Raw genomic sequence first — 115,343 nt, 5'->3', positions numbered from 1 at the left:
CCGGAGTACAGCGCGCCCGAGACCACCAACCCGCGCGACGCGGTGATCTGGGACAAGGCCGGCGAGCGGATCATGGCCGAGGCCGCACGCCGGGCCGGCGAGCTGCCCGGCGGGCAGCAGATCCTGCTCTACAAGAACAACACCGACAACAAGGGCGCGTCCTACGGCACCCATGAGAACTACCTCATGCAGCGCGCCACGCCGTTCGCCGACATCGTCCGGCACCTGACCCCATTCTTCGTCTCCCGGCAGGTGATCTGCGGCGCGGGCCGGGTGGGCATCGGCCAGGACGGCTCCACGCACGGCTTCCAGATCAGCCAGCGCGCGGACTACTTCGAGGTCGAGGTCGGCCTGGAGACCACGCTCAAGCGGCCGATCATCAATACCCGCGACGAACCGCACGCGGACGCCGAGAAGTACCGGCGCCTGCACGTGATCATCGGCGACGCCAACCTGTCCGAGGTGTCCACCTACCTCAAGCTCGGCACCACCGCGCTGGTCCTGTCGATGATCGAGGACCGCTTCCTGGGCAACGACCTGACCGTCGACCAGCCGGTGCGCACGCTGCACGAGGTGTCCCACGACCCGACCCTCAAGCAGCTGATCACGCTGCGCAGCGGCCGGAAGCTGACCGCGATCCAGCTCCAGCTCGAATACCTCGAGTTGGCCCGGAAGTACGTCGAGAACCGGTTCGGGAAGGACGTCGACGCCGACACCACGGACGTGCTCGACCGCTGGGAGTCGGTGCTCGCCCGCCTGGAGACCGATCCGATGTCGCTGGCGCGCGAGCTGGACTGGGTGGCCAAGCTCCAACTCCTGGAGGGCTACCGGCAGCGGGACGCCCTCGACTGGGACGCGCCGAGGCTGCACCTGGTCGACCTCCAGTACGCCGACGTACGGCCCGACAAGGGGCTGTACAACAAGCTGGAGGACCGCTTCGAGCGGATCGCCGGCGAGGCCGAGGTGCAGCGCGCGGTGCATCTGCCGCCGGAGGACACCAGGGCCTACTTCCGCGGCCGGTGTCTGGAGCAGTACGCCGACGAGGTCGCGGCGGCCTCGTGGGACTCGGTGATCTTCGACGTCGCCGGTCACGACTCGCTCCAGCGGGTACCCACCCTGGAGCCGCTGCGCGGGACGAAGGCCCACGTGAAGGACCTGCTCGACCGCTGCCGCACCGCCGAGGATCTGGTCCGCGCGCTCACGGGTGGGTGACCTCGCCCGTTCGCGGGAACAAAGCGAACGGACGGATAAATCGTGTTCCGGAACACCGGGCATCCGACACTCGTTGGCACTTACACCCCCGATCCTTCGGGATCGGGGGTGTGGATCCTCCAGGGAATGGATAAGCACCGGTTCAAGGAAATGATCTCAAGGTGGGGTGAGTGACATGGCCACTAAGGACAGCGGCGGTCAACAGCGCGCGACAAAGCGCTCGGAAGAGGTCGAGGAGACCACCGCCGAAGCCCAGTCGGACGTGCAGGAACGGCACGAAAAGTTGACGGACGACGTCGACGCGGTATTGGACGAAATTGACGAGGTGCTCGAGGAGAACGCCGAGGAGTTCGTGAGGGGATTTGTTCAGAAAGGTGGTGAATAGAGGTAAATGTCCGATTTGAAATCGGGCAAGAATTGCCCTGATTGTAAGGAGTGGAAGCCCGCTCTGGACTTCGGATCCAACGCGAAGAGTCCCGACGGGCTTTCATTCTATTGCCTTGAATGCAATCGGCGGCGTGCGGCGATCTCCTATCGGGCTCGGCGGGAGCGGGCCGGCTTCAAGGTTCGACCCAAAGTGGACGTGCCGGACGGCCATAAGCGCTGTCCGAAATGCGAACGGATCAAACCGCATTCCGAATGGCATAAAAGCTCCCGCCAGTGGGACGGTTTGGCGGCGCACTGTAAATCCTGTCGTAAAATCGACGGGCGAGCCGGATACTTCATGCGCAAATACGGTCTCACCGAGGCCGACCTGAAGCGCATGCTCGCCGACCAAATGGGCGTATGTCCGATCTGTCAGTCCACCCGGCCCGAACACGTCGATCATGATCACGAAACCGGTAGGGTCCGAGCCATACTCTGCTTCAACTGCAATGCAGGACTGGGCAAGTTCAAGGATCGACCCGACGCGTTGCGCCGGGCCGCAACCTATGTGGAAGGGATCGTGTGGAAGCCAACACTCGTGGCACCGGGCGTCTACCGGCTGCCTTCCTGACCCCCGGGTCGTCCTCGTTCGCCGAATTCCTCGACGCGTATCGGCCCGAGCTGTTGCCCGCGCGTAGGACGCCGCCGCTGCAGCCCGTGACGATCGAGGCGCCGCACGGTACGACGATCGTGACCGCGACATTCGACGGTGGCGTGGTGATGGCCGGTGACCGGCGGGCCACGATGGGGAACCTGATCGCACAGCGGGACATCGAGAAGGTGTTCCCGGCCGACGAGTACTCGGTCGTGGGCATCGCCGGCACCGCCGGGCTCGCGGTCGAGATGGTCCGGCTGTTCCAGGTCGAACTCGAGCACTACGAGAAGATCGAGGGCACCACGCTCTCGCTGGAGGGCAAGGCCAACCGACTGTCGCAGATGATCCGCGGCAACCTCGGCATGGCCATGCAGGGCCTCGCGGTGGTTCCGCTGTTCGCCGGCTTCGACGTGGACGGCGGGGTCGGGCGGATCTTCAGCTACGACGTCACCGGCGGCCGGTCGGAGGAGCACGGCTTCCACGCGGTCGGTTCGGGCTCGTTGTTCGCCCGGGGCGCGCTGAAGAAGCTCTACCGCTCCGGTCTGGACGCCGACGGCATCGTGCAGGTGTGCATCCAGGCGCTCTACGACGCGGCCGACGACGACTCCGCCACCGGTGGTCCCGACCTGACCCGACGGATCTACCCGGTGGTCACCCTGGTGACCGAGGACGGCATCCGGCGGCTCTCCTCCGATGAGGTCGGTGCCATCGTCCGGACCGTGGTGAACGCCCGCATGGACGCCCCCGACGGCCCGACCGCCCCGCTGACCTGACGTCGATGTCGACGACCCCACCAGCCGACCCTTCGAGACCGGCTTCGACGAAAAGGACTCCACGGTGACGACGCCCTTCTATGTGTCGCCGCAGCAGGCCATGGCGGACCGGGCCGACTATGCCCGCAAGGGCATCGCCCGGGGCCGCAGCGTGGTCGTGCTGACCTACGCGGACGGCATCCTGTTCGTGGCGGAGAACTACTCTCGCGCCCTGCACAAGATCAGTGAGATCTACGACCGCATCGCGTTCGCCGCGGTGGGCAAGTACAACGAGTTCGAGAACCTGCGGATCGGCGGCGTGCGCTACGCCGACATCCGCGGCTACTCGTACGCGCGCAACGACGTCACCGCTCGCGGCCTGGCGAACGTGTACGCGCAGACGCTGGGCACGATCTTCTCCAGCGGGGGGGAGAAGCCCTACGAGGTGGAGCTGATCGTCGCCGAGGTGGGCGCCGCGCCCGAGGACGACCAGATCTATCGGCTCACCTACGACGGTTCGGTCGCCGACGAGCACAACTACGTGGCGATGGGCGGCAACGTCGAGCAGATCACCGACCAGCTCAAGCGCCGGCACCGCGAGGGGTTGTCGCTGGAGGACGCGCTCAAGGTGGCGGTCGACGCCCTCTCGCGCGACGGTGTCGGCGAGAAGCGCTCCATCACGGCCTCGCAGCTGGAGGTCGCGACGCTGGACCGCACCAGGCCGCAGCAGCGCAAGTTCAAGCGTCTGGTGGGCGGTCAGTTGACCCGCCTGCTCGGCGAGGCCGAGCCGACCGGCGAGGCGGCGGCGGAGAAGGGGGCGGCCGAGGCCGCGCCGGAGACCGCTCCCGAGGCCGGCGAGGAGTAGTCCCGCGGGTTTTCCGCTCCCGGGCGCCCCATCCGCCCGGATCCCGTCACAGGGCCCGTACACCGCCTCGGTGTGCGGGCCCTGACGCGTGTGGGCGGCGCCGGCGGGGTCAGGCCGATGTCGGGGGCGCGGTGGAGCCGCGGATCACCAGCTCGCCGGGCAGGACCACGTCGGGGCCCGCGTCGCCGGTGTCGAGCAGGTCGAGCAGCGCGCTCATGCCGCGGGTGCCCAGTTCGATGGCGGGCAGCCGGAAGGTGGTCAGTTCGGGCTCGACCACGCGCGCGTAGCGCATGTCGTCGAAGCCGGTGACGGACAGGTCGTCGGGCACGCGCAGGCCCAGTGTGCGGGCGGCCTTGTAGGCGCCGGCCGCCTGGAGGTCGTCGTCGCACACGAGCACGGTGGGTCGGATGGGCGCGGCGAGCAGGCTCAGCGCCGCCTCGCGCCCGCCGTCCAGGGTCAGCGGGGCCGATGCCTCGGCGACCACCTCGGCGGGGCCGAGCGCGGCGCGGAAGGCCGCGTCGCGGGCCTCGAACGTCCAGGTCCGCACGGTGGAGCGCAGCCGGGCCACGCGCCGGTGGCCGAGGCCGATCACGTGCCGCGCGATCGTGCGCATGCCCTCGGCGACGTCGTGGTTGACGGTCGGCAGGCCGTGTCCGGGTTCGCTGTCGAGCATGACCAGGGGCAGGTGGCCGGTGCCGGGTCCGGCGGAGCGCAGCACGTCCAGTGGTTCGGCGGCCATCGAGGAGGCGAGTACGCCGTCGATGGCGGCCGGGGAGAAGGCGTTGGGGGCCAGGTCGGCGCCGTCGAGGGTGGGGTAGACGACGACGCCGAAGTCGCGTTCGGCCGCCACTCGGGCGGCGCCGCTGTGCACGGCGCCGAAGAACGGCGAGGTGAGCACCGGTACGACGAGCATCACGGTGCGGGTGCGGCCCAGGCGCAGCGATCGCGCCGACGTGTTGGGCCGGTAGTCGAGGGCCGCGGCCGCCTCACGCACGGTCTCGACGGTGGCGGGGGAGACCCGGCCGCGCCATTTGCCGGCGAGGACGAGGGACACGGTGGACTGCGACACGCCGGCGTGTCGGGCGACGTCCTTGCTGGTCGGGCGACCGGCGGGGGGCGGGGGCGGCGGCACGGTGACCTCGGGCGGCGGAGTCGGGGCGGGGTGGCGGGTGCTGGCGGGGCGGGGTGGCGGGGCGGGTCCAGCCTAGAACGCGCTTGCCATGCGGCCGACCGGGCGGGCACAGTGATACGGGATAGTCATACGTATGACTTCGGGATGAGCGGATGTGTCGAGTGCGGCACGGGAGGGCGGTATCCGCGGATGCGGACCTATCTGGAGCTGCTGCGCGTGCCCTACGCGGGGCGGCTGCTCGGCGGGACGCTGTTCGGGCGACTGCCCAACGGCATGGGTGCGTTGGCGGTGCTGCTGCTGGTGCGCGCGGACGGTGGCGGCTACGGCCTGGCGGGCGCGTTGTCCGCGGTGTACGGGCTGGCCAGTGCGGCGGGGCAACCGGTGCTCGGGCGGTGGATGGACCGGCGCGGGCAGACCCGGGTGCTGATCGGTTCGGCGACGGTGTCCGCGCTGGCCTACGCGGTGTTCGCGCTGGTGGGTGCCCATCCGCTCCCGGTGGCGGTGGCGGCGGTGCTGGTGGCGGGCTTCACCACGCCGCCGCTGGAGGCCGGGTTGCGGGCGCTGTGGCCCTCGGTGCTCACCCCCGAGCGGGTGCAGGCCGCCTATGCGCTGGACGCCGCCGCCCAGGAGGTGCTGTTCACCGTGGGGCCGCTGATCGTGGTGGTCGTGGTCCAGCTGGGTTCGGCGCAGCTGGCCGTGCTGCTGACCGGGTTGGTCGGCGTCGCGGGCACGCTGATCGTGGCCACCTCGCACCCGTCGCGGGTCTGGCGCGGCGAGCCGCACACGCCGCACTGGGCCGGGGCGCTGCGCTCGCCCGGTCTGCGCGTGGTGCTGCCGGCCTTCACGCTGGCCGGGGTCGCGCTGGGCGTGTTGAGCGTGGCGGCGGTGGCGTACGCCGACCGCGAGGGCTCGGACGCGCTGTCGGGGGTGTTCCTGGCGGCGATGTCGTTCGGCGCGCTTCTGGGTGGTCTCGTGCACGGGGTACGGGCCTGGCGTACCCCACCGGCCCGCCGGTTGTTGTGGTTCATGGGGTGGCTGACGGTGTGTTACCTGCCGCTGATCGTGGTGCCCGGGCCGTGGTTGATGATGCCGCTTGCGGTGTTGTCGGGGGTGTTCCTGGCGCCGGCGATCGCGTGCGTGTTCACGCTGATCGACGAGTTGGCGCCGCGCGGCACGGTGACCGAGGCGTTCGCGTGGCTGGTGGCCGCGATGGGCGCGGGCGCGGCGCTGGGCATGGCGGTGGCCGGCTGGGCCGGGGAAGTGGCCGGCGCGCGGGGTGCGTTCGCGGTCGCGGGGGTCGGTGCGGGGCTCGGATTGCTGGTATTGCTGGCCGGTCGGGGCCGGCTGATCCCAAACGTGATCCAGCTTGTGAAAACCACCGACGCGGAGTTGTCCCGGAACGGCGCGTCGTCGGCGTAATGTTGCAGCATGGACCGCCGCATCTTCGGGCTGGAGAACGAGTACGGCGTCACCTGTACGTTCCGGGGGCAGCGCAGGCTCTCCCCGGACGAGGTGGCGCGGTACCTCTTCCGCCGAGTCGTTTCGTGGGGCCGAAGCAGCAATGTCTTCCTACGCAATGGGGCCCGGCTGTATCTGGACGTGGGCAGCCACCCCGAATACGCGACGCCCGAGTGCGACTCGGTGCCGGAACTTGTCGTGCACGACAAGGCCGGTGAGCGCATTCTCGAGGGTCTTCTCGTCGACGCCGAACGGCGGCTGCACGAAGAGGGCATCGCGGGTGACGTGTATCTCTTCAAGAACAACACCGATTCCGCCGGCAACTCCTACGGTTGCCACGAGAACTATTGTGTGGCGCGGCACGGGGAATTCTCCCGGCTCGCCGACGTGCTCATCCCGTTCCTGGTGACTCGTCAGATGTTGTGCGGCGCGGGCAAGGTGCTCCAGACGCCGCGCGGTGCGGTGTACTGCGTGAGTCAGCGCGCCGAACACATTTGGGAGGGCGTCAGTTCCGCCACGACCCGTTCCCGTCCGATAATCAACACGCGCGACGAACCGCATGCCGACGCCGAGCGCTATCGGCGACTGCATGTGATCGTCGGCGACTCCAACATGGCCGAGCCCACCACGCTGCTCAAGGTCGGCTCGACCGACCTGGTGTTGCGGATGATCGAGGCCGGGATCGTCATGCGCGACCTGACCCTGGAGAACCCGATCCGGGCGATCCGTGAGGTCAGCCACGACATGACCGGCTCGCGCAAGGTGCGGCTGGCCAACGGCCGCGAGGCCAGCGCGTTGGACATCCAGCGCGAATACCTGACCAAGGCGCAGGAGTTCGCCGATCGCCGGGGCATCCGCACCGGCACGGTCGAGAAGGTGCTCGATCTGTGGGAGCGCACCCTCGAGGCGATCGACTCCGGCAATCTCGATCTGGTCGGGCGCGAGATCGACTGGGTGATCAAGTATCAGCTGATCGAGCGCTATCGGGCCAAGCACAACCTGCCCATGTCCTCGCCGCGGGTGGCGCAGATAGACCTCGCCTACCACGACATCCACCGGCGCCGAGGGCTCTACTACCTGATGGAGCGACGCGGACAGGTCGACCGGATCGGCAACGACCTGAAGATCTTCGAGGCGAAGTCGCTGCCGCCGCAGACCACTCGGGCGCGGCTGCGCGGCGAGTTCATCAAGAAGGCTCAGGAGCAGCGGCGCGACTTCACCGTCGACTGGGTGCACCTCAAGCTCAACGACCAGGCGCAGCGCACCGTGCTGTGCAAGGACCCCTTCCGGTCGGTGGACGACCGCGTGGAGAAGCTGATCGCCAGCATGTGAGCCGGGCGTCTCGACCCGCGCCGGCCGGCATGTGAGACGAGGCCGCCGCCCACCCCCTCCCGCGTCGGGAGCCGGGTGGGCGGCCGGCATGCTTGATCGATGGTCGATACACCTGCATGGGACATCGCTCCGCCCGTCTTCGAGCTCGACGGGGTGGACGTGTGGGCGCACGGGCCCGCCGGGCGCACCGACATGCTCGTCGGCGTGGACTGGACGGTTCGCGAGGGCGAGCGCTGGGCGCTGCTGGGGCACAACGGCGCGGGCAAGAGCACGATCCTGGCGTTGGCGGGCGCGTTGCGTTTTCCGGGCAACGGCGCGGTGACGGTGCTGGGCAAGCGGCTCGGCAAGGTCGACGTGCGCGAGGTCCGGGCGCAGGTGGGCGCGGTCAACGCGGCGCTGCGGGTGCCCGAATACCTGACGGTGACCGACTATGTGCTCACCGGCGCGAGCGGCACGGTGCAGCCCCTGTACGGCAAGTACGGACCGGCCGAACACGCCCGGGCTGCGGAGTTGATCGCGCTGCTCGGTCTGGAGCGGTTGGCGCGGCGCGAGATCGCGGTGTGTTCGCAGGGTGAGCGCGGCCGAGCCCGGATCGCCCGGGCGCTGATGCCCGATCCCAGGCTGCTGCTGCTCGACGAGCCGGCCAACGCGCTGGATCTGCCCAGCCGTGAGGAACTGCTCGAGGCGATCGACTCGCTGACGCGCGAATATCCGCGGTTGACCCTGGTGATCGTGACGCACCACCTGGAGGAGTTGCCCACCGCGGTGTCCCACGCGTTGTTGCTGCGGCGCGGTGCGACGGTGGCCGCGGGGCCGGTGCGCGAGGTGATGACCGACGCCAACCTCAGCGAGTGTTTCGGGATTCCGCTGACGGTGCGCGCCGAGGACGGGCGCTGGGCGGCGCGGTTGCGCCGGCCGGGTCGCGAAGTGGCCTGAACGCGATTGTCGTCTTCACGTCGCCCTCACATCGGGACCCCATAGAGTGTCCCGGTCCTTGTCCATCTCAGCAGAGGAACATCGTGCGCCGTCTCGCTGCGCTCCTTCTGGTCCCCGCACTGGCCTTCACCGCGGTCGCGTGTGGCGATGACGACGGAGGAAAAACCGTTACACCCATCGTGACCGGTGCCTTCGGGCAGAAGCCGGACATCAAGATCCCCAAGGGGAAGTCCGGCGACAAGACGACGACCAAGATCCTCATCGAGGGCACCGGCGATGTGATCAAGAAGGACGATTACGTCGTCGCGGACACCGTCGGCAAGAACTGGGACGGCACGGACGCGGGCAACTCGTACGACACCAAGACCCCCGAGGTCTTCCAGGCGGGCAGCGCGGAGCTCCTGAAGGAGATCGGGCAGGGGATAATCGGCAAGAAGGTCGGCACCCGGATGCTCGTGGTGGTCCCGGCCAAGGTGACCCAGGAAAAGCAGGCCGTCGTGCTGATGCTGGACCTGCGGTCGACCAAGACGATCGACAGCAAGGCCGAGGCCAAGGGCGCCGCGGTGACCCCGCCGGCCGGTCTGCCGGTGGCGAAGGTCGAGTCGGGCAAGGCCGCGGAGATCTCCATCCCGCCGGGCACCGCCGCGCCGACCAAGCTGGTCGTGCAGCCGCTGATCGAGGGCACCGGCCCGGTGGTCCAGAAGGGCCAGACGCTGGTGGCGCAGTACACCGGCGCACTCTTCGACAAGGGCACCAAGTTCGACTCGTCGTGGGACCACAACGGCGCGACCGCGTTCAAGATCGGTGTCGGCCAGGTCGTGCCCGGGTGGGACGAGGGTCTGGTGGGCCAGAAGGTCGGCAGCCGCCTCCTGCTGGTGCTGCCCGCGGACAAGGGCTACGGCGCCGAGGGCAAGCCGCCGACAATCCCGGCCAACTCGACGCTGGTGTTCGTCGTGGACATCGTCGACGCGCTGGGCGGTACGGCCGCCTGACGGTCGGTGTGGTGGTCGGACCGGGCGGGTCGCCCGGTACGTTGGACGCGCATTCAGTACTCGAACGGATACGGATACCGCTGTGAGCAAGCTTACGAAGCCCGAGATCGACTTCCCCGAGGGCGGCGTGCCCGCCGACCTGGAGATCACCGAGATCTGGGAGGGCGACGGCGCGGTGGCCCAGGCGGGCCAGGACGTCAGCGTGCACTACGTCGGCGTGTCGTTCTCCTCCGGTGAGGAGTTCGACGCGTCCTGGAACCGTGGCCGGCCGCTGGACTTCCGGCTCGGTGTCGGGCAGGTCATCGAGGGCTGGGACCGCGGCGTGCAGGGGATGAAGGTCGGGGGTCGGCGCAAGCTGGTCATTCCGGCGCACCTGGCGTACGGGGACCGCGGATCGCCGGGGGCGATCGCGCCGGGCGAGACGCTGATCTTCGTGGTGGACCTGCTGGGCGTGCGCTAGCCGCACTCGTCGACGGCCCCGGTTCGCGCACACGCTGCGCGGATCGGGGCCGTTTGCGTTCCTGGCCGGCGGGCGGCGGGTCCTCATGCGCTCGGCGGTTGGGTGTCGGCCGGCCTGCGGCCCGCTGTCCTCAAGCGCCGGACGGGCTGGGGTTGGGCTGCCTGGTCTCGACGCTGGGCGGGCTGGGTGTCGGCCGGCCCGGGGCCTGCTGTTTTTAAGCGCCGGGCGGGCTGGGGGTTGGGCTGCGTGGTCTCGATGCCGGGCGGGCTGGGTGTTGGCCGGCCTGCGGCCTGCTGTCCTCAAGCGCCGGGCGGGCTGGGGTTGGGCTGCCTGGTCTCGACGCTGGGCGGGCTGGGTGTCGGCCGGTCCGGGGCCTGCTGTTTTTAAGCGCCGGGCGGGCTGGGGGTTGGGCTGCGTGGTCTCGATGCCGGGCGGGTTGGGGGTTGGCCGGCCCGGGGCCTGCTGTTTTTAAGCGCCGGGCGGGCTGGGAGTGGGGCTGGCTGTTTTTGGCGCTGGGCTGGTGGTGTTCTTGGCCGGCCTGCTGTTCTCAAGCCGCCGGGCGGGCTGGATGTGCCGGTCGGACTGGGTGTGTTGGTTGGGTCAGGTGGGGAGTTGGGTTGCGGCCCAGTGGCCGGCTGCGGCTGCGGCCAGGAAGTAGGCGTGGTCGGCTTCCAGAGGGCGGCCCATGGTGGATAGGGGGGCCGGGCTGGTTTGTAGGGCTTCGTTCAGGGCTTCGGTGGGTTCCATGTGGATGCGGTGGCGGGCTTGTAGTGGGGTGATGTCGGCTGCCACCTGTGTCGCCAGGGGTTCGGGGAGGATCGGGACGATCACGTCTGCCGCGGCCAGGGCTACTCGGCCGTATGCGGTGAGGCTGTGGTGGGAGACGCCGCGGTGGCGTTCGCGGCCGTCGGCGTCGGAGATGCGCAGCGACGCGACCGGGCGCCCGCCGAGCGTGGCGATCGCGTTGATCGCCTCGCCCGCCGCGACTCCGGAGAAGCCCCACCGGGTGCCCGTGCCCAGGTTGCCCGGGCCCTGCGCGACGATCGCCACGTCGGCGTGTTCGACATGGCGCGCGGCCAGCAGGCCGGTGTGCAGGGTGACCGCCTCCAGGTCGCCGCCCAGCGCCTGGCCGACGGTGATCGAGGCGGCCAGCCATCCGTGCGTGCGCAGCGTGTCGACGGTCATCGAGAACCACAGCGGCAGTGTGCCGCCGTCGGTCATCACGTACACCACGCGCGCGTCCGGGCGCGCGGCGCGGATCCCGGCGCAGATCGCGGGCAGCGCCGAGTGCAGGTCGGCGACCACCACCGGCATGCCGTCGAGCGAGTCGGCCGCGCTCAGCGTGGCGTGGTGCGGCGAGTCCTGCTCGTCGACGCCGAGCACCACCGCCTGCATCGGGGTGTAGCGGGCCTTGACCACATGCCCCGGCCCGGGCGGCGGGTCCGCGGGCAGCCGCTCGGGCAACGCCACCACCAGCGCGTAGCCGCCGGTGCCCAGGCCCATGTCCTGCGCGGTGGTGTTGAGCAGCACCGTGTCGCCGACCTCGGGGGTGCCGGTCAGGTGCGGGTAGGCGATCGCGCGCAACGTGCGGGCGGGCTCGGGTTCGGGCACCGCCACCGTCACCTCCACGGCCCCGCGCCAGGCCCGTCGGATCGCCGTCACTTCGCCGCGTCGCCAGGTGATCACGGTCCGAGAGCCTAACGGCGCCGGCCTGCGGCGGGCGAACTCGGGGGGCAGATCGGCGGCCGGGACCAACCCGCGCGCCGAACGCGGTACGGTCGGGGCTGCGCCGTGTGGGAGGGACTGGGATCTGATGGCGATTCCGAAGCAGGAGCGGTTGGTGAGTCTGGTCATGTGCCTGCTCGCCGCCCGTCGCTACGTCACCAAGGAAGAGTTGCGGCAGTCGATCGAGTCGTATCGGCTGTGCACGTCCGACGAAGCCTTCGACCGCATGTTCGAGCGGGACAAGGACGACGTACGCGAGCTCGGCTTCATCGTCGAGACCGGTGCCAACGACCCGCTGATCGAGTCGGCCGACGGCTACCGCATCCGTCCCGAGGCGAACACGCTGCCCCCGGTGGAGCTGGACCCGGAGGAGGCCGCGGCGCTCGCCCTGGCCGCCGGCGCCTGGCAGCAGTCCGCGCTGGCCGGCGCCGCCACCGGTGCGCTGTACAAGCTCAAGGCCGCAGGCGTGGAGATCGACTCGGCCCCGCTGACCAGCGTCGAGCCCAGGGTCACCGCCCGCGAGCCGGCGTTCGGTCCGCTCCTGGACGCGCTGCGCACCCGCAGGCCGATCCAGTTCGCCTACCGCCGCTCGGGCGCCGCGGAGGTCACCGCGCGGGTGGTCGAGCCGTGGGGGATGAGCTGCTGGCGCGGCCGCTGGTACCTGGTCGGCTTCGCCCGCGACCGGGGCGAGCAGCGGGTGTTCCGGCTGGATCGGATCGCCGACAAGCCCAAGCCGAAGCCGCTGAAGGAGCCGTTCTCGGCCGAGGTGCCGGCGAAGGTGGACGTGCGCGCCCAGGTCGCGCGCTTCGCCGGCGAGGGCGGTGAGGGCATCGCCCGGATCCGGGTGCGCGCCGGCGCGGGGTTCCCGCTGCGGGCGCGCGCGAGCGCGGTGCGTCCGGCCGGCGAGGGCTGGGACGAGTTGGAGATGAGTCACGGACACGGACTGCACCACTGGCTCGCCGAGTTCGGCCCCGACGTGGTCGTGCTGGAGCCGCCCCACCTGCGCGACGCCGTGGTCGCGCAACTGCGCGAGGCCGCCCACGGGGCGACGGGACAGGTGAAGGCCGGATGAGCAACGCGATCGACGACACCCGACGGTTGTTGTCCCTGGTGGCCTACCTGCGCGAGCGCCCGGGCACCCAACTCGACGACGTGGCGCGCGCCTTCGGTCTGCCGGTGACCCAGGTCGAGGCGGACCTGGGCACCCTGCACATGTGCGGCACCAGCTTCATGGCCGACGACCTCCTGGAGCCGCACGTCGACTTCGAGGGCCGGGTCTTCCTGGACAACGCCGACGCCCCGGTGCGCCCGGTGCGCCTGGCCCCGCACGAGGCGTTGGCGCTGCTTGTGGCGCTGCGCGCGCTGGCCGGGCTGTCCGGGCTGCGCGAGCGGGACAAGGTGGCGCTGGGCCGGGTGACCGCCAAGCTGGAGGACGCGGCCGGCGAGGCGGCGCGCGCCGCCGAGGGGGTGACCGTCGAGTTCGAGGGCGACGACGCCGCCCAGGAGTCGGCGTTCGCCACGATGGACCGCGCGGTGAGCGAGAAGCGCCGGTTGCGGCTGCGCTACTACGTGCCGCGCCGGGACGAGATCACCGAGCGCGAGGTGGACCCGATCCGGCTGGTCCTGGTCGACGGACACACCTACCTGGTGGCGTGGTGTCGCCAGGCCGAGGGGCGTCGGTTGTTCCGGCTCGACCGGGTCGCCGAGGCGGTGCTGCTGGACGAGGCGTCCGAGCCGCAGCCGATCGAACCGCTCGACCTGGCCGACGGTTTCGCGCCGACCGCCGCCGACGGCATCGAGGTGGTGCTCGAACTGGGGCCCGGCGGGCGCTGGGTCACCGAGTACTACCGCTACGACAAGGTCGAGGAGTTGGCCGACGGCGGTCTGCGGCTGACCCTGCGCACGCCCGACCCCGCCGGGATCCGGCGGCTGGCGTTGCGCCTGGGCGGACACGGCAGGGTGATCTCCCCGCCGGAGCTGGTCGACGATGTACGACGCACCGCGTCGGCTGCGCTCGCGGCCTACGCGGACTAGACCGAGCGGCCGGGTCCGCGGGCGACTGTCCAAAAACGGCACACGCCCCGGGATCCGGCCCGCCGGCACCTCCCGGTACCACCGACGACAACCTTCCCGACCTTGCGAGGAGGCCCACGGTGTCGACGTTCACGGCGCGCTGCCCGGTATGCGGACGGGTGGAGCTGACGGCGGATCAGCTACGGCTGGTGCTGCGACCGAACAAGTCCTTCTACCTCTTCCGCTGCCCCACCTGCGCGGACTCGGTGCGCCGCCCGGCCGGTGAGCGGATCGTCGAACTGCTCACCGACGGCGGGGTGTCGTCCATGCAGGTGGCACGCTGAACGGGGCCTTCGCGGGCTGTTAGGGTCGCCGCATGTTGCCGTGGGTCCTGCTCTTCCTCGTGCTCGTGCTCGTCGGACTCGGCGTCCTCGCCTGGTTCGCCGTGCGGTTGTTCGGTGACGTTCGCCGCTTGGGCGGAACCGTCGCCGACGCCGCCGACCGGTTGTCCCGGGCGGCGGCCGAGTTGGACGCGGCGGGCCGCCCCACGGCGCGAGAAGACGTCGTTCCGCACCCGCGGTCCGCGTCCGCGCACCGGCATTGATTCGCCCGCGTGACCCCTGGGGGTTACGCCCGGTGCAGTTGTTCGCCACCATTGCGTTGCACGTGCGTCATCCGCACCGGCGTACGATCGAACCCGTAACCCCCCGGCCCCGGCAATGAGGTACTGACTATGTTTGGCAAGCTCGGTTGGCCCGAGATCATCCTGATCCTGGTTGTCGTCGTGCTGTTGTTCGGCGCCAAGCGTCTGCCGGACACGGCGCGGGCGCTGGGTCGCTCGCTGCGCATCCTCAAGAGCGAGACCAAGGCGATGAAGGAGGACGGGGCGGCCGAGGCTCCCGCGTCCGACAAGAGTGCCAAGACCACCGAGGCGCCGCCGCGCACCATCTCGGCCGCTCCGGGCGACGTGAACGAGGCGCGGCCGGTCGGCGAGCCCGACCACAACCGTCGCTGAGTCCGTACGCGCCTGTTTAGGAGTCGGCCCTCGAGGTGCTTGACAAGGCAGGGCGAGGACGCAGGTCCGGCCCGAAACAGAAGAAGATCAAGGACGCCGAGGGGCGCATGCCTCTCATGGAGCACTTGCGCGAATTGCGCAATCGCCTCGTCAAGGCGCTCCTGGCCATCATCGTCGTGACCATCGTCGCCGCGATCTACTACAAGGAGATCGGCGCGTTCCTGGTCAAACCCGTCTGCGGGTTGACCACGATCAAGGGCACCGGCGCCACCCAGTGCGGCAACGGTGCCCTGGTGCAGACCGGCGTACTCTCGCCGTTCTCCACCGCGTTGAAGATCTCGCTGGCCACCGGTGTGGTGGTCGCCGCGCCGGTGTGGTTGTACCAGCTGTGGGCGTTCCTCGCCCCCGGTCTGCACAAGAACGAGAAGAAGTACACGCTGGCCTTCGTCGGCGTGGGTTTCCCGCTGTTCGCGGGCGGCGCCTACTTCGCGTACTGGGTCCTGCCGCACGCGCTCGAGGTGCTCACCGACTTCACCCTCGAGGACGCCAGCACCCAGATCCAGGTGGACGACTACCTCAGCTTCGTGCTGCGGATGATCGTCGTCTTCGGTGTCGCGTGCGAACTGCCACTGGTGTTGATCATGCTCAACATAGGCGGCGTGGTCACCGCTCGGCAGCTGGCGAGCTGGTGGCGCTGGGTCGTGATGGGCATCTTCGTCTTCGGCGCGGTGGCCACCCCCACCACCGACCCGGTGACGATGGTCCTGCTGTCCATCCCGATCACGATCCTGTACGGGCTCGCGCTGATCGTCGCGTTCGTCAACGACCGGCGGCGCGGCAAACGCCGTGCCGAGGTGTTCGGCGCGGACCTCGACGACGACGAGGCGTCCGTGCTCGACACCTCCGTCACCCCGGTGGATACGCCGAACCGGGTGGACGAGCGCGAGGCGGTCGACCCGGTCGGCAGGGTGGACGACATCACCTGAGTCCGGTGGGCTACTCTCGCGCCTTGTGTCTCGGGAGATCGCAATATTCGTCAACCCCACCGCGGGCCGCGGGCGTGGCCTCAAGGCCGCGTCGATCGCCGCCGACCTGCTGCGCGACCGGGGGCTGACGCCGCACCAGGTGTCCGCTCCCGGCGCCGCGGAGGGCATCGCCCGGCTGCGCTCGGTGGTCCGCACGGGTGTGGACGCGGTGGTTGCGGTCGGCGGCGACGGCACGGTCGCCGCCGCGCTGCAGGCGGTCGCCGGCACGCCGACGCCGCTGGGCGTGATACCGATCGGCTCCGGCAACGACTTCGCCCGCGCGCTGGGCCTGCCGCTGGGCGACGTGGCCGCGGCGGCCCGCGTGGTGGCGGATCGGCACATCCGCCCGGTGGACCTGGGCCGGGTCGGCGAGCGCTGGTTCGGCACGATCCTGTGCACCGGCTTCGACTCGCGGGTCAACGAGCGGGCCAACCGGATGACCTGGGCGGGCGGGCGGACCCGCTACAACGCCGCGCTGCTGGGCGAACTCGGCGCGCTGAAGGCGATCGACTACGAGCTGGAACTGGACGGCAAGCCGTTCGAGGTCGAGGCGACGCTGATAGCAGTCGGCAACGGTCGCTCCTACGGCGGCGGCATGCGGATGTGCCCGGGCGCCGACCTCGCCGACGGGCTGTTCGACATAACGGTGGTGGCCGCCTGCGGGCGGGCCGAGCTGTTGCGGGTGTTCCCCAAGGTCTACGGCGGGCGGCACGTGAGCCACCCGCTGGTCACCGTGCACCGGGCCGCCACCGTGTCGCTGACCGCGCGCGGGCTCAGCGGCTGGGCCGACGGGGAGCGCCTGGGCGCGCTGCCGCTGACCGCGGACTGCGTGCCGGCCGCGGTCCGGGCGCTGGTCCCCGCGCCGGCCGGCTGAGGCGTACGGCGGTGCTCCCCGCGCCGCCCGGCCGTGCCGGGCGGCGCGGATCGCTCGGGTGTGCCGGGCGGCGCGGATCGCTCGGGTGTGCCGCGGTCGCTTGTTCGACCCGCCGGTCGGCAAGATCGAAAAAAGGTGATCACAGCCGTCGGTCCCGGCCGGTAGTCTGCTTGACGAGATGCCTCTCGATCCCGCACGCGGCACGGACCGCGATACCCAGATGTCCCCGGCCGAGCGCTACGCGGCCGCCCGGCGCCGTGCCGTGGACGAACGCACGAGTCTGCACGCGTTCCGCGAGCAGTACCCCTTCGGTCTCGACTCCTTCCAGGTCGAGGCCTGTCGCGCCCTGGAGGCCGGCAAGGGGGTCCTGGTCGCCGCGCCCACCGGTTCGGGCAAGACCGTGGTCGGCGAGTTCGCCGTGCACCTGGCCCTGGAACAGGGCCGCAAGTGCTTCTACACCACACCGATCAAGGCGCTGTCGAACCAGAAGTTCGCCGACTTCCAAAAGCTCTACGGCGCGGCCAACGTGGGCCTGCTCACCGGCGACAACTCGGTCAACTCCGACGCCCCGGTGATCGTGATGACCACCGAGGTCCTGCGCAACATGCTCTACGCGTCCTCGAACGCGCTCGCGGGCCTGGGCTACGTGGTCATGGACGAGGTGCACTACCTCTCCGACCGCTTCCGCGGCGCGGTGTGGGAGGAGGTGATCATCCATCTCCCCGAATCGGTCACCCTGGTCTCGCTCTCGGCGACGGTCAGCAACGCCGAGGAGTTCGGCGACTGGCTGGGCACCGTGCGCGGCGACACCGAGGTCGTGGTCTCCGAGCACCGCCCGGTGCCGCTGTGGCAGCACGTGATCGCGGGCAACCGCACCTACGACCTGTTCACCGACGAGAACCACACCGAGGTCAACCCCGAGCTGGTGCGCCTGGGGCGGATGGACAGCGAGCGGGCCGGGCGCCCGCAGGACCGCTATCGGCGCAACCGCGGCCAGGAGGCCCGACCGGTGCGCAGCCGGATCTGGACGCCCAGCCGCGCCGAGGTGATCGACCGGCTCGACGCCGAGGGCCTGCTGCCCGCGATCACCTTCATCTTCAGCCGCAAGGGCTGTGAGGCCGCGGTCCAGCAGTGCCTGCACGCGGGTCTGCGGCTCAACGGCGACGCGGAGCGGGCCGAGGTGCGCACGATCGTCGAGGCGCGCACCACCGGCATCCCCGACGAGGACCGGCACGTCCTGGGCTACCACTCCTGGCTCGACGCGCTCCAGCGCGGCATCGCCGCACACCACGCGGGCATGTTGCCGACCTTCAAGGAGGTCGTCGAGGAGTTGTTCGTCAAGGGCCTGGTCAAGGCGGTCTTCGCGACCGAGACGCTGGCCCTGGGGATCAACATGCCCGCCCGCTCGGTGGTGCTGGAGAAGCTGGTCAAGTGGAACGGCGAGACGCACGCCGACCTGACCGCGGGCGAGTACACCCAGCTCACCGGCCGCGCCGGGCGACGCGGCATCGACATCGAGGGCCACGCGGTGGTGTTGTGGCACCAAGGCTTCGACGCGGCCCACCTGGCCGGCCTGGCGGGCACCCGCACGTATCCGCTGCGGTCCTCCTTCAAGCCGTCCTACAACATGGCGGTCAACCTGGTCGGCCAGGTCGGCCGGCACCGCTCGCGCGAGCTGTTGGAGACCTCGTTCGCGCAGTTCCAGGCCGACCGCTCGGTGGTCGGGCTGACCCGCCAGGTGCAGCGCAACGAGGAGGGGTTGGCCGGCTACCGCGAGGCGATGACCTGCCACCTCGGCGACTTCGCCGAATACGGGAGTTTGCGGCGCGCGCTCAAGGACCGCGAGACGGAGCTGGCCCGCGAGGGCGCCGTCCAGCGCCGGGCCGCGGCCGCCGCGTCGCTGGAGAAGCTCAGGTCGGGCGACATCATCATGGTGCCCACCGGCAAGTACGCGGGTCTGGCCGTGATCCTGGACCCCGGCACCGACCAGGGCCCGGAGGGGCCGCGCCCGTTCGTGCTCACCGTGGACCGCCAGGCGCGCCGGCTGGCCGGGATCGACTTCCCCGTGCCGGTCGAGGCGATCGACCGACTGCGCATCCCGCGCTCGTTCAACGCGCGCAATCCGCAGTCCCGCCGCGACCTGGCGTCCTCGCTGCGCACCAAGGCCGGCCACGTGGACCACCCCCGGGGGCGCAAGCAGCGCTCGCCGGCCGCCGACGACGCCGAGCTGGCCCGGCTGCGCCAGGCGATCCGGCAACACCCGTGCCACGGCTGCGACGACCGCGAGGAGCACGCGCGCTGGGCCGAGCGCTACCACCGGCTGCTGCGCGACACGCAGGTGATCGAGAGCCGGATGAAGGGCCGCACGCACACCATCGCGCGCACCTTCGACCGGGTCTGCGCGATGCTCACCGACCTGGGCTATCTGGCGGGCGACACGGTCACCGAGGACGGGCGCCGGCTGGCCCGGATCTACGCCGAGCTGGACCTGCTGACCGCGGAGTGCCTGCGCGAGGGCCTGTGGGAGGAGTTGTCCCCGGCGGAGCTGGCCGCGTGCGCGTCCGCGCTGGTGTACGAGTCGCGGCAGCCCGACGACGCGATGTCGCCGAAGGTGCCTGCCGGGACGACGACGTCGGCGCTGGTCGACATGGTCCGGCTGTGGGGCCACCTCGACGCACTGGAGGGGCAGCACCACCTCGATTTCCTGCGCGAGCCGGACCTGGGCTTCGCCTGGACCGCGTACTCGTGGGCGTCGGGGATGAGCCTGGACGCGGTGCTCGGCGACGCCGACCTGCCGGCCGGCGACTTCGTCCGCTGGATCAAGCAACTGGTCGACGTACTCGGCCAGATCGCCGCCGCCGCGCCCGACGACAGCAAGGTCGGCGGCACCGCCCGCAAGGCGATCGAGGGGCTGCGCCGCGGCGTGGTCGCCTACTCCTCGGTCGGCTGAGCGGGCGGCGCCCCGCCGGACGCGCCGGATTGTGCCGATCCGCCGAGCAGCCACACGGCGAGTCGGTACGGTCGCGTACGGTGCGGGGCGAACGTGTTTCCCCAGCCCAGGAGGTCCCACCGTGCGGATCGACGAGTATCAGTCCCATGACGCCACCGGACTCGCGGGCTTGATCGCCCGCGGGGAGGTGAGCGCGGACGAGGTGCTCGACGTCGCCTTCGCCGCGATCAAGGAGCGCGAACCAGCCCTGGGCGCGGTGGTCGCGCTGTGCGAGGAGCAGGCCCGCTCCGCCGTCGCGGGTCTGTTGCCCGGCGTGTTGGCCGGGGTGCCGTACCTGATCAAGGACCTCGAGTGCGACGTGGCCGGCACACCCACCACCAACGGCTCGCGCCTGTTCGCGGGCGTGCCGGCGAAGCGGGACAGCACCCTGGTCACCCGGTTGCGGGTGGCGGGTGTGCTGATCGTGGGCAAGACCAACACCCCCGAGTTCGGCCTGGGCACCACCACCGAGTCGGCCCTGTTCGGTCCCGCGCACAACCCCTGGCGGCTCGATCACAGCGCTGGCGGCTCCAGCGGCGGCTCGGCGGCGGCGGTCGCGGCGGGCATGGTGCCGGTCGCGCACGCCACCGACGGGGGCGGCTCGATCCGGATCCCGGCCTCGTGCTGCGGGTTGTTCGGTCTCAAGCCGAGCCGGGGCCGGGTCACCGCCGGGCCCGACCGCGGCGAGTCCTGGGCCGGGCTCTCGGTGGCGCACGCGGTCACCCGCACGGTCCGTGACAGCGCGACGCTGCTCGATGTCACCGGCACCCCGGAGCCGGGCGACCCCTACCACGCGCCGCAGCCGGTGGGCCCGTACGCCGCCGAGGTGGGCGCGGACCCGGGGCGCTTGCGGATCGGGCTGATCCTGAACCCCGTGGACGCCGACGTGCTCGTGGACGCCGAGTGCACCCGGGCCGCGCAGGAGGCGGCGGCGCTGTGCGAGGCGCTGGGGCACGACGTGGAGCCGGTCGAATGGCCGGACACGCTGACCCGGCCCGGCGAGGTGATCGCGCCGATCAGCGCCGCACACATGGCGCGCATGGTGGACCTGCGATTGGCCGAGCTGGGGCGCGAGTTGCGGCCCGGCGATCTGGACGCGGCGACCGAGCTGATCGTGGAGAAGGGCCGGCGACTGACGCTGGCGCGCTATCTGGCCGCGGTGGACACGATGCACACCATCGGGCGGGCGGTGACCCGGCTGACCGGGCGCTTCGACGTGCTGCTCACCCCGACGATGGCGGTGGTGCCGCCGAAGTTGGGCGAGTTGGACCCCAACCGGGATCCGCGGGCGGCGCTGGCGGGGATGCGCGGCATGGCGGCGTTCACCAGCCTGTTCAACGTCACCGGGCAGCCGGCCATGTCGGTGCCGCTGGGCGGTACGGCCGACGGGATGCCGGTGGGCGTGCAGTTCGCGGGCCGCTACGGCGACGAGACGACACTGTTGCGCCTCGCCGGGCAGTTGGAGGCGGCGGCGCCGTGGGCGGGTACGGCGCGCCCTCCGCGCTAGGTGTATTCACCCGCCGGCCGCGTCACCGACCTCACGGGTGAATACACCTAGTGGTCGCCGGTCGCCGGTCGCCGGTTCGGCGCCGGTTCGGGGTGTGCCCCTCAGCGTCGGCACAGGGTGTAGTGCGAGCCGTTCTTGCCCTTGATCTCGGTGCACTCGGCGGTGGAGCCGGCCGGCATCAGCGCCGCGGCCAGGGCGCTGGGCACGGTGATGGTCGGGTTCTCGCACCACTTGCCGGCGCCGTTGTCGCACCGGAAGCCGACCTTGTCGTCGTCGACCCGGAACTCCTTGTTGTTCGCCACCAGCGTCGGCCCGGAGCGGGTGGGCTTGACGGTCGGGGCGGGCCGGGTCGGCGGGCGGGTGGTGGGCGCCGGGCGCGGCGAGGCGGCCGGCGGGGTCGGCTCGGGTGACTCCACCTCGGCCGGCTTGGGCGGCGAGGGTTGCGGGGGCTGGGTCTCGGCGGGGGGGGGGGGGGGCGGCAGTGGGGCCGGCGCGGAGGCGGCGACCGGCGGGGAGGGGTGTTTCGGCTTGGGTTTGTCGGTGTCCACCAGGGCGAACGCGGCGACCGCGACGGCGACCACCACCCCGCCCGCGATCAGCGACGAGCGGCCGGCCGTCTGCCCGCCCTGGGCCGCGCCCTTGACCGCGGCGGTGCCCACGCCCGCCCCCGCCGCCGCGCCGCCGGCCGCGGCGGCGCCCGCGGCCACCCCGCTCGCGACGCCGCCCGCGCCGGTGGCGCCGACCGCCAGGCCGAGCCCGCCGGCCACCGCCGCTCCCGCCGCGGCGGCGCCGGCGGCCACGGCGGTACCGCTGAGGAAGATCGGCGCGGTGATGCCGATCAGCGCGAGCGCGATCGGCCCGTACCGGTCGCGGACGTCGGCCATCTCCGCGTAGGTGTCGTGACACCTGCTGCACTTCTTCAGGTGCGCGTCGATGGTCTCCCGGCGCCGCTCCGAGTCCATGCGGTTGCGCAGGTGCCGGCCGTAGTGCCGGGTGAACTTCTTGCACTTCTCGTCGTCGACACCGCCGGTGGCGAACGCCACGAAGTAGTTGTCCTTGAGTTCCTGGCGGGCCCGCTCCAGGATCTTGCGCACGTTGTCCGGGTTCTCGCCGACCAACGGGGCGACCTGGACGGCCTGTTCGCCCTCGATGTCGACGTGCCAGAGCACCGTTCGGGAGCGCTCGGGCAACTCCTTGAACGCCTGGTACGCCAGTCGCGTGTCGTCGGCCCTCACCAGGGGATCCTGGTTCTCGCACGCCGATTCGAAGAGGGCGAAGTCCTCGGTGAGCCACTCGCGCCGGTTGTTCCGGGTCCAGCTGATCGCCAGGTGGCGCACGGTGGTGAGCAGATAGGCCCGGAACGCCTCCCGGGGCCCGCCGCCCGCCCGCAGCGCCTCCAGGGTGGCCGCGAACGCGTCGGCGCACAGGTCGTCGGCGGCCTCGGGGGTGCGGGTGCAGGTGCGGGCGAAGGCGCGTACCGAGCGCACGTGTCGCTGGTACAGCAGACCGTAGGCGTTGCCGTCGCCGGCGCGTACCCGCTCGGCCAACTCCAGGTCCGAGGGCCCCTCGGACACGGGTAGCGCCTCGTCGTCCCGCGGTGGGCGCCCGGCGCCGTCGCCGCCCGATTCGGGCGTGAAGGGGTCGGTCGTTGCGGCGTGGGCCGACCAGGGCTGGGCCGGTTCGGCTGCGGCCGGCTCGGCGGACCAGAGGTCGCCGTCGTACACCCGAGGGTGATGCACGCCGCGCTGGCCGGGGACGAAGGGGGCGCCGGATCCGGTCGCCTCCGCGGCGCCGCCACCCATGTCGCCGCCGCTGGGGTCCGGGGTCGCCGAGTCGTCCTCGCGTGCCACCGTTTGCCCCCTTGTGCCCTTGCCGTGCCCGATCGTTCGCACAGCATCGTGACCATCCGGCCACGGTCTGTCCAGAAGCGGTGGGCCTCGGCAAGGCACCCGGAGTGCGCTCCGGCGCAGGTGGTGCGACACGGGCGCGGATGGTCGAGGTCCGCGCCCGTTTCGACGGTGGAACCGGGGTCGGGGTGACGCTGCGTCGTTCGGGTGACGAACGGAAGTGCGAAGAGGTGGTTCGTCACGGTGCTATCGACCCGTCGTGCCCGGCGCGGTGGTCAGGCGCACGCTCGACCGGGGGATCCGAGGCGCGCCGCCGGGCGCTCCGCCGGGACCGTCCAGCGGGTCGACGGGGGCGCGGCACAACCGGTCGAGCCGGTCGGGCAGTTCCGGGTCGTCGCCGTCGAGCAGGGCCATCAGCCGGCCGGGCGGCACCGCGTAGGCGATGTCGCCCAGGGCCCGCTCCAGGTGGCGGGCGGTGAGCAGCAGGTGGCGCAGGTGACCCCACAGCAGCGACTCGGGCACCTCCAGGCGCACCACGACGATGCGCACGTGTTCGCCGGCGGCGGTGCGCTCGACGAGGCGCTGCTGGAGGAGGGCGGCGGAGGGGAGTTCGGTGATCGGGTCGGTGCCGGGGGGCAGGGTGCCGGGCGGGTTGGCCCGGGCGCGGGTGCTCAGGTAGGCCTGGACGAGCGGGCCGGGGGCGCTGTGTGCGAGGGCGCACAGGAACAGCGCGTCCAGTTCGGCCAGGGCCACGTCCAGCGGGATCTCGGCGGCGGCCCGGTCCCGGGCCAGGGCCAGGCAGGCGGCGTGGACCCGGCCGTCGCGGACGAAGGCGTCCAGGCACTGCTCGACGGCGTCGCTGTGCCAGGCGACGCGGGGGGGCCAACCGGCCCGCAGGGTCACCCGCTGCCACTCGCCTCGGAGCCAGTCGCGGTCGGGTTGGGCGGTGATCGGGGTGTCACACTCGGTACGCATGGCGGTCGAGAGCAGGCTTTGCGGCGAACGTGACAAAGTTCGCCGAAGTTTTCTTGAATGTGACCCGGGTCACATTCGCGCCCGTGCGCCCGGCGCGTTCCGGAGCGACCCTTTCGAGTGGCCGGCCGCCGTCCTTAGGTGGAGATTCCGGGCATCACCGGCGGGCGGCGAGCACGTCGAGCAGTCGGTGCACCGGCCCGGTGAGGCCCCACTGCCGGCGCAGCGCGTCCAGCGCCTGCGGATCGGCCGGTTCGGTGGGCAGCGGCCGGTCCCACTCGGCCGCCGGCGGCAGCGGGACGTCGCGCACCACGCGCACCACACCGGGCGCCACGTCGAGGTAGTCGCTCGCCTCGACGATCCGCGCCCGCCGGGCCGGGGTGAGCCTGGCCCGCGGATCGGCCGCCGCCCGGCGTACCCCCGCCAGGTCGCCGTATTCGACGATCAACTGGGCGGCGGTCTTGTCCCCGATGCCCTTGACCCCCGGCAGCCCGTCGCTGGCGTCGCCGCGCAACGTGGCGAAGTCGGCGTAGGCCGACGCGGGTACGCCGTAGCGGGCCAGCACCGCCGCCTCGTCGATCACCTCGTGCGCGGCCACACCCTTGACCGTGTAAAGCACCCGGATCGCGCGCGCGTCGTCGACGAGCTGGAACAGGTCACGGTCGCCGGTGACGATGTCCACCGCCGACGGCGCCCGGGTGGCCAGCGTGGCGATCACGTCGTCGGCCTCGAAGCCCGCGACCCCCACGCGCGGGATGCCCAGCGCGTCCAACGTCTGTTCGATCACCGGCACCTGCGGACCGAGCGTGTCCGGGATCTCCTCCTCGTCGGGACCGATCTCCTCGGCGACCCGGTGCGCCTTGTAGGAGGGGATCGCGTCGACCCGGAACTGCGGCCGCCAGTCGGCGTCCATGCACGCGACCAGCCGGGTCGGCTCGCGGTCCTCGACCAGGCGGGTGATGAAGTCGAGCAGGCCGCGCACGGCGTTGACGGGCGTGCCGTCGGGGGCCTTGACGGATTCCGGGACGCCGAAGTAGGCGCGGAAGTACAGGGACGCGGTGTCGAGGAGCATCAGACGTTCGGTCACGAGCCCGATCATGCCGCACCGCACCGACGCGGGACCCGACCTTCGTGCGGTCGTGCGGGTCGCGCCGGCCCGCCCGCCGGCGCCGGCGTCAGTCGGCGAACTCGTCCAGGACTTCCTGGAGGGTGTCGCGCACCCCGAGGACGTCGATCAGGCCGGTCATCCGCAACGTCGCCCGCACGTTGCGGTCGGGCGCGGCCAGCCGCAGTTCGCCGGAGAACGCGTGCATCGACTTGAACGCGTCTATCAGCACACCCAGGCCGACCGAGTCGCAAAAGTTCAGCCCGGTGGCGTCCACCACCACCCGGCGACACCCGCCGTCGATCAACTCGATCAGGGTGCGGTGCAACAACGGGGCGTTGTGCAGGTCCAGTTCGCCGGCCAGGTGGACGACCGCACAACCGCGCCAGATCGTCACCCCGGTGACGGGATGTTCCTGCCCGAGGGTGCCCAAGCGCGCGATCATGGCTGCGACCTTTCACCGGCCGGACGTACCGCCGCGCCGATACGGCGCCGGCAATGGGCATTGTGGGCCATCCGGAGTGGTGCCCGACAGCCCCTCAACGGGTCGTTTTTTGCGCGGTGGGCAGAACGGGTGGGTCTTGTCCGGGTAACGGCAGGTCGGTTCGGTGCCGGCGGCCGACCCGAAGGGCCGCGTCGGGTCCCGGTTTTCGGGTTCGCGGCCTACAGGAACGTGTGGCCCTCGCCCCGATACGTGGGCACCGTACGCACGACCCGGTCGCCCTCGACCAGATGCAGCGCGTCGAAACGTTCGCACAACTCGCCCGCCTTCGCGTGCCGGAACCACACCGAGTCGCCGATCCGCAGATCGTCGGCCGGCGCGCCGCGCAGCGGGGTCTGCACCTCGCCCGCGGCCTCCTGCGCGTGGTACGTCAGGCCCGCGGGCAGGTACGGCTGCGGCAGCCGGTCGGGCGCCGGCACACCGGACGCGGGGTAGCCGCCGCCGAGTACGGTCACGCAGCCGTGGCCGGGCCGGCGCACCACCGGCAGGGCGAACAGCGCGGCGGGCCGGCCCCGGAAGGCGCTGTAGTGGTCGAACAGGCGCGGCTGGAACAGCCCGGAGCCGGCCGCGACCTCGGTGATCGAGGTCTCCGCCACGGTGCGCTCCACGCTGCCGGTACCGCCGCCGTTGACGAACTCCAGCGGCGCGACCGCCCGCACCGCGCGCACGATGTCGGCTCGGCGCCGGCTCAGTTCGGCGCCCGAGCGCGCCTGCATCGCCCGTACCACCCGGCCGTACAGCGCGCGGCCCTCGGGCGCGTCGCCGACACCCGCGATGTGCGCCTCGTAGGCCATCAGGCCGACCAGTCGAAAGCCCGGCCGCCGCACGACCGCCTCGGCGACCGCAGCCACCTGCTCCGGGGTGCGCAGCGGCGAGCGGTGCGCGCCGATGTGCACCCGGCCGCCGAGCAGTTGCCAGGAGGTGTCGATGTCCAGGCACACCCGCACCTCGGCCCGGGGCCGCACGTCGGCGAGCGCGCGCTCGATCAGGTCCAGCTGCGCCGGGTCGTCGATCATGACCGTCACCCGCGCGGCGGCCGCGGCGTCGGCGGCCAGCCGGCGATACGCCGCGCGGTCCGCGGAGGGGTAGGCCACCAGGATGTCGGTGACGCCCTCGGCGGCCAGCCACAGGCCCTCGGGCAGGGTGAAGGCCATCACGCCGCGGTAGCCGTCCATGGCCAGCACCTCGCGCAGCAGCGGCAGGCAGCGCACCGACTTGCTGGCCACCCGCACCGGCGTGCCGGCCGCGCGGCGCACCAGGTCCGCGGCGTTGGCCCGGAAGGCGTCCAGGTCGACGATCGCGAAGGGGGCGTCCAGGTGCGCGGTGGCCCGGTCGTAGCGGGACCGGTCGGCGCTCGCGGTCGGCGTCGGGGCGGGAGCGGACACGGGGGGCGCGGCGGAGACCATTGCCGCAGCCTGCCAGATCGACGTACCGATCGGTAGCACTCGCGGGTAGGACTTGCGGATGGGGCTCGTGGCCCGTGGTGGGCTCGTCGGGCCGCCCGGGCCCGCCTGCGCCGAGTCGCGCCGACGGTGCGTTGACGGTGCGTTAGCTTGATCGTATGAGTCACCCCGAGCGGGTGCGGGCGCTCGACCTGATCGACCGCGTCCTGGACCCGGGCAGCTTCCGGGCCTGGAACGACCCGCTGCCGACGCTCGCCGCCCCGGACCCGGACTACGCGGCCGAGCTGGCCGCGGCCCGCGAGCGCACCGGACTGGACGAGGCGCTGGTCACCGGCGAGGGCCGGATCCACGCGCGCCGGGTCGCGGTGGTGGCCTGCGAGTTCGACTTCCTGGCCGGCTCGATCGGCGTCGCGGGGGCGGAACGGCTCACCCTCGCGGTCGAGCGCGCCACCGCCGAGCGCCTGCCGCTGGTCGCCTCGCCCACCTCGGGCGGCACCCGCATGCAGGAGGGCACCGTCGCCTTCCTGCAGATGGTCAAGATCTCCGCGGCGGTGGCCGCGCACCGCGCCGCGGGTCTGCCGTACCTGGTCTATCTGCGCCACCCCACCACGGGCGGCGTGTTCGCGTCCTGGGGCTCGCTCGGCCACGTCACCGCCGCCCAGCCCGGCGCGCTGATCGGCTTCCTCGGGCCGCGGGTGTACCAGGCCCTGCACGATCGCCCGTTCCCCGGCGGGGTCCAGGTCGCGGAGAACCTGTACGAGCACGGGCTGATCGACGCGGTGGTGCCGCCGGAGGAGCTGCGCTGGGTGGCGATCCGGGTCTTCGACGTGCTCGGCCCGGGTGCGGCGCCGCCGGGAGTGTCCGGGCCGTTCGGGCCGTCCGGGCCGTCCGGGCCGTCCGGGTCCGCCGACCCGGACGCCGAGGTCGTCGCCGAACCGCTGCCGGACGTGCCGGCCTGGACGTCGGTGCGGCGCTCGCGTGATCCGCGCCGCCCGGGCCTGCGCACGCTGCTGCGACACGGCGCGCGCTCGGTCACCCCGCTGCGCGGGACGGGGGAGGGGGAGAGCGAACCGGCGCTGCGCCTGGTGCTGGCCCGGTTCGGGGTCGGGGCCGGTCCCGGGGCGCCGTGCGTGGTGCTGGGCCAGGACCGCACCCGGCAGAGCGAACACGGCCCGTTCGGCCCGGCGGGGCTGCGCCAGGCCCGACGCGGAATGCGGCTCGCGGCCGAGTTGGGGCTGCCGCTGGTGACCGTGGTGGACACCGCCGGGGCGGCGCTGTCCCCGGAGGCGGAGGAGGGCGGGCTGGCCGGGGAGATCGCCCGATGCCTGGCCGAACTGGTGCTGTTGCCCGCGCCGACGGTGTGCCTGCTGCTGGGCCAGGGCTCCGGGGGCGGCGCCCTCGCGCTGCTGCCGGCCGACCGGGTCGTCTGCGCCCAACACGGCTGGCTGTCGCCGCTGCCCCCGGAGGGCGCGTCGGCGATCCTGTACCGCACCACGGATCGCGCCGCCGAGATCGCCGACCGCCAGGGCGTCCGAGCCGCCGACCTGCAGCGCAACGCCATCGTCGACCGCGTGGTCCCCGAACACCCGGACGCGGCCACCGAACCCGTGGCGTTCGTACACCGAGTCGCCGAAGCCCTCCGCGAGGAACTCGACACCCTACGAACCATGGACACCTCGACCCGATTGGCGAGGAGACGATCGCGCTACCGAAGCCTGGGCCTCTGACCACCCGAGCACAGAGCCAGGACACCCCCGCCCCCGGCCCCCACCTCTCGACGCGGCACACCGGAACGGCCTCCGGCCGCGACTCGGACGTGCACGGAAGGCGCAGCGGGGCACCCCCTGTGGGGCGTGAGTGCCTCGCGACTCGGGCTGCCTCGTTTCCGGTGGGCGCGCCCTTGTGGGGCGTCAGCGCCTCGCGACTTGGGCTGCCTCGTCTATCCGGTGGGCGCGCCCCTGTGGGGCGTGGGCGCCTCGTGACTCGGGCTGCCTCGCCCATCTGGTGGGCACACTCCTGTAGTGCGTGAGCACCCCGCGACGCGGCGTCCTACACCCGACGCGCACCCCCATTGGCGCGTCAGTGCCCACGCCTCGGGCTGCCCCCGGGATCGACGCGCGCAGCGCGGAGAGCGGCGGAGCCGCAGAACTTGGGCCGGGTGGCCCGGAGCGAAGCGGAGGGGCACACGGCCCCGAGCGAGGGGCCGCTTTTTTCTCGGAGGAGCGAAGCGGGGGAGAGAAAAAAGTGGTGCCTCGCGAGCCGGCGCGAAGCGCCCGATAAGAAGCAACGCCGCGGGATACGGGTGTGGTTGCTTGGGCGGCTGGTGCTGCGGGTGTGGTTGCTTGGGCGGCTGGTGCTGCGGGTGTGGTTGCTTGGGCGGCTGGTGCTGCGAGTGTGGTTGCTTGGGCGGCTCGTATTGCGAGCCTGGTCGCTTGGTTGGCTTGTGTCGCGGCCCTGGCTTCGCGCCTTGGTCGCCGCGCAACTTTGGCCGGGCCCTGGCGGCCTCTGGGGCCCTGTCGGGGTGGTTGCGGAGTGGTTTCTCCTCCGCTTCGCTCCGTCGGGGGCGGAAGCGCGGGGGGCGTTGCCGCTGCGCGGCGCCTCGGGGGTTCCGGCTCCGCTGCGCTCCGCCGGTGGCGGAGGGGTACGGCTCCGCTGCGCTCCACCGAGGTGCCTTCGTCCGTCGGCCTCGTGCCCCGGGCGGCCAGGATGCCTCGTGCCGTTTCGTTGGTGTGTCGACCCCGGTGCCTCGGTGGGCGCCGGCACACGATGGATGCCTGTGCGGCAGGGGCGGGGCAAGTGGGCGACTTTGGGTTCACTCGAATGGGTGAGCGTGGTGGGAGTCCCCGACGGCAAATCCCGCCGGACCTACGCTGAACGCGGTTCGGGATCCGGGCCGGTTTCAGCCCGACCCGTCCGAGCACGGGCCAGGACGGGCCGGCTCGGCCCGGCGCCTCGTCCGGCCTCCCGGGGCTGTGGCGGCTCGATCGCGCCGTCGCGGGTCGGGTGACGGGGCGGGCGAGCCGGACCTCGATAGGGAGGTCGCGGGTCGGCAAGTGGTCGCCGACCCGCGATGCTCCCGGGGGCCGGTCCGGGGTGGTGGCGGCGGTTGGCCGGTGGCCTACAGTCGACGGGTGGATTTCAGCGGCAAGAGCATTCCCGACACCGGATTCCCCGACGACGACGGCAGCGCCCACCCCGCGCTGGCACAGGCGCTGGCGGCGCCGGAGGTGGACGACGAGGCGGTCTCCCGGGCCCTGTGCGAGGCGCGACTGCTGGTTCCGGTGGTGGCGATCCTGACCGAGGAGGAGGACGTCGCGCCGGGGGAGTTGCGGCGGGAGAAGTCCAGCGACATGGCGGTGCCCACGATCCAGGGTCCGGACGGGCGGCGGGCGCTGCCGGCGTTCACGTCGGTCGCGGCGCTGGCGCGTTGGCGGGCGGACGCCCGGCCGATCCCGGTCGAGGCCGCGCGCGCCGCGCACGCCGCGTACGCGGAGGAGGCGGACACGCTGTTGCTCGACCTGGCCGGGCCGTATCCGTACGAGCTGTCGGGCAGTCGGCTGCGGGCGGTGGCGGAGGGGCGGGCGCATCTGGCTCCGCACCGGGATCCGGAGGTGCTGGGCGCGGTGCGGGAGGCGGTGCACTCCGAGAGCGCGGTGTCGGCGGTGTACCTGACCGAGGGCGGCGGCAACGATCTGACGCTGAGCCTGGTGGCGGCGGCGTCGCCGATCGAGGTGACGGAGGCCGCGCGGCGGATCGTGGGGCGGTTGGCCGAGGACGACGTGGTCCGGGCCCGGCTGGATCGTGGGCTCGACCTGGCGATGTTGCCGCCGGGCGCTTCGCTGGAGGCGGAGCCGCTCTTTTCGCGCTAGACGCGACCGGGGTTCGTCCTCAAGCGCCGGACGGGCCGAGTTGGGTTCGGGTCGCCTCCGGGGCCGGCCTCCGGCCCGGTTGTTCTCAAGCGCCGGACGGGCTGGATTGGGTTCGGGTCGCCTCCGGAGCCGGCCTCCGGCCCGGTTGTCCTCAAGCGCCGGACGGGTTGGATGGGTTGCTCGGCTTGGGATTTGGTGATGCTTTGCCGATCCTCAGTTGCCGGATGGGCTGGGGGGGCCGACTTGCCCCCGGGCCGGGCTGCGCCTCGGTTGTCCTCAAGCGCCGGACGGGCTGGATGGGGGTTGCTCGGCTTGGGGTTCGGTGGTGCTTTGCCGATCCGGAGTGGGTCCGTGCCGCGCTTGTTTTCGGGGGGCGGACGGGGGCCGGGCCGGGTTGTCCGGCCCGGCTTGGGGTTAGTGGACTGGGCCTGTGAGTTTTTCGCCTGGGCCCTTTCCGGGGACGTCCGGGTATGTGGAGGCTTCGCGGAAGGCCAGTTGGAGGGTTTTGAGGCCGTCGCGCAAGGGGCCCGCGTGGTAGGAGCCGACCTCCGGTGCCGCGGCGGTGACCAGGCCCGCCAGGGCGGTGATCAGTTTGCGGGCCTCGTCGAGGTCCTTGTGCGCCTCGCCGTCCTCGGCCAGGCCCAGTTTGACCGCCGCCGCGCTCATCAGGTGGACGGACAGCGTGGTGATGACCTCGACGGCCGGCACGTCCGCGATGTCGCGGGTCATGACGTCGACGTCGTCGGCCGGGCCGGGTGCAATATGGGGGGCGCTCTCGCTCATGGGGACCAGTCTCGGGTATGCCCCCGAATCGGGGAACAACGGGGCCCTTCGGCATGTTCGAGCCAGTGGTAGAGTGGTGTATCGACCGACCGGGCATATGCATGCCCGGCCTGCAAGCGGAGGCTCCGTCTCCCACCCGATCGACCTCACGGACGACGGGTACCGGTCCGGTGCGACGCGCTTCGTGTGCGTCCGTTCCACGTTTGCCGTCCTTTGGGCGGCTTCGTCAGCCGGTGGTGGAGCCTCGCATGCAACCGTGCGAGGCTTTTTCGCGTTGCCTGGATGGCTTCGCGGAGAACCTGGCTCGGGGGGAAGTAACACCGAGACACATGTGACCGCTTCGCCCGCGGTCGCTTCAGGTATGAGGAGGCCCCATCAGCGCCGAGCCCCGCATCAACGACCGGATTCGCGTCCCCGAGGTGCGACTCGTTGGTCCTGGCGGCGAGCAGGTCGGAATCGTCCCGCTGGCCAAGGCCATGGAACTTGCCCAGGAGTACGACCTCGACCTCGTAGAGGTCGCGGCCAACGCCCGGCCGCCGGTCTGCAAGCTCATGGACTACGGCAAGTTCAAGTACGAGTCGGCCATGAAGGCCCGTGAGGCGCGCAAGAACCAGGCGCACACGGTCATCAAGGAGATGAAGCTCCGGCCGAAGATCGACCCGCACGACTACGACACCAAGAAGGGTCACGTCGAGCGGTTCCTGAAGCAGGGCGACAAGGTCAAGATCACGATCATGTTCCGTGGTCGCGAGCAGTCCCGGCCCGAACTGGGCTACCGACTGCTGCAGCGTCTCGCGACGGACGTCCAAGAGCTCGGGTTCATCGAATCGAACCCGAAGCAGGACGGCCGCAACATGATCATGGTTCTCGGCCCGCACAAGAAGAAGACCGAGGCCATGGCCGAGGCTCGCGAGGCCCAGGCGGCGCGCAAGGACGCGCGTCGGGTGGCCGTCGAGTCCGGGGACGAGCGCCCCGACGAGTCGGAAGCCGGCAGGGCCGAGGCCGCCGCTCAGGCCGCCGAGGCCCCCGTCGAGTCCGACGCGGAGCCGAAGGCCGAAGAGCAGGTCTGACCCGGAACGGGTCGCCCCGCGCCGATTTGCACACACACCTGTGTCTGCCCGGTGGTACCGGGCGGGTACGGCACGACGAGGAGACTGCGGCGACATGCCGAAGAACAAGACCCACAGCGGTGCCAGCAAGCGCTTTCGTATCACCGGCTCCGGCAAGGTGCTGCGCCAGCGTGCGGGTCGCCGTCACCTTCTCGAACACAAGCCCTCGACCCTGACCCGGCGCCTCGCCGGTGTCGTCGAGGTGGCCCCGGCCGACGCCAAGAAGATCAAGAAGCTGCTCAAGAAGTAGTAGTAGGCAGCAGTCGTCGCACCGGCTGACGAGAACCCACCGGTCGGCGACAGGCGACGGTCCCAGACTTACCCGGGCCACGGTCGACACACCGCGGTCTGACATCAAGGAGTTCATCAAGTGGCACGCGTCAAGCGGTCGGTCAACGCCCACAAGAAGCGCCGCGTCATCCTCGAGCGGGCGTCCGGCTACCGCGGCCAGCGGTCCCGTCTGTACAGGAAGGCCAAGGAGCAGGTCACCCACTCCATGGTCTACAACTACAACGACCGCAAGAAGCGGAAGGGGGACTTCCGTCAGCTGTGGATCCAGCGCATCAACGCCGCTGCCCGCCTGAACGGGATGACCTACAACCGCTTCGTGCAGGGCCTCAAGGCCGCCGGTGTGGAGATCGACCGCAAGATGCTCGCCGAGCTCGCGGTCAACGACGCCCCGGCGTTCGCCGCCCTCGTCGAGGTAGCGCAGAAGGCCCTCCCGGCCGACGTCAACGCGAAGAAGGAAGACGCCGCGGCCTGATCGTCGACCCACGTCGTCGATGTCGCAGCACTTCCCAGACCGTTGCAGGTCGAGAGCAGAGAACGGTAACGCGATGGCGAGCCCCGAGCTGACGTCCACCCGATCACCACGAGTGGCGGCGGCTCGGCGGCTCGCCAAACGCGCTTTCCGGGCCCGGGAGCGGTTGTTCCTGGCCGAGGGACCGCAGGCGGTGCGCGAGGCGGTGGCTCTGCCGGGCACGCTGCGCGAGATGTACATCACCCCCGAGGTGGCCGAGCGCTACCCCGATCTGGTCGCAGGCGCGCACGAGGCCCGGGTGCCGGTGTTCACCGCCACCGACGAGGTCGTCGCCGCGATCAGCCAGACCGTCACCCCCCAGGGTGTGGTGGCGCTGTGCCGGTTCGTGGACGTGCCCCTGGAACACGCGATGGACGCGCGGCCGCACCTGGTCGCGGTGTTGGCCAACGTGCGCGACCCCGGCAACGCGGGCACCGTACTGCGCGCGGCCGACGCGGCCGGCGCCGAGGCGGTCGTCCTCACCGACGCTTCCGTGGACCCGTACAACCCCAAGGCCGTGCGCGCCTCGGTGGGCAGCCTCTTTCATCTGCCTGTCGTCACCGGCGCCCGGATCGAGGACACCGTCGCCGCGCTGCGCGCCGCCGGGATGCGGATCCTGGCCGCGGACGGCGCGGGCGAGGCCGATCTGGACGGCGAACTGGACGCGGGCGGGCTCGCCGGACCCACCGCGTGGATATTCGGCAACGAGGCGTGGGGGCTTCCCGAGGAGACCCGCGCGCTGGCCGACGCCGTGGTGCGGGTGCCGATCCACGGACGGGCCGAGAGCCTGAACCTGGCGACCGCCGCGGCCGTGTGTCTGTATGCCTCCGCCCGCGCGCAACGCGGACACGGGGGCTGCCGCTCCGGCGCGCGAAACGCGCGATGACCCCGACGTACTCGGCTTGACCGGCGAGTGCCGGGGAACGAGTCGGTTGCGTCCGGCGCACCCGGACGGCACGCTGCGCCTTGGGATAGTGTGTCCGGCCCGGAACTCCCTCGGGCCCGAAACGGGAAGGGGGCCGATGGACGCCGACATGCTGCCCGACGGCCTGGTGGTCGCCGACGAGAACGGCACGGTGGTCACCTTCAACACCGCCGCCGCCCGGATCACCGGGACACGTCCCGAGGACGCGCTCGGCAAACACATCGCCGACGCGCTGCCGCTGGAGGACATCGAGGGCCGGCGCTGGTGGGTGTGCACCGACCCGTACGGCGGACTGTCCACCCGGACCCGCCAACCCGAGCGCAACCTGCTGCTCGCCGGGCGGGAGATTCTGGTCACCGCGTCCTACGTGCGCCCCGACGGTCCGCGCGGGCCGCTGAGCAAACTCGTGGTGTCGCTGCGCTGCACCGACGCGCGTAGGCGGATCGAGCGCGGCCACTCCGACCTGATCGCCACCGTCGCGCACGAGTTGCGCTCGCCGCTCACCTCGGTCAAGGGCTTCACCGCGACGCTGCTCGCCAAGTGGGAGCGGTTCACCGACGAGCAGAAGCGGCTGATGCTGGAGACGGTCGACGCCGACGCGGACCGGGTCACCCGGCTGATCACCGAACTCCTGGACATCTCCCGAATCGACGCCGGCCGGCTGCAACTCAACCGCCAGGTCGTCGACATGGAGGAGGCGGTACACCGGCACCTGCGCGCGCTCGAATGCAACGGCCTGCCGGACGAGCGCTTCGTGGTCGTGGTGGACGGGCCGCTGCCCCGCATGTGGCTCGACGCCGACAAACTCGACCAGATTCTCGGCAACCTGCTGGAAAACGCGGTGCGCCACGGCGCCGGAACCGTCACCATCGAGATGCGCGCGGTCTCCATCGGGTCCGCGCCCGGTGCGTACGGGACGGAGATCACGGTGAGCGACGAGGGCCCGGGCATCCCGGACGAACTCCTCGAGCGCGTCTTCACCCGCTTTTGGCGCGGCAACCGCCGCGGTGGCACCGGCCTGGGGCTGTACATCGTCAAGGGCCTGGTCCAGGCGCACGCGGGCACCATCGGCGTGGATCGCGCCGAGTGCGGCGGGGCCCGATTTCGATTCACCCTGCCGGCCGCGATGCCGGACGTCCTCATGTAGCGCTGCCCGCGCGGAGGAAGTCCCACCCACGTCGTCGCGGTCCGGCGGCCGCGGACACGCACGCCCATCGGGCGTCAGTAAACTCGGAGCGCGGACGTCGCAGGACGTCATTGCCGCCTCCACCACCGGCGGATCCCCCACAGGAGCACTGGACACAGATGTCGGCACCGAACAAGTCGTACGACCCGGTCGAGGTCGAGGCGTTGAAACCCGAGGAAGTCGAGCGGGCCAGGGACGCGGCGCTCGCCGCGGTCGCGGCCGCCGCCGACCTGGCCGCGCTGCAGGAGGCGAAGGTCGCGCACACCGGCGACCGCTCGCCGCTGGCGCTGGCCAACCGCGAGATCGGCGCGCTCCCGCCGCAGGCCAAGGCCGAGGCGGGCAAGCGCGTCGGCCAGGCCCGCGGCGCGGTCAAGCAGGCCCTGGAGCGGCGCCTGGTCGAGCTGGAGGCGGAGCGTGACGCGCGCGTGCTCGTCGAGGAGGCGGTCGACGTCACGCTGCCGTGGGACCGTGCCCCGCGCGGCGCCCGGCACCCGCTGACCACGCTCTCCGAGCGCATCGAGGACCTGTTCGTGGCGATGGGCTACGAGGTCGCCGAGGGCCCGCAGGTCGAGGCCGAGTGGTACAACTTCGACGCGCTCAACATCCTGCCGGACCACCCCGCGCGGACCATGCAGGACACCTTCTTCGTGCGCGCCGAGGACGGCTCCGCGGATTCCGGCGTGGTGCTGCGCACGCACACCTCGCCCGTGCAGATCCGCACCATGCTCACCCGCACGCCGCCGATCTACGTGATCTGTCCGGGCCGGGTGTACCGCACCGACGAGCTGGACGCCACGCACACTCCGGTGTTCGGCCAGATCGAGGGCCTGGCCGTCGACAAGGGCCTGACCATGGGCGACCTCAAGGGAACGCTCGACCACTTCGTGCAGGCCATGTTCGGCGAGGGCATCGTCACCCGGCTGCGCCCGTCGTACTTCCCGTTCACCGAGCCCTCCGCCGAGCTCGACCTCAAGTGCTTCGTGTGCCGGGGCGCCTCGGTGGGCGACCCCGAGCACCCGTGCCGGACCTGCCGGTCCGAGGGCTGGATCGAGTGGGGCGGCTGCGGCATGGTCAACCCGCGCGTGCTGATCGCGTGCGGCATCGACCCCGAGGTGTACAGCGGTTTCGCGTTCGGTGTGGGTCTGGAGCGCGCGCTGATGTTCCGGCACAACGTCGAGGACATGCGGGACATGGTCGAGGGTGACGTCCGGTTCACCCTCCCGTTCGGGATGGAGATCTGATGCGGGTCCCGCTTTCGTGGCTGCGGGAGTACGTCGACCTCCCCGCCGGCGAGTCCGGGCGCGACGTCGCCGACAAGCTCGTGGCGCTGGGCCTCGAGGTCGAGACGGTCGAACAGCTCGGCGCGGACCTCAAGGGTCCGCTCGTGGTCGGACAGGTGCTCGAGATCGAGGAGCTGGAGGGCTTCAAGAAGCCGATCCGGTTCTGCAAGGTCGACGTCGGCGACGCCAACGGCACCGGCGAGCCGCAGGAGATCATCTGCGGCGCGCGCAACTTCGAGGTCGACGACAAGGTCGTGGTGATCCTGCCGGGCGGCGTGCTGCCCGGCCCGTTCGAGATCACCGAGCGCAAGACCTACGGGCGCGTATCGCGCGGGATGATCTGCTCCGCCCGCGAGCTGGGCATGGGCGACGACCACGACGGCATCATCGTGCTGCCGATCGAGGCGCAGATCGGCGCGGACGCGATCGAACTGCTCGGTCTGGTCGACGAGGTGCTCGACATCGCGGTCACCCCGGACCGCGGCTACTGCCTGTCGATGCGCGGTGTGGCCCGCGAGGCGGCGATCGCCTACGGGCAGCCGCTGCGCGACCCGGCGCTGCTGGACGTGCCCGACGCCAACGGGTACGGCTACCCGGTGCGGGTCGAGGACCCGGCCGGCTGCGACCGGTTCGTGGCGCGCACCGTGGTCGGCGTCGACCCCGGCGCGCCCTCGCCGCTGTGGGTGCAGCGCCGCGTGCAGATGAGCGGTATGCGGCCGATCTCGCTGGTCGTGGACGTGACCAACTACGTCATGCTCGAACTGGGCCAGCCGCTGCACGCCTACGACCGGGGCCGGCTGCAGGGTCCGATCGTGGTGCGCCGCGCGCAGGCCGGCGAGAAGCTGACCACCCTCGACGACGTCGAGCGCACGCTCGACCCCGAGGACCTGCTGATCTGCGACAACCGCGGGCCGATCGGCCTCGCGGGCGTGATGGGCGGCGAGAGCACCGAGATCGGCGACGACACGAGCGACATCGTGATCGAGGCCGCGCACTTCGACCCGGTGGCCATCGCGCGCACCGCGCGTCGGCACAGGTTGTCCTCGGAGGCGTCGCGCCGGTTCGAGCGCGGCGTGGACCCGGAGGCGGCCCGCGCCGCGGCGCAGCGCGCGGTCGACCTGCTGGCCGCGCTCGGCGGCGAGCGGGCCCAGGCCGAGGCGGGCGTGACGGAGGTGGACGCGCCGCGCGAGCCGGTGCGGATCACCCTGGCCGCCGACCACCCGGCGAAGGTCGCGGGCGTGCCCTACACCCGCGAGACGGTGGCCCAGCGGCTGCAGGAGGTGGGCTGTTCGGTCGAGGGCATCGACACGCTCACCGTCGGCCCGCCGACCTGGCGGCCCGACCTGACCGACCCCAACGACCTGGCCGAAGAGGTCATCCGGTTGGAGGGCTACGACCGGGTGCCGGCCACGCTGCCGCAGGTGCCGGCCGGTCGCGGGCTGACCGCCGACCAGCGGCGCCGGCGCCGACTGGGCCGGGCCCTCGCGGGCGCGGGCTACACCGAGGTGCTGAACTACCCGTTCCTGGGGCAGAGCGCGTTCGACGACCTCGGCTTGGCCGAGGACGACGCGCGGCGGCGCACCGTGGTGCTGGTCAACCCGATCTCCGAGGAGGAGCCGGCGCTGCGCACCACGCTGCTGCCGGGCCTGCTGGACACGCTGCGCCGCAACCTCGGGCGCGGCAACACCGATCTCGCGCTGTTCGAGTCGGGTGTGGTCTTCCGGCCGAACGCCTCGACCCCGCCCGCGCCCGTGCTCGCCGTGGACCGGCGGCCGAGCGAGGCGGAACTGGCCGCGCTCGCCGCGGCGTTGCCGCACCAGCCGCAGCGGATCGCGGTCGTGCTGTCCGGGGAGCGCGAGCGCTCCGGGTGGTGGGGCAAGGGCCGGCCGCAGATCTGGGCGGATGCGATCGAGGCCGCGCGGGTGGTCGCGGACGCCGTCGGGGTCGAGCTGACCGTGCGGGCGGACCGGCACGAGCCGTGGCACCCCGGGCGCTGCGCTGCGCTGGTGGCGACCGCGCCGGACGGGAGCGAGCGGGTCGTCGGGCACGCCGGCGAGTTGCACCCGAGGGTGCTCAAGACGCTGCACCTGCCGGAGCGGGTCGGCGCGATGGAGTTGGACCTGGACCTGCTCACCGCCGACCTGGACGGGGAGCGCCCGGTCCAGGCCGGGCACGTCTCCTCCTACCCGGTGGCCACCCAGGACGTGGCGCTCGTGGTGCCCGACTCGGTGCCGGCCGCCGCGGTGCAGGCCGCGCTGGTCGAGGGGGCCGGGGCGCTGCTCGAATCGGTGCGCCTGTTCGACGTGTACACCGGCTCGCAGGTCGGCGAGGGCAGCAAGTCGCTGGCCTACGCGCTGCGTTTCCGGGCGGAGGACCGCACGCTCACGGTCGAGGAGGCGACGGCCGCGCGGGACGCGGCGGTGGCGCTCGCGGCGGAGCGGACCGGGGCGGTGCTGCGCGGGGCGTGACGCCTCTCGGGCCGGATCGGTCGACGTGGGCCCGCACACCGTGACGGTGTGCGGGCCCACTCGCATGTGCGGGGTCGCCGGTCGGGGGCGGGTGCTCAGGGGTGGGTGGGGGCGGTGGGCAGGATGCCCGGGGCCAGGACGTCGACGCCGCAGATCTGCCTGGCGGCGGCGATCGGGTCGTTGGGGAAGCGGAAGGACGTGCGGCGCACGGCGCCGGTGAGATTGGCGACGAAGCGGTGCCGGGTCAGCGGGGCGTGGGTCGAGTCCAGCAGTTCCTTGAGCCGGCCGCGGTTCGTGTCGCCGCAGGTGAGGGTGTAGCGGGCGGCGGCGACGCGGATCGGGTCGATGCCCGGGGGTGGCGGGGCGGCCGGGTCGGCGTACTGGGCGAGCACCCAGGCCGGGTCGACCTGCTTCTCGTGCCCGGGGCGGCCCCGGGTGGACAGCCGTACGTGCGCGGCGAGCGGATAGGCCAGGCCCAGGTCGTCGAGGGCGACGCCGGTAAGCGGGACGGCCGCGCCGAGCATGCCCAGGGAGGGCCACATCGCCACGATCGGCGCGGCGATGTCCGGGCGCAGCGGGGCGTTGAGGGTATGCGCCGGCGAGCGGTCGACCAGGGTGTGCCGGTATCCCGGGCGGGGGCCGCGGACGACGGTGGGGAAGCCGGGAAAGCCGTCGATGAAGGCGTCGGCGGTGACGGGGTTGGCCACGCCCAGGACGGAGGTGTAGAAGCCGCGTTCGTCGGCGATGCCGTTCGGGCCGATGCGGTCGTAGGGGACCCGGAAGGCGGACGCGCACAGCAGGGCCCACGCGGCCAGGGCGGCCACGGCGGGGATCGCGAGTCGGCTCGCCGGGACCATCAGGATCGGCAGGAGCAGCAGGAACAGGCCCGGGAGGAGCATCCGGGCGTGCATGAAGTCGCCCCCGACGCGGACCACGTAGAGCAGCATGGCGAGACCGCACAGGACGGGGGTCGCGTAGAGCGTGCGGCGCACGCGGGTGCCCAGGGGTGTGGTCGCGGTGGTGGGGGCGGTGCGGCGTCTTGTGGTGAGCACGCCGGCGGTGCCGAGGGCGGTGAGGGTGAGCAGGGGCAGCCACAGGTGGTACGGGTCGGCCAGGTCGCGGACGTAGGCCCAGCCCCGGGTCCAGTCGCTCGCGCCGGCCTCCTTGGTGATCGCGGGCAGCGGGAGCAGCACGCCGTAGTAGCCCATCCGGAAGATCTCGTAGGCCAGCGGGAGGGCGGTCGCGGTGGCGGTGAGGGCCGCCGCGCGGCGGGGGCGCGGGCGGTGGATCAGGGCGAGGGCGGTCAGGAAGCCGAGCGTGGCGATGGCCAGTTCGGGGCGGACCGTCGGGCCCAGGCCCGCCAGGACGGCGAGGCCGTATGCGCGGCGGGTGTGCGGGCGCGGGTGCGGGTGGGTGTGCGGGTCGGCGGCGAGGCGGACGAGCAACCACCAGCAGCCGGCGATCCACAGGGTGGTCAGGCCGGTTTCGAGGCCGGAGGTGGCGAAGTCCCAGGTCGGGGGCAGGGCGAGCAGGATCGGGGCGCCGCAGGGGAGCAGCGGGGCGTGTCCGACGGCGGGCAGGTACAGGCGGCGGCCGGCGTCGGCGGCCAGGAACCAGCCGAGTACGGCGCACAACAGGCCGAGGCGCACGGCCAGGGGCGCGGGGTCCTGGCCGGTCAGGCGCGTCGCGACCACCAGGAGCCACTGCCAGAGCGTGCCGGTGGCGGCCTCGGCGCGCTCGCCCGGGTTGAACACGGGGCCGTTGCCGGCCAGGATCTGGCGGACCGGGCGGGTGTAGATCAGGCCGTCGTCGCACACCCAGCTGCGGCTGCCGGCGAGGACGGCGACGAACACGGCGGGCAGCAGGATGGCGACGATGTTCCACCGGGCGCCGTGTGGTGTGCGCGGGTGTGGGAGAGGGGTGGGGGCGGGGCGGTCGGCGGGCGGTGGGCCCTGGTCGGCCGGGGTGGTGGTCAGGGTCATCGGCGGCCTCCGGGCGGGTCGGACGGCGCCGGTGGGATCGTCCGTTCCGCCGGGCGCGCACCTCGTAGGGTGGCGCCATGAGTACTTACGTGATCACCGGTGCGGGTAGCGGTATCGGCGCGGAGGTGGCCCGGCTGTTGCGGGAGGACGGTCACGATCTGGTCGCGATCGTGCGGTCGGAGGGGCGGGCGGCGGATCTGGCCGGCCCGGGAGTGCGGACGGTGGTGGCCGACCTGGAGCGTCCGGAGACCATCGCGGAGGCGCTGGCGCCGTTGGCGGACGAGACGTTCGCGGGGCTGGTGCACAGTGCGGGCGTCGCGGAGCTGGGCACGGTGGCGTCGACGGCCGTCGCGGTGTGGGCGCACACGCTGACCGTGAACGTGGTCGCGGTGGCGGAGGTGACGCGGGTGTTGTTGCCGGCGTTGCGGCGGGGGCGGGGCGATGTGGTGTTGCTGAACAGTGGGGCGGGGTTGCGGACGAGTGCGGGGTGGACGGCGTATGCGGCGAGCAAGCACGCGTTGAAGGCGTTCGCGGACGGGCTGCGGGAGGAGGAGCCGGGGTTGCGGGTGACCAGTGTGTATCCGGGGCGGACGGCCACGGCGATGCAGCGTGGTGTGCGGGAGCAGGAGGGCGGGGCGTACGAGAGCTCGCGCTACAGCGATCCCGTGACGGTGGCGGGGGTGGTGGTGTCGACGCTTTCGCTTCCGGGGGATTCGGTGGTCAATGACGTGACGGTGCGCTCGCGGGGTTGACGTGAGGTTGTCGTCCTCAAACGCCGGACGGGCTGGTGTGGTGGGTTCGGCTCACGGAGCCGGGTTGTGTCCCCGGTTTGTCCTCAAGCGCCGGACGGCTGGGGTTGGGGCGGGTTCGGTTTCGGGGCCGGGCTGCGCCCCGCTTTGTCCTCAAGCGCCGGACGGGCTGATTGGGTTCGGTTCCGGTGCGGGGCTGTGGGCCTGTTTGTCTTCGGGCGCCGGACGGCTGGGGTTGGGGCGGGTTCGGTTTCGGGGCCGGGCTGCGTCCCGGTTTGTCCTCAAGCGCCGGACGGGCTGATTGGGTTCGGTTCCGGTGCGGGGCTGTGGGCCTGTTTGTCTTCGGGCGCCGGACGGCTGGGGTTGGGCCGGGTTCGGTTTCGGGGCCGGGCTGCGTCCCGGTTTGTCCTCAAGCGCCGGACGGGCTGATTGGGGCCCGGTTGCGTCCCGCCTTGTTCTCAAGCGGCGGACGGGCTGGAGGCGGGCTGTGTTCCGTTTGCTTATCGAGTGTGGGTGTTTTGGGCTTCAGCGGTCGGTGTTGTCTTTGGGGAGGACGTCCTTTTGGAGGACGTCTACGCCGCAGATTTTTTTGGCTGCTGTTACCGGGTCGTTGGGGAAGCGGAATGAGGTGCGGTCCCAGGCGCCGGTGAAGTTCTTTTTGAAGCGGCTCCAGGTCATGGGTTCTTGGACCGAGTCCTGGAGTTCTTTGATTTTTCCGGTGTTCGTGTTGCCGCAGGTGAGGGCGTAGCGGGCGGCCTTGACGCGGATCGGGTCGATGCCCGGGGGGAGGACGGCGTCCGGGGAGGTGTACTGGGCGAAGACCCAGGCGATGTCGATTTCCTTTTCGTGGCCCGGGCGGCCCCGGGTGGTGAGTTCGACGTGGGCGGCCAGGGGATAGGCCAGGCCGAGGATGTCGACGGAGACGCCGTCGAGCGGGGTGTTCGCGCCGTTCATGCCGAGGTTGGTCCATACCGTGGCGACCGGGGCGGGCAGCTTCGGGTCGAGGGCGGTGACGTAGAAGCCGTCGTACCAGGGGTAGACGATCACGTGCTTGTGGTCGGCGCGGGCGGCCTGGGCGGCGGCGGGGAAGCGTGGGTAGTTGGCCACGTACGAGTAGGCGGTGACCGGGTTGGCGACCTTGAGCGCGCCGATGTAGAAGGCACGTTCGTCGGCGATGCCGCGCGGGCCGATGCCCTCGTAGGGCACCCGGAAGGCGACCGCGCAGACCACGGCCCAGCCGATCAGCACGGTGGCGGCGGGCACCGCGAGCCGGTTCGCGGGGACCACGAGGATGGGCAGCAGCAGGGTGAACAGGCCGGGCAGCAACATCCGGGCGTGCATGAAGTCGCCGCCGACGCGGATCACGTAGAGCAGCATGACCAGGCCGCACGCCACGGGGACGGCGAGGACGGTGATCCGGGTCCATCCGGCGCGGTCGATCGTGCGCGGGTCCAGTCGGGCGCGGGCGCGAGCGGGGTCGCGGCGTACCCGCAGTACCGCCTGGGCGAGCACGCACGCGGCGAGTACGACGAACGGGATCCACAGGTGGTACGGCCCGGTCAGGTCGCGGACGTAGTTCCAGCCCCGGGACCAGTCGCTCGCCGACGCCTCCTTGGTCACGGCGGGCAGCGGCAGCATGACGCCGTAGTAGCCCATCCGGAAGATCTCGTAAAGCAGGGGAAGGGTGAACGCGGTGCCGAACAGGGCGAGGGCGCGGAGCGGGCGTGGGCGGCGGATCACGGCGAGCGCGATCAGGAATCCGAGGGTGGCGATGGCCAGGTCGGGGCGGACCGTCGGGCCCAGGCCCGCGACGAAGGCCAGCGCGTAGGCGATGCGGGCGCGCGGGTCGTGAGGGAGGCGGACCAGGAGCCACCAGCAGCCGGCGATCCACAACGTGGTCAGCCCGGTTTCCAGGCCGGAGGTGGCGAAGTCCCACACCGGCGGCAGCGCGAGCAGGGCGATCACCCCGAACGGCACCAGGACGGGGACGCGCGCGGTGCGTTCGTGCAGCCGACGGGTGGCCTGGAGCGCGAGGACGTAGCCGGCGGTGGTGCACAGCAGGCCCAGGTAGACCGCGAGGCGGCCGACGTCGCTCTGGGTGATCCAGGACGCGAGCACCAGGATCCACTGCCACAGCGTGCTCGTGGAGGACTCGGCGCGTTCGCCCACGTTGAACACGGGGCCGTTGCCGGCCAGGATCTGGCGCACGGTGCGGGTGAAGATCAGGCCGTCGTCGCTGATCCAGCGTCGGTGCCAGCCCAGGATCAGCACGATCAGGGCGGGCGTCAGCACCATCGCGAGGTTCCAGCGGGTCGTGCCGCGGGTGGACGGGCCGTCCTGGGGGGGATCGGCCCGTCGCCCGAAGCGCGAGCGCCCGGACAGCACACTCACGAGGCTCATGGTTCGTTGACTCCAGTCGGGGCGGGCGGGCCGACCACACCATAACCACTGATGATCGACCGCCGGTCCGATGACGGGCTCAGGAGGGCGAGCAGAATTTCTTCTCGGCCTCGATCGGGTTGGCCGGGATCCGCAGCTTGGTTCGGTCCACGGCGCCGGTCAGGTTCTTCCAGAAGCGCGACGCGGACATCGGTTCGTCGACCGAATCGACGAGTTCGGCGAGGTCGCCGCAGCGCAGCGCGGCCCGGGCGGCGCGGATGTCCTCCTGGGTGGCGGCGTCCGGCGGGACCAGCGCGTCGCCGGCCGGGTCGACGTAGAGCGCGACGTTCCAGGCGAACGGCAGCAGCTTCTTGTGGCCGGCGGCGGTGTGCCGGGTCTCGGTGATGTGCGCGCCGACGGTGTTGGACAGGCCCCACACGTCGACCACGATCCCGCCGAGCGGGGTTATCGAGCCGCCGACTCCGAGTCGGCCGATGACCAGGCCCTTGTCGTGGTCGAGGTCGGTGCGCAGCGGCAGCGGCGGCACCTTCATGTAGTTGGGGTCCACGAAGAGCAGACGTTCGCCGCCGGTCTTTTCGTTGCGGAACGCCTCTTCTATCGTCGGCAGCGTCCGGATGTGCGCTTCCTCGGTGGTGGGGTTGTCGGTCCTGGTCCACGCGGCGTAGGTGTCGCGTTCGTTCCAGACCTGGTTGCCGTTGCCGTCGGGGGCCGGCGTGGTGATCACGCCGGAGCGCAGCGTGCTGCCGCAGACCACCGCCCAGACCGCGACCAGCACGATGACGGGGGTCACGAGCCGGTCCAGGGGGGCGAGCAGCAGCGGGAGCAGGACCAGGAGCAGTACGGGCAGCCACATGCGGCCGTGCATGAAGTCGCCGCCGACCTTGAGCACGTACACGGTCTGGCCCAGCGCGGCGACCAGGGGGGTGCCGATGACTATCCAGGTGCGCCGGTCGGCGGGGCGGCGCCGGGTGAGCGCGAGGGCGACCGCGACCACGATCAGGATCATCGGGATCCACAGGTAGTACGGCTTCATGTAGTCGGTCAGGTAGTCCCAGCCGCGGCCCCACAACGATCCCGACGCCTCCTTGGTGAGGGCGGGCATCGGGAAGATCAGGCCGTAGTAGCCCATCCGGAAGATCTCGTAGGCGGCGGGCAGGAACCCGGCGCAGGCGAGCATCGCCAGGGCCTTGGGCCAGCGCGCGCCGATCAGCAGGAACTGGGCGGCGAGCAGGATCACCATGGTCAGGCCCAGGTCGGGGCGGACCAGGGGGCCCAGGCCGAACCAGAAGGACAGGGCGAGGGTGTGCCGGGTGGTGTGGGTGCCGACCGGGCGCAGCCAGGTGCCGATCAGCAGCCACCACGACAGGCCGATCCAGAACAGGATCAGGCCGGTCTCCATGCCGGCGGTGGCGAAGTCCCACACGGAGGGGACGGCGATGAACACGAGTACGCCGGCGGGCAGCAGCAGCCGGGTGACCGCCAGGCCGCGGAAGAGCCGGCGGGTGCCGTCCAGGGACAACCACAGGCCGACGACCGACAGGATCAGGCCGGTGTAGACGGCGGTGGGCGCGTAGTCGAACGGGGTGATGCCGCCGAGCAGCGCGAGCAGCCATTGCCACAGCGTGCTGGTGGAGGTCTCCACACGTTCGCCGGCGCTGTAGACGGGACCGTTGCCGGCCAGGATCTCGCGGACCGCGCGGGTGAAGATGAGGCCGTCGTCGGTGATCCAGCGCTGGTGCCAGCCCATGATCGCGAAGACCAGCGTGGGCAGGCCCAGGGCGAGCAGGTCCGGCAGTGGGACGCGGGCGCGCCTGCGCTCGGCAGTGGGCCGGGTCGGCGCGGCGGTGGTGTCCGCGGTGCCCGCCTCGGGAGCCGATGGGGGCTCGCCGGTCGGGGACTGTAGGTCCGGGTCGGCGACGCGTGCGGCGTCGGCGGGCCCGGAGGTGCCGGGGGGAGGGGTCACGTGGTCTCGTTCGTTTCCTGGGCGGGGGCGCCCGCCGTCTGCTGCACGTCGTTGCCGTCCCGCCGGCCGTCGACCGCCCGCCGGGGGCGCGTATCCGAAGTCCGCTGATCCTAACGCACCGGCATGCGCCCTATTGGGTGACCCGGGGACGGGGAAGGCTTGTCCGGAGCGGTCTCGGGCGGGTCTTCGGGCCCCTGCCGGGCATCACGACGCGCGGCGCCGTACCTGGGCGCACCGGAGAAACGGGCGAATGGGGCCACTGTGCGCCTGCTTCTGCGCTGCGCCGACGCACGGCATCCGCCCGTCGGGCTCCTCGTGGCGCTCACGCCGAACGGAGCCCGGCGGGGCACCGGCGGGACGCCAAAGGGGGCTCGAAGACACGGTCGGGGGAGGGCGGTCACCCAACGTACTTGCATAGTGATTCGACCATCCGTATAGTCATGCTCCTGACAAGGAGGCGGTAATGGGGGCCAAGGCGGCACTGGCGGGGGCGAGTGGATACGCGGGCGGGGAGATCCTGCGCCTGCTGCTCGCACACCCGGAGATCGAGATCGGCACGCTCACGGCGGGGTCCAACGCGGGCCGACGCCTGGGCGAGCTGCAGCCGCACCTGCTGCCGTTGGCCGACCGCGTCCTCGTCGAGACCACGGCCGAGAACCTGGCGGGGCACGACGTGGTCTTCCTGGCCCTGCCGCACGGACAGTCCGGCGCGCTGGCCGCGCAACTGGGCGCCGACGTGCTCGTGGTGGACTGCGGCGCCGACTACCGGCTGCGCGACGGCGCCGACTGGGAGGAGTTCTACGGATCCCCCCACGCCGGGACGTGGCCGTACGGACTGCCCGAGCTGCCGGGCGGGCGCGCCGCGCTCGTCGGCACCCGGCGGATCGCGGTGCCGGGCTGCTACCCGACCGTCTCGCTGCTGTGCACGGTGCCCGCCACCGCCGCCGACCTGGTCGAGCCCGACTGGGTCGTGGTCGCCGCGTCCGGCACCTCCGGGGCGGGCAAGGCGCCCAAGCCGCACCTGCTGGGGAGCGAGGTGATGGGCTCCGTGAGCGCCTACGGCGTCGGCGGGGTGCACCGGCACACCCCGGAGATCCTCCAGGGGCTGCGCGCGGTCACCGACGCGCCGGTCACGGTGTCCTTCACCCCGACGCTGGTGCCCATGTCGCGCGGCATCCTGGCCACCTGCACCGCCCGGCTGCGGCCGGGCGTCACCGCCGAGGCGGTCCGCGCGGCCTACACCGCGGCCTACGCCGACGAGGGCTTCGTCCACCTGCTCGCCGAGGGCCAGTGGCCCGCGACCGCGATGGTCTACGGCGCCAACACGGCCGTCGTACAGGTCACCGTCGACGAGCGCGCGGGCCGCGTCGTGGTGGTCGGCGCGATCGACAACCTCGCCAAGGGCACCGCCGGCGGCGCCATCCAGAGCACCAACATCGCCCTCGGCCTCGCCGAGGACCTGGGACTGAGCAAGACGGGGGTAGCGCCGTGAGCGTCACCGCAGCACAGGGCTTTCGCGCCGCGGGCGTGGCCGCGGGCCTCAAGAGCACGGGCGCGCCCGACGTGGCGCTGATCGTCAACGACGGCCCCTCGATCGCCGGGGCGGCGGTGTTCACCGCCAACCGGATCAAGGCCGCGCCGGTGGTGTGGTCCGAACAGGTGGTCAAGGCCGGCCTCGTGCAGGCGGTCGTGCTCAACTCCGGCGGCGCCAACGCCTGCACCGGCACCGAGGGCTTTCGCAACACGCACGCCACCGCCGAGCGGGTCGCCGAGGCGCTGGGGCTGAACGCCGGCGAGATCGTGGTGGCCTCCACCGGCCTGATCGGTGTGCAACTGCCGATGGAGCGGCTGCTGCCGGGCGTCGACAAGGCGGCGGCGGCACTGAGCGCCGACGGTGGCGAGGCCGCTGCGATCGCGATCAAGACCACCGACACCGTGCACAAGCAGTCCGTGGTCACCGACCCCGCCGGGTGGACCGTCGGCGGCATGGCCAAGGGCGCGGGCATGCTCGCCCCCGGCCTGGCCACCATGCTCGTCGTGCTCACCACCGACGCCGCGGTCGACGCCGAGACGCTGGACGCGGTGCTGCGCGGCGCCACGCACACCACGTTCGACCGGATCGACTCCGACGGCTGCATGTCCACCAACGACACCGTGCTGCTGATGGCCTCCGGCGCCTCCGGTGTCGAGCCCGACCTCGCCGCGTTCGCCGAGGCGGTGCGCACCGTCTGCGGCGACCTCGCCCGGCAGCTGATCGGCGACGCCGAGGGCGCGAGCAAGGACATCCGGATCGACGTGACGGGCGCCGCGACCGAGGCCGACGCGCTGGAGGTGGCCCGCTCGATCGCCCGGAACAACCTGTTCAAGTGCGCCGTGCACGGCGAGGACGCCAACTGGGGCCGCGTGCTCGCCGCGATCGGCACCACCGCCGCGACCTTCGATCCCGACCGGCTCGACGTCGCCTTCAACGGCGTGTGGGTGTGCCGGGACGGTTTCGTCGGCGAGGACCGCGAGCTGGTCGACATGACCCCGCGCGAGACGCACATCGTGGCCGACCTCAACGCCGGCGAGGCCGCCGTGACGGTGTGGACCAACGACCTCACCGCCGAATACGTCCACGAGAACTCGGCCTACTCGTCGTGACCGGTACCGACAGCCAGACGAGGGGGAGCGGGATGCGGACGGAATCGGCCGACAAACAGGGGCGCAACAACGCGGCACTGGCCAAGGCGCACACGCTGATCGAGGCGTTGCCGTGGTTGGAGCGCTTCTACGGCAAGACCGTGGTGATCAAGTTCGGCGGCAACGCCATGGTCGACGACGCGCTCAAGCAGGCGTTCGCCCAAGACCTGGTGTTCCTGCGGTTCGCCGGGCTGCGCCCGGTGATCGTGCACGGCGGCGGCCCGCAGATCAGCGCGCAGCTCGACCGGCTCGGCATCGAGTCCTCCTTCGCCGGCGGCCTTCGGGTGACCACGCCCGAGGCGATGGACGTGGTGCGCATGGTCCTCGCCGGCCAGGTGCAGCGCGAGATCGTCGGCCTGATCAACCGGCACGGGCCGTTCGCCGTCGGGATGACCGGCGAGGACGCGCACACGATGACCGCGGAGAAGCGGCTCGCGGTCGTGGACGGCGAGTCGGTCGACATCGGCCTGGTCGGCGACATCGTCGAGGTCGACCCCGGCGCGATCCGGGCGCTGCTCGACGACAACCGGATACCGGTGATCTCCTCGATCGCGCGCGGCGCCGACGGGCACGTCTACAACGTCAACGCCGACACCGCGGCCTCGGCGCTCGCGGTGGCGCTCGGCGCGGAGAAGCTGGTCGTGCTCACCGACGTCGAGGGGCTGTACGCCGACTGGCCCGTCAGTGACGAGGTGATATCGCGCCTGGACGCCGACGAGTTGGCCACGCTGATGCCGAGCCTGTCCACCGGCATGCTGCCCAAGATGGAGGCGTGCCTGCGAGCCGTGCAGGCCGGGGTGCCGGCCGCGCACGTGCTCGACGGGCGTGTCGCGCACTCGCTGCTCCTGGAGGTGTTCACCGACGAGGGCATCGGGACCATGGTGGTGCCCGCCCGGGACAAGCACGCGGGGGCCGCGGCCGACATCGAGCACGTGGACAACGACGACGAAGACTCCGAGGGGGCGGCGTGACCATCACCGAGAGCGGTGCCGCCGGTGCGTTGACGCAGCGGTGGAACCAGGCGCTGATGCACAACTACGGCACACCCGCGATCGAGCTGATCAGCGGCTCGGGCGCGCGCGTCGTGGACGGCGCGGGCAACACCTACGTCGACTTCCTCGGCGGCATCGCGGTCAACGCGCTCGGCCACGCGCACCCGGCGATCGCCGCCGCGGTGAGCGCGCAGCTGGGCCGACTGGGCCACGTGTCCAACCTCTACATCGCCGAACCGCCCGTGGCGCTCGCCGAGCGGCTGCTCGCGCTGTTCGGCCGCCCCGGCCGGGTCTACTTCGGCAATTCGGGCGCCGAGGCCAACGAGGCCGCGTTCAAGATCGCCCGGCGCACCGGCCGGCCGCAGATCATCGCCGCCGAGGGCGGCTTCCACGGCCGCACCATGGGCGCGCTGGCGATGACCGGCCAGCCCGCCAAGCGCGAACCGTTCGCCCCGCTGCCCGGCGGCGTCGACTTCGTGCCCTACGGCGACGTCGACGCGTTGCGCGCCGCCGTCGGTCCGCAGACCGCCGCGGTGATCCTGGAGCCCATCCAGGGCGAGAACGGCGTGGTCATGCCCGGCGAGGGCTACCTGGCCGCGGCCCGGGAGATCACCGCCGCGCACGGCGCGCTGCTGATCCTGGACGAGATCCAGACCGGCATAGCCCGTACCGGCGCCTGGTTCGCCCACCAGCCGCTCGGCATCGAGCCCGACGTGGTCACGCTGGCCAAGGGGCTGGGCGGCGGGTTGCCGATCGGCGCCTGTGTCGCCTTCGGGCCGGCGGCGGAGTTGTTGCGGCCGGGCCAGCACGGCACCACGTTCGGCGGCAACCCGATCTGCTGCGCCGCCGCGCTCGCGGTGCTCGACACGATCGAGAACGACGACCTGTGCACCCGTTCGGCGCAACTCGGCGAGCGGCTGCGGGCGGGAATCGACAAGATCGCCCATCCGCTGGTCGACGAGGTGAGCGGAGCGGGCCTGTTGATCGGTATCGTGCTCACCGCACCGGTGGCGCAGACCGTGCAACAGGCGGCGCAGGACGCGGGTTTCCTCGTCAACGCCGCCGTGCCCACCCGGGTCCGGCTCGCCCCGCCGCTCGTCGTCGACGACGCGGACGTGGACGCGCTGCTCGGGGCGCTGCCCGCAATCCTGGACGCCGGCCTCGCCGCCGCACCCGCCGGAGGAACTTCGTGAACACCGTCCGACGACGACGCGTGCGGCGCTAGGCGGGGTCGGCCCATGAGCAGCGAGCCCGGCGCCGGCGAGCCCGGCACCGACGCGACCCCGGTCGAGGGCGTATATGCGGTGCCCAGCACCCGGATCGCCCGCCACCGGCGGATCGTCGACATCCTGACCCGACACCCGGTCCGGTCGCAGAACCAACTCGCCCGGCTGCTCGCCGAGGACGGCCTCGCCGTCACCCAGGCCACGCTGTCGCGGGATCTCGACGAACTGGGCGCGGTGAAGATCCGCGACGCGGAGGGATCGCTGATCTACGCCGTGCCGGCGGAGGGTGGTGATCGCACTCCGCGGGCACCGCTGGAGGAGTCCGCGGTCGAGGGACGGCTGTCCCGGCTGGCCGGCGAACTGCTGGTGTCGGCCGAGGCATCGGGCAACCTCGTGGTGGTGCGCACACCGCCCGGGGCGGCCCAGTTCCTGGCCTCCGCGATGGACCACGCCGAGTCCCGGCTGATCCTGGGCACCATCGCCGGCGACGACACCATCCTGATGGTCTCGCGCGACCCGGAGGGCGGCGCGGCGCTCGCCGCGCACCTCCTGGCGCTCGCCGAGCACAAGGGATAGCCGGGCCCGGTCCGCCCGCGACCATCGACTTCCGCACACCGCCCGATCGCTCGGCTCGGGCCGAAGCCGGCACCACATCTGCCGAATCGCTCATTCGTAAGGAGAAATCGCTCGTGACCGAGCGCGTCGTACTCGCCTATTCCGGAGGTCTAGACACCTCCGTCTGTATCCCATGGATCGCCGAGGAGACCGGCGCCGAGGTCATCGCGGTGGCCGTCGACGTCGGCCAGAACGGCGAGGACCTGGACATCATCCGCAAGCGGGCACTGGCCTGCGGCGCGGTCGAGGCCGAGGTCGCGGACGCCCGCGACGAGTTCGCCGACGGCTACTGCCTGCCGGCCATCCGGGCCAACGCGCTCTACATGGACCGCTACCCGCTGGTCTCCGCGCTGTCTCGACCGGTGATCGTCAAGCACCTGGTCGCCGCCGCGCGGAAGCACGGAGCGACCACGGTCGCGCACGGCTGCACCGGCAAGGGCAACGACCAGGTCCGCTTCGAGGTGGGCATCTCCTCGCTCGCCCCGGACCTGACGTGCATCGCCCCGGTTCGCGACTACGCGATGACCCGGGACAAGGCGATCGCCTTCGCCGAGGCGAAGAACCTGCCGATCGTCACCACGAAGAAGTCGCCGTACTCGATCGACCAGAACGTCTTCGGGCGGGCCGTGGAGACCGGCTTCCTGGAGGACATCTGGAACGCGCCGATCGAGGACGTGTACGAATACACGCAGAATCCGGCCGACGCGCGGGACGCCGACGAGGTGGTGATCACCTTCGAGCACGGCGCGCCGGTGGCCGTCGACGGCCGCGAGGTCACCGTGCTCCAGGCGATCGAGGAGCTGAACCGGCGGGCCGGCGCGCAGGGCGTGGGCCGGATCGACATGGTCGAGGACCGGCTGGTCGGCATCAAGAGCCGCGAGGTCTACGAGGCCCCGGGCGCGATCGCGCTGATCACCGCGCACCAGGAGCTGGAGAACGTCACCGTCGAGCGCGAGCTGGCCCGCTACAAGCGCACGGTCGAGCAGCGCTGGGCCGAACTGGTCTACGACGGCCTGTGGTTCTCCCCGCTCAAGCGGGCCCTCGACGGCTTCGTCGCCGAGGCCAACCGGCACGTGTCCGGCGACATCCGGATGACCCTGCACGGCGGGCGGGCCGTGGTCACCGGTCGGCGCAGCGACCAGTCGCTCTACGACTTCAACCTCGCCACCTACGACACCGGCGACACGTTCGACCAATCGCAGGCCAAGGGCTTCATCGAGCTGTTCGGGCTCTCCGGCAAGATCGCGGCGCGTCGGGACGGTGCATCGTGACCGAGAACACCGACCGGGTGAGCCTGTGGGGCGGCCGTTTCTCCGGCGGCCCCTCCGAGGCTTTGGCCCTGCTCTCCGCCAGCGTGCACTTCGACTGGCGGCTCGCGCCGTACGACATCGCCGGCTCCCGGGCGCACGCCCGGGTCCTGCACGCGGCCGGACTGCTCACCGACGACGAGCTGACCCGCATGCTGGCCGGCCTGGACACGCTGCAAGAGCATGTCGAGTCCGGTGTCCTGGTCGCCACGATCGCCGACGAGGACGTGCACACCGCGCTGGAGCGCGGCCTGCTCGACATCCTCGGCCCCGACCTGGGCGGCAAGCTGCGCGCGGGCCGCTCGCGCAACGACCAGATCGCCACCCTGGGCCGGATGTACCTGCGCGACCACGCGCGGATCCTGGGCCGGCTGCTCGCCGACCTCCAGGAGGCGCTGATCGAGCAGGCCGCCGCGCATCCCGACGCGGTGATGCCGGGTCGCACCCACCTCCAGCACGCCCAGCCGGTGCTGCTCGCGCACCACCTGCTCGCGCACGTGCAGGCCTTCGCGCGCGACGCCGACCGGCTGCGCGACTGGGACCGGCGCGCCGACGTGTCGGCGTACGGGTCCGGCGCGCTCGCCGGGTCCTCCCTCGGGCTCGACCCCGAGTCGGTGGCCCGCGACCTCGGCTTCTCCGCTTCCGCGGCGAACTCGATCGACGGCACCGCCTCGCGCGACTTCGCCGCCGAGTTCGCGTTCGTCACCGCGATGCTCGGGGTGAACCTGTCCCGGCTGGCCGAGGAGATCATCGTGTGGAACACGAAGGAGTTCTCCTTCGTGACGCTGGACGACGCCTTCTCCACCGGTTCCTCGATCATGCCGCAGAAGAAGAACCCCGACATCGCGGAGCTGGCGCGCGGCAAGTCGGGCCGGCTGATCGGCAACCTGACCGGGTTGATGGCCACCCTGAAGGCGCTGCCGCTGGCCTACAACCGCGACCTCCAGGAGGACAAGGAGCCGGTCTTCGATTCGTGCGACACGCTCGAAGTCCTGCTTCCGGCGTTCACCGGGATGATCGCCACGCTCACCTTCCACCGCGAGCGGCTGGCCGAACTGGCGCCGGCCGGCTTCTCGTTGGCCACCGACATCGCCGAGTGGCTGGTCCGCCGCGGCACTCCGTTCCGGGTGGCGCACGAGGTGGCCGGCGCGTGTGTGAAGTATTGCGAGCCGCGCGGGATCGAGCTGTGGGACCTGACCGACGATCAACTCGCGGAGATCTCGCCGGAGTTGACCCCGGAGGTGCGCTCGGTACTGACCGTGTCCGGCTCGGTCGCCTCGCGTGACGGACGCGGGGGCACCGCCCCGGTCCGGGTCGCCGAGCAACTCGGCGAGCTTCGGGCGGACCTGGCCGGCCAGCGCAAGTGGGCCGGCGGGTAACGCCGTACGGCACCGGGATCGACCTGAGACGATGGGCCCGCAACCTCCGGGGGGAGGTGGCGGGCCCATCGTCGTGTCCGCATGTCGTGGGGCGTCCGGTTTCTGGATGGTTGCACGAGTGTGAGCGGAAGTTGCGGTTCCAGTCCCAATTGTGAAATCGCGGTTACCAAAAGCGATTGCACGTGTTCGCTCCGTTGACTCCGTACTAGGGTCGGTTCACATCGAGGGGAGGGATCGGCATGCTCGATCACCTGCGTCGAATACGTTCCCAGGGGGAGAAGTCCGCCGCCATGCTGGCGGATCTCCCGGTCGGCGCGCTGCTGCGCAGTGTTCCCCCCTCGGTGGGCTTCGGAGTGCGCTCTTATGTGCGGTCGTTGCGCGCCGAGCGGCGCCGATATCCCGAGATGCCCACCGTGTTCCCCACCCCGGGACTGGTCTCCGCGGCCTTTCTGGACGAACTCGTGGTGGCCGTCCTGGCCGGCGGCCGGCTGTCCCCCGACCCCGAGGACGCCCAGCGGATCCGGACCGAGATCGCCGACGCGCTGGCCAAGTTCCGCGCCGAGGGCTACCTCGACGATCCGACCCGCTTCCATCCCGAACCGCCCGCCCCGGAGGACCCGGTGCTCCGGGACCGGCTCTACGGCACCATCGGCTACGAGCAACTGACCTTCGACAGCGGATACATGCCCCGCGCCGGGGTGCCGGGGGCCACCCGGTGGCAGGGCGCGGGAGCGAATCAGCGGGTGTGGGCGTACGTACTGCGCCACCCCGGAGCGCCGCGACCGTGGCTGGTGAACCTGCACGGCTTCGGCATGGGCCGACCCGGCGACCTGGCCGCTTTCCGCTCGCCGCGGCTGCACCGCGAACTCGGCGTCAACGTGATCCACCCGGTGCTGCCCATGCACGGGCCGCGCAAGAGCACGCGCACCCACGACGGCACGTTCATCTCGTTCGACTACCTCGGCAACGTGCACGGCCTGGGACAGGCCGTGTGGGACGTGCGCCGCTGCCTGGACTGGGTGCGCGCGCAGGGCGACGGCGACACCCCCGTCGCCGTGCACGGGCTCTCGCTGGGCGCCTACGTCGCCGCCCTGGTCGCGGGCCTGGAGGAGCTGGACTGCGTGGTCGTCGGCGTGCCCTCGGTCGACATGGCGTGGGTGATGTCGCACCACGTACCCGAGGACATCGAGCGCGAGGTGCGCGCGGCGGGCCTGCTCGGCGCGGACGCCGAGACGGTCCACCGCGTGGTCTCGCCGCTGGCGGTGACGCCCCGGGTGCCGCTGGAGCGGCGCTTCGTCTACGCCGGCCTGGCCGATCGTATGGCCACGCCGCAGCAGGCGTATCGGCTCTGGAAGCACTGGGAGGAACCATCCGTCTGCTGGTACCGCGGCTCGCACATCGGAGCCGTGTGGAACCGGCAGGCGCACCGCTTCATCGAGGATGCCCTGACCTCGTCGGGCATCGGGAGGAGGAATACCTGGTGAAGCTCTCCGGTCTGGATTCGGCATTCCTGGCCCTGGAGTCGCAGGAGTGGCCGGCGCACGTCGTCTGCCTGACCATCGTCGACGCCTCGGACACCGGGGGCCGCGTCGACCGCGCCGCGTTCGCGCGCACGCTGGCCGCCCGGCTGCCCCGACTGCCGCTGCTGCGCCGCAAACTGGTCCGCGGCCCGTGGGGGCTGGCCCGGCCGCACTGGGTCGAGGACCCCGACTTCGAGCTGGGCAACCATCTGCGTCGGGCCACCCTGGCGGCGCCCGGCGGCCGGCGTGAACTGACCGCCATGGCCGAGGAGATCTACCGCCACCGCCTGGACCGTGACCGCCCGCTGTGGGAATGGTGGATCGTCGACGGCCTGGAGAACGGGCGGGTCGCGCACCTGTGGAAGGTGCATCACGCGTGCATCGACGGGCGTTCCGGCGCCGCGATGCAGGAGATCTTCTTCGACGCCGTCCCGAACCCGCCGGCCGAGCAGGCGCCCGCGCCGGTGCCCGGGCCGAGCGAGCCGGGAGCCGTGCCCGAGGGGTGGGAGGCGATCCGCGAGGGCGCACTCTCGCTTGCCGGCACGCCCGTACGGGTGGGCCGGCAACTCGGCCGCCTGGGACAGGGCGTGCTGCAGGCCGCGCTGACCGGGCGGCTGAGTCGGGCGCTGCCGCTGAACGTGCCCAGGACCCGGTTCAACGCGCCGATCGGCCCGCGGCGGGCGTACGGCTTCTGCAGCGTCTCGCTCTCCGACGTCAAGCTGGTCAAGAACGCCTTCGGGGTCAAGGTCAACGACGTGGTACTCGCGATGGTGGCCGGCGCGCTGCGCGAACACCTGGATGCCCTGGGCGAGTTGCCCGAGCGGGAACTGGTCGCCACGGTGCCGGTGGACGCCACGCACGGCGGCGAGCGGGCCGGCGGCAACCTGATCACCGGGATGCTGGTGGGACTGGCCACCGACGTGACCGAGCCCGGTGAGCGACTGCTGTGCGTGCACGAGAACTCCGACGCGGCCAAGGCCGTACAGAGCGCGATGGGCAGCGAGTTGCTCACGGGTCTGGCCGAGGCGCCGCCGCCGGCGCTGCTCGGTGCGCTCGGCGGGCTCTACCGCGAGGCCCGACTCGCGTCCGTGCTGCCGGCGTTGTGCAACGTCACGGTGTCGAACGTGCCCGGTCCGCGCAGGCCGCTGTATGCCCACGGGCAGCGAGTGGAGGCGTTTCATTCGATGGGGATCATCGCCGACGGCTTCGGACTGTTCATCGGTGGCATGAGCTACGACGACCGGATCGACATCGGTGTGCTGGCCGACCGGGACGCGCTGCCGGACCCGTTCGCCCTGGCGGACGCCATCGTCGAGCAGTTGAACCACCTGCTGAAGGCGGCGGACGAGGTCGCGCCGCCGCGCCCGACGCGGGATCTGCCGCCCGAGCCCTACGGCGCGGCTGACCCGGAGGGTGGGGCCGGGGCCGTGTCCAAGGTGCCCGGTCCGCGACGGGTCGAGGAGGATCGTGCGGTCGATGCCGCCGGGTTCGAGGCGGGTCGCGCGTGAGCAGGACGGCACTGGTCACCGGCGCCAACTCCGGACTCGGCCTGGCCACCGTGCTGGCGCTGGCCCGGGCGGGCGTGGACACCGTCGGCAGCGTGCGCACGGCGGCCAAGGCCGAGTCGGTCCTGGCCGCGGCGGACGCGGCCGGGGTCGAGGTGCGCACCGTGCTCCTGGACGTCACCGACGCGGCCGGCGGCAAGGACGTGATCGAGCAGGTCCGTCCCGACATCCTGGTCAACAACGCCGGCGGCACCTCGTTCGCCCCCGTGCTCGACGTGTCGGAGGAGGACGCCCGCCACCAGCTGGAGACCGCGCTGTTCGGCCCGATGCGGCTGGCCCGCTTCGCCGTTCCGCACATGCGCGAGCGCGGGTGGGGCCGGGTGGTGCAGATCTCCTCGCTGGCCGGACGGGTCACGTATCCGCTGCTCGGCTGGTATCAGGCCGGGAAGCACGCGATGGAGGCGGCTTCCGAAGCGCTTCGGGTGGAGCTGGCCGGGGCCGGGATCGACGTCGTGGTGGTCTCGCCCGGCGGCTTCCGCAGCGGCGCCACCGAGGAGATGGCCGACGCGGTCGAGCGCCATCGCGGCACCGCGTTCGCGACCGCGTTCCGCCGGATGGACCTGGGCTTTTCGATCATGAAGCCGCTGTGGAGCGAGCCGGAGACGATCGCCGACACGATCGCCCTGGCCGCCACCACGAAGTCGCCGAGATCGCGCTACGTGGTCGGGGCCGACGCACACCTGACGCTGCTCGTACACCAGGCCACCGAACCGTTCGCGATGGTGCGCGCGCTCAAGGAGGGAGTCGTCCGGCGCGTCACGGGTCTGTAGCCGGCCGGGCCGCGGCCGGCCGGATCGATCGGCCGGGTCGCTCCGGAGCGGGCGTGAACGCCGCGCGTAGTGGCCACAGCGCGCGTTCCGCGACACGCATTTTTCCGGCGATTCACCCCATCGGGGGGCACTTCGTCGAACACGCTGCCTGAACGCCGGATTGCGCGTAGGTGAGGGCCGGGTAGAAGTCCGGGAAAAGCCGTGTGGAACAGTGACGAACGCAGTGTTCACGCGCGTGTTCGAGAAGGGGACAACCCTCCCCCTTCGCATCGGGCACGGGGCTCGACGCTGCGGCACACACATCCGCGCGGTGATCAGGGCGATCAGGGGAGCAATCCGATGGGGCAGAACGTGGGTATCGGCACGGCGGACGTATCCGACGCCGAGCAGATTCTCAAGCTTCAGTACCTCTGTTACCAGGGCGAGGCCGCCCTCTACAACGACTACGGCATCGAGCCGCTGACGCAGAGCCTGGAGAGCCTGCGCGCCGAGTTCGAGACGCACACCGTGCTGGTGGCGCGCCTGGGCGAGGAGGTCGTCGGCTCGGTGCGCGGCACCATCGACGACGGCGTGGCCCGGATCGGCAAACTGATCGTGCACCCCCGGCTGCAGCGGCACATGCTCGGCACCCGGCTGCTGCGCGCGATCGAGGCGAAACTCGCCGACGCCGCCGAGTACGAGCTGTTCACCGGCCACCGCAGCGAGAACAATCTGCGGCTGTACGAACGCCTCGGCTACGTCTCCGGCCGGATCGAGAAGGTCAGCCCCCGACTGAGCCTGGTCTACCTGCGCAAGACCGCCGTCCTCGCGGCCTGATCGACGCCCGCGAGGCGAGCAGCACCCCCGAAGCCCCGGCAACCATGGAATCCATGGCCGTCGGGGCTTCGTCGGCTCCGGTCGCAGGTGCTCGGCGGGATGACATTTCCTTTGCGAGGCGTGTGTCTGCTTTAATCGGATCATGTTCACGACGGCTCACATCTCCGGCACCGCGGCTACCGCCACGGGTTGTCGTTGCATGCGCCGTTCGTGTCAGATGTGTCGAATGTGTGGCTGTTGAGGATTTGAGGGCCTGATCCCTCTCCCGGGCCGAGCGCTCCGCGCCCCCGGTGCAACCCCCGCCACGCCCCCTGTGTGATCGAGTCGCGCGGCCCTTCGTCGGGCCCGATTCGGCGCGCACATCCACCCGAGGACTTCACGGTGATCCGTACCACTGCCCTGAGCAAGGTCTATCGCAGCCGAGAACGGCAGGTGACCGCGCTCGACGGGGTCGACCTGCACGTGCGCGAAGGCGAGATCTTCGGTGTGCTCGGCCGCAGCGGCGCCGGCAAGAGCACCCTGATCCGCTGCGTCAACCTCCTGGAGCGCCCCACGTCGGGCACCGTCGAGGTGGGCGGGCGCGAGCTGACCTCGCTGTCGGCGAGCGCGCTGCGTGCCGAGCGGCGCGGCATCGGGATGATCTTCCAGCACTTCAACCTCCTCTCCAGCCGCACCGTCGCCGGGAACGTCGCGGTACCGCTGGAGATCGCTGGGGTGCCGCGCCGGGACCGGGCCCGCCGGGTCGCCGAACTGCTCGACCTGGTCGGCCTCGCCGAGCACGCCAAGGCGTACCCCGCGCAGTTGTCCGGCGGGCAGAAGCAGCGGGTGGGCATCGCCCGCGCGCTCGCCGCCGAACCGCGCGTACTGCTGTCCGACGAGGCCACCTCGGCGCTCGACCCGGAGACCACCCGCTCGATCCTGGCCCTGCTGCGCGACCTGCGCGACCGACTCGGCCTGACCATCCTGCTGATCACCCACGAGATGGACGTGGTCAAGAACATCTGCGACTCGGCCGCGCTGATGGAGGGCGGCCGGATCGTCGAGTCGGGAACGGTGCCCGAGCTGCTCGGCCGCTCCGACTCGCGGCTGGCCCGGGAGATGTTCCCGCTGGGTACGCCCGCCGTGCTCGCGGGCCGCACGCTGGTCGACATCACCTTCCGCGGCGAGGAGACGGCGCAGCCGTTCATCTCCACCCTCGCGCGCACCTACAACGTCGACGTCAACGTGCTCGGCGCGGCCGTGGAGAGCGTCGGCGGGCGGCAGATCGGCCGGATGCGGATCTCGCTCGACGGCACCTTCGAGCGCAACGTGGTGCCGATCGGCTACCTGCGCGAGCAGGGCCTCCAGGTCGACGTGATCGACGAGGCCGAAGCCGAGTCGGGGACCGACCACACCACATCGGACGCCGACGTCGCCGCCGCCGACGGCGTGGCGCTCGCGGGCAAGGAGCTCTGACGATGACCTGGTCCGAGATGCGGCCCCTGCTGGAGACGGCCACCCAGGAGACGTTGTACATGGTCGGCGTCGCGACGCTGATCACCGTAGTGATCGGCCTGCCGATCGGGCTCCTGCTCGTGCTCACCGACCGCGGCGGGCCGTTGTCCTTCGCGCCGGCGAACAAGCTGCTCGGCCTGGTGGTCAACGTGGGGCGGTCGATCCCGTTCCTGATCCTGCTCGTCGCGCTGATCCCGTTCACCCGCTGGGTGACCGGGACCACCATCGGCACCGACGCCGCGATCGTGCCGCTGACCGTGGGCGCCATCCCGTTCTTCGCGCGCCTGGTGGAGACCGCGGTGCGTGAGGTGGATCGGGGCCTGATCGAGGCCGCCCAGTCGATGGGCGCGGGCACGTTCACCGTCGTGCGCAAGGTGCTCGTGCGCGAGGCGGTGCCGTCGATCATCTCCGCGATCACCGTGACCGTCGTTGCGATCGTCGGCTACTCCGCGATGGCGGGTGTGGTCGGCGGCGGCGGCCTCGGCGACCTCGCCATCCGCTACGGCTACCAACGCTTCGAGACGAACCTGATGCTCGTCACCATCGCGGTGCTCGTCGTCCTGGTTCAACTCGTGCAATTCCTCGGCGACCTGCTCTCCCGCAGGCTCGCCCACCGCTAGACACGCGGCACTTCGCCCGCGCCACCGTACGACGCGAGGCATTCCGCCCGCGTACACCGCACCACCAGGAAAGGCACTCTTCGTGCGTATCGACAAGTTTGTCGCCATCTCCGCCGTCGCCGCCCTCGGACTCGGTCTCGCCGCCTGCGGCAGCGACGACAAGAAGGGCTCGTCCGCCTCCGACCCGCTCAAGGTCGCCGCCTCCGCCGTCCCGCACGCGCAGATCCTGAAGTACATCAAGGACAACCTCGCCGCGAAGGAGGGCCTGAAGCTGGAGATCAAGGAGTTCTCGGACTACACCCAGCAGAATCCGGCCCTGGACGAGGGCGCGGTCGACGCCAACTTCTTCCAGCACAAGCCGTATCTGGCGGAGTACAACAAGGAGAAGGGCAAGAGCCTGACCCCGGTGGTGCCGGTGCACCTGGAGCCGCTCGCGCTCTACTCCAAGAACGTCAAGTCGCTCGCCGAGCTGAAGGAGGGCGCGACGATCGCGTTCCCGAACGACGCCACCAACGGCGGTCGTGCGCTCAAGTTGCTCGCCGACAACGGTGTGATCAAGCTCAAGGAGGGCGCGACCACCACGGCGACCGAGAAGGACATCGCCGACAACCCGAAGAAGCTGAAGTTCAAGGCGATCGAGGCGGCGCAGCTGCCCCGCGCGCTGGACGACGTGGACGGCGCGGTGATCAACGGCAACTACGCGCTGGACGCGGGGCTGACCCCGGGCAAGAACGGCATCGCGGTGGAGAAGGCCGACAACAACCCCTACGCGAACGTCCTGGTGGTCAAGAAGGGCAAGGACACCGACCCGCGCGTGCAGAAGCTGGCGAAGCTGCTGAACTCGCCCGAGGTGAAGAAGTACATCGCCGACGAGTACAAGGGCAACGTGCTCGCCGCGTTCTGATCCCGGCGGCGTGACCCCGCCGCCCGCACCGCGGCGCACACCCACCACGGCCCCCGCCCGATTCATCCGGCGGGGGCCGTGGCATGTTTCGGGGCATGTGAGAGGGTGTGGCCGACAGCAGGGAAGGAATCCGGCGGATCGCGCGGAGCACCTTCGGGCCCGGTGTCGAGGTGTGTTGCGGCCGTACCGGACGCGGACCACACCTCGATGCCGGTACATCCGGAGGCGACGGCGCGATGCGGCAACCCGGAGCGGTCCCGCCACTGTGAACGCACGCCCTCGGGCGGGCGTGAGCCAGAGACTTGCCGCTGTCCGGGACCCCGAACGCGGGTCCCGCCACCGACCAGGGCGTGGACACCCGAGGGAGGCCGACGGCGCATGCCTGCGTGCTTGATACCGATGTTCCCGGCGATCGTCGTACCGATGGGTACGGTACGGACATCCGACGGCGGATCGACGATGCCGGGCCGGCGCCGATGAGCGCCGCCTATCCGTTCTCCGCCATCGTCGGACTGGCCGACCTGCGCCTGGCTCTGGTGTTGAACGCGGTCTCGCCCGCGGTCGGCGGGGTGCTGGTGCGGGGCGAGAAGGGCACCGCCAAGTCGACCATGGTGCGCGCGCTGGCGAGCCAGCTGCCCGAGGTCGCGGTGGTGCCGGGTTGCCGCTTCTCCTGCGAACCGGTTCGGCCGGACGAGCACTGCCCCGACGGGCCGCACGATCCGGCGGTCGGCGGCGCCTCGCGCGCCGCGCGTCTGGTGGAACTGCCGGTCGGCGCCAGCGAGGACCGGCTGGCCGGCTCGCTGGACATCGAACGTGCGCTCACCGAGGGCGTCAAGGCGTACGAACCCGGGCTGCTGGCCGCCGCGCACCGGGGCGTGTTGTACGTCGACGAGGTCAACCTGCTGCACGATCACCTCGTCGACCTGCTCCTGGACGCGGCGGCGATGGGTACCTCGCACGTGGAGCGCGAGGGGGTGTCCGTGCGGCACGCCGCGCGGTTCCTGCTCGTGGGCACGATGAACCCGGAAGAGGGCGAGCTGCGGCCGCAGTTGCTGGACCGGTTCGGGCTGACCGTGGAGGTGGCGGCGAGCCGAGAGCCGCGCGAGCGGGCAGAGGTGGTGCGCCGCCGGTTGGCCTACGAGGCCGATCCGGACGGGTTCGCGGCGCGGTGGGCGGACGAGGACGCGGCGTTGGCCGGGCGGATCCTGGCGGCCCGGAAGGTGCTGGCCGATGTGCGGTTGCCGGACGCCGAGCTGGAGCGGATCGCCCGGGTGTGCGCGTCGTTCGAGGTGGACGGGATGCGGGCGGACCTGGTCACGGCGCGTACCTCGATCGCGCTGGCCGCCTGGCACGGGCGGACCGAGGTCACGGCGGAGGACGTGCGGCAGGCCGCGCTGTTGGCGCTGCCGCACCGGCGGCGACGCAATCCGTTCGATGCGCCCGGGTTGGATGAGGCGCTGCTCGATGAGGCGTTGCGGGATCCGGAGGAGCCGGAGCCCGAGCCGGACCCGGAGCCTGAAGGGGATGGGCCGGACGGGGGCGGGGAGCCGCCGGCGGGGGCGGACGGGTCGGAGCGGACGGACGGTGCGGACCGGTCGGATGCCTCGGATGGGGCGGACGGCTCGGATCGGGCGGACGGGTCGGCGGGCGACGGGTCGAAGTCGACCGAGGCGGCGCCGAGTTCGGCGCCCGGTACCGAGGATGCTCCGGTGGCGGGGACGCCGGCCGGTTCGGACGGTGGGCGGGAGCAGGCCGCGGTGGCAGCGGCCGAGCCGTATCGCACCCGGCTGTTCGCGGTGCCCGGGGTCGGGCAGGGCGCGGCCGGGCGCCGTTCCCGCGCGCGGACCGCGAGCGGGCGTACCACCGGCGCGCAGGTCGCCGCGGGCCGGGTGACCCGGCTGCATGTGGCCGCCACGGTGCGGGCGGCGGCGCTGCACCAGAAGGCGCGCGGACGTACCGGCGCGGGGCTGCTGCTGCGGCGCACCGATCTGCGCGAGGCGGTCCGCGAGGGGCGCGAGGGCAACCTGGTGCTGTTCGTGGTGGACGCGTCCGGGTCGATGGCGGCGCGCAAGCGCATGCAGGCGGTCAAGGGCGCGGTGTTGTCCCTGTTGCTGGACGCCTATCAGCGGCGGGACAAGGTCGGGCTGGTCACCTTCCGGGGCGCGGGTGCGTCGTTGGCGTTGCCGCCGACGTCGTCGGTGGAGATCGGCGCGGCGCGGCTGGCGGCGTTGCCGACCGGGGGGCGGACGCCCGTGGGGGCCGGGTTGTTGCGTGCGCACGAGACGTTGCGGGTGGAGCGGCTGCGTGATCCGCTGCGTCGGCCGCTGCTCGTGGTGGTCACCGACGGGCGGGCCACGGGTGGGCGGGACGCGCTGGGGGAGAGCCGGCGGGCGGCTCGGCTGTTGGCGGCCGGGGGTGTTGCGACGTTGGTGGTGGACTGCGAGAGCGGTCCGGTGCGGTTGGGCCTGGCGGCCCGGCTTGCCGGGGATCTGGGTGGGCCGGTGGTGACGTTGGACGAACTCGCGGCGGAGGGGCTGGCGGGGCTGGTGCGGGATGTGCGCTCGGTGGCGTGACGTGGTTGGTCCTCATGCGCCGGACGGGCTGGAATCGGTCGGTCCTGGGCGGTGGGTCGGCCGGGGTGTGGTTGGCCGGCCGGCGGCCCGCCGGTCCTCAAGCGCCGGACGGGCTGGGATTGGTGCGTTAGGCGGTTGGGTTGCGGTTGTCGGGTGCCTGCGGCGAGCGTCCTCATGCGCCGGACGGGCTGGGATTGGTGCGTTGGGCGGTTGGGTTGCGGTTGTCGGGTGCCTCTGGTGGGTGTCCTCAAGCGTCGGACGGGGTGGGGTTGGGACTACTGGGTCGGGCTTCGGGAGCCGGGCTGCGCCCCGTTTTGTCCTCATGCGCCGGACGGGCTGGGATTGGTGCTTTGGGCGGTTGGGTTGCGGTTTTCGGGCGCCTGCGGCGAGCGTCCTCATGCGCCGGACGGGCTGGGATTGGTGCGTTGGGCGGTTCGGTTGCGGTTGTCGGGTGCCTGCGGCGAGCGTCCTCAAGCGTCGGACGGGCTGGGGTTGGGACTGGGTCGGGCTTCGGGAGCCGGGCTGCGCTTCGCTTTGTCCTCATGCGCCGGACGGGCTGGGGTTGGTGCGTTGGGCGGTTCGGTTGCGGTTGTCGGGTGCCTGCGGCGAGCGTCCTCAAGCGCCGGACGGGCTGAATTTGGTTGCGTCGGGCGGGTTGGGGTGGGGTTTTCGGGTGCTTGCGGCGAGCGTCCTCGAACGCCGGACGGGCTGAAGTTGGTTGGCTTGAGGCTTTGGGTGTTTGCTGCGGGTGTTTTTTAGTGCCGGCTGGGTTGGATTGGTTGGCCTGGGGCTTTGTCCTGGGTCTTTGGGTTGAAGGAGGTTGTTGTGCCGCAGGGTGTTCCCGTGCATGTGCCTGCTGATGGGCTGACTACGCGTCAGCGGCGGAATCGGGCGTTGGTTGTCGTGCATACCGGGGTCGGCAAGGGGAAGTCGACCGCCGCCTTCGGGCTCGCCCTGCGGGGGTGGAATCAGGGGTGGGCGGTCGGGGTGTTCCAGTTTGTGAAGTCGGCCAAGTGGAAGGTCGGCGAGGAGAGTGTGTTGCGCACCCTCGGGCGCCTGCACGACGAGACGGGGGAGGGTGGGCCGGTCACCTGGCACAAGATGGGTGAGGGCTGGTCCTGGATCCAGCGCGAGGGTACGCAGGAGGACCACGCGGAGGCGGCTCGGCAGGGCTGGGAGCAGATCAAGCGGGACCTGGCCGCGGAGACGTATCGGGTGTACGTGCTCGACGAGTTCACCTATCCGATGAAGTGGGGCTGGGTGGACGTGGACGAGGTGGTCGCGGTGTTGCGGGATCGGCCGGGCAGCCAGCACGTGGTGATCACCGGCCGCGACGCCGATCCGCGCCTGATCGAGGCCGCCGACCTGGTCACCGAGATGACCAAGATCAAGCACCCGATGGACGCCGGGCAAAAGGGCCAGCGGGGTATCGAGTGGTGAGTGCTCCGCCGCGGGTGGTGATCGCCGCGCCCGCCTCGGGGCATGGGAAGACCACCGTCGCCACCGGGCTGATCGCCGCGTTCACCCGGCGCGGGGATGTCGTGTCGCCGCACAAGGTGGGGCCGGATTACATCGATCCCGGGTATCACGCGTTGGCGGCCGGCCGGGTCGGGCGCAATCTCGATCCGTTCCTGGTCGGGGAGGATCGGATCGGGTCGCTGTTCGCGCATGGCGCGCGCGGGGCCGATCTGGCCGTGATCGAGGGTGTGATGGGGCTGTTCGACGGCGCGGCCGGGCGTGGTGGATACGCCTCCACCGCGCACGTCGCGCGGTTGCTCGGGGCGCCGGTGGTGCTGGTCGTGGACGCGCGGGCGCAGAGCCGTTCGGTGGCCGCGCTCGTGCGCGGGTTCGACACTTTCGAGCCGGCCGTGGGCGTGGCCGGGGTGATCCTGAACCGGGTCGGCTCGGACCGGCACGAGAGCATGCTGCGCGAGGCACTGGACGAGATCGGCATGCCCGTCCTGGGCGTGCTGCGCCGGCACGACACAATCGCCAAACCCGCCCGGCACCTGGGCCTGGTCCCGGTCGCCGAGCGGCATGCGGACGCGGTGCGCACGGTGGAGGCGCTCGGCGAACTGATCGCGCGCAGTGTGGACTTGGCCGCCGTACGACGGATCGCGGCGGGTGCGGGGGCGCTGCCGGACGCGCCGTGGGACGCGGCCCGGGAGGTCGGCGGCCCGGTTGCCGGCCGGCCGAGAATCGCCCTCGCGGGCGGCTCGGCGTTCACCTTCGCCTACGCCGAGACCGCCGAACTGCTGAGCGCGGCCGGGGCCGAGGTGGTCACCGTCGATCCGCTGCGCGACGAGCGCTTGCCCGAGCGGACCGCGGGCCTGGTGGTGGGCGGCGGGTTTCCCGAGGTGTACGCGGCCGAGTTGGCGGCGAACGCGACGCTGCGCGCGGACGTGGTGGCGCTGGCCGGGCGCGGCGGGCCGATCGCGGCGGAGTGCGCGGGGCTGCTGTACCTGGCCCGGAGCCTGGACGGGGCGCCGATGTGCGGGGTGTTGCCCGCCGAGGCGCGGATGACCGAGCGGCTGACCCTGGGCTATCGCGAGGCGACGGCGGCGCACGACTCGGTGCTCGCGGCGACCGGACGGGTGGTGCGCGGACACGAGTTCCATCGCACCACGCTCACCCCGAGAGCGGGCGGCCGGCCGGCGTGGAGCCTGGGGGAGACGGGCTTCGAGGGGCATGTCGCGGGGTCGGTGCACGCGTCGTACCTGCATACCCATTGGGCGGGCGCGCCGGACCTGGCCCGGCGGTTCGTCGACGCGTGTGCGGCGGGTGCGGGGACGGGTGTGACCTCGGGGACCGGGGAGGGAGTAACTCTCGGTGCGTGATCGGCGCAACCTCGGGTGGGGGAGCCGACGTCGTGTCGGGTACAGGTGCCCGGCCACGGGCGCCGTCGCGGATCCGCGCGGAACCTCCCCCGGGGTTCGGCGCGGTGAGGGGGGATGGCCATGGCTGATCGGGTGACCGTGATCGGGTACGACGGCGGGCCGCTGTCGGCGCCGGCCGTCCAGGCGCTGCGGGCGGCGACGTTGGTCGCCGGGCCGGAGCGGGTGTTGGCGGCCGTCGAGGTGCCCGACGGGGCCGAGCGGGTGGTGTTGGGCAACGTACACGTGGCCGCGCAGCGGATCGGCGCGCATCGCGGCATCGCGGTGGTGCTCGCGATCGGCGATCCCGGCTTCTTCGGGATCGTGCGGTTGTTGCGCCGGCCCGAGTACGGCCTGGAGTTGGAGATCGTGCCCGCCGTGTCCTCGGTCGCCCTGGCGTTCGCCCGGGCCTCGATGGCGTGGGACGACGCCCGCGTGGTCAGCGCGTTGGGCCGGGACGTGCGTCGGGCGGCGAACCTGTGCCGGGCGTTCGGCAAGGTCGCGGTGCTGACCGGTTCGGGTGCGGGGCCGGCCGAACTGGCCGCGCTGCTCACCGACGTGCCGCGCACGTTCGTGGTCTGCGAGCGGCTGGGCACCGAGGACGAGGAGATCTCGATGGTCTCCGCGGAGCATGCGATCGGGCACGAGTGGTCCGACGTGGACGTGGTGATCGTGATCGGTCCGGCGCCGCGCGCGGGCGCCGCGGCGGGCTGGCTGGCGGGCGAACGGCCGGGGTTTCCGGGGCCGGTGCGCGGCTGGGCGCTGGCCGAGGAGTCGTACGCGCATCGTGCGGGCGCGATCACCCGCGCCGAGGTGCGTGCGCTCGCGGTGGCCCGAATCGGGCCGCGGCTCGGCGATCTGGTCTGGGACGTCGGCGCGGGCAGCGGTTCGGTCGGCGTGGAGTGCGCCCGGCACGGCGCAGCGGTGGTCGCGATCGAGCAGGACGCGTTCCGGTGCGACCTGATCGCGGAGAACGCCTCCCGGTTCGGTGTCGAGGTCCAGGTGGTGCACGGCAAGGCGCCCGAGGTGCTGGCCCGACTGCCGCTGCCCGACGTGGTGTTCGTCGGCGGGGGCGGGCCCTCGACGCTGGCGGCGTGCGCGGCGCGGCGTCCGGAGCGGATCGTCGCCGGGTTCTCCGAGGTGGACCGGGTGGCCGAGGCGCGTGCGGTGCTGGAGCGGGCGGGTTACACGGTGGACGGCTGCCTGTTGCAGGCCTCGCGGTTGTCGGCGCCGAGCGGTGGGGCGCTGGGGTTGGAGCCGGCGCACCCGGTGTTCGTGGTGTGGGGGGATCGTTCTTGACGGGTGAGCGGCGGGCGGATGATCCGCGGGCGAGTGACGCCCGCGGATCGTCCGAGTCCGGGGCGGACGCCCGGGTGTGGGTGGTCGGGATCGGGGCGGCGCGCGGGGTCGGCGCGGAGGAGGTGCGCGCGAGCGTGTGCGCCGCGTTGGCGCGGGCCGGTGCGGCGCGCTCGGCGGTGCGCGCGTTGGTGACCGTGGCGGCGCGGGCGGACGAGCCGGGCCTGGTGGCCGGCGCGGCGCTGCTCGGACTGCCGCTGTACGCGCGGCAGGCGGCGGAATTGGCCCAGGTGCCGGTTCCCCATCCGTCCGAGCGGGTGCGGGCGGCGGTCGGCACGTCGAGCGTCGCGGAGGCCGCGGCTCGGCTCGGGCCGGTACCGGGCGCGCCGCCGGGCGAGTTGGTGGTGGGGAAGACGCGCGGCGTGGGGGCGCGTCCGCGCTGTACGGTGGCGATTGCCCGTCACGTGGGGTCGACGGGTGGTGAAGTGGACCGACAAACGTCGTGATCGGTGCAGAATCGAGCCGACTCGGCGCCGTGGCGATCGAATTCGTATGGTGAATCGATCGGGAAGTGCTCGCTCGCGATCAACGCCGGGACCCCGGCCGTCGGAGCGGGCACCATCACCACCATCATGGACACGAACGACACGGGCGGGGCAGGGGCACCGGGCGATGACGCCGGGCAGGGGCACGGGAAGCCGGGAAAGCACGAGCATGGGCAATGACGCGATGACGGACCCGGACGGGCCCACTCCCGACGATCGGGACGGCACGTCGGGCGCGCGCGTGAGCCCGGACGTGGACCTGCGCCATCACGGCGACGCGGAGATCGGGCCCGGCCTGGTCGACCTCGCGGTCAACGTGCGGCTCGCGGAACCGCCGTCGTGGCTGGTGCACCGACTCACCGCGAGCCTGCGCGACCTGGCCGCCTACCCCGACACCACCCGCGCCCGCGCCGCGATCGCCGCCCGACACCGGCGCCCGATCGCCGAGGTGTTGCCCACGGCGGGCGCCGCCGAGGCGTTCGTCCTGCTCGCCCGCACCCTGACCCCCCGGCACGCGGTGGTCGTACACCCGCAGTTCACCGAGCCCGAGGCGGCACTCCGCGCCGCCGGGCACACCGTGGACCGGGTACTGCTCGACGAGCGCGACGGCTTCGCGCTCGACCCGGCGCGGATCCCCGCATCGGCCGACCTGGTCGTGCTCGGTAACCCCACCAACCCCACCTCGGTGCTGCACCCGGCGGCCACGATCGCCGCGCTCGCGCGCCCCGGCCGAATCCTCGTGGTCGACGAGGCGTTCGCCGACACCGTCCCCGGTGAACCCGAAAGCGTGGCCGATCGGCGCGACCTGCCCGGGCTCGTCGTTGTGCGAAGTCTCACGAAAACCTGGGCGTTGGCCGGACTTCGGATCGGTTACGTCCTGGCTTCCCCGGATCTGGTGCGCATCCTCACGGACGCTCAGCCGTTGTGGTCGGTGTCGACACCGGCGCTGATCGCCGCCGAGGCGTGCTGCACGCCGGAGGCGCTGGCGCAGGCGGAGGCGTTGGCCGTTACGCTCGCGGCTGACCGTTCGTACCTCGTGGAGAGATTGCGCACGGTTGCGGGGATGCGGCTACCGGTCGTTCCCCGATCCTCGTTCGTGCTCGCGCGGACCGAGGGGGGCCCAGAGATCCGCGAGCAGCTGAGGGAGCGAGGCTACGCGGTTCGGCGGGCCGACACCTTTCCGGGCCTGGGCCCGGATTGGCTTCGGATCGCGGTGCGGGATCGTGCCACGACGCTGGCCTTCGCGGCTGCCCTGGAAGGAGTAGTTCGATGAGCGAAGCCGACGAGCGCCGACCTGCCGGGGAGGGCGCGGGCCCTGCCCCCGCCGGGCACGCCGCCGGCACCGGTCCGGTCGGGGAACCGGCCGGTCCGTATCCGTACGACGATCTGGACGACGAGGACTCGCTGTTGATGCCCGGCCCGCAGGCCGGTTGGGCCGATCCGAACGTACCGACGGCCCCCGGGATGTCGCTGGCCGACCGCATGGTCGCCGCCGGTGAGGACGCCTCGGGACAGGCCCCGGTACCGCCGGTCGAGCAGGCGTACGACGCCGTGCCCGGCCCGCAGTCCGGCATGTTCGCCGCGATGATCATCGACGAGCCCGAACTGCCGGAGACCTACGTCGAGCCGGCCGCGCCCATGACGGCCGGTCAGATTCCGTATCCGCCCGGTCCCATGACGCCGCATCAGGAAGTTCCGCAGCCGGTGCAGGGGTTCGGCGCGGGTGCGTACGGGGTGGCGCCGGGCGTTGCCGAGCCTTATCCGGCGCCGGCGCAGGCTCCGGGTGGGGCGATGCCGGGCGCGGCCGAGGCGGCCGCGGGCGGGCCGGGCGCGGGTGCGCCGGTGCCGGTTCCGCCGCAGGCGGTGCCCGTGGTGCCGCCGCCGCTCGCACCGCAGTTCGTGCCGCCGGGTGCGGTCGTGGGCGAGTACGGTCCGGCCGACGGCGCGGTGCCGGTGGGCCGGGGTGTGGTCGGGCAGGCGCCCGAGCATGCGTCCGGGGGAGCCGAAGCGGCGCCCGCCGTCAATGGTGGTCGGTTGCGGCAGCGGGTGCGCGCGGCGCAGAGCGCGGAGCCGGTGCCGGGGCAGCCGGTGCAGCCGGAACCGGAGTCGGTACAGGTGCCTGCGGCGCCGGATCGGTCGCAGGCGCAACCGGTGGTTCAGGCCCAGGCGCCGGCGCCCGAGCAGCCCATGGGTGGGAATCCGGTCGACACACCGCCGTTCCCGGTGGCCGCCGCCGTGCCGCAGCGCACCACGCTGCCGCCGCGCCGGCAGCGTCGGGTGGGCCGTGGGCCGGTGCCGCAGCAGGCGGGGCCGCACAGCGGTGCGCATCCCGTGGGCGACGCGGTGAACACCGGCATCCCCGCCCAGGGTCCGGCGGCGCAGCCGCCGTCGGCGGTGCCGGTGGTGCCGCAGCAGGCCGCGCCGCAGCAGGCCGCCGCGGCGGGGACGCCGCCGGTCGAGCAGGGTGCGCCGGTCGCAGCCGAGGGTGCCGCGGCGTCGAGTGCGCCCGTCGAGCAGGTCGAGCAGAGCGTGGTGGTCGAGCCCGCGGCGCCGGTCGCGCCGGCCGCTCCCGTGCAGGGGGTGACCGCGCCGGCCATACCGCAACCGTTGCCCGGCGTGCCGACGCGGGCGGTGCCGCCGAGGTTCGTACAGGCCGCGCCGGACGCGGTCGCGAGCGTGCCGGCGGGGGCCGCTCCGGCGGTCGCCCCGACGCCGACCGCCGAGCCGGTTCCGGTTCCGGTGCCCGCTGTCGCGCCGACGCCGGATGCCGGGGTCGCGGCGCCGGCGGCGGGTGTCGAATCGCCCGTGCCCGAGCAGGCCGCGGTCGCGCAGCCGGTGGCCCCCGTCGTGCCCGAGGGCACCGGTGGGCGTCGGCGGCGTCCGGAGCGGGCGGCGGAGGCCGAGCAGGGGGCGACTCCCGCTGCCGCCACGCCGATCGGGCCGGTGGCGCCGCCGGAGCCGGTGGCCGTGAACGAGGGCCCGGCGGAGGCGGCGGTCGCCGCTGCGCCGAGCCCGGACGAGGCCGTGGCCGTGGCCGCGCAGCCGGTTTCGGCTCCTGTCGGGCCGGTGGTGACGCCCGCGGAGGCGGCGCCGGCCGAGACCGTGGTTTTGCCCGCGGGTGGTGTGGCCGGTGGACAGCCGGCCGCGGTGGCGCAGGTGCCGGTACCGGTGCCGGCGCAGGAGTCGTTGCCCGCCGTGGTTTCGACGCCCGACGTGCCCGGGCCGGTGGAGCAGCCGGCCGAGTCGGCAACGGTGGTTGCGGAAGCGCCGGTTGTGGAGAACGTGCCGGCTTCGGAGGTGGCGCAGGCGGCACCCGCCGCGAGTGCGCCGGTCGAGCCCGCCGCACCGGCGGAGCCGGTCGCCGGGGCTGTGGCGGACGCGCCGGATGCGCCGGTGGTGGCTGTCGCCGCGCCGGACGCGCAGGTTGTCGCGGCTGCGGCTGCGGCTGCGGATGTGCCCGCGACGGTGCCTGCCGGGTCGGATGCGCAGGCGGCACCGGCGGATGTCACGGCCGGGGCGACCGAGGCGCAGGCGGTGCCCGATTCGGGTGCCGTCGCGACGGTGCCCGCCGCTCCCGACGTGCAGGCGGTGCCGGCTGCCGAGACGCCGGCGGATGTGCCGGTGTCGGCCCCCGTCGCGGAGGCGGAGGTCGTCGAGGCTTCGGCGAGTGTGTCCGCGGTGCCGCAGGCCGGGCCCGAGGGCGCCGAGGCAGCGGCCGGGCCGGCCGCGGGGAATGCGGCGGCCGATGCGGCCGCCGTGCCCGTGGTGCAGGCGTCGGTCGGTGCGGATGGGGCGGCTGCGCCGGTCGCGGCCGCCGGTTCCGAGGCGCAGGCGGTGGCGGCTGCGGTCGCCGAGGCGGCGCCTGTCGGGGCGGATGCGGCGCAGGCCGTGCCGGCTCCCGAGGTTCCGGCGAGTGCGCCCGTCGGGTCGGAGGTTTCGGCTCCTGCGGCGAACGTGCCGGACGCGCAGGCGGCTTCCGCCGTCGGGCCCGAGGCTTCCGGGGGTCCGGCGAGTGCGTCGGACGTACCCGGCGCAGATGGCGCGGCGGCGCCCGTGGCCGCGAATGCGCCCGCCGAGACGGCCGGTGCCGACGTGCCCGCCGCTGCGGAGGTGCCGGTCGAGGTGCCGGCCGCCGCTCCGGTGCGTGCGGCCGGGCCGACCACGCGGGCCATCGCGGCGGAACTCCTCGCCGAGGAGGTACCCGTCGAACAGCCGCCCGCGCCGGCCCCCGAGCCCGTCGCGGGGCCGGCCGAGGCCGACTCCGGCGCCGGCGTCACGCCGGCGGTTCCCCGTACGTCCGACGAAGGCACCGCCATGCACGGCCCCCAGGTCACCCCCACCGCCGACGCCGAACAGCGGCCGCAGCCCGCGGCCGCCGCCGGGACCGGCGAGATCCCCAGGATTCCGCCGCCGCCGGCCGAGCCGGTCGGCGTGGTCGCCGACGGCGCGGTCGACGCCCCGGAGGCGACCCCGCAGCCGGACGCGGCCGTCGGGGCCGCGGGCGCGCCGGAGCCGGTGATCGCGGGCGCGCAGGCGTCGGCGACCGCCGAGACCGTGCTGCTGCCCACCACTCCCGCGGAGCCGGCGACCGCCGAGGCGGCGCAGCAGGCCGAGCCGGTGCAGGCGCAGGCCGCGGCGACCCCGGTGGCGGCCGAGGGCGCCCAGGGCACAGAGGGTGCCGAGGGTGCGGAAGGTGCCGAGGGCGCCCAGGGCACGGAGGGCGCGGAGGCGGAGGTCGTCGAGGAGGAGGCGCCCGAGGTCGATCGTGGCCCCGCCGCCCCCGGCTACGACGATGCGGCGCGCGAGGCGGTGCACCGCGTCATGCGCGAGCGGCGCGACGTGCGGGCCGGGTTCCGGCCCGACCCGGTGCCGGACGACGTACTGGTCCGGGTCCTCGAGGCGGCGCACGCGGCGCCCAGCGTGGGCTACTCGCAGCCGTGGGACTTCGTGGTGATCCGCTCCGAGGAGACCCGGGTCACCGTCCAGGAACTGGCCCAGCGCCAGCGCGAGGCGTACGCCACCTCGCTGCCCAAGGCCCGGGCCAAGCAGTTCCTGGAGATCAAGGTCGAGGCGATCCTGGAGACCCCGGTCAACATCGTGGTGACCGTGGACGCCACGCGTGGCGGTCGGCACACCCTCGGTCGGCACACCCAGCCGCAGATGGGCCCCTACTCCAGCGCGCTCGCGGTGGAGAACCTGTGGCTCGCCGCCCGGGCCGAGGGTCTGGGGGTCGGCTGGGTGAGCTTCTTCGACGAGCGCGAGCTGGCCACGGCGCTCGGGTTGCCGGAGCACATCGACGTGGTGGCGTACCTGTGCGTCGGCTACGTGGACGCGTTCCCCGACGAGCCGGAGCTGGCCACCTCGGGCTGGGCCAAGGCCCGCCCGCTGTCGTGGGTGGTGCACGAGGAGACCTACGGTCGCCGCGGCCTGCCCGGCGAGGACCCGGTCAGCCTGCTCGACGAGACGCTCCAGTCGGTGCGTCCGCTCGACGCCAAGGCGCTCGGCGCGGCCTGGGAGCACCAGCGGAACATGACCAAGCCGCCGGGCTCGCTGGGCATCCTGGAGACGATCGGCGCGCAGCTGTCCGGCCTGGCCCGGACGTTCCCGCCGCCGATCCCGGAGCCCGCGGCCGTCGCGGTATTCGCCGGCGACCACGGGGTGCACGCGCAGGGCGTGTCGCCGTGGCCGCAGGAGGTCACCGCCCAGATGGTGGGCAACTTCCTCGCGGGCGGCGCGGTGGTCAACGCGTTCGCCAAGCAGATCGGCGTCGAGGTGTGCGTCGTCGACATCGGCGTCGCCACCGAGCTGCCGGACGCCACCGGACTGCTCCCGCGCCGGATCCGGCCGGGCACCGCCGACATGACCCAGGGCCCCGCGATGACCCGCGAGGAGGCGATCGCCGCCATCGAGGTCGGCATCGAAACCGCGCGGGACCTGGTCACCGCGGGCAACCGGGGCCTGCTCACCGGCGACATGGGGATCGCGAACACGACCGCCTCCGCCGCGCTGATCTCGGTGTTCACCGGGGCCGACGTGGCCGAGGTGACGGGTCGCGGCACCGGGATCGACGACGCCACGCACCGGCGCAAGATCGAGGTGGTCAAGGCGGCGCTCGCGCGGCACGAACCGGACCCGGGTGACCCGATCGGCGTACTGGCCGCGATCGGCGGCCTGGAGCACGCGGCGATCGCCGGCTACATCATCGGCGCGGCGGCGCTGCGCGTCCCGGTCGTGCTCGACGGCGTGATCGCGGGCGCGGCGGCGCTGGTCGCGCAGGCGATCGCGCCGGAGGCGGTACAGGCGTGCGTCGCCGGGCACCGGTCGGCCGAGCCGGGGCATGCGGCGGCGTTGGCGAAGTTGTCGCTGCGTCCGCTGGTCGAGTTGGAGATGCGGCTCGGCGAGGGCACCGGCGCGGTGTTGGCCCTGCCCCTGGTGCAGAGCGCGGTGCGCGTGCTGCACGATGTGGCCACGTTCGACTCGGCGGGAGTCAGTGGCAAGACCGACTGATATCGACTGATACCGACTGGTTCGGCTATTTTTCGAGTCCCGCCCGCAGCAGCAGAAGGGCACCTCGGCCACGATGGAGTGGCCGAGGTGCCCTTTCCGCGCGGTGAAACGTGGTGACCCGGAGCGGGCCGGAACCAGCCGGCCGGCTCCCGGGACACCGCGGAGCACCACAGACCCACCGAGCACCGCGTACGCGGAGCGCCCCGCCCCACCCGGAAAAGTGAGAACGATGTCCCGACTTCCTGGTCCCCCCGCCTACCCCGCCGGCCTGCGCCTGGAGGGCCGGCGTGTCGTCGTGGTCGGCGCCGGTACGGTCGCCCAGCGTCGCCTGCCCGCGCTGCTCGACGCCGGCGCGGACGTGCTCGTGGTCGCCCCCGAGGCGACGCCCGCGGTCGAGGGCATGGCGAGCGGCGGCGAACTGCGCTGGGCGCGGCGGGCCTATGCGCCCGGCGACCTGGACGGGGCGTGGTACGCGCTGGCCGCGACCGATGTCGCCGCGGTCAACGAGGCGGTGGCGGCCGACGCCGAGGCGCGACGGGTGTTCTGCGTGCGTTGTGACGACGCCTCGCACGCGAGCGCTTGGACGCCGGCCAGTGGGCGGCACGACGGGCTGACCGTGGCGGTGCTGGCGGGAGGCGATCCGCGGCGGGCGGCGGGAGTGCGGGATCGCATCGTCGAGGGTCTGCACGACGGGTCGCTGGCCGCGCGCAAGGAACGCCCGAGCGGGGTGCTGCCGGGGGTGGCGCTGGTCGGTGGCGGTCCGGGCGACCCGGACCTGATCACCGTGCGTGGGCGGCGGCTGCTGGCCGAGGCCGATGTGGTGATCGCGGACCGGCTCGGGCCGCGGGCGCTGCTCGGCGAGTTGCCGCCGCATGTCGAGGTGGTCGACGCGGCGAAGATCCCGTACGGGCGGGCGATGGCCCAGGAGGCGATCAACGACGCGATGATCACGCACGCGAAGGCGGGGCGCTTCGTGGTGCGGCTCAAGGGCGGCGACAACTATGTCTTCGGACGGGGCTTCGAGGAGGCGCTGGCCTGCGCGGAGGCGGGCGTGCCGTGTCAGGTGGTGCCGGGGATCACCAGTGCGATCTCGGTTCCGGCGATAGCCGGCATCCCGGTCACCCACCGGGGTGTGGCGCACGAGTTCGCGGTGGTCTCGGGGCATGTCGCGCCGGAGGACCCGCGGTCGCTGGTGGACTGGGCGGCGTTGGCGCGGCTGCGCGGGACGCTGGTGTTGCTGATGGCGGTGGAGCGGCTGGGGCCGATCACGGCGGCGCTGGTGGCGCATGGCCGAGCGGCCTCGACTCCCGTCGCGGTGATCCAGGAGGGCACGATGGCCACGCAGCGGGTCCTGCGCACGTCGCTGGGCGCGGCGGCGGGGGACGTGGCCGCGGCGGGGATTCGCCCACCGGCGATCGTGGTCATCGGCGAGGTGGCCGCGCTCTCGGGTTGACGGGCCGGCCCGGTCCTCAAACGCCGGACGGGCTGGGGGGTTCGACCTGGGCCAGGATCGCCTGCCGGCGCGCCTGGCCTTGCGGCCGGCTTGTCCTCAAGCGCCGGACGGGCTGAGGGGGTGGTCTTGGTTCCCGGGTTGGCTTGGCGTTCCGGTTTGGTGGTGCCGGGTCTGTGGCCGGCTTGTTCTCAAGCGCCGGACGGGCTGAGGGTTTGGTCTTGGTTCCCGGGTTGGCTTGGCGTTCCGGTTTGGTGGTGCTGGGTCTGTGGCCGGCTTGTTCTCAAGCGCTGGACGGGCTGAGGGGGTGGTTTGGGTTCCCGGGTTGACTTGGCGCTGCGGTTTCGGTGAGGCCGGGCCTGTGGCCGGATGGTTCTCAAGGGCCGGGCGGGCTGCGGGGTTCGTTTTGTGTTGTGGGGTTGGGTGACGGGCTGTTGGGGTGTGGGGGCTGGGAGACTGGGGGGATGTCCGTGATTTTGGTTGATGATCCTGGGGATCCGCGGCTTGTCGACTACACCGATTTGACCGATGTCGAGCTGCGTCGTCGTCGTGAACCGGCCGAGGGGCTGTTCATGGCGGAGGGGGAGAAGGTGATTCGGCGGGCGTTGGGGGCGGGGTATCCGATGCGGTCGATGTTGCTTTCGGAGCGGTGGCTCGAGGTCATGGCGGAGGTGATCGAGCGGGCCGACGTGCCGGTGTACGTGGGCAGTCCCGAGGTCGTCGAGCGGGTGACGGGGTATCAGGTGCATCGGGGGGCGCTGGCCTCGATGGGGCGCAAGGTGTTGCCGGCGGCGGGTGAGCTGGTGGCCGGTGCGCGGCGGGTCGCGGTGCTGGAGGGGGTCAACGATCACACCAACGTCGGGGCGATCTTCCGTGGCGCGGCGGCGCTGGGCATGGATGCGGTGTTGTTGTCGCCGGACTGCGCGGATCCGCTGTACCGGCGGTCGGTGAAGGTTTCGATGGGCGCGGTGTTCTCGGTGCCGTACGCGCGCCTGGACCCGTGGCCCGGCGGCCTCGACGTGCTGCGTGGGGCGGGGTTGACGCTGCTGGCGCTGACTCCGGGCGAAGGGTCGGTGGCGTTGAACGAGCTGCCCACCGCGGACACCGACCGATGTGCGTTGATGCTGGGCGCGGAGGGGCCGGGGCTGACGGCGAAGGCGTTGGCCGCGGCGGATCGGCTGGTGCGGATCCCGATGTCGCATGGGGTGGACTCGCTGAATGTCGGTGCTGCCGCGGCGGTCGCCTTCTATGCGGTGGCGTTCGGCTGAGTGGGGGACGGCCGAACGGGGGAATCGTGCACGATGGGCATGGCGGGCTCAGGTATTCGACGGGGCATCGTAGTGGCGTTCGCGGGCGGCTTCGCCCGAGCGTTGAATGTCGTTGATCGATCGGGTGTGGTATAGGTCCGGGCGGGCGTGTACCCGGCGTCCTCGCATCCGGTCCTTCCGGATCTCGGTGCCCCGGTCCCAGATGTGCAGGCGGGGCGCGTCGGTGTCGGGATACCTCCAGGGAGCGAACCGGTTCGGCGGTAGCGGCAGGGCCTCGATCTCGCGCCGCGCGGTCCGGGCCGCGCTCACCCGGCGCCGGTAGTCGTGGAAGATTTGGAACCGGTAGCGGCGCAGGTACTCGTAGGCCGTCGGCGTGCCGGCGGACACCTCCATGCCCGCGATGCAGACGGCTTCGCGGCGTAGCGTGTCGGCGTTTGCGGGCAGCACGAACAGGCCCTCGCGCACGGTGTCTTCCGGCTTGCGCTTGTGCCGGCGCTCGCGCTCCCAGTCCCACATGGGCTCCGGGTGCCGCCGCATCCAGGTGTCGCGGTCGGCGAGCGCGGCGTCCAAGCCGTGGGTGCGCCAGTACACGGTGCCGTCCGGTCGGCCGAGCGTGGGCAGCAGTCGGCGCAGGTCGCGGGCGGCCCGGCCGCCGAAGGGGGTACGCTCGCCGGCGAACAGCACGATGGGCGGCGAGGGTTCGGCGTCGAACGGGTTCGGGTCGAGGTGGCGGCGGTCGATCACCACGAGGGTGTTGGGGCATCGCTCGTGTGCCAGGCCCCACATCAGCCGGGCGAACAGCAGGGCTCCGGCGCGATCGGACACCACGTGCCAATGGTCGTGGAAGTGGTTGACCGCGAACCGGGTCGTGTTCGACGGCCGCGGGGTGATCAGGCGGTAGGGCCGTCCGTCCAGGTAGGCGGTGATCCGATGCATTTTGATCCGATCACCTGCGTCCCGATTGACGCCCGATTGCTTTCGTTTGTGTACTTGGTTGGTAGTGATCCGCTTCTCTCTTCCTTGCGTTCGATGAGATGTTTCTTCCGATCGCCCCGGAATCCGAGGCAACGGCCTTCCCTGATTTGTCTCATGACATGCCGATCGCGTCATGCCAATTTCGATCGAATGTGATCTTGGACTAGCGTGTGCGCGGAAGTGCAGTACGGTCGAGCGTCGCCCAAAATGGCGCAGTGGCCTGTTCGGGTCGCACGGGCGGCCGAAAAAGTGGATGTGCGGGGGAATGTCCCGTCACCCACACGCGGGATATTCGGTGGATTCGACCCGCACCAGGCGAAATTCCGCCAGTATGGGGCGCCGCGCAATCGGATCAGGAACGGGAAGCGAGGCAAAGCTCGTTGGAGATCATGGGTGTACCCCTGGCCTGGGCCCTCGTCGGCTTGGCGGAACTGGTCGCCCTTATGGCGCTTGTGGCGTATCTGGTCGTCCGACGCCGCAAGGCCGATGCGACGGATACCGGGGAAGGATCCGACAACTGGGAGCGTGAGCAGGATCGCCGACGGCGCAAGGAGCTGATGTACGGAGTCGCCTCGTACACCCTGCTGTTCGTCTGCGCCGGCGTCGCGGCCGCGCTGTCGTTCCACGGCCTTGTCGGCTTCGGCCGGGAGAACCTCGGGCTTGCCAACGGCTGGGAGTACCTGGTGCCGTTCGGGCTCGACGGGGCGGCGATGTTCTGCTCCGTGCTCGCGGTGCGCGAGGCCAGCCACGGTGACGCGGCGCTCGGCTCGCGGATACTGGTCTGGACGTTCGCGGGTGCCTCGGCCTGGTTCAACTGGGTGCACGCGCCGCGCGGCGACATGCACGCCGGTGCGCCGCAGTTCTTCGCCGGCATGTCGCTCTCCGCTGCCGTCCTGTTCGACCGCGCGCTGAAGCAGACCCGTCGGGCCGCGTTGCGCGAACAGGGCTTGGTGCCACGTCCGTTGCCGCAGATCCGGATCGTGCGGTGGCTGCGCGCCCCGCACGAGACGTTCAACGCCTGGTCGCTCATGCTGCTCGAAGGCGTGCGCACCCTCGACGAGGCGGTCGAGGAGGTCCGCGAGGACAAGCGGGCCAAGCAGGACGACCGCGAGCGTCGGCGGATCGACGGCAAGCGCGAGCGGGCGCAGCTCAAGGCGCTCAGCCGCGGCGAGGGCACCGGCCACTTCGGCCGGCGCGGCGCCGCACGTCAGGAAATGGCTGCTCTGCCGGGAGGTGGCGGCTCCGAAGCACTCTCGGAGCCTGCTATAGCCGGAAACGACGTTTCCGGCCACGGCGGCTCAGCCGATGCGAACGGCCCTTCCGGCCGTCCGGCTCTTGCATCCCCCACGCGAGCGAGCGAACTCCCGGCGGCGACGGGCACTTCCGCCGATGCCGAGCGGCGCGACGTCATCGACCTCACCGCCGAGGACGACACCATGACGCTGCCCCGGCTCGACTCGCTGGAGCGCAAACTGAAGGACCTGGAACGCCAGTTCGGCTGAGGCCGGACACCGCGTGATCCGACGCGGCGCGCGAGGCAGTGCGGTACACGAACGAGGGGCATCCGGCTCGGGCCGGGTGCCCCTCGTCGTAGTTGTGGTGGGTGGTGGGTACGCGGGCCGAGCGCTCGGTGGCGCATCGGGCGGAGGCGGGTCGGCCGGAGTCGGGGCGCGTGGAGCCGGGCCGGGTCGGCCGAGGGGCATGGCGCGGGTCGGTCCGAGTCGGGCCGCGGCACGAGGCGGCTCGCCCGGACGCGGCCCGGCACGATGCGCGAGGGCACGGGGCCGGGGGCCGGGTGTCCGGTCGGCGCGGAGCGGACGGCGGGCGGGCGGAGCACGCGGTCCGGTACGAGCCCCGGCGGGGCGACGCCGGGCGCTACGAGTCGGCCCGGCACGAGACGCGCCCCGACGGGGGCCGGCACGACACGGGGCGGCCCGATGCCGGTCGGCGGCGAACGCTCCGAGGCGTCACGCGGCTCGACCACGGAGCGCCTCGACCGGGCCGAGCGCGCGGAGTGGCCGAATCACTCGGATCGTTCGCATCACCCGGACCGCCCCGACGGGGATCGTGCTCGCGCGATGGAGGCCGTGTTCGGGCGGTGGGCGCCGTGTTCAGGCCGTGGGGACCAGGACGCCGGAGGGGCCGACCACGTAGCGGGTGGTCACGTCGGGGACGTCCAGGTAGGACTGGATGCGCGAGATGCCGCCCTCGACCACCGTCCAGCGGGTGGCGACGGCTTGCGGATCCGCGCCCGCGGCGAGCGCGGCCACCGTGGTCGGCGCGCCGTTGGCGAAGCGGAAGAGTTCCACCAGGTGCGTCGCCGGGCCGCCCGCGCCGGGGGTACGGGTGAGCACCACGACCACCGCCGGGGCGCCGTCCAGGCTCGCCGGGACCACGTCGCCGAGGGTGACCCGGTCGCTGCCGACCACGGCCGTGCCGTCGGTCAGGGTGACCGTGGCGCCGCTCACCGACGGGTCGGAGTAGGTGCGGTCCGACCAGTCCGCGATCGGGATCGAGCCGTGCGCCGGGCCGATCCGGAACGGCCCCGGGGCCTGCGGCGGGGCCGGGTCGGCGGCTGCGGGCACCTTCGGCCCGTCGTCGCCGCCGTCGCTCTGGAACGCGGCGATCGCGAACGCGGCGATCGCGGTGACGACCACGAAGACGATCAACTGCTGGATGAGCAACCGCCGTCGCTCCTCGGGCCGGCGGCGGCGCGGAGTGCCGGACGCGGTTCCCGTGCCGGAGCCGGTGCCGGACCCCGCGCGGGAGCGTGGGCCGTGGTCGAGCCGGCCGGGCCGCTTGCCATCCGGGCGATCCGGGTGATGCGAACGATCCGAATGGTTCGGCCGCTCCGTGCGCTCGGCCCGTTCCGCCCGGTCGCGTTCCGCGGTCGAGCCGCGCGACGCCTCGGAGCGTTCGCCGCGGCCGGCGTCGGGCCGCCCCGTGTCGTGCCGGCCTCCGTCGGGGCGCGTGTCGTGCCGGGCCGACTCCTGCCGCGGCTCGTGCCGCCCGGCGTCGCCCCGGCCGGGCTCGTGCCGGACCGCGTGGTCCGCCCGCCCGCCGTCCGCACTGCGCCGATCGGATCCCTGGCCCTCGGACCCGTGCGCCCGTGCGTCGTGCCGCGCCGCGTCCGGACGCGTCGCCTCGTGCCGCGCCCCGTCCTGCCGACCCGACTCCGACCGACCCGCGCCGTGCCCCTCCGCCGACCCCCGACCGGGCTCCACGCGCCCCGACTCCGGCCGCCCCGTCTCCGCCCGCTGCGCCGCGGAGCGCTCGGCCCGCGTGTCCTCGTCCCGCCGTGCCCCCTCGCGCCGCGCCGCCTCGCGCCTGGCCCGTTCCCGCTCCCGCTCGCGGTCTCGCTCCCTCGGCCCCGCCGCGAGCGTCGCGCCGCCCTTCATCGCGGCAGGAGCCGCGGTCGACGGCGCCGCCGCCGTGCCGCGCGCCGGCGTACCCCGTTCGGCCTCGCGCCGCCGGGCGATCGCGGCCAGCCGCTCACGGACCTGCTCGGCGGTCGGCCGCATCCGCGGATCCTTGGACAGGCACGCCGAGATCAACGGCACCACCTGCTCCGGCACACCCTCCAGGTCGGGTTCCTCGTGCACGACCCGATACAGCAGCGCGTCCACCGGCCCCGACCCGAACGGCGGTGCCCCGCGCCCCGCGTAGGCCAGCGTGACACCGAGCGCGAAGATGTCGGTGGCCGGCGTCACGGTCTGCCCGCGCACCTGCTCGGGGGCCAGAAATCCCGGTGAGCCGACGGCCGTTCCGGTGACGGTCAGGGTGCCGGCGCCGTCCGCGTAGGCGATGCCGAAGTCGATGATCTGCGGCCCGTCGGGGGACAGCAGGATGTTGGACGGTTTCACGTCGCGATGCACGACGCCGACCGCGTGTACGGACACCAGGCCGTCGGCCACCGCCGAGCCGATCCGGGCCAGGTCCAGACAACCCATCGGGCCACGTTCGCCGACTCGGCGCTGGAGGGACGGGCCGGGCACGTACACGGTGGCCAACCAGGGCCGGTCGGCGCCCGCGTCGGCGTCCACGAGGGCGGCCGTACGGTTGCCGCGCACCATCGCCGCCGCGGCCACCTCGCGCGCGAAGCGGGAGCGGAACTCCGGGTTCCCGGCCAGCTCTTGGCGGATCAGCTTGAGCGCGACCCGGGTGCCGTGCCGGTCCACCCCGAGGTAGACCACGCCCATGCCGCCGGCCCCGAGACGACGCAGCAACCGATACGAACCGACGATGCGCGGATCCTGCCGTCGCAGCCGCACCATCGTCATGTGTGCCCGATCCCCTCGCGTGGTGCCGTCGTCCGGGTTTCGTCTGCCCGAATTCCCTGTGCGAGACACGTTAGAGGAACCCCGGCGCCCGGCGCGGTAAGGCGCCCCGGAGTCGGTGCCGGACCACCCCGCCGCAGCGCCCGCCGATGTCGGACCTGTGGGAGAAGATGGAGGTAATCGGTCGAAGGGGGCACGAATGAAGGGCGATCGGGTCGAGATAGTGGTCGACGCGGGCGACAGCACCAAAACCTACGAGATGACCGCGACCCGCGCGGGGCGCCGGCTCGACGTCGCGGTCCGGCGCGGCGTGGTCGAGGTGAGCGAGCTGACCCGGACGGGCACGGTGGTGCGCACGGCACGGTTCATGGCCAGCCGCGTACTGGCCCTGGTCGAACAGCCGTTGGACCGCCCCGACACCGACTGACCATACGGCGACGGCAGCCGAACCACCCGACTGCCGTCGCCCACAGTCGGCAACCACAGGCCATCACGTCCCGCGCAGGCGGCCCAAGTCCGCGCGGCAACCGCAGCCCGGTCTGCGTGCGGCGAAGAACGCGGCCCAAACTCGCGCGTCCATCGCGGCCGGCCCAAGCGGCGCAGCCACCACAAGCTGCCGAAGTCCGCGCGTGGGGCAACCGAGCGTGGCCCAAGCTCGCGCGCACCAACCGCAGGCAGCCCAAGCCGCGTAGAGCAACCACGGGCTGCCAAAGCCCGCGTGCGGCAACCGAGCGTGGCCCAAGCTCGCGCGCACCGACCGCCCAACCCCGCATGCGCCAACGGCTGCCGAAGCCTGTGCGCCGCAACCGCAGGACCGCTCAAGCCCGGCATGCGCCGACGGCGGCTGCCGAAGCCTGCGCGCACCAACCGCGGGCGGCCCGGGTCCGCGCGTGCCAACGGCTGCCGAAGGCTGCGTGCGGCAACCACCCGCTCCCGAAGCCTGTGTGTCGCAACCGCAGGACCGCTCAAGCCCGACACGCGCCAACTGCTGCTGCCCAAGCCTGCGCGCACCAACCACAGACCGCCCAAGCCTGCGCGCACCAACGGCAGGCGGCCCGGGTCCGCGCGCGCCAACGGCCGCCGAAGGCTGCGTGGGGCAACCGAGCACGGCCCAGGTCCGCGCGCGGCAACCGCCGGCAGCCCGAGGCGCGTGTGGCAGGCGCTGGGCGGACGGGCCTGCCTGGGTATCGATCGTGCGCCGTCCAAACCCCCGCGTGCCGAGTGGGCCGGGCGTGGGGGCGTGGGCGTTTCGGTAGTCTGTTCGGTCGAAGATCGACACGGGTCGGTGCGGGGGACGAGACGGGGTGGCACCGAGGTGACGAGTCGTCAGGGCGGCCTGGGAGCGGTCGCGCGCCGACTCGCCGACGCGTTCACCTGGCGGGAGACCCCGTGGGGCACCTTCGCCGACGCGTCCGAGTGGTGGCACGACCCCGAACTGCTCGCGATGCTCGGTCCCGGGCTCGGCGCCCTGCACGCCGACGCGCGGCCGACGCTGATCGTCGGCATCGAGACGCGCGGCCTCGTCCTCGGTCCGATCACCGCGCTGCATCTGGGCGTCGGCTTCGTGGAGATCCGCAAGGATCGACGGATCGTGGGCGAGCACCGGGGGCTCGCCGCCGATCCCATGCTGCGTGCCGCGACCCCGCCCGAATACCAGGACGGCGGCCTCACCCTCGTGGTCCCGGGCCGGTTGTTTCGCCCGGGCGACCGGGTGTTGCTCGTCGACGAGTGGATCGAGACCGGCGCACAGGCGAGCGCGGTGCGCCGCATGGTCACCGAGGCCGGCGCCGAATGGATCGGCGCGGCGGTCGTGGTGGACGCCTGCGCACCGCACGTGCGGGCCCGACTGGACGTGCGTGGTCTGCTCACCGAGGACGATCTGCCGGCGTGACCCCCCGGTCACCGGCGTCCGCGGCGGGACCCGACGGTCGGCCCGGTCAGGCCGCCGTCGTGGTCTCCTCCCGGTCGTGTCCCTGCTCCTGCTCCTGCTCGCGCAACAGTGCCGCGCGTTCGGTCTCGCCGAGACCCGCCCACACACCTCGGCGTTCCGGGACCGACATCGCGTGCTCGTGGCAGCGCCGCCGCACGGGGCAGGAGATGCAGACCTTCTTGGCGACCCGCTCGCGCGCCCGGCGCTCGCCGGGTCGCTCCTGGTCGTCGCCGAAGAAGAGGCCGGCGTCCAGGCCCCTGCATGCCGCGTCCTCCTGCCACCCGTAACGCGGTGGTGTCGGTATGGCGATCCGTGTGGTCCCCATCGCCCCGTTCTCCTCCTGCTCGACGGTGCCAACGGTCAATGCGGGGCCCCCGTCCCGGCTGACCCTCTTGCTCCTACCGACGCATCGGATGAGAGACCGGTTTCCTCCCGCGGGGAATTCGGCTCCCGTTCGCGCAGGGTTGAGGGCGATCCCTCACTCCCTCGTTCGGAGCACCTCAACAACCAGGTCACAAGTGGGTCGTACACCTGCCCGATGACCGATTCGCCCCGACGGCCCCGGTAGCGTGACCGGAGGCCGCCGGCGGTTGTCGGGGGTTCGCGGAACGTACGGGAGGAATCTGGTGGGCAGCAGGATGCGACGGTTGCCGTCGGCCGTGCCGTTGATGGTGTCGGTCGTCGTGGTCGCCGGGCTGACCTCGTGCAGCGGCGGAGAAGACAAGAAGGACACATCGGAGACGACGGGCAGGGACTTCCTGACCGCGTGGCAGAGCGGCGACCTGACCAAGGCGGCGTCCTTCACGGACAACCCCGCCACGGCCAAGCAGGGTCTCGACACCACGAGCAAGCAACTGGGGATCGTCAAGGCCGAGTACAAGGCCGGCACCTACACCAAGGGCAAGGACAACGCGCCGGCCACGCTCGCGTACAACGCGACGTTGACCCTCAAGGGGGTGGCGGACCCGGTCAAGATCGCGTCCACGGTCCCGATCGTCACCGCGAACGGCAAGACGACCGTGCACTGGACCCAGACCATCGTGCACCCGCAACTGGCGGACAGCGGGAAGATCAAGCGGGATCGTACGCTGCCCAAGCGCGGCGAGATCCTGGACCGCTCGGGCAAGTCGCTGGCCACCACGACGCCCGTGGTGGCGTTGTCCCTGTGGCCGGCCAAGATCACCAACGCGGACGCGCTGTACGCGGCGCTGTCGGACCCGATGTTCGACCTGGACATCCCCAAGCTCAAGGGCCGGGTCGCGGCGGCGGATCCGAACCAGTCGCTGCCCCTGGTGACGCTGCGCAAGGACAAGTGGGACGGCGGCGGCCAGGTCAAGCTGGCCGGTCTGGGCGGGATCCAGGTCAAGGAGGGGGCGACCCAATCCGGCGACGTGGCGAAGCAGATCGTCGGCACGGTCGCCTCGGGTGACAACGCCGACCTGCTCAAGAACGCCGATCCGAGCGCCTCGTCGGCGGACCAGGTGGGCGCCTCCGGTCTGCAGTACCGCTACGAGAAGAAGCTGGCCGGCGTCGCCGACCTGAAGATCACCGTCGTGGACGCGGGCGGCGCGGAGAAGGCGACCCTGGTCGACGTCAAGGGCAAGCCGGCGGAGTCGCTGAAGACGACCCTCGACCCGGGCGTGCAGGATCAGGCCGAGAAGGCGCTCAAGTCGGTGACCGGCGGCAACAACGCCTCGATCGTGGTGCTCGACGCCAAGTCGGGCGGGATCCTGGCCGCCGCGAACACCCCGTCCAACGGCGACAATCGTGCCTTCACCGGGCGCTACCCACCGGGCTCGACCTTCAAGACCGTCTCCTCGGGCGCGCTGTTGCAGGCCGGCATCAAGCCGACCGACAAGGTGCCGTGTGAGAACACGCTGGTGGTCAACGGGCAGACGTTCAAGAACTACGACGGCCTCAAGCCGATGCCCGACGCGCTGTTCCAGGACGACTTCGCGCAGTCCTGCAACACGGCCTTCATCGGCAACCGCGCCAAGATCCAGAACGACACGCTGAGCAAGCTGGCCGGCGACCAGTTCGGGATCGGCGCCAAGTGGGACGTCGGCACGGTCACCTTCGACGGCTCGGTGCCGACGGCCAACGGCGAGAACGACAAGGCCGCGTCGATGATCGGTCAGGGCCGGGTGCTGGCCAGCCCGCTGGTGATGGCCTCGGTCGCCGCGACGATCGCCTCCGGCAAGTTCAACCAGCCGGTGCTCGCGCCCGACGACGTGCCGGGCCGGGTGCCCTCGCATCCCCTGGACCCGTCGATCGCCGGCCAGCTCAAGGCGCTGATGCAGGGCGTGGTGGCGAACGGCTCGGGCAAGATTTTGCAGGGCATCCCGGGCACGGTGGGCGCCAAGACCGGTACTGCCGAGTTCGACGAGAAGGGCGAGACCCTGACCCACGGCTGGATGATCGCGTTCAAGGACGACGTCGCGGTCGCGGTGCTCGTGGAGAAGGGCAAGTCCGGTGGTTCGGCGGCGGGTCCGGTGGTGAAGGCCTTCTTCGGCTAGCCGACCTCCGACCGATGCGGGCCCTCCTCCCGGGGTCCGTGTGGGCCGTTCTCCCGGGTCCCCCACACGACCGGTCGACCGAAGCGAAGCCCCGGCGCGCGATGCGCGCCGGGGCTTTTCGGTGCGTCGAGGCGCGCCCGGCACGCTCCTTGTGACACCGGGATGCACCTGGACACCGTCCGTGTCCGATGCGAGCGTGAGGAGTGACCGGCAATGACAGCGGCGATCGTTTTCGCTCTCCGAAGGGAGTCGACGTCATGTCGAACAATGTCACCCTGGTGGCCCGGGTTCCGGTGCTGCCGTCCGCCGACGCCGAACGTCCGATCGAGCTGAGATTCGGCCCGCACACCGACGAGCACGGTCGGCCCACCGACGAGTGGACGGTGGAACGACTGACTCCGGACCAGGCCGCGAACCTCGTCGAGGACCTGGCCGCGGTGCTCGGGCTGAGCGTGGTCGGTCCGGCCGAACTCCGGGTGGTCTCCTGACCGGACGCACCCCCCACACGTCCCATCCGCGTGGCGCCCCCGTGCGCCGTACGGGTGGGACGCGTGTGTGCGGCGACGCGTTTCGGGCCGGCGGATCGTTCCGGCGCCGCACAATGGCCGCGTGAGCAGCCAGACCGCAGCAGTACGGAATTTGGCCGTCGGCGGCGACTCGCCCATGCCGGCCACGGAACCGCTCGGCGTCCGCGAGCCGCGGCCGAGCCGGGTCGGCGAGCGCCGCAAGGAGGCCGATGCGCACCCGACCGGCCCCCGGGTGCGCATGGTCCTCCCGGACGGGCAGCATCTCGAGGTCACCCTGGTGAGTTGGCACCAGTACCGGGACGGCAGTTGGCGCGCCCGCGTGCGCTGGCCCGTCTGGGGGGCGTACGGCTTCGCCGCCGACGTGGAGACGCGGGCGTGGGCGATGGAGTCCTTCGTACCCGCGAGTGTGCTCGGCGCGCTCGACGGCGAGGACTACGGCACCGTCCGCCGCGACCGCCCCCGCATCCCGGTCCCCAAACAACCCTGACCGCCCCGGGCCCGCCCTCGCGGCCCCTGCCGGCGGCTCCCCACACCCACGTGGTCGCCCCCCGCACCCGTCCGGCCCCCCTTGCATGCCCGGGCGGCCGGGGGGCCAACGGAGGCGGTACAGTTCATGGCTTCGGGTGACGAAAGGGTGACAACGGCGCCCGGTGGTTCGTCGAAACAACGGGCAACGGGTACATGTGTCCTAAATCCTGTTGCTCCAGGGTTGCCGGCCACCGATGCTTGCGGCATGTTCGATCCGGTCATCACCTCGCATGACGCCCTCCTCGGCCTGCTTCGCAGCGGCCACGGACAGGGCGCCCGGCGGGCCCTCGTCGCCGACCGCGTCGCCGTGCTCGACGCGCTCGACGGTTGCGTGGTCCGCGATCCCCGTGCCGTTCCGGCCACCGAGTCCCGCTCGCTCTATTACGCGCGCCTGTACGCGGACCTCGACGCCGGCCTCGACGGCCTCGCCCGACATCTGCTGTGCGAGGAGGACTGGACCGACGAGGACGCGGACCGCACCGCGCTCCCGCTCGCCGTCCTCGGCACGCTCGCCCGCCTCGGCCGCACCGACGCGACCGAGTTGTTGCGCGCCTACGTGGAGGAGGGCCGCGACTGGCCGGAGGCGCTGGACCGGCTCGCCGCCATCGGACAGGACGCGGCGCTGACCGGCATGCTCGACGTCGTGCTGGAGCGCGGCGAGGACGACGAACTCTACGACTGCGTCAAGCGCTCCACCGGCATGCGCCCGTGGCGGATCTGGGCGGCCGAGGACGAGCGGGTGCGCGCCGTGGTCGAACAGGTCGACCTGGACTGGTGGCGCTGGGAGTTGACCCGCTCCGTGCGTACCGGCACACCGCCGACCGCGCCTGCGCAGACCGTCGACCAGGTGCTCGCCGAGGCCGCCGACGGCCCACGCCAAGCGCTCGCCTGCGGCAGACGGCTCGCCGCCGTCGCCGGTCCGGAGCACCGCGGCGCGATCCTGGCGGCGGCCTGGGCCGGACCCGACGGCGCCAGAGCCGCCGCGCTGCGCTACCTCGGCGAACAGGGTGACGGCGCGCTGCTCGACCTGGCCGAGGGCGCGCTCGCACCCGACGCGCCCACCGGGGTGCGGCTCGCCGCCGCACACGCCATCGGCGGCCTGCGCACCCCCGCCGCGGTCGCCCGGGCCCGCACCTGGGCCGCCCGCGAGGACCTGCTCGGCGAGGTGGCCGTGCGGATACTGGCCGGTGCCGGGGAACCCGCCGACGGACCGATTCTGCTGCACGCGTTGCGCGCCAGGGTGGCCGCGGTGCCCCCGGTCGGCGCGGCGGATGCCGACCAGGCCGACCACTTCCGGCTGCGCGACCTCGTCACCGGCATAGGGCGCCTCGCCCTCGTCGACGCGCTCGACCTGATCCGCGACGTCTACCGCGACGCCGCCTCCGCCGGCCTGCGCGCCTGCGCCGTGGAGACCCTCGCCCGGATAGAGCCCTCCTTCGCCGCCGAGACGGCCGTGGAAGCCCTCTGGGACTGCCAGGCCGACACCCGACTGATCGCCGCGCGCCATGTGGACGCGCGCCGCCCCGAGGCCGTGACGCGACTGCGCCGTCTCGCGGGCGACCCGGCCGAACACGCCGAGGTGCGCACCGCCGCCAAGGCCAGGCTGAGCGAGATGTGAGCGAGATGTAGCCGGCCCGCGGTCGACCCCGCCCCCGTTCGGCCCCATCCGGGGTGGGCGGGCGCCGAAGCTGTCGGCCGAACGTCCTAGGCTCTACTCCCATGACCGTTTCCGCCCGAGCCGTCCGGCCCGGGGAGCTGCCGCCGCCCGCCGGCCCGGCGCTGCCCCCGGGCGCGGCGCACCCCCGCTCCGGGGTGACCGAGGAGGGCCTGGCCCGCCGCCTCAAGGCCCTCGCCTGCACCGCGCCGCTGCACGACCTGGAGGCGCGCAAGGCCAACCTGGCGGGCGAGTACACCGTCTACGCGATGGCCGAACTCGGCCTCGCCGCGATCGACCTGGTCACGGTCACGATGGACTTCGACACCGGGGCCGACCACGACGAGATCGTGAGCCGGCTCCGCCCGCGCGTGGCCGCCCAGGCCCCCGGGCGCGACCCGGCCGAATACGAGCGCGTCGCCCGCTGGGTCCTGGAGAACCTGATCAACGTCGGCAGCGTCGACCGGGGCTTTCGCGCCGTCTACGGCATGTGGACCCGTGAGGGTGAATACATCCGGCGCGACTACGACTTCAAGCTCCTCGAAGAGGTCCCCGGCCCCGACGGGCACATCTTCCTGCGCGCCACCGACGAGGCGATCAACGTCCTGGTCGGCGCCCTCGACACCGACGTGACCAGCGCGCAGATCGCCGCCGACGTCAAACTCGACCACCTGATCCGGCGCGGCCGGCTCGCCGAGGCCAGGTTCGCCGCCGAGCAGGCCCGCTACCGCACCGTGCAGTACGCCGAATCGCTGCGCCGCGCGCTTGACGCCACCCGGCGCAACGTGCGCGCGGTGGACTGGCTCCAGGCCGTACCGGACCTGATCGACGAGGCGTTCGACCACGTCGCGGACCGCTACCGGCACGAGAACGCGATCCTGATCAACATCCGCCGAGCCCGGGACGAGGCCGAGGAGAGCGAGCGCAAGCGCGGCGCGGCCGAGCTGGTCGACATCGTGCAGGACTGCATCCGCCGGCACACCCAGTTGCAGACCCGGCTGATGGAGGCCGGACCGCTGTTCCGGGCCGAGCAGGACCGGCAGGCGTTCGCCGCGCCGAGCACCCGCACCGGGCTCGACCTGTACGGGCAACTGCTGCGCCCGCTCCTGGAGTTGCCCGTCGGCGACGCACGCCGGGTGACCGACCGGTTCTTCGCCGCCGGCACCGGCCTGCGCACCCCCGTCGCGGTGCGCCTGCACGATCTGACCGAGATGTTGCTCACCCCGCCCGCGCCGCGCGACCACCTCGGCGCCGAACTGCCCGAGCCCGACGTGTCGCTCACCCCCGACGACAGCCGGTACAGCGAGCGCCAGCACGACGCGGCGGCGCTGCTCCTGGACATCCCGCCGGAGACTCCGCGCCGGTTGTCCGGGCTGCTCGCCGAGGCCCGCGAGGCCGATCCCGACCTCGGCTACCTGGTCGCGCTGCTCGCGTTCCACGCGGCCTCGCCGCCGGTGGGCACCGCGCTGCGCCAGGGCGATCGCACTCTGCTCGTGGCCGTCGACGACGGCACCGAACTCGACGACCCCGAGGTCGGCGGCGCCGACCTGATCATCGGCACGGCGGTTCTGACCGGCGCGCGACCCGAGCCGGAAGGGCCCACCCCCGGATGACCCACGACACGGCGGCCGACGCCGCCCCGATCACCTCCGCCGACGTCGGCGACGCGGCCCGCCTGGTCGCCTTCGGCCTCCAGCCCAAACTGCTGCCGGCGCGCGACGCGGAATACGCCGACCTGATCCGCCGACACCGCGAGGATCCGCGCTTCGCGGCGCTGGCCGCGGCCGTCGCGGCGGGTCTGGGCCTGGTCGTCCTGGAGGTGTCGCCGCGCGCCGGAATGGCGGTCACCGCCGGTGAGGACTCGGTGTTCGCGGTCCGGATGGGCGACTACGCGCGCCGGGCCGGTACCGAGTCGGCCGACCGCTTCCTGCACGGCCTGGCCCACCTGGCGGTGGCCGCGATGGCCTTCCCCCGCCCGGAAGACCTGGCCGACGACGCCTACGTGGGCCGGCTCAGCGTGCACGGCGTGGACGCCTTCGTCCGCCAGGCCTGCCGGCGCCTGGAGGAACGCGCCGAACTGCGCGGCGAGATCAGCGACCCCGAGGTGGACGGGCCGAGCCTGGAGGCGGCCTGGCGGGTCTACGCCAGACGCAGCGCCACCGGCGCGACCAAGGACGCCCGCCGGCTCGCCGCCTCCACCGTGGGCATCGTGGCCAAGGCGGTGGCGTTCCTGGTCGACTCCGGCTTCCTGCAGCGGGTCTCCGACGACGGCGGCGGCACCTACCGCACCACGGCGCGCTACCAGCTCCAGGTCCGCGACACGGCCGGCTCGGCGGCGATGTCGGAGCTGCTGGAGCTGGGCGTGGTGGCGGTCACCGACGGCAGCCCGAGCCTGCTGGCCGCCGCGGTCGACGGCGAACTGGTGCCGGGGGCCGGGTTGCCCTTCCACGGCGTCTGACCGCGTGCCGGGGCGGCGGCGAGCGGTGCGGCACGGGCCCCGATCGTCCGGGCGTGCCGCGCCGGGTGTGCCTCGCACCCTCCGTTCGCCCCCCGCCCGGCCGTCCGTCCGCGCGTGCGTTGTTCCGGTGGCGCGCGACGTGCGTGTTTCGCCCTGTTTGTTCGACCTGTTCCGTCCTGTGCTTCGATCAGAGAGATTTGACCGCCGATGTACGAGCTGTCCCGGGTCCGCCTGTTCTCCATCGGGCCCGCCGGTGCGCGTTACGCCGACACCGTGCTCGACCTGCGCGGGGTGGGTGCGCCCGTGCCCGACCCGGCGCCCAGGCAGGCGCAGTTGTTCGAGGGCGAGCCGGTCGGGCCGCCGCGCCGACCCGCGCCCGCGGGCGTGTTGTTCCTGGAGAACGGCGGCGGCAAGTCGGTCCTGCTCAAGCTGATCTTCTCGGTGATGTTGCCCGGACACCGCAACACCCTCGGCGGGGCCAGCTCGGGTGTGCTGCGCAAGTTCCTGCTCGCCGACGACTGCGGGCACGTTGCGCTGGAATGGCAGCACGTGCTCACCGGCGAGACGGTCGTGGTCGGCAAGGTCAGCGAGTGGCGCGGCCGACAGGTCTCCTCCGACCCGCGCAAGTTCGCGGAGAGCTGGTACTCCTTCCGACCCGGGCCCGGGCTCACCCTGGACGGGCTGCCGGTGCAGGTCGGCGGGCGGCGGCGGACCATGCGCGGCTTCCGCGACGCGATGACCGAACTGCACAAGGTCTACCCGGACGTGGACGTGGTCTGGGAGGAGATCCACGACCGCTGGATCGAGCACCTGAACGTGCTCGGCCTGGACCCGGAACTGTTCCGCTACCAGCGCGAGATGAACGCCGACGAGGGCGAGGCGGCGGGCCTGTTCGCGGTCAAGAACGACGCGGACTTCGTCGACCTGCTGCTTCGCGCGGTCTCCGACCCGGCCGACACCGACGGACTCGCCGACCTGGTCGACGGGTTCGCGGTCAAGCTCGCCCAGCGCGCCGAGCTGACCGCCGAGCGGGACTTCGTCGAGGGCGCGGTGGAACTCCTGGACGCGGTCGGCGAGGCCGCCTCGCGGCGCACCCGGGTACGGGCGGTGCACCGCAACGCCGAGGACGCCGCGCGCGGGCTCGGCCGCGAACTGGGCGCCCGGGCCGAACGGGAGCGCGAGCGGGCGGCCGAACTGGCCCGGCGGGTGGCCGACTCCGCCGCGGCCGTGGACGCCGCCGAGCGGGCCCGGGCACACGCGGCGCTCGTCACCGCCGAGATCACCCACCGGCACGCGGGCATGCGACTGACCGCGGCGGAGAAGGACGCCGCCCGGATCAAGCGCGAACTCGGCGACGCGCGCGGGCTGCACGCGGCCTGGCTGGCCACCGAGGCGGTGTTGCGGCACCGGGCCGCGGTGGACCGGGCCGAGCGGGTGGACGTGGCGATCCGGGCCGCCGAGCGGGACGCCGCGCCGGCCCTCGCCGCCCGCCAGGACGCCGCCTCGGCGCTGGTACGTGCGCTGCACGCGGCCGCCGCCGGGGCGGAGGGGCGGGCGGACACCGAGGAGCGGCGCGCGGCCGAACTCCAGGAGCGGGGCGAGCGGGCGCAGCGGGCCGCCACCACCGCCGCCACCGAGGCGCAGCGCACCCGCAGCGAGGCGGCGCATCTGCGCGCCCGGCTCGTGGAGGTGGGCGCCGAACTCGATCTCGCGGTCGAGGCGGGCTGGATCGACGACGACGGCGACCCGGCCGAGTCCGCCGCGCGCGCCTCGGACGAGGAGCAGGCGGCCTCCGCCGCCTGGACCGAGGCCCGGGCGGCGGCCGAACAGGCGGCGGCGCGGGTGCGCGAGGCCGAATCCGCGCGCGGCCGGGCCGAGTTGGCCGCGGCCCGGGCGGCGGACCGGCTGGGCGTGGCCGAGGCCGACCTGACCGCCGTGCACGACAACGCGACGGCGCTGGCCGCCGAGCCGAGGGTGCGCGAACTGCTGGGCCCCGACGCCGAAACGGCGATCGGCGAGCAGGCCGCGCGCACCTTCGACCGGGCCGCCGACGTGCTGCGCGAACTGCTCGCCGAGGCGGTCGGCGACGGCGAGCGCACCCTGTTCCACCTGCGCACCGACGCCGCCGACGACTCGCGGATCCTGGCCGCGCTGGGCGACGGCGGCCTGCTGCCCGCCGGCTCCGACGTGCTGGCCGCGGTCGAACTCCTGGGCGAGCACGGCATTCCGGCCCTGCCGGGCTGGCGCTACCTGGCCCAGTCGGTGCCCGCCGAGCGGCACGCCGCGGTGCTCGCGGCCCGCCCGCAGCTGGTCGACGGCGTGATCGTCACCATGCACAACGCGATGGACCGGGCCCGGGACGTGCTGGCCGAGGCCGCGCTGCTGCCGCGCTCGGCGGTGGCGGTGGGCACCCCGCAGGCGCTGTTGGAGCCGGGCGAGGAGCGGGCGGACACGTTCCTGGTGCCGCCGAACCCGGCGATGCACGACGAGCGGGCCGCCGACACCGAGCGGGACGCGCTGCGCAGGCGGGCGGGCGAGCGGCAGGAGGCGATCCGCGAGCGGGCCGCGCGCCTGGAGGCCGATCGGGCGCTGGCCGGACGCCTGGCGACGTGGCGGGCGGCGTGCCCGGCGGGCCGGCTCGACGAACTGTTCGAGGCGGTCGCCGACGCGCGGGTCGAATTGGCCGCCGCGCAGGCCGCGGGGGAGGCCGCCGAGATCGCCGCGGTGACCGCCGAGCAGGACCGGGCGCAGGCGGTGGATCGGCGCGATCGGCGGATGGACGCCGCGCAGACCGCGCGCCGCCGCGCCGACGCGCTGGCCGGACTCGCCTTCCGGCTGCGCGAGCGGGCCGGGTGGGCGCGCCGGATCCGCGAGCTGGAGCAGGAGACCACCGAACACGAGGCCGGCGCCGAGGCGGACCGGCTGCTGGCCCGCACCGCCGACGAGGACCGCCGGCAGGCGCAGCGCTCGGCCGACGACGCGCGCCGCACCGCCCGCGCGCTGCGCGAGGAACGTGCCGAGATCACCGGCGCGTCCGAGGAGCCGGGTGCCGACGAGGCGGCCGACGAGGCCGCAGCGCGGGCGTCGTTGCCCGCGCTGCGCGAGGCGTACCGCACCGCCCGCGCGCTGTACGAGAAGGTGGGCGTGGGCGCCGACCTGCGGGCCGAGCAGGCCCGCGCGGAGAGCGAGGAGTCGGCCGCGCAGGGCACCCTGGACCGGCTCACCGCCAAGGTGCGCCGACAGGCCGCCGAGCTGCTTGACGGATTCGACGGCTCCGACGGCCCCTCGCGCCTGGCCGCCGCCGGCCGCGCCGAGGACCACGTACGCACCCTGGAGGGGCGCGCCGACGCGGCCAGCGAACTGCTCGGCCGACTGCGCGGCGAGGTGGAGCGGCACGCGCCCGCCGAGGGCCACGAGCACCACCTGGACCTGCCCGAGGAGCAGCGACCCCGCGACGGCGCACACGCACACGAGTTGTTGCGGGCCGCCGGCGCCGAACACGCGACCCGGACCGAGGAGGTCGCGTCGGCCCGCGAGACGCACGGGCGCCTGGTGCGCGAGCACACCGAGGCGGAGCACGCGGCCGGCGCGTTCGGCGAGGTGGCGGGCTCCCTTACGGACACGCTGCCGGCGGTGCCGGTGGACCCCGAGCAGCCGGCCGCGACGCCGTTCGCGGGTCCGGTCGCCGACGCGCGGGACGCGGCGACCACGTGCCGGCGCGCGCTGCGGGCCGCCGCGGCCGACCTGTCCGCCGCCGAGGCCCAGGTCCGCGAGCGCACCGAGACGCTGGTGCGGCACGCGGGCGCGACCCGGTTCGAGCAGGTCCGGATGCCCGCGCGGCAGCAGATCCGGGAACTGCCGCCGGCCGCGCTCGCGGAGCATGCGCCCGCCTGGTCGGCGGCGTTCGCGCCGCGCCTGCGGGTGCTCACCGACGAGCTGCGCCAGATCGAACGCAACCGGGACAGCATCGTGGACCGGATGCGCGGGATGGTCGAGGCCGCGCTGACCACGCTGCGCGCCGCGCAGCGGTTGTCCCGGCTGCCGGAGGAGCTGGGCGAGTGGTCCGGGCAGGAGTTCCTGCGGATCCGCTTCGACGAGCCGGACGCGGCGGCCCTGGTCGAGGCGCTCGGCGAGGTGGTCGACGAGGCGACCCGGACGATTCGGCGCGGTCGCGACGGCACGGTCGGCGGGGTGCGGCGGGACGGGATGACGCTGCTGCTGCGCGGGGTGCACGCGGCGCTGCGCCCGCGCGGGGTGCAGGTGGAGATCCTGAAGCCGGACTCGGTGTTGCGGGCCGAACGGGTGCCGGTGGGGCAGATGGGCGACGTGTTCTCCGGCGGCCAGCTGCTGACCGCCGCGATCGCGCTCTACTGCACGATGGCGGCGCTGCGCAGCAACGACCGCGGCCGGGCCCGGCACCGGCACGCCGGGACGTTGTTCCTGGACAACCCGATCGGGCGGGCCAACGCGTCGTATCTGCTGGAGCTCCAGCGCGCGGTGGCGGATGCGCTCGGAGTGCAACTGGTGTACACCACGGGGCTGTTCGACACCACGGCGCTGGCGGAGTTCCCGCTGGTGGTGCGGTTGCGCAACGACGCCGACCTGCGGGCGGGGCTGAAGTACATCTCGGTCGAGGAGCACCTGCGGCCCGGGCTGCCGGTGCCGCAGGAGCCGGACGCGCCGCAGATCGTCGGCGAGATCCACGCGACCCGGGTGTTCCGCAAGCCGGTGGAGCAGGTGGCTCCGGTGGAGCCGGTCGAGGCGATGGAGGCGGCGGAGCCGATCGGCTGAGGCCGATCAGGCCGGCGGGCCCGGGTCGGCGGGGAACGGCGCGTACACCGCGTCGGTGCGATCGCGTCGGCCCGTGCGCAGCCCCTCGGGCACCGGCCACTGCCCGGCCGCGTCGTCCACCCGGACCCACTCGGTGGTGGCCACCCGGCGGGCGATCCGCCACACGCCGTCGCGCCGGGCGAAGTCGTCGATGTAGCGGAAGCCGGTGGTCAGGTTGCCGCGCGGCGCCGGGTCGGCACTGCGGTGGAAGGCGATCCCGTACGTCTCCGAACGGGCGAGATCGGGCGTGTCGTCGCGGAAGTCCACCAGGTGGTTGCCGGTCAGATGCATGGTCGAGGTGTATCGGGGGAGCAATCGCCCGATCCATGCGAGGTATTCGTCCACCGTCCCGGTGAAGGCGCCGTGTTCGTCGGTGGCGTCGGGGTGGTAGCACGCGCGGACGGCGTCGAGGTCCATCCGGTCGATGCCCCGGCAGTACCGCGACACCACGTCGCGGATCGCCTGACGGTCGATGAGTCTGCGCAGCTCCACGTCCCCGCCGAAGTCGTCCATGACGCACGACACTACGGTCGGGAGGCATACATCTCCTCGGCCGGGGGACACCGAACACCTCCGGGCAGCGACGACGTGGCGACGACAAGGGTGATCAGATGGAACCGGCTCTGCGCGAACACGCGGGCGCCGTACGGGAGCTGGCCTCGCGTCTGCTCGACGCGATGCTGAGCGACGCCGGGGTGCGGGCGGCCGGTGGCGACGTGGTGTGCTCGCCGACCGGCCTGTGGCTGGCGCTCGCGGTGCCGGCCGTCGGCGCGGACGGGGACACCGCCGAGGAGTTGGCCGACGTGGTCGGTCTCGCCTGGCCGGAGGCGGCGCCCGCGGTGGACGCGGTGGCGCGTGAGCTGGCCGGGATCGAGGCGCTCGCGGTGGCCACCGGGGTGTGGAGCGCGGCGCCGCTGCGGGCGGAGTTCCGGGCCGCGCTGGCGGAGGTCGAATTCGGGTCGCCGGTGGATCCGGCCGCGCTGGACCGGTGGGTCGCGCGGGCCACGGATGGGCTGATCGAGCGGATACCCGTGCGGATTTCCGAGGCGACGCGGCTGCTCGTGGTCGGCGCGCTCGCGCTGCGCGCCCGCTGGCGGGACGGGTTCGATCCCGCGCGCACGCGCGATCGGCCGTTCCACGCCGCCGACGGCACCCGGGCGCCGGTCCCGATGATGCACCGGGAGGTGCCCGCCGCCGACGTGTGGACGATCGACGGCCGCGACGGCGAGGTCACCGTGGTGGAACTGCCGTGTGTGGGGGAGCGGCCCGCACGGGTGCGCTTCGCGCTGGGCCCGGCGCAGGCCCCGCCCGCGTCGGTGATCACCGCCGGGTGGGCGCCGCGCGAGACGGGGACGCCGTACGAGGGCGCGGCGGTGGAGGTGGCCGTACCGCGCTTCGAGCTGCGCACCCGGCTCGACGTGGTGCCCCGGCTGCGGGCGCTGGGCGTGACGGCGCCGCTGGGCGACGCCGCGGACTTTCGCTGGGCGACCGACGAGCCGGTGCGGATCGACGCGATGGTCCAGGAGTCGCTGCTGCGGGTCACCGAGGAGGGCGTCGAGGCGGCGGCGGTGAGCGCCGTCACGCTCACTCCCGTGAGCTTTACGCCCAAGCCGCGTCCGGTGTGCTTCGACCGGCCGTTCGCGTGTGTGGTGACGGATCCCACCGGCTACGTGCCGCTGTTCGCCGGCTACCAGGCCACGGTGCCTCGGGAGGCGGCGGCGCCGACCTCCCGGTAGCGGGGGTCGGGCACACCCGCGTAGACCACGGTCATGGTCAGCCGGACCGGCTCGGCGCGGGTGTTGCGGTACACGTGCGGCCGATCGCCGCGCATCCGCAGCGCGTCGCCGGGGCCGACGGTGAACGTCGCGCCGCCCACCTCGACGGTCACCGTGCCCTCGTGCACGTGCAAAAGCTCACGCGTACCGGTCGGGTGCGCGTCGGCGGACACCTCGTCGTGTGCCGCCAGGCGCAGTTCCCACAGCTCGGTGAACGGCGCGGTGGTGTCGTTGATCAGCAGGCGGAAGACGCTCTCCCGGCCGCCGGGGCGGGTCGGCGCGTCGTCGCGGCGGGCCACGTGGCCCAGTTCCTCGGGCGGCTCGACCAGCCGGCCCATCGGGATGCCGAGGGTGGCCGAGATCCGGGCCAGGGTGGCGATGCTCGGGTTGGTCCGGCAGGTCTCGATCTGCTGGAGCATGTTGCGGCTCACCCCGGAGCGGCCGGCGAGTTCGTCCAGCCGCCAGCCCCGGGCCTGCCGGGCGGCGCGCAGATTGGCGGCGAGGGTGTAGCCGACGGCTTCGGCGGGATCGGTCATGGCGCGATTGTGTCCTTGGGTCCAAAATACTGTGTCCATGACACAGAATAATGTGCACGGACCGGAAGTCGGGCAGGACACGACCGAAGTCGAGGCCGCGGGGGGCCGCGCCGAAGTCCGGGTCCGGCGTCCGGTGCGGCGGTTGCTCGGGGTGGGGCTGGTCGACTACCTGGGCGTGGGGTTGTTCGTTGCGTTCTCCGCCGTCTACTTCACCCGAATCGTCGGTCTGTCCACCGGCGGTGTGGGTCTCGGCCTCGGGCTGGCCGGACTGATCGCGCTCGGTACGGCGGTGCCGATCGGCCGGCTCGCCGACCTCGTGGGGGTACGCAACACCCTGGTCGCCCTGCACCTGGCCCGCGCGGCCGGCACCGCCGGCTACGCGGCCGTGGGCGAGTGGTGGAGCTTCCTCGTCGCGGTCGCCGTGGTCACCACGGCCGACCAGAGCGTGTCCGCGCTCACCCAGGCGTTCGTGGCCGAACTCGCCGACGGCGCCGACCGGGTGCGCACCCTGGCCGCCTACCGCACGGTGGCCAACCTCGGGATCAGCCTCGGCGCCCCGCTCGGCGGCCTGGCCATCGGCCTGGACGACGCGGCGGCGTTTCGCGCGGTCGTGCTGGTCAACGCCGCCGCTTTCGTCCTCGTGGCCGCACTGCTCGCGACCATCCCGGTGCCGCCGGCCCGAGGCGCGGCGACGCGGGTGTCCGGGTGGGGCGCGCTGCGCGATCGGCGGGTGTGGGGACTGGCCTCGATCGACACGCTGCTCCAACTGTGGCTGCCCGTGCTCAATCTGGGCATCCCGCTGTGGCTGACCACCCGCGGCGGGTTGTCCGCGTCCTGGCTCGGCGCGCTGTACGCGGTCAACACCGTCTTCGGCGTGGTGTGCCAGATGCCGGCCGCCCGGCTCGCGATGTCGGTCCGCGCCGCGCGGCGCTGCCAGGTGGCGGCCGGCGCGCTGCTCGCGGCGGCGTGCGTGCTGCTGTGGTCGGCCGAACGGGCCCCCGCCGCCGTGGTGTTTCCGATCGGCGTACTGCTGCTGTCCTGCGGCGAGGTGATCGCGGTGTCCGCCGCCTGGACGTTGTCCTACGCCGTCGCACCGGACGACCGCCGGGCCGAATACCTGGCCGCGTTCGGCATGGGCCGCTCGGTCGGGCGCCACGTACTCGGCCCGATCCTGATCACCGGACTGCTCCAGGCCGTGGGCGGCATCGGGTGGGGCGTCCTGGCGGCCCTGTTCGCGAGCGCGGGCGTCGGCACGCTGTTCGTCCGCCTCCCGCCCGATCGCCCGGCTGCCGACGCACGCGAAGCCTGAGCGGCGCGTCGTGCGCACGCCCGCGCTGTGGTAGTCCTGATCGACCACCACGACCGTCTTCGGGAGTACGCGGAGGAGCACGCATGGATCAGGCCCGCTTCGGGATCACCGTTCCGCTCGACGCCCCGCTCACCGAACACCCGCGCCTGATCCGCGAGTTGCGCAGGGCCGGCTACACCGACGTCTGGTCGGCCGAGGTGGACGGCTCGGACGGCTTCACCCCGCTCACCGTGGCGGCCCTCGCCGACCCGGACGTGCGCCTGGGCACCGCGATCGTCTCGCCGTACACACGCGGCCCGGCCACCCTGGCGATGAGCGCGGCGGCGCTCGCCGAGGTGGCCCCCGGCCGCTTCCACCTGGGCCTGGGCGCCGGCTCCGCGCCGATCGTCGAGGGCTGGAACGGGGCCGCGTTCGACCGGCCCTATCAGCGGGTGCGGGACACCGTGCGGTTCCTGCGCGCGGCGTTCGCGGGGGAGAAGGTCACCGAGGAGTACGAGACCTTCGCGGTGCGCGGCTTCCGGCTGTCCCGGCCGCCGCAGAGCCCGCCGCCGATCCTGGTCGCCGCGCTGCGCCCGGGCATGTTGCGGCTCGCCGGCCGGGAGGCCGACGGCGCGATCCTGAACTGGCTCTCCGCGAAGGACGTCGAACGTGTGGTGCCGTACGTGCGCGAGGGCGGCCCGGACAAGGAGATCGTCGCGCGGATCTTCGTCGTGCCGACAGGGGACCGGGACACCGCGCGGGCGATCGGCCGAAGGATGATCACCGCCTACCTCACCGTCCCGGTCTACGCCGACTTCCACCGATGGCTCGGGCGCGAGGAGCAGTTGGCGCCGATGTGGGAGGCGTGGGCCGAGGGCGACCGCAAGCGGGCCCTCGACCTGGTCCCGGACGCGGTGCTCGACGACCTGATCGTGCACGGCGAACCGGCCGAGTGCCGGGCGCGGATCGCCCGCTACGTCGCGGCGGGCGTCACCGTCCCGGTCCTGGCCGTCATCGACCCCCGCCCCGGCGCCGACCCGATCGAGGCGGCACTCGCCCTGGCCCCGACGACGGCCGGCTGAGCGCCGGCCGGCCGATCAGAGCCCGAGCACCCGCAGGGCGTTGGTCCGCAGGAACTTCGGCCACACCTCGTCCTTGAAGCCGACCCCGGGCAACTCGGCGAAGATCCGGTCCAGGGTCAGCCCGTACGGGAAGTAGCCCGCGTACATGACCTTGTCCGCCCCGCGCGTGTTCGCGTAGTCGACGATCGCGCGCGGGTAGTGCTTGGGCGCGAACGCCGACGAGGACCAGTGCAGGCCCGGCCACTTGAGCATCAGCTTGACCGCCAGGTCGCACCACGGCTCGCCGCCGTGACGCAGCACCACGGTCAGCTCCGGGAAGTCGTAGCAGACCCGGTCGAAGCGCATCACCTCCTGCGCGGCGGCCGGTACCCGGGGCCCGGGGATGCCCGCGTTCACGAACACCGGCAGGCCCAGCTCCACACAGGTCGCGTAGAGCGGATACGCCAGCCGGTCGTCGATCGGCACCGGGGGTGTGCAGCCGCACGGGAAGAAGGTCGCGGCCAGGATGCCCGCCTCCTCGCGTGCCCGGCGCAATGCCCGCACGCCCGCCATCACGTCGGTCGGATCCACCTGGAAGCTGCCGAGCAGCCGATCCGGGTGCCGGCGCACCGCGTCGAGCGTGTCCGGGTCCTCGAACGAGACCGGGATCAGCGCCTTCTCCACCCCGAACCGGTCCATCTCGCGCAGCAGATCCTCGGCCGAGGAATCGGTGCGCTCCATGTCGGGCAGATCCTTGAACATGTAGCCGGCCGGGTGGGTCATCCCGGTCCGGCTGTCCTCGTCCCGCAGGGTGCCCGCCATCGCGGTCGCCCACCAGCGCCGGTCCCGATTCGGCAGACCCATCAGCAGGTCGACCACGCCGATGCCGTCCGGAATACCCATGCACACCTCCGTACAACGGAAACGATCCCGGAGCCGGTCCCGGCCGTGGCGCGGCCGGAACTCCGGGATCGTTTCGGTGACTTGTCGGTTCGTCGCCGCGCGGACGCTAGCGGGTGACCACGATCGACGAACCGTGCCCGAACAGGCCCTGGTTGGCGGTGATGCCCACCCGGGCGCCCGCCACCTGGCGAGCGCCGGCCTCGCCGCGCAGTTGCCAGGTCAACTCGCAGACCTGGGCGATCGCCTGCGCGGGCACCGCCTCGCCGAACGAGGCCAGGCCGCCGGAGGCGTTGACCGGGATCCGGCCGCCGATCTCCGTCGCGCCGTCGCGCAGCAGCTTCTCCGCCTCGCCGGGCGCGCAGATGCCCAGGTCCTCGATCCAGTCCAACTCCAGGGCGGTGGACAGGTCGTAGACCTCGGCCAGGCTCAGATCCTCGGGCCCGATGCCGGCCTCCTCGTACGCGGCGTGCGCGAGCGAGGCGCGGAAGGACAACTCCTGCGGGGCGACCGCCGCCGACGAGTCGGTCGCGATGTCGGGCAGCTCGATCAGCGCGCTCGGGAAGGTCGGGGTGACCGTGGAGACCGCCGAGATGCGCACCGGGGCGGTGGTGTGCCGGGCGGCGAACTCCTTGCTGCACAACACCACGGCCGCCGCGCCGTCGGAGGTGGCGCAGATGTCCATCAGCCGCAGCGGGTCGCACACGATCGGCGAGGCGGCCACGTCCTCGGCGGTGAACGCCTTGCGGTAACGGGCGTTCGGGTTGCCCAGGCCGTTGCGCGCGTTCTTGACCTTGACCCTGGCGAAGTCCTCGACCGAGGCGCCGTACAGGTCGATCCGACGCCGGGCGTACATCCCGAAGTAGGCCGGGTTGGTGGCGCCGAGCAGGTGGAAGCGCACCCAGTCCGGGTCGTCGGGACGGTCCCCGCCGACCGGCGCGAAGAAGCCCTTGGGGGCCGCGTCGGCGCCGACCACGAGGGCCACGTCGCACAGGCCGGCGAGGATCTGCGCGCGAGCGCTCGCGATGGCGTGCGAGCCGGACGCGCAGGCCGCGTACGAGCTGGAGATGCGCGCCCCGGTCCAGCCCAGCGCCTGGGCGAAGGTGGCGCCGGCGACGAAGCCCGGGTAGCCGTTGCGGATGGTGTCCGCGCCCGCCACGAACTGGATGTCCTGCCACGCCAGTCCGGCGTCCTTCAACGCGTCCTGGGCGGCCTTGACGCCGTACTCGACGAAGTTGCGGCCCCACTTGCCCCACGGGTGCATGCCCGCGCCCAGGACGACGATCTCGCGGTCGTTGCTCATGCCCGAACCTCCACCGGCCGTACGTTCCACGTGGTGTGCACGTACTCGTCGTCCTCGTACAGCACGCCGGGCACGATCTCCACCGGGTCGCCGACCTTCAGGTCGTCCACGCCCACCCCGGGCGCGCCCTGGCTGAGCACGATCAGGCCCTCGGCCTCCAGGCGCACCGCGACGATGGTGTACGGCCGCCATTCGACGTCCGGATCGGACACGAACGGCGCCGGCGGGCGGTAGCCGGCGTTCGTGTACGACCACACGGTGCCGCGCTTGGACAGCGGCACCTCGGCGAACTCGGTGCCGGAGCACGCCGGGTTGCCGCAGAACGTCTCCCGGCGCGGGAAGAACACGGTCCCACAGGCGGTACACCGGGTGCCGAGGAGGGAGAAATCCTCCCCGGACGTGGTGAACCAACCGGGGACCACGGGCTTGTGGTCCTTCGTCACGGGGCCCTCCAACTCGTCTGGCCGTCTCGTCCGATGTGTGTACGGACCACAGTCTGACGGATCGTCAGTTCCGCGCGCCAACCCGGCCGGGGGTATTTACGGTCACACCCGCCGCCGTGCCGGGGTGGGTATTCCACGTCCCATCAGACCCGACGCCCGCCACAGTCGCAGGCCCGGCCCGCCGAGCAGGCCCTGCTCGGCGTAGAAGGCGATCAGCCGCCGCGACCAGTGGGCGAGCGTGTCCAACCGGTGCGGATTGGCCCGCGCGGTGCGATACGCCTCGGCCGGATCCAGACCCACCGCCGCGTACACCCCGGGGTGCACCAGACGGGTGGCGATGATGTGCGCGGCGCGGGCCAGCGCGAGCCGGGTGATCGCCCGCTCCGCCCGGGACAGGTGCGGCGCGCCCCGAGCCACCTCGTCGCGCGCGTAGCGCACGTGCCGGGCCTCCTCGACCACGTGGATCCGGGCGGTCCGCCGGGTGATCGGCTGCAGCGACTCGTCGGCCATCATCTCGCGCTGCATCGTGTCCAGGACCTCCTCGGCGATCAGTGCCATCGCGAAGGCCTGCACGCCCGAGCCGAACGTCTTCATCGCCCGCGCCGCCATGTGCGCGTACGGGCCGGGTCCGTACTCCGGGCACTCCAGCTTGTCGATCAATCGGCCGAACATGGTCGAGTGCCGGCACTCCTCGGCGATCTCCATGAACGCGTACTGCACGTGTCGCGAGGTCAGCGGCCGGTCGTAGACGTGCCGGATGAGCAGTTGCATCAGCACGACCTCGAACCAGATGCCGACACTGGCCATCGAGGCGACCTCGTGCCGGGACAGGTCGACGCGCTGCCGCTCGCTCATCCGCTCCCACAGCGGCGTGCCGTACAAAGTGACCCGATGCGCGGGCAGGAAGTAGGCGCCGTCGACCAGTGGGGCGTCCCAGTCGACGTCGGCGATCGGGTCGAACGCGTGCGCGTGGGACGCGGCCAGCAGCCGTTCCGCGACGCGTTCGCGGTCGGTGCCGCAGTCGCTGACGATGGGGTGTGGGCCGGGCATGCGGGGCCTCCTTCGCCGGATGTGCCGCCGGACTTGTTTCCCGTCGGTAACATCCCGCGTTCGCTCCGCCGCGTCCAGAGTCCCCACGAAGATCCTTTCCGACTCGCCCGGGGGATGCGCGCGCGGGCGCGAGATGGCAGGGTCGGGGGGCACACCGCGTGGAGGGGGCAACAAAGATGACGGAATCGAGCGAGCGGGCCGAGTTGCTGTGGCAACCGTCGGCCGAGCGGGTCGCCGCCGCGGCGGTCACCCGCTATCGCGCGTGGCTCGCCGCCGAACGCGGCGTCCACGCCGAGGACTACGCCCGCTTGTGGGAATGGTCGACCACCGAACCCGAGGCGTTCTGGGCCTCGCTGTGCGATTGGTTCGACCTCGACCTGGGCGATCGTGAGGTGGTACTGGCGGACCGGACCATGCCCGGTGCCCGCTGGTTCCCGAACGCCCGGCTGAACTACGCCCGGCAGGCGCTGCGGCACACCGAGGACGGCGACCCGGAGCGCCCGGCGATCGTCCACCTGGACGAGGAGCTGATCCCGCGCGAGATCTCCTGGGCCGAGCTGCGCCGCCAGGTGGCGTCCTGTGCGGCCACCCTGCGCGAGCTGGGCGTGCGCCCCGGCGACCGGGTCGCGGCCTACGTGCCGAACACCCCGCACGCGGTGATCGGGCTGCTCGCCTGCGCCTCGATCGGCGCGGTGTGGTCGGCCTGCGCGCCCGACTTCGGCGCGCGCAGCGTGCTCGACCGGTTCCAGCAGATCGAGCCGGTGGTGCTGCTCGCGGTGGACGGCTACCGCTACGGCGGCAAGGAGGTCCGCCGCGCCGACGTGGTCGCCGAACTGCGCGAGGGCCTGCCGACCGTGCGACACGTGTTGCATGTACCGCTGCTCGACGAGCCGACGCCCGACGGCGTGCTGCCCTGGGCCGAGGTGATCGGGCGCGACCTGCCCGCCGACGGGCTCGACTTCGAGTCGGTCGGCTTCGATCACCCGCTGTGGATCCTGTACTCGTCCGGCACCACCGGTCTGCCCAAGGCGATCGTCCAGGGCCACGGCGGGATCGTGCTCGAACACCTGAAGGAGGCCGCGCTCCAACTCGACCTGGGCCCGAACGACCGCTTCTTCTGGTACACCTCCACCGGCTGGATGATGTGGAACATGCTGGTCGGCGGCCTGCTCGCGGGCACCACGATCGTGCTCTACGACGGCAGCCCCGGCTACCCGGGCCCCGAGGCCCAGTGGACCGTGGTGGAGCGGGCCGGGGTGACCTGGTTCGGCACCTCCGCCGCCTACGTGATGGCCTGCCGCAAGAAGGGGCTGACCCCGCGCGTCTCGCACGACCTGAGCCGGGTGCGGGCGCTGGGCACCACCGGCTCGCCGCTCCCGCCCGACGGCTTCCGCTGGGTCTACGACGCGGTGGGCGCCGACATGTGGCTGGCCTCGGTCAGCGGCGGCACCGACGTGTGCAGCGCCTTCGTCGGTGGCAGCCCGGACCTGCCGGTGTATCTCGGCGAGATCCAGTGCCGGGCCCTGGGCTGTGCGGTCGAGGCGTGGGACGAGCAGGGCCGGCCGGTGGTCGACGAGGTCGGCGAGCTGGTGATCACCCAGCCGATGCCCTCGATGCCGATCCACTTCTGGAACGACCCCGGCGACGCGCGCTACCGGGCCAGCTACTTCGACACCTACCCGGGCGTGTGGCGGCACGGCGACTGGATCACGCTCACCGAGCGCGGCACGGTCGTCGTGCACGGCCGCTCCGACTCGACGCTGAACCGGCAGGGCGTGCGGATGGGGTCGAGCGACATCTACGAGGCCGTCGAACGCCTCCCCGAGGTGCGCGAGTCGCTGGTGGTGGGCCTGGAACTGCCCGACGGTGGCTACTGGATGCCGCTGTTCGTGGTCCCCGCGCCCGGCCACACGCTCGACGAGGCGCTCCAGGCCCGGATCCGCGCGGTGATCCGCGAGGAGGTCTCGCCCCGGCACGTCCCGGACGAGATCATCGCCGCGCCGGGCGTGCCGCACACCCTCACCGGGAAGCGGATCGAGATCCCGGTGAAGAAGCTGCTCCAGGGGCGCGCCCTGGAGGACGCGGTCAACCCCGGCTCGGTCGACGACCTCGACGTGCTGCGCTTCTACGCCGAGGTGGGCCGCTCGCGGGCCCGGGCGCAGGAGAGCAGGCAGGCGGACAAGCCGGCCGACAAGCCCGAGGACAAGCCCGTGGACAAGCCTCTGGACAAGTAGGTCGAGAATCCGACGTAGGCGGTGGAACGGGCTGGACCGGTGCGGAACGGCCCGCAACATCCGATGAACACAACACTGTGACGCGTACGGAGTAGTGCGGAGCAAACGGGCGTCGGCGGTGGCACGATCAGGTGCATGCCCGAGACGTCACGTCGCACCCAGCGCTTCCTCGGACGTCTCCCGGTGTTGGCCGCGGTCCTGATCGCGGGGTCGGTCACCGCCTACGTCGCGCTCGCGCTGACCCGACCGGCGACCATGTGGTGGCTCGGCGACCTGCGGGTCTACCAGGCCGGCGGGCGGGCCATCCTGGACGGTCGGGGGCGGCTCTACTCGATGTCGGTCGGGATGGCCCACCTGCCGTTCACCTACACCCCGTGCGCCGCGCTGCTGTTCACCCCGCTGGCCTGGTTGCCGTGGGGCGTGCTGCGCTGGGTGTCGGTCGCGGGCAACCTCGCGTTGCTCACCCTAGCCGCGCACCTGGCCTGGGGCATGGTCGGCGTGCGCCGCCCGCGCCGACTGCCCGCGGCGGCGATCACCGCCGCCGTGCTGCTGTGGAGCGAACCCGTCCAGGAGACGCTGCGGTTCGGCCAGATCAACCTGCTCCTGCTGGTGGTGATCCTGGCCGACCTCTCCCGGGCGCCCGATGCCCGGCTGCGCGGCTGCGGGGTGGGCCTGGCGGCCGGGCTCAAGCTCACCCCGGCGATCCTGATCCCCTACCTGTTCCTGACCGGCCGCATGCGCGAGGGGCGCAACGCCGTCCTCGCGCTCGGGACCGGGCTGTTCGTCGCCTTCGCTGTGCTGCCGCGCGAGTCGCTGCGCTACTGGGGCGGCCTGTTCCTCGACGACACCCGGGTCGGCCCGGTCCAGGTACCGGGTAACCAGTCGCTGCGCGGGATACTGATCCGCCTCACCCACGAGGCACCCCCGCCGGGGCCGCTGTGGTTCGCGATCGCGGTCGCGGTCGGCGTCGGCGGCCTCGCCCTGGCCGCGGTGATCGGCCGCAGCCGACCCGACGACCCGCGACGCGACCTGGCCGGACTGTGCGTCACCGCGCTGACCGGACTGTTGGTGTCGCCGATCTCGTGGACCCACCACTGGGTGTGGATCGTGCCGGGTGGTGTGCTCCTGGTCGACGCCGCCCGCCGGGCCGGTCCGTTCCGGACCCGGGCCGGGCTCGCCGCGCTCGCCCTGGTCGTGCTCACCGCCGCGGTGCCGGGACGCCGGGTGGAGCTGCCGGTGCCGGTGCCGACCGGGCTGATCTGGCAGGTGCCCTACCGCGACGGCCGCGAACTGCGGCTCGCCGGGTGGGATCTGGTGCTGGCCGACGCGTACACTCTCGCCGGGCTGGCCGCGCTGCTCACGATCGCGGTGGGTCTGGCCGCGAGCCGGCGAAAGTGCGCGAGCGCGTCGGTGGAAGCCGTTACGCTCGATCCGCCGGAACCGGTGGGCCGACCGTCCCCGGGGAGTTCCACGCCCACCCCGGCCGGGGTGTAGCCCCCGTCCGGACGGACGTGGGGTCACGGTCCGCGGTTCCCGTCCGCGGCACTGGACGCCGGGCCGTTTCGACCGTGTGGATATCCTGACCCGGCGCCACCCGGACTGGCGCCCATTGAACCGTGCAGTTGTGGAGTCCCCGACCGACATGTCCTTGCCCCGCGTGCTCGTCACCTCCTGCCGCGAGTTGTTGACGCTCGCGCCCCGCGTCCCGTTCGGGCACGAGCACAGCCGGGAACCCCGTCGGCCGGGACGCGTCGCGCTCGTCGGCGGCGCCCTGATGGTGCTCTCGCTCGGCCTGTGGGCGCTGTGGACCTACCTCAACCGCCGCGACATGTGGCACATGCTCGACCTGAGCGTCTACCACGACGCCGTGCACAGGTTGCGCGACGGCGACCGGATCTACACCGAGAACTACGGCAAGTGGGAACTGCCCTTCATCTACCCGCCGATTTCCGGGCTGCTCTTCTACATCGTGCTGCCGCTGGGCTTCGCCGGCCTCAAGTGGTTCATGGCGTGCCTCAGCCTGCTGTCGCTGTTCGCCGTGGTCTGGGCCTCGTGGGGGATGCTCGGCTACCGGCGCGGCGCGGGCCGGTTCGGGGTCAGCGCGGCCACCTTCGCCGTGGTCCTGTGGCTGGAGCCGGTGGAATGGACGCTCGTGTGGGGGCAGATCAACCTGCTGCTCCTGGCGCTGATCGTGCTCGACCTGGCGCTGCCCGACGATCGCCGCTACAAGGGCATCGGGGTCGGCGTCGCGGCCGGCCTCAAGCTCACCCCCGCGATCTTCGTGGTGTACCTGCTGATCACCCGCCGGTTCCGGGCCGCCGCGGTGGCCTCCGGCGCGTTCGTAGGCACCGTCCTGGTGGGTCTGGTCGCCGCGCCGTCGGCGTCCGCGTACTACTGGGCGAACCTGGTGTCGATCAGCGGCAAGGTCAATTCCAAGCTCAGCGTCGGCACCCTCAACAACCAGTCGGTGCAGGGCATGTTCACCCGTATGCTCGGCGACGGCGGGCCGGCCAAGGGGCTGTGGTTGCTGCTCTGCCTGGTCATCGGGGCGCTGGGCCTGCTGGCCGCGGCCCGCGCCTCGCTGTACGGCAACGAACTGGTCGGCGTGGTGATCACCGGCGGCCTGTCGCTGTTCGTCTCGCCCATCTCGTGGTCGCACCACTGGGTGTGGGTGGTGCCCGTGTTCGTCCTGCTCACGCACACCGCGCTGACCCGGGCGAGACCGCTGTGGTGGTGGCTGACCGGCGCCTTCTTCGCGTTCTTCGCGGCCTGGCCGATGCGACTGAACGTCCTCGGCGACTGGGACGGCACGCAGACGCTCCAGCCGTGGGGCCTGATCTGGCTCGCCCCCCGGGACGGCGACCGCGAACGGCACTGGACGCCGCTCGAGTTCGTGCTCGGCAACGGCTACCTGTTCGCCGGCATCGGGCTCACCCTGATCCTGGTCCTGCGCATCCTGCGCGACCGCGGCCCGCTGCCGACGCTTCCCGGGCCGGCCGCCGAGAGCACGACCACGACCGCCACGCCCGACAGCCCCGCCCCGGACCCGGTCTCCGGCGGCTCCGGGCGTCGCTGAGCCCGTCCGGCGCGACATAGGCTGACCTCGAACGAAGACCCACCGGAAGAAAGCAGAGGACCCGTGGACGCCCACGTGGACGCGGCCCCGCCGCCTACCCGGGAGGGCGGCGTCGACGCTCCCAGCGACCGGATCGTGACGATCCCCAACCTGCTCAGCTTCGCCCGCCTGCTCGGTGTCCCGGTCTTCCTGTGGCTCATCCTGGCGCCCGAGTTCGGCGGCCCCAAACACGACCTGTGGGCGCTCGCGCTGCTCATGCTCAGCGGGATCAGCGACTACCTGGACGGCAAACTGGCCCGCCGCTGGAACCAGGTCAGCAAGGTCGGCGCGATCCTGGACCCGGCCGCCGACCGGCTCTACATCCTCGCCACCCTGGTCGGCCTGACCTGGCGCGAGATCCTGCCGATCTGGCTGACCGCGATCATCCTGGGTCGCGAGTTGTTCATGGGCGTGGTGCTGTTGATTCTGCGCCGGCACCGCTACGGCGCGCTCTCGGTCAGCTTCGTCGGCAAGGCCGCGACCTTCAATCTCATGTACGCCTTCCCGCTCCTGCTGCTCAGCGACGGCACCGGACGTGTCGCAACTCTCGCCGCGATCTTCGGATGGGCGTTCGCGTGGTGGGGTACTGCGCTGTACTGGTGGGCAGGAGTCCTCTACGCAGCCCAGGCCAAACGGCTCGTGGCCGCGGACAAGGCGAGTCGCACAGCGACCGCCGGGTAGCGAAGGGATCGCCGGACAACGCGGCGATCACGAGATACTCAAACCACGCCACCCGGCCCCGGCAATTCAGCCGTGGGTGCGGGTGGTGTGACGCGATAGGAGGACGAGACCGATGAAGGCCGTCGTCATGGCCGGAGGCGAAGGCACCCGCCTGCGCCCGATGACCTCCAGCATGCCCAAGCCGCTGCTGCCGGTGGTCAACCGACCGATCATGGAGCACGTGCTACGGCTCCTCAAGCGCCACGGGCTTTCCGAGACCGTCGTCACCGTCCAGTTCCTCGCGTCGCTCGTACGCAACTACTTCGGCGACGGCGAAGAACTCGGCATGAGCCTGACGTACGCGAACGAGGAGACTCCGCTCGGCACCGCGGGCAGCGTCAAGAACGCCGAGGAGGCGCTCAAGGACGACACGTTCCTGGTCATCTCCGGCGACGCACTCACCGACTTCGACCTCACGGCACTGGTCGAGTACCACCGTGCCAAGGGGGCCCTGGTCACCGTCTGTCTGACCCGGGTGCCCGACCCCCTCGAATTCGGCATCACGATCATCGACGACGAGGGGCGGGTGGACCGGTTCCTGGAGAAGCCGACCTGGGGTCAGGTCTTCTCGGACACCGTCAACACCGGCATCTACGTGATGGAACCCGAGGTCTTCGACTACGTCGCCGCGGGTGTGTCCGTGGACTGGTCGGGTGACGTGTTCCCCAAGCTGCTCAAGGAGGGCAAGCCGATCTACGGCTATGTCGCCGAGGGCTACTGGGAGGACGTCGGCACCCACGAGAGCTACCTCAAGGCCCAGGCCGACGTGCTCACCGGCAAGGTCGACGTGGACATCGACGGCTTCGAGCTGTCCCCGGGCGTATGGGTCGCCGAGGGCGCCGAGGTGGACCGCGAGGCGATCCTCAAGGGCCCGCTCTACATCGGCGACTACGCCAAGGTCGAGGGCGGCGTGGAACTGCGCGAGCACACCGTGCTCGGCTCCAACGTGGTGGTCAAGCGCGGCGCGTTCCTGCACAAGGCGGTGGTGCACGACAACGTCTACGTCGGCCCGCAGACCAATCTGCGCGGCTGTGTGATCGGCAAGAACACCGATGTGATGCGCGCCGCCCGGATCGAGGAGGGCGCGGTCATCGGTGACGAGTGCCTGATCGAGGAGGAGTCGCTGGTCGCCGGCGACGTGCGGATCTACCCGTTCAAGACGATCGAGGCCGGCGCGGTCGTCAACACCTCGGTGATCTGGGAGTCGCGCGGTCAGAAGTACCTGTTCGGCCCGCGCGGGGTCTCCGGCATCCTCAACGTCGAGATCACCCCCGAACTCGCCGTCCGGCTGGCCGGGGCCTACGCCACCACGCTCAAGAAGGGCGCCACCGTCACCACCGCGCGCGACCACTCGCGCGGTGCCCGGGCGCTCAAGCGCGCGGTGATCTCCGCGCTCCAGGCCAGCGCGATCAACGTGCGCGACCTGGAGAACGTGCCGATGCCGGTGGCCCGTCAGGAGACCGCGCGCGGCTCGGCCGGCGGGATCATGATCCGCACCACGCCCGGGGTGCCGGACTCGGTGGACATCATGTTCTTCGACGAGCGCGGGGCGGACCTCTCGCAGGCCGCGCAGCGCAAGCTCGACCGGGTCTTCTCACGCCAGGAGTATCGCCGGGCCTTCCCCGGCGAGATCGGTGAACTCACGTTCCCCGCGCGGCCGTTCGACAGCTACTCCGGATCACTGCTGAAGGCCCTGGACATCACCGGGGTGCCCGAGTCCGGGCTCAAGGTGGTGGTGGACGCCGCGCACGGCAACGCCGCGCTGCTGTTGCCCAGCATCCTGGGCCGGCTGGGCATCGACGCGCTCACCGTCAACTCCGGGCTCGACGACGCCCGGCCCACCGAGACCGTCGACGAGCGGCACGAGGGGCTGCTGCGGCTCGGTGAGATCGTGGCCTCCTCGAAGTCCGGGTTCGGCGTGCGCTTCGACCCGGTCGGCGAGCGCATGTCGCTGGTGGACGAGCGCGGGCGGATCATCGACGACCACCGCGCGCTGCTCGTACTGCTCGACTGCGTGGCGGCCGAACGCGGCGGCGGCAAGATCGCGCTGCCGGTGACCACGACCCGGATCGCCGAGCAGGTCGCGGCCTATCACGGTGTCCAGGTGCAGTGGACCACCACCTCGCCCGACGACCTGGCGCGGGCCGCCCAGGCCGAGGACACGATCTTCG

90 protein-coding genes (2 of these 90 cut by a window edge) are annotated in these 115,343 nt (G+C 72.5%); 70 read left to right on the top strand and 20 right to left on the bottom strand.

What is annotated here, in order from left to right; all coding sequences use genetic code 11:
• The 5 genes from dop to prcA all read left to right on the top strand — a co-directional run.
• On the top strand, positions 1-1,212 hold the 3' portion of the coding sequence (gene dop, locus ACFXKZ_RS17080; RefSeq protein ID WP_078978593.1) for a depupylase/deamidase Dop. Its footprint begins 294 nt before the window's first position; 1,212 of the gene's 1,506 nt are visible here — the last part of the coding sequence; its start codon lies off the left edge, out of view; its stop codon occupies positions 1,210-1,212.
• Between the two features lie 175 nt (positions 1,213-1,387).
• Positions 1,388-1,597 carry a ubiquitin-like protein Pup gene (locus ACFXKZ_RS17075; protein WP_078978594.1) on the top strand — a complete coding sequence of 70 codons (210 nt, stop codon included), beginning with the start codon at positions 1,388-1,390 and terminating at the stop codon, positions 1,595-1,597.
• A 6-nt stretch (positions 1,598-1,603) separates the two neighbouring features.
• Complete coding sequence (locus tag ACFXKZ_RS17070; protein ID WP_380001097.1) at positions 1,604-2,209, top strand: endonuclease VII domain-containing protein; 606 nt, start codon at positions 1,604-1,606, stop codon at positions 2,207-2,209.
• Positions 2,161-3,006 (top strand): proteasome subunit beta, encoded by an 846-nt coding sequence (gene prcB, locus ACFXKZ_RS17065; RefSeq protein ID WP_380001095.1) that lies wholly within the window; start codon positions 2,161-2,163, stop codon positions 3,004-3,006. Before ACFXKZ_RS17070 ends, prcB begins: the two co-directional genes overlap by 49 nt.
• A gap of 64 nt (positions 3,007-3,070) precedes the next feature.
• The gene (gene prcA / locus ACFXKZ_RS17060; protein WP_380001093.1) at positions 3,071-3,850 is read left to right on the top strand and encodes a proteasome subunit alpha; all 780 of its coding nucleotides are present in this window, start codon (positions 3,071-3,073) and stop codon (positions 3,848-3,850) included.
• A gap of 109 nt (positions 3,851-3,959) precedes the next feature.
• Here the strand turns inward: prcA and ACFXKZ_RS17055 are convergent, their stop codons facing one another.
• Complete coding sequence (locus tag ACFXKZ_RS17055; protein ID WP_380001090.1) at positions 3,960-4,982, bottom strand: LacI family DNA-binding transcriptional regulator; 1,023 nt, start codon at positions 4,980-4,982, stop codon at positions 3,960-3,962.
• 144 nt (positions 4,983-5,126) lie between these two features.
• Between ACFXKZ_RS17055 and ACFXKZ_RS17050 the strand changes: the two genes are divergently transcribed.
• The 5 genes from ACFXKZ_RS17050 to ACFXKZ_RS17030 all read left to right on the top strand — a co-directional run bounded on the left by ACFXKZ_RS17050 (position 5,127) and on the right by ACFXKZ_RS17030 (position 10,160).
• Entirely contained in the window at positions 5,127-6,401 is a 1,275-nt protein-coding gene (locus tag ACFXKZ_RS17050; RefSeq protein WP_380001087.1) for an MFS transporter, read from the top strand.
• A gap of 9 nt (positions 6,402-6,410) precedes the next feature.
• Positions 6,411-7,772, top strand: a complete 1,362-nt coding sequence (gene pafA / locus ACFXKZ_RS17045; protein WP_078978599.1) for a Pup--protein ligase — start codon at positions 6,411-6,413, stop codon at positions 7,770-7,772.
• Between the two features lie 99 nt (positions 7,773-7,871).
• Entirely contained in the window at positions 7,872-8,708 is an 837-nt protein-coding gene (locus tag ACFXKZ_RS17040; RefSeq protein ID WP_246126500.1) for an ABC transporter ATP-binding protein, read from the top strand.
• Positions 8,709-8,887: 179 nt separating this feature from the next.
• Positions 8,888-9,700, top strand: coding sequence for an FKBP-type peptidyl-prolyl cis-trans isomerase (locus ACFXKZ_RS17035; RefSeq protein WP_380001084.1), 813 nt, complete (start codon positions 8,888-8,890; stop codon positions 9,698-9,700).
• A gap of 82 nt (positions 9,701-9,782) precedes the next feature.
• Positions 9,783-10,160 (top strand): FKBP-type peptidyl-prolyl cis-trans isomerase, encoded by a 378-nt coding sequence (locus ACFXKZ_RS17030; RefSeq protein WP_380001082.1) that lies wholly within the window; start codon positions 9,783-9,785, stop codon positions 10,158-10,160.
• 600 nt (positions 10,161-10,760) lie between these two features.
• On the opposite strand, the gene ACFXKZ_RS17025 is transcribed toward ACFXKZ_RS17030, so the two are convergent.
• Positions 10,761-11,846, bottom strand: a complete 1,086-nt coding sequence (locus tag ACFXKZ_RS17025) for a DUF3866 family protein (RefSeq protein WP_380001080.1) — start codon at positions 11,844-11,846, stop codon at positions 10,761-10,763.
• Between the two features lie 127 nt (positions 11,847-11,973).
• On the opposite strand from ACFXKZ_RS17025, the gene ACFXKZ_RS17020 reads away from it, so the two are divergent.
• The 9 genes from ACFXKZ_RS17020 to ACFXKZ_RS16980 all read left to right on the top strand — a co-directional run bounded on the left by ACFXKZ_RS17020 (position 11,974) and on the right by ACFXKZ_RS16980 (position 21,308).
• Positions 11,974-12,957, top strand: a complete 984-nt coding sequence (locus tag ACFXKZ_RS17020) for a helix-turn-helix transcriptional regulator (protein ID WP_380001078.1) — start codon at positions 11,974-11,976, stop codon at positions 12,955-12,957.
• Positions 12,954-13,919: a helix-turn-helix transcriptional regulator gene (locus tag ACFXKZ_RS17015; protein ID WP_380001076.1), complete on the top strand. Its 966-nt coding sequence runs from the start codon at positions 12,954-12,956 to the stop codon at positions 13,917-13,919. The genes ACFXKZ_RS17020 and ACFXKZ_RS17015 overlap by 4 nt, the downstream gene beginning before the upstream one ends.
• A gap of 119 nt (positions 13,920-14,038) precedes the next feature.
• Entirely contained in the window at positions 14,039-14,242 is a 204-nt protein-coding gene (locus tag ACFXKZ_RS17010) for a hypothetical protein (RefSeq protein ID WP_078978606.1), read from the top strand.
• A 32-nt stretch (positions 14,243-14,274) separates the two neighbouring features.
• Entirely contained in the window at positions 14,275-14,502 is a 228-nt protein-coding gene (locus ACFXKZ_RS17005; protein WP_380001074.1) for a hypothetical protein, read from the top strand.
• Between the two features lie 129 nt (positions 14,503-14,631).
• The gene (tatA, locus tag ACFXKZ_RS17000; protein ID WP_078978608.1) at positions 14,632-14,913 is read left to right on the top strand and encodes a Sec-independent protein translocase subunit TatA; all 282 of its coding nucleotides are present in this window, start codon (positions 14,632-14,634) and stop codon (positions 14,911-14,913) included.
• 107 nt (positions 14,914-15,020) lie between these two features.
• Positions 15,021-15,899: a twin-arginine translocase subunit TatC gene (tatC, locus tag ACFXKZ_RS16995; protein WP_380001072.1), complete on the top strand. Its 879-nt coding sequence runs from the start codon at positions 15,021-15,023 to the stop codon at positions 15,897-15,899.
• Positions 15,900-15,924: 25 nt separating this feature from the next.
• Positions 15,925-16,812, top strand: a complete 888-nt coding sequence (locus ACFXKZ_RS16990) for a YegS/Rv2252/BmrU family lipid kinase (protein WP_380001070.1) — start codon at positions 15,925-15,927, stop codon at positions 16,810-16,812.
• 220 nt (positions 16,813-17,032) lie between these two features.
• A complete protein-coding gene (locus tag ACFXKZ_RS16985; RefSeq protein WP_380001157.1) occupies positions 17,033-19,762 on the top strand; it encodes a DEAD/DEAH box helicase in 2,730 nt (909 codons plus the stop codon).
• Between the two features lie 121 nt (positions 19,763-19,883).
• Positions 19,884-21,308, top strand: a complete 1,425-nt coding sequence (locus ACFXKZ_RS16980) for an amidase (protein WP_380001068.1) — start codon at positions 19,884-19,886, stop codon at positions 21,306-21,308.
• Positions 21,309-21,409: 101 nt separating this feature from the next.
• On the opposite strand, the gene ACFXKZ_RS16975 is transcribed toward ACFXKZ_RS16980, so the two are convergent.
• The 5 genes from ACFXKZ_RS16975 to ACFXKZ_RS16955 form a co-directional block, all read right to left on the bottom strand.
• Positions 21,410-23,158, bottom strand: coding sequence for an RNA polymerase sigma factor (locus ACFXKZ_RS16975; RefSeq protein ID WP_380001066.1), 1,749 nt, complete (start codon positions 23,156-23,158; stop codon positions 21,410-21,412).
• A gap of 243 nt (positions 23,159-23,401) precedes the next feature.
• Positions 23,402-24,130: a hypothetical protein gene (locus ACFXKZ_RS16970; RefSeq protein ID WP_380001064.1), complete on the bottom strand. Its 729-nt coding sequence runs from the start codon at positions 24,128-24,130 to the stop codon at positions 23,402-23,404.
• 154 nt (positions 24,131-24,284) lie between these two features.
• Positions 24,285-25,226: a 5'-3' exonuclease H3TH domain-containing protein gene (locus ACFXKZ_RS16965; RefSeq protein WP_380001062.1), complete on the bottom strand. Its 942-nt coding sequence runs from the start codon at positions 25,224-25,226 to the stop codon at positions 24,285-24,287.
• A 76-nt stretch (positions 25,227-25,302) separates the two neighbouring features.
• Positions 25,303-25,677: an STAS domain-containing protein gene (locus ACFXKZ_RS16960; protein ID WP_020552020.1), complete on the bottom strand. Its 375-nt coding sequence runs from the start codon at positions 25,675-25,677 to the stop codon at positions 25,303-25,305.
• Positions 25,678-25,895: 218 nt separating this feature from the next.
• Positions 25,896-27,140, bottom strand: a complete 1,245-nt coding sequence (locus tag ACFXKZ_RS16955) for an amino acid deaminase/aldolase (protein ID WP_380001060.1) — start codon at positions 27,138-27,140, stop codon at positions 25,896-25,898.
• 155 nt (positions 27,141-27,295) lie between these two features.
• Between ACFXKZ_RS16955 and ACFXKZ_RS16950 the strand changes: the two genes are divergently transcribed.
• Together ACFXKZ_RS16950 and ACFXKZ_RS16945 are read left to right on the top strand one after the other, a co-directional pair.
• A complete protein-coding gene (locus ACFXKZ_RS16950) occupies positions 27,296-28,864 on the top strand; it encodes a carboxyl transferase domain-containing protein (RefSeq protein ID WP_380001058.1) in 1,569 nt (522 codons plus the stop codon).
• 1,404 nt (positions 28,865-30,268) lie between these two features.
• Positions 30,269-31,006 carry an SseB family protein gene (locus tag ACFXKZ_RS16945; RefSeq protein WP_380001056.1) on the top strand — a complete coding sequence of 246 codons (738 nt, stop codon included), beginning with the start codon at positions 30,269-30,271 and terminating at the stop codon, positions 31,004-31,006.
• A 414-nt stretch (positions 31,007-31,420) separates the two neighbouring features.
• Here the strand turns inward: ACFXKZ_RS16945 and ACFXKZ_RS16940 are convergent, their stop codons facing one another.
• On the bottom strand, positions 31,421-31,789 hold the full coding sequence (locus ACFXKZ_RS16940) for a DUF1844 domain-containing protein (protein WP_380001054.1): 369 nt from the start codon (positions 31,787-31,789) through the stop codon (positions 31,421-31,423).
• 374 nt (positions 31,790-32,163) lie between these two features.
• Between ACFXKZ_RS16940 and infC the strand changes: the two genes are divergently transcribed.
• From infC to pheT, 7 genes are all read left to right on the top strand, one after another.
• Positions 32,164-32,859: a translation initiation factor IF-3 gene (gene infC / locus ACFXKZ_RS16935; protein ID WP_380001155.1), complete on the top strand. Its 696-nt coding sequence runs from the start codon at positions 32,164-32,166 to the stop codon at positions 32,857-32,859.
• Positions 32,860-32,953: 94 nt separating this feature from the next.
• The gene (gene rpmI, locus ACFXKZ_RS16930; RefSeq protein ID WP_078978620.1) at positions 32,954-33,148 is read left to right on the top strand and encodes a 50S ribosomal protein L35; all 195 of its coding nucleotides are present in this window, start codon (positions 32,954-32,956) and stop codon (positions 33,146-33,148) included.
• Positions 33,149-33,268: 120 nt separating this feature from the next.
• Positions 33,269-33,661, top strand: coding sequence for a 50S ribosomal protein L20 (rplT, locus tag ACFXKZ_RS16925; RefSeq protein WP_020552013.1), 393 nt, complete (start codon positions 33,269-33,271; stop codon positions 33,659-33,661).
• A gap of 73 nt (positions 33,662-33,734) precedes the next feature.
• Entirely contained in the window at positions 33,735-34,583 is an 849-nt protein-coding gene (locus ACFXKZ_RS16920; protein WP_380001051.1) for a TrmH family RNA methyltransferase, read from the top strand.
• A gap of 136 nt (positions 34,584-34,719) precedes the next feature.
• Positions 34,720-35,769, top strand: a complete 1,050-nt coding sequence (locus ACFXKZ_RS16915; protein ID WP_380001049.1) for an ATP-binding protein — start codon at positions 34,720-34,722, stop codon at positions 35,767-35,769.
• Between the two features lie 158 nt (positions 35,770-35,927).
• Positions 35,928-37,049, top strand: a complete 1,122-nt coding sequence (gene pheS, locus ACFXKZ_RS16910; protein ID WP_380001047.1) for a phenylalanine--tRNA ligase subunit alpha — start codon at positions 35,928-35,930, stop codon at positions 37,047-37,049.
• The gene (gene pheT, locus ACFXKZ_RS16905; protein WP_380001045.1) at positions 37,049-39,556 is read left to right on the top strand and encodes a phenylalanine--tRNA ligase subunit beta; all 2,508 of its coding nucleotides are present in this window, start codon (positions 37,049-37,051) and stop codon (positions 39,554-39,556) included. The genes pheS and pheT overlap by 1 nt, the downstream gene beginning before the upstream one ends.
• A gap of 95 nt (positions 39,557-39,651) precedes the next feature.
• Here pheT and ACFXKZ_RS16900 read toward each other — a convergent pair whose 3' ends face one another.
• Positions 39,652-41,538, bottom strand: coding sequence for a hypothetical protein (locus ACFXKZ_RS16900; protein ID WP_380001043.1), 1,887 nt, complete (start codon positions 41,536-41,538; stop codon positions 39,652-39,654).
• Positions 41,539-41,615: 77 nt separating this feature from the next.
• On the opposite strand from ACFXKZ_RS16900, the gene ACFXKZ_RS16895 reads away from it, so the two are divergent.
• Positions 41,616-42,290, top strand: a complete 675-nt coding sequence (locus ACFXKZ_RS16895) for an SDR family oxidoreductase (RefSeq protein ID WP_380001041.1) — start codon at positions 41,616-41,618, stop codon at positions 42,288-42,290.
• Positions 42,291-42,812: 522 nt separating this feature from the next.
• On the opposite strand, the gene ACFXKZ_RS16890 is transcribed toward ACFXKZ_RS16895, so the two are convergent.
• Both ACFXKZ_RS16890 and ACFXKZ_RS16885 read right to left on the bottom strand, forming a co-directional pair.
• The gene (locus tag ACFXKZ_RS16890; protein ID WP_380001040.1) at positions 42,813-44,687 is read right to left on the bottom strand and encodes a hypothetical protein; all 1,875 of its coding nucleotides are present in this window, start codon (positions 44,685-44,687) and stop codon (positions 42,813-42,815) included.
• A 79-nt stretch (positions 44,688-44,766) separates the two neighbouring features.
• Entirely contained in the window at positions 44,767-46,650 is a 1,884-nt protein-coding gene (locus ACFXKZ_RS16885; RefSeq protein WP_380001038.1) for a hypothetical protein, read from the bottom strand.
• Between the two features lie 463 nt (positions 46,651-47,113).
• Here ACFXKZ_RS16885 and argC point away from each other — a divergent pair, with 463 nt between their 5' ends.
• The 23 genes from argC to ACFXKZ_RS16770 all read left to right on the top strand — a co-directional run bounded on the left by argC (position 47,114) and on the right by ACFXKZ_RS16770 (position 79,052).
• Complete coding sequence (argC, locus tag ACFXKZ_RS16880) at positions 47,114-48,142, top strand: N-acetyl-gamma-glutamyl-phosphate reductase (RefSeq protein WP_380001036.1); 1,029 nt, start codon at positions 47,114-47,116, stop codon at positions 48,140-48,142.
• Positions 48,139-49,293 carry a bifunctional glutamate N-acetyltransferase/amino-acid acetyltransferase ArgJ gene (argJ, locus tag ACFXKZ_RS16875; protein ID WP_380001034.1) on the top strand — a complete coding sequence of 385 codons (1,155 nt, stop codon included), beginning with the start codon at positions 48,139-48,141 and terminating at the stop codon, positions 49,291-49,293. The genes argC and argJ overlap by 4 nt, the downstream gene beginning before the upstream one ends.
• Positions 49,294-49,325: 32 nt before the next feature.
• Positions 49,326-50,303 (top strand): acetylglutamate kinase, encoded by a 978-nt coding sequence (argB, locus tag ACFXKZ_RS16870; RefSeq protein WP_380001032.1) that lies wholly within the window; start codon positions 49,326-49,328, stop codon positions 50,301-50,303.
• Positions 50,300-51,517 carry an acetylornithine transaminase gene (locus tag ACFXKZ_RS16865; RefSeq protein WP_380001030.1) on the top strand — a complete coding sequence of 406 codons (1,218 nt, stop codon included), beginning with the start codon at positions 50,300-50,302 and terminating at the stop codon, positions 51,515-51,517. Before argB ends, ACFXKZ_RS16865 begins: the two co-directional genes overlap by 4 nt.
• Positions 51,518-51,562: 45 nt before the next feature.
• On the top strand, positions 51,563-52,126 hold the full coding sequence (locus ACFXKZ_RS16860) for an arginine repressor (RefSeq protein ID WP_235618828.1): 564 nt from the start codon (positions 51,563-51,565) through the stop codon (positions 52,124-52,126).
• Between the two features lie 113 nt (positions 52,127-52,239).
• On the top strand, positions 52,240-53,436 hold the full coding sequence (locus tag ACFXKZ_RS16855; RefSeq protein ID WP_380001028.1) for an argininosuccinate synthase: 1,197 nt from the start codon (positions 52,240-52,242) through the stop codon (positions 53,434-53,436).
• Positions 53,433-54,851 (top strand): argininosuccinate lyase, encoded by a 1,419-nt coding sequence (gene argH, locus ACFXKZ_RS16850; protein ID WP_380001026.1) that lies wholly within the window; start codon positions 53,433-53,435, stop codon positions 54,849-54,851. The genes ACFXKZ_RS16855 and argH overlap by 4 nt, the downstream gene beginning before the upstream one ends.
• Before the next feature lie 239 nt (positions 54,852-55,090).
• The gene (locus ACFXKZ_RS16845) at positions 55,091-56,335 is read left to right on the top strand and encodes an alpha/beta hydrolase family protein (RefSeq protein ID WP_380001024.1); all 1,245 of its coding nucleotides are present in this window, start codon (positions 55,091-55,093) and stop codon (positions 56,333-56,335) included.
• Positions 56,332-57,879 (top strand): wax ester/triacylglycerol synthase family O-acyltransferase, encoded by a 1,548-nt coding sequence (locus ACFXKZ_RS16840; RefSeq protein ID WP_380001022.1) that lies wholly within the window; start codon positions 56,332-56,334, stop codon positions 57,877-57,879. Before ACFXKZ_RS16845 ends, ACFXKZ_RS16840 begins: the two co-directional genes overlap by 4 nt.
• Positions 57,876-58,706 (top strand): SDR family NAD(P)-dependent oxidoreductase, encoded by an 831-nt coding sequence (locus tag ACFXKZ_RS16835; RefSeq protein ID WP_380001020.1) that lies wholly within the window; start codon positions 57,876-57,878, stop codon positions 58,704-58,706. The genes ACFXKZ_RS16840 and ACFXKZ_RS16835 overlap by 4 nt, the downstream gene beginning before the upstream one ends.
• Before the next feature lie 339 nt (positions 58,707-59,045).
• Entirely contained in the window at positions 59,046-59,522 is a 477-nt protein-coding gene (locus ACFXKZ_RS16830; RefSeq protein WP_078978635.1) for a GNAT family N-acetyltransferase, read from the top strand.
• 381 nt (positions 59,523-59,903) lie between these two features.
• On the top strand, positions 59,904-60,977 hold the full coding sequence (locus tag ACFXKZ_RS16825; RefSeq protein WP_380001017.1) for a methionine ABC transporter ATP-binding protein: 1,074 nt from the start codon (positions 59,904-59,906) through the stop codon (positions 60,975-60,977).
• Between the two features lie 2 nt (positions 60,978-60,979).
• On the top strand, positions 60,980-61,636 hold the full coding sequence (locus tag ACFXKZ_RS16820) for a methionine ABC transporter permease (RefSeq protein ID WP_380001015.1): 657 nt from the start codon (positions 60,980-60,982) through the stop codon (positions 61,634-61,636).
• Between the two features lie 82 nt (positions 61,637-61,718).
• Entirely contained in the window at positions 61,719-62,540 is an 822-nt protein-coding gene (locus tag ACFXKZ_RS16815; RefSeq protein ID WP_380001013.1) for a MetQ/NlpA family ABC transporter substrate-binding protein, read from the top strand.
• Between the two features lie 476 nt (positions 62,541-63,016).
• Positions 63,017-65,113, top strand: coding sequence for a putative cobaltochelatase (locus ACFXKZ_RS16810; RefSeq protein WP_380001011.1), 2,097 nt, complete (start codon positions 63,017-63,019; stop codon positions 65,111-65,113).
• An 825-nt stretch (positions 65,114-65,938) separates the two neighbouring features.
• Positions 65,939-66,553, top strand: coding sequence for a cob(I)yrinic acid a,c-diamide adenosyltransferase (gene cobO / locus ACFXKZ_RS16805; protein WP_380001009.1), 615 nt, complete (start codon positions 65,939-65,941; stop codon positions 66,551-66,553).
• A complete protein-coding gene (locus ACFXKZ_RS16800; protein ID WP_380001007.1) occupies positions 66,550-67,950 on the top strand; it encodes a cobyrinate a,c-diamide synthase in 1,401 nt (466 codons plus the stop codon). Before cobO ends, ACFXKZ_RS16800 begins: the two co-directional genes overlap by 4 nt.
• 120 nt (positions 67,951-68,070) lie before the next feature.
• On the top strand, positions 68,071-69,285 hold the full coding sequence (gene cbiE / locus ACFXKZ_RS16795; RefSeq protein WP_380001005.1) for a precorrin-6y C5,15-methyltransferase (decarboxylating) subunit CbiE: 1,215 nt from the start codon (positions 68,071-68,073) through the stop codon (positions 69,283-69,285).
• The gene (locus ACFXKZ_RS16790; protein WP_380001003.1) at positions 69,282-69,788 is read left to right on the top strand and encodes a cobalamin biosynthesis protein; all 507 of its coding nucleotides are present in this window, start codon (positions 69,282-69,284) and stop codon (positions 69,786-69,788) included. The genes cbiE and ACFXKZ_RS16790 overlap by 4 nt, the downstream gene beginning before the upstream one ends.
• Before the next feature lie 208 nt (positions 69,789-69,996).
• On the top strand, positions 69,997-71,100 hold the full coding sequence (cobC, locus tag ACFXKZ_RS16785; RefSeq protein ID WP_380001001.1) for an Rv2231c family pyridoxal phosphate-dependent protein CobC: 1,104 nt from the start codon (positions 69,997-69,999) through the stop codon (positions 71,098-71,100).
• Positions 71,097-76,334, top strand: coding sequence for a nicotinate-nucleotide--dimethylbenzimidazole phosphoribosyltransferase (gene cobT / locus ACFXKZ_RS16780; RefSeq protein WP_380001000.1), 5,238 nt, complete (start codon positions 71,097-71,099; stop codon positions 76,332-76,334). Before cobC ends, cobT begins: the two co-directional genes overlap by 4 nt.
• Before the next feature lie 229 nt (positions 76,335-76,563).
• Positions 76,564-77,787 (top strand): uroporphyrinogen-III C-methyltransferase, encoded by a 1,224-nt coding sequence (gene cobA, locus ACFXKZ_RS16775; RefSeq protein ID WP_380000998.1) that lies wholly within the window; start codon positions 76,564-76,566, stop codon positions 77,785-77,787.
• Positions 77,788-78,248: 461 nt separating this feature from the next.
• Complete coding sequence (locus ACFXKZ_RS16770) at positions 78,249-79,052, top strand: TrmH family RNA methyltransferase (RefSeq protein ID WP_380000996.1); 804 nt, start codon at positions 78,249-78,251, stop codon at positions 79,050-79,052.
• 48 nt (positions 79,053-79,100) lie between these two features.
• Here the strand turns inward: ACFXKZ_RS16770 and ACFXKZ_RS16765 are convergent, their stop codons facing one another.
• Positions 79,101-79,988, bottom strand: a complete 888-nt coding sequence (locus tag ACFXKZ_RS16765) for a hypothetical protein (protein WP_380000994.1) — start codon at positions 79,986-79,988, stop codon at positions 79,101-79,103.
• Positions 79,989-80,407: 419 nt separating this feature from the next.
• Between ACFXKZ_RS16765 and ACFXKZ_RS16760 the strand changes: the two genes are divergently transcribed.
• On the top strand, positions 80,408-81,529 hold the full coding sequence (locus tag ACFXKZ_RS16760) for a DUF2637 domain-containing protein (RefSeq protein WP_380000992.1): 1,122 nt from the start codon (positions 80,408-80,410) through the stop codon (positions 81,527-81,529).
• A 609-nt stretch (positions 81,530-82,138) separates the two neighbouring features.
• Here the strand turns inward: ACFXKZ_RS16760 and ACFXKZ_RS16755 are convergent.
• Positions 82,139-84,307, bottom strand: coding sequence for a protein kinase (locus ACFXKZ_RS16755; protein WP_380000990.1), 2,169 nt, complete (start codon positions 84,305-84,307; stop codon positions 82,139-82,141).
• 196 nt (positions 84,308-84,503) lie between these two features.
• Between ACFXKZ_RS16755 and ACFXKZ_RS16750 the strand changes: the two genes are divergently transcribed.
• Both ACFXKZ_RS16750 and ACFXKZ_RS16745 read left to right on the top strand, forming a co-directional pair.
• Entirely contained in the window at positions 84,504-84,731 is a 228-nt protein-coding gene (locus ACFXKZ_RS16750) for a hypothetical protein (RefSeq protein WP_380000988.1), read from the top strand.
• Between the two features lie 888 nt (positions 84,732-85,619).
• Entirely contained in the window at positions 85,620-86,195 is a 576-nt protein-coding gene (locus tag ACFXKZ_RS16745) for a phosphoribosyltransferase family protein (RefSeq protein WP_380000986.1), read from the top strand.
• Positions 86,196-86,241: 46 nt separating this feature from the next.
• Here the strand turns inward: ACFXKZ_RS16745 and ACFXKZ_RS16740 are convergent, their stop codons facing one another.
• On the bottom strand, positions 86,242-86,559 hold the full coding sequence (locus ACFXKZ_RS16740; RefSeq protein WP_380000984.1) for a WhiB family transcriptional regulator: 318 nt from the start codon (positions 86,557-86,559) through the stop codon (positions 86,242-86,244).
• Between the two features lie 301 nt (positions 86,560-86,860).
• On the opposite strand from ACFXKZ_RS16740, the gene ACFXKZ_RS16735 reads away from it, so the two are divergent.
• The 7 genes from ACFXKZ_RS16735 to ACFXKZ_RS16705 all read left to right on the top strand — a co-directional run bounded on the left by ACFXKZ_RS16735 (position 86,861) and on the right by ACFXKZ_RS16705 (position 98,708).
• Positions 86,861-88,750, top strand: coding sequence for a penicillin-binding transpeptidase domain-containing protein (locus ACFXKZ_RS16735; protein WP_380000982.1), 1,890 nt, complete (start codon positions 86,861-86,863; stop codon positions 88,748-88,750).
• A 257-nt stretch (positions 88,751-89,007) separates the two neighbouring features.
• A complete protein-coding gene (locus tag ACFXKZ_RS16730; protein ID WP_126640696.1) occupies positions 89,008-89,238 on the top strand; it encodes a hypothetical protein in 231 nt (76 codons plus the stop codon).
• Between the two features lie 121 nt (positions 89,239-89,359).
• A complete protein-coding gene (locus ACFXKZ_RS16725) occupies positions 89,360-89,764 on the top strand; it encodes a hypothetical protein (protein WP_380000980.1) in 405 nt (134 codons plus the stop codon).
• A gap of 246 nt (positions 89,765-90,010) precedes the next feature.
• Entirely contained in the window at positions 90,011-91,423 is a 1,413-nt protein-coding gene (locus ACFXKZ_RS16720) for a HEAT repeat domain-containing protein (protein WP_380000979.1), read from the top strand.
• A 101-nt stretch (positions 91,424-91,524) separates the two neighbouring features.
• Entirely contained in the window at positions 91,525-93,072 is a 1,548-nt protein-coding gene (locus ACFXKZ_RS16715; protein WP_380000977.1) for a hypothetical protein, read from the top strand.
• Positions 93,069-93,917 (top strand): hypothetical protein, encoded by an 849-nt coding sequence (locus tag ACFXKZ_RS16710; protein WP_380000975.1) that lies wholly within the window; start codon positions 93,069-93,071, stop codon positions 93,915-93,917. Before ACFXKZ_RS16715 ends, ACFXKZ_RS16710 begins: the two co-directional genes overlap by 4 nt.
• Positions 93,918-94,124: 207 nt before the next feature.
• On the top strand, positions 94,125-98,708 hold the full coding sequence (locus tag ACFXKZ_RS16705) for a hypothetical protein (RefSeq protein ID WP_380000973.1): 4,584 nt from the start codon (positions 94,125-94,127) through the stop codon (positions 98,706-98,708).
• 6 nt (positions 98,709-98,714) lie between these two features.
• Here ACFXKZ_RS16705 and ACFXKZ_RS16700 read toward each other — a convergent pair whose 3' ends face one another.
• On the bottom strand, positions 98,715-99,260 hold the full coding sequence (locus tag ACFXKZ_RS16700; protein ID WP_380000971.1) for a nuclear transport factor 2 family protein: 546 nt from the start codon (positions 99,258-99,260) through the stop codon (positions 98,715-98,717).
• A gap of 98 nt (positions 99,261-99,358) precedes the next feature.
• On the opposite strand from ACFXKZ_RS16700, the gene ACFXKZ_RS16695 reads away from it, so the two are divergent.
• On the top strand, positions 99,359-100,483 hold the full coding sequence (locus ACFXKZ_RS16695; protein WP_380000969.1) for a serpin family protein: 1,125 nt from the start codon (positions 99,359-99,361) through the stop codon (positions 100,481-100,483).
• Here the strand turns inward: ACFXKZ_RS16695 and ACFXKZ_RS16690 are convergent.
• On the bottom strand, positions 100,435-101,058 hold the full coding sequence (locus ACFXKZ_RS16690) for a helix-turn-helix domain-containing protein (RefSeq protein WP_380000967.1): 624 nt from the start codon (positions 101,056-101,058) through the stop codon (positions 100,435-100,437). The genes ACFXKZ_RS16695 and ACFXKZ_RS16690 overlap by 49 nt on opposite strands.
• A gap of 37 nt (positions 101,059-101,095) precedes the next feature.
• Here ACFXKZ_RS16690 and ACFXKZ_RS16685 point away from each other — a divergent pair, with 37 nt between their 5' ends.
• Together ACFXKZ_RS16685 and ACFXKZ_RS16680 are read left to right on the top strand one after the other, a co-directional pair.
• Positions 101,096-102,367 carry an MFS transporter gene (locus tag ACFXKZ_RS16685; protein WP_380000965.1) on the top strand — a complete coding sequence of 424 codons (1,272 nt, stop codon included), beginning with the start codon at positions 101,096-101,098 and terminating at the stop codon, positions 102,365-102,367.
• 83 nt (positions 102,368-102,450) lie between these two features.
• Positions 102,451-103,428, top strand: a complete 978-nt coding sequence (locus ACFXKZ_RS16680; protein ID WP_380000963.1) for an LLM class F420-dependent oxidoreductase — start codon at positions 102,451-102,453, stop codon at positions 103,426-103,428.
• 15 nt (positions 103,429-103,443) lie between these two features.
• Here the strand turns inward: ACFXKZ_RS16680 and ACFXKZ_RS16675 are convergent, their stop codons facing one another.
• The 4 genes from ACFXKZ_RS16675 to ACFXKZ_RS16660 all read right to left on the bottom strand — a co-directional run bounded on the left by ACFXKZ_RS16675 (position 103,444) and on the right by ACFXKZ_RS16660 (position 107,103).
• Positions 103,444-104,310, bottom strand: coding sequence for an amidohydrolase family protein (locus ACFXKZ_RS16675; protein ID WP_380000961.1), 867 nt, complete (start codon positions 104,308-104,310; stop codon positions 103,444-103,446).
• Between the two features lie 106 nt (positions 104,311-104,416).
• The gene (locus ACFXKZ_RS16670) at positions 104,417-105,610 is read right to left on the bottom strand and encodes a lipid-transfer protein (RefSeq protein WP_380000959.1); all 1,194 of its coding nucleotides are present in this window, start codon (positions 105,608-105,610) and stop codon (positions 104,417-104,419) included.
• Complete coding sequence (locus tag ACFXKZ_RS16665; protein WP_380000957.1) at positions 105,607-106,053, bottom strand: Zn-ribbon domain-containing OB-fold protein; 447 nt, start codon at positions 106,051-106,053, stop codon at positions 105,607-105,609. The genes ACFXKZ_RS16670 and ACFXKZ_RS16665 overlap by 4 nt, the downstream gene beginning before the upstream one ends.
• Before the next feature lie 102 nt (positions 106,054-106,155).
• The gene (locus tag ACFXKZ_RS16660; RefSeq protein ID WP_380000955.1) at positions 106,156-107,103 is read right to left on the bottom strand and encodes a diiron oxygenase; all 948 of its coding nucleotides are present in this window, start codon (positions 107,101-107,103) and stop codon (positions 106,156-106,158) included.
• A 176-nt stretch (positions 107,104-107,279) separates the two neighbouring features.
• On the opposite strand from ACFXKZ_RS16660, the gene ACFXKZ_RS16655 reads away from it, so the two are divergent.
• The 5 genes from ACFXKZ_RS16655 to ACFXKZ_RS16635 form a co-directional block, all read left to right on the top strand.
• A complete protein-coding gene (locus tag ACFXKZ_RS16655) occupies positions 107,280-109,337 on the top strand; it encodes an acetoacetate--CoA ligase (RefSeq protein ID WP_380000953.1) in 2,058 nt (685 codons plus the stop codon).
• Positions 109,338-109,472: 135 nt separating this feature from the next.
• Positions 109,473-110,831: a glycosyltransferase 87 family protein gene (locus tag ACFXKZ_RS16650; protein ID WP_380000951.1), complete on the top strand. Its 1,359-nt coding sequence runs from the start codon at positions 109,473-109,475 to the stop codon at positions 110,829-110,831.
• A gap of 148 nt (positions 110,832-110,979) precedes the next feature.
• Positions 110,980-112,413: a glycosyltransferase 87 family protein gene (locus ACFXKZ_RS16645; protein ID WP_380000949.1), complete on the top strand. Its 1,434-nt coding sequence runs from the start codon at positions 110,980-110,982 to the stop codon at positions 112,411-112,413.
• A gap of 63 nt (positions 112,414-112,476) precedes the next feature.
• The gene (locus tag ACFXKZ_RS16640; protein WP_201260924.1) at positions 112,477-113,133 is read left to right on the top strand and encodes a CDP-alcohol phosphatidyltransferase family protein; all 657 of its coding nucleotides are present in this window, start codon (positions 112,477-112,479) and stop codon (positions 113,131-113,133) included.
• Positions 113,134-113,245: 112 nt separating this feature from the next.
• Positions 113,246-115,343, top strand: the 5' portion of a protein-coding gene (locus tag ACFXKZ_RS16635) for a sugar phosphate nucleotidyltransferase (RefSeq protein ID WP_380000947.1). The gene runs 398 nt beyond the window's last position; 2,098 of the gene's 2,496 nt are visible here — the first part of the coding sequence; it begins with the start codon at positions 113,246-113,248; its stop codon lies beyond the right edge, outside the window.

It is taken from the genome of Embleya sp. NPDC059237 (assembly GCF_042754105.1).
GTDB lineage: Bacteria > Actinomycetota > Actinomycetes > Streptomycetales > Streptomycetaceae > Embleya.
This window is presented reverse-complemented; position numbering and strand designations above follow the sequence as displayed.

What these genes read in the sequence shown, in the direction of transcription:
- ACFXKZ_RS16650 (WP_380000951.1), top strand. Translation starts at nt 109,473, where the DNA reads ATGCCCGAGACGTCACGTCGCACCCAGCGCTTCCTCGGACGTCTCCCG.
- ACFXKZ_RS16765 (WP_380000994.1), bottom strand. Translation starts at nt 79,988, where the DNA reads ATGCATCGGATCACCGCCTACCTGGACGGACGGCCCTACCGCCTGATC.
- ACFXKZ_RS16900 (WP_380001043.1), bottom strand. Translation starts at nt 41,538, where the DNA reads ATGACCCTGACCACCACCCCGGCCGACCAGGGCCCACCGCCCGCCGAC.
- argC (WP_380001036.1), top strand. Translation starts at nt 47,114, where the DNA reads ATGGGGGCCAAGGCGGCACTGGCGGGGGCGAGTGGATACGCGGGCGGG.
- ACFXKZ_RS17075 (WP_078978594.1), top strand. Translation starts at nt 1,388, where the DNA reads ATGGCCACTAAGGACAGCGGCGGTCAACAGCGCGCGACAAAGCGCTCG.
- cbiE (WP_380001005.1), top strand. Translation starts at nt 68,071, where the DNA reads ATGGCTGATCGGGTGACCGTGATCGGGTACGACGGCGGGCCGCTGTCG.
- ACFXKZ_RS16690 (WP_380000967.1), bottom strand. Translation starts at nt 101,058, where the DNA reads ATGACCGATCCCGCCGAAGCCGTCGGCTACACCCTCGCCGCCAATCTG.
- ACFXKZ_RS17050 (WP_380001087.1), top strand. Translation starts at nt 5,127, where the DNA reads ATGAGCGGATGTGTCGAGTGCGGCACGGGAGGGCGGTATCCGCGGATG.
- pafA (WP_078978599.1), top strand. Translation starts at nt 6,411, where the DNA reads ATGGACCGCCGCATCTTCGGGCTGGAGAACGAGTACGGCGTCACCTGT.
- pheT (WP_380001045.1), top strand. Translation starts at nt 37,049, where the DNA reads ATGCGGGTCCCGCTTTCGTGGCTGCGGGAGTACGTCGACCTCCCCGCC.
- ACFXKZ_RS16750 (WP_380000988.1), top strand. Translation starts at nt 84,504, where the DNA reads ATGAAGGGCGATCGGGTCGAGATAGTGGTCGACGCGGGCGACAGCACC.
- ACFXKZ_RS17005 (WP_380001074.1), top strand. Translation starts at nt 14,275, where the DNA reads ATGTTGCCGTGGGTCCTGCTCTTCCTCGTGCTCGTGCTCGTCGGACTC.
- ACFXKZ_RS16895 (WP_380001041.1), top strand. Translation starts at nt 41,616, where the DNA reads ATGAGTACTTACGTGATCACCGGTGCGGGTAGCGGTATCGGCGCGGAG.
- ACFXKZ_RS16830 (WP_078978635.1), top strand. Translation starts at nt 59,046, where the DNA reads ATGGGGCAGAACGTGGGTATCGGCACGGCGGACGTATCCGACGCCGAG.
- ACFXKZ_RS17015 (WP_380001076.1), top strand. Translation starts at nt 12,954, where the DNA reads ATGAGCAACGCGATCGACGACACCCGACGGTTGTTGTCCCTGGTGGCC.
- cobA (WP_380000998.1), top strand. Translation starts at nt 76,564, where the DNA reads ATGTCCCGACTTCCTGGTCCCCCCGCCTACCCCGCCGGCCTGCGCCTG.
- ACFXKZ_RS16920 (WP_380001051.1), top strand. Translation starts at nt 33,735, where the DNA reads ATGGCGAGCCCCGAGCTGACGTCCACCCGATCACCACGAGTGGCGGCG.
- ACFXKZ_RS16770 (WP_380000996.1), top strand. Translation starts at nt 78,249, where the DNA reads ATGTCCGTGATTTTGGTTGATGATCCTGGGGATCCGCGGCTTGTCGAC.
- tatC (WP_380001072.1), top strand. Translation starts at nt 15,021, where the DNA reads ATGCCTCTCATGGAGCACTTGCGCGAATTGCGCAATCGCCTCGTCAAG.
- ACFXKZ_RS16890 (WP_380001040.1), bottom strand. Translation starts at nt 44,687, where the DNA reads ATGAGCCTCGTGAGTGTGCTGTCCGGGCGCTCGCGCTTCGGGCGACGG.
- ACFXKZ_RS16810 (WP_380001011.1), top strand. Translation starts at nt 63,017, where the DNA reads ATGAGCGCCGCCTATCCGTTCTCCGCCATCGTCGGACTGGCCGACCTG.
- ACFXKZ_RS16740 (WP_380000984.1), bottom strand. Translation starts at nt 86,559, where the DNA reads ATGGGGACCACACGGATCGCCATACCGACACCACCGCGTTACGGGTGG.
- ACFXKZ_RS16655 (WP_380000953.1), top strand. Translation starts at nt 107,280, where the DNA reads ATGACGGAATCGAGCGAGCGGGCCGAGTTGCTGTGGCAACCGTCGGCC.
- ACFXKZ_RS16960 (WP_020552020.1), bottom strand. Translation starts at nt 25,677, where the DNA reads ATGATCGCGCGCTTGGGCACCCTCGGGCAGGAACATCCCGTCACCGGG.
- ACFXKZ_RS16705 (WP_380000973.1), top strand. Translation starts at nt 94,125, where the DNA reads ATGTACGAGCTGTCCCGGGTCCGCCTGTTCTCCATCGGGCCCGCCGGT.
- cobT (WP_380001000.1), top strand. Translation starts at nt 71,097, where the DNA reads ATGAGCGAAGCCGACGAGCGCCGACCTGCCGGGGAGGGCGCGGGCCCT.
- rpmI (WP_078978620.1), top strand. Translation starts at nt 32,954, where the DNA reads ATGCCGAAGAACAAGACCCACAGCGGTGCCAGCAAGCGCTTTCGTATC.
- ACFXKZ_RS16680 (WP_380000963.1), top strand. Translation starts at nt 102,451, where the DNA reads ATGGATCAGGCCCGCTTCGGGATCACCGTTCCGCTCGACGCCCCGCTC.
- ACFXKZ_RS16660 (WP_380000955.1), bottom strand. Translation starts at nt 107,103, where the DNA reads ATGCCCGGCCCACACCCCATCGTCAGCGACTGCGGCACCGACCGCGAA.
- ACFXKZ_RS16710 (WP_380000975.1), top strand. Translation starts at nt 93,069, where the DNA reads ATGACCCACGACACGGCGGCCGACGCCGCCCCGATCACCTCCGCCGAC.
- ACFXKZ_RS16755 (WP_380000990.1), bottom strand. Translation starts at nt 84,307, where the DNA reads ATGACGATGGTGCGGCTGCGACGGCAGGATCCGCGCATCGTCGGTTCG.
- ACFXKZ_RS16670 (WP_380000959.1), bottom strand. Translation starts at nt 105,610, where the DNA reads ATGAGCAACGACCGCGAGATCGTCGTCCTGGGCGCGGGCATGCACCCG.
- ACFXKZ_RS16940 (WP_380001054.1), bottom strand. Translation starts at nt 31,789, where the DNA reads ATGAGCGAGAGCGCCCCCCATATTGCACCCGGCCCGGCCGACGACGTC.
- ACFXKZ_RS16675 (WP_380000961.1), bottom strand. Translation starts at nt 104,310, where the DNA reads ATGGGTATTCCGGACGGCATCGGCGTGGTCGACCTGCTGATGGGTCTG.
- ACFXKZ_RS17070 (WP_380001097.1), top strand. Translation starts at nt 1,604, where the DNA reads ATGTCCGATTTGAAATCGGGCAAGAATTGCCCTGATTGTAAGGAGTGG.
- ACFXKZ_RS16955 (WP_380001060.1), bottom strand. Translation starts at nt 27,140, where the DNA reads ATGGTCTCCGCCGCGCCCCCCGTGTCCGCTCCCGCCCCGACGCCGACC.
- pheS (WP_380001047.1), top strand. Translation starts at nt 35,928, where the DNA reads ATGTCGGCACCGAACAAGTCGTACGACCCGGTCGAGGTCGAGGCGTTG.
- ACFXKZ_RS16965 (WP_380001062.1), bottom strand. Translation starts at nt 25,226, where the DNA reads ATGATCGGGCTCGTGACCGAACGTCTGATGCTCCTCGACACCGCGTCC.
- ACFXKZ_RS16695 (WP_380000969.1), top strand. Translation starts at nt 99,359, where the DNA reads ATGGAACCGGCTCTGCGCGAACACGCGGGCGCCGTACGGGAGCTGGCC.
- cobC (WP_380001001.1), top strand. Translation starts at nt 69,997, where the DNA reads ATGGGCAATGACGCGATGACGGACCCGGACGGGCCCACTCCCGACGAT.
- ACFXKZ_RS16685 (WP_380000965.1), top strand. Translation starts at nt 101,096, where the DNA reads ATGACACAGAATAATGTGCACGGACCGGAAGTCGGGCAGGACACGACC.
- ACFXKZ_RS16985 (WP_380001157.1), top strand. Translation starts at nt 17,033, where the DNA reads ATGTCCCCGGCCGAGCGCTACGCGGCCGCCCGGCGCCGTGCCGTGGAC.
- ACFXKZ_RS16970 (WP_380001064.1), bottom strand. Translation starts at nt 24,130, where the DNA reads ATGCGTACCGAGTGTGACACCCCGATCACCGCCCAACCCGACCGCGAC.
- ACFXKZ_RS16720 (WP_380000979.1), top strand. Translation starts at nt 90,011, where the DNA reads ATGTTCGATCCGGTCATCACCTCGCATGACGCCCTCCTCGGCCTGCTT.
- ACFXKZ_RS16700 (WP_380000971.1), bottom strand. Translation starts at nt 99,260, where the DNA reads ATGGACGACTTCGGCGGGGACGTGGAGCTGCGCAGACTCATCGACCGT.
- ACFXKZ_RS16860 (WP_235618828.1), top strand. Translation starts at nt 51,563, where the DNA reads ATGAGCAGCGAGCCCGGCGCCGGCGAGCCCGGCACCGACGCGACCCCG.
- ACFXKZ_RS16950 (WP_380001058.1), top strand. Translation starts at nt 27,296, where the DNA reads ATGAGTCACCCCGAGCGGGTGCGGGCGCTCGACCTGATCGACCGCGTC.
- ACFXKZ_RS16845 (WP_380001024.1), top strand. Translation starts at nt 55,091, where the DNA reads ATGCTCGATCACCTGCGTCGAATACGTTCCCAGGGGGAGAAGTCCGCC.
- ACFXKZ_RS16730 (WP_126640696.1), top strand. Translation starts at nt 89,008, where the DNA reads ATGTCGAACAATGTCACCCTGGTGGCCCGGGTTCCGGTGCTGCCGTCC.
- ACFXKZ_RS16715 (WP_380000977.1), top strand. Translation starts at nt 91,525, where the DNA reads ATGACCGTTTCCGCCCGAGCCGTCCGGCCCGGGGAGCTGCCGCCGCCC.
- ACFXKZ_RS16915 (WP_380001049.1), top strand. Translation starts at nt 34,720, where the DNA reads ATGGACGCCGACATGCTGCCCGACGGCCTGGTGGTCGCCGACGAGAAC.
- argB (WP_380001032.1), top strand. Translation starts at nt 49,326, where the DNA reads ATGCGGACGGAATCGGCCGACAAACAGGGGCGCAACAACGCGGCACTG.
- ACFXKZ_RS17040 (WP_246126500.1), top strand. Translation starts at nt 7,872, where the DNA reads ATGGTCGATACACCTGCATGGGACATCGCTCCGCCCGTCTTCGAGCTC.
- ACFXKZ_RS16645 (WP_380000949.1), top strand. Translation starts at nt 110,980, where the DNA reads ATGTCCTTGCCCCGCGTGCTCGTCACCTCCTGCCGCGAGTTGTTGACG.
- tatA (WP_078978608.1), top strand. Translation starts at nt 14,632, where the DNA reads ATGTTTGGCAAGCTCGGTTGGCCCGAGATCATCCTGATCCTGGTTGTC.
- ACFXKZ_RS16820 (WP_380001015.1), top strand. Translation starts at nt 60,980, where the DNA reads ATGACCTGGTCCGAGATGCGGCCCCTGCTGGAGACGGCCACCCAGGAG.
- ACFXKZ_RS17020 (WP_380001078.1), top strand. Translation starts at nt 11,974, where the DNA reads ATGGCGATTCCGAAGCAGGAGCGGTTGGTGAGTCTGGTCATGTGCCTG.